This is a genomic window from Arthrobacter sp. P1_B11 (assembly GCF_056406715.1).
In genome coordinates this window covers 1-115,343 of sequence record NZ_JBFTZQ010000002.1, presented here as the reverse complement: position 1 = coordinate 115,343, position 115,343 = coordinate 1, and the positions used below count along the sequence as shown (strand labels likewise).

At 66.8% G+C, this 115,343-nt stretch carries 91 protein-coding genes, 2 tRNA genes and 1 riboswitch; of the genes, 58 read left to right on the top strand and 35 right to left on the bottom strand.

Annotated features, from left to right (window positions below):
• Positions 1 to 208: 208 nt before the first annotated feature.
• From AC1D14_RS02685 to nirB, 3 genes are read right to left on the bottom strand one after another with little or no spacing between them, the layout of a single operon-like run.
• The gene (locus AC1D14_RS02685; RefSeq protein ID WP_476880996.1) at positions 209 to 1,375 is read right to left on the bottom strand and encodes a uroporphyrinogen-III synthase; all 1,167 of its coding nucleotides are present in this window, start codon (positions 1,373 to 1,375) and stop codon (positions 209 to 211) included.
• A 14-nt stretch (positions 1,376 to 1,389) separates the two neighbouring features.
• On the bottom strand, positions 1,390 to 2,424 hold the full coding sequence (cobA, locus tag AC1D14_RS02680) for a uroporphyrinogen-III C-methyltransferase (RefSeq protein WP_230121260.1): 1,035 nt from the start codon (positions 2,422 to 2,424) through the stop codon (positions 1,390 to 1,392).
• A 2-nt stretch (positions 2,425 to 2,426) separates the two neighbouring features.
• Positions 2,427 to 5,057 (bottom strand): nitrite reductase large subunit NirB, encoded by a 2,631-nt coding sequence (gene nirB / locus AC1D14_RS02675; RefSeq protein WP_476968021.1) that lies wholly within the window; start codon positions 5,055 to 5,057, stop codon positions 2,427 to 2,429.
• 292 nt (positions 5,058 to 5,349) lie between these two features.
• Between nirB and nirD the strand changes: the two genes are divergently transcribed.
• A complete protein-coding gene (gene nirD / locus AC1D14_RS02670) occupies positions 5,350 to 5,715 on the top strand; it encodes a nitrite reductase small subunit NirD (RefSeq protein WP_230121262.1) in 366 nt (121 codons plus the stop codon).
• Positions 5,716 to 5,725: 10 nt separating this feature from the next.
• On the opposite strand, the gene AC1D14_RS02665 is transcribed toward nirD, so the two are convergent.
• Positions 5,726 to 7,465, bottom strand: a complete 1,740-nt coding sequence (locus tag AC1D14_RS02665; protein ID WP_230121263.1) for a phospho-sugar mutase — start codon at positions 7,463 to 7,465, stop codon at positions 5,726 to 5,728.
• Positions 7,466 to 7,595: 130 nt separating this feature from the next.
• Here AC1D14_RS02665 and AC1D14_RS02660 point away from each other — a divergent pair, with 130 nt between their 5' ends.
• Entirely contained in the window at positions 7,596 to 8,093 is a 498-nt protein-coding gene (locus tag AC1D14_RS02660) for an RrF2 family transcriptional regulator (RefSeq protein WP_230121264.1), read from the top strand.
• Between the two features lie 4 nt (positions 8,094 to 8,097).
• On the opposite strand, the gene AC1D14_RS02655 is transcribed toward AC1D14_RS02660, so the two are convergent.
• Positions 8,098 to 8,916 (bottom strand): purine-nucleoside phosphorylase, encoded by an 819-nt coding sequence (locus tag AC1D14_RS02655; protein WP_230121265.1) that lies wholly within the window; start codon positions 8,914 to 8,916, stop codon positions 8,098 to 8,100.
• Positions 8,917 to 9,033: 117 nt separating this feature from the next.
• On the opposite strand from AC1D14_RS02655, the gene AC1D14_RS02650 reads away from it, so the two are divergent.
• Together AC1D14_RS02650 and AC1D14_RS02645 are read left to right on the top strand one after the other, a co-directional pair.
• Positions 9,034 to 10,449 (top strand): NAD(P)H-quinone dehydrogenase, encoded by a 1,416-nt coding sequence (locus tag AC1D14_RS02650; RefSeq protein ID WP_476968020.1) that lies wholly within the window; start codon positions 9,034 to 9,036, stop codon positions 10,447 to 10,449.
• Positions 10,450 to 10,601: 152 nt separating this feature from the next.
• Entirely contained in the window at positions 10,602 to 10,979 is a 378-nt protein-coding gene (locus AC1D14_RS02645) for a PepSY domain-containing protein (RefSeq protein ID WP_476880937.1), read from the top strand.
• Here AC1D14_RS02645 and AC1D14_RS02640 read toward each other — a convergent pair.
• The 4 genes from AC1D14_RS02640 to AC1D14_RS02625 form a co-directional block, all read right to left on the bottom strand.
• Positions 10,976 to 11,716: a hypothetical protein gene (locus AC1D14_RS02640; RefSeq protein ID WP_476880936.1), complete on the bottom strand. Its 741-nt coding sequence runs from the start codon at positions 11,714 to 11,716 to the stop codon at positions 10,976 to 10,978. The two genes, AC1D14_RS02645 and AC1D14_RS02640, sit on opposite strands and share 4 nt — an antisense overlap.
• A gap of 70 nt (positions 11,717 to 11,786) precedes the next feature.
• Entirely contained in the window at positions 11,787 to 13,349 is a 1,563-nt protein-coding gene (locus AC1D14_RS02635; RefSeq protein ID WP_476880935.1) for an FAD-dependent oxidoreductase, read from the bottom strand.
• The gene (locus tag AC1D14_RS02630; protein ID WP_476880934.1) at positions 13,346 to 15,532 is read right to left on the bottom strand and encodes a molybdopterin oxidoreductase family protein; all 2,187 of its coding nucleotides are present in this window, start codon (positions 15,530 to 15,532) and stop codon (positions 13,346 to 13,348) included. Before AC1D14_RS02630 ends, AC1D14_RS02635 begins: the two co-directional genes overlap by 4 nt.
• A 1-nt stretch (position 15,533) precedes the next feature.
• A complete protein-coding gene (locus AC1D14_RS02625) occupies positions 15,534 to 17,009 on the bottom strand; it encodes an MFS transporter (RefSeq protein WP_476880933.1) in 1,476 nt (491 codons plus the stop codon).
• Positions 17,010 to 17,289: 280 nt separating this feature from the next.
• Between AC1D14_RS02625 and AC1D14_RS02620 the strand changes: the two genes are divergently transcribed.
• Positions 17,290 to 18,699, top strand: coding sequence for an MFS transporter (locus AC1D14_RS02620; protein WP_230119923.1), 1,410 nt, complete (start codon positions 17,290 to 17,292; stop codon positions 18,697 to 18,699).
• A gap of 119 nt (positions 18,700 to 18,818) precedes the next feature.
• Here AC1D14_RS02620 and AC1D14_RS02615 read toward each other — a convergent pair whose 3' ends face one another.
• Both AC1D14_RS02615 and AC1D14_RS02610 read right to left on the bottom strand, forming a co-directional pair.
• The gene (locus tag AC1D14_RS02615; RefSeq protein ID WP_230119927.1) at positions 18,819 to 20,603 is read right to left on the bottom strand and encodes an acetyl/propionyl/methylcrotonyl-CoA carboxylase subunit alpha; all 1,785 of its coding nucleotides are present in this window, start codon (positions 20,601 to 20,603) and stop codon (positions 18,819 to 18,821) included.
• 241 nt (positions 20,604 to 20,844) lie between these two features.
• Positions 20,845 to 21,519 carry a Maf family protein gene (locus AC1D14_RS02610; RefSeq protein WP_230119922.1) on the bottom strand — a complete coding sequence of 225 codons (675 nt, stop codon included), beginning with the start codon at positions 21,517 to 21,519 and terminating at the stop codon, positions 20,845 to 20,847.
• Positions 21,520 to 22,059: 540 nt separating this feature from the next.
• Here AC1D14_RS02610 and AC1D14_RS02605 point away from each other — a divergent pair.
• Complete coding sequence (locus tag AC1D14_RS02605; protein ID WP_476968019.1) at positions 22,060 to 23,403, top strand: HNH endonuclease; 1,344 nt, start codon at positions 22,060 to 22,062, stop codon at positions 23,401 to 23,403.
• Between the two features lie 325 nt (positions 23,404 to 23,728).
• On the opposite strand, the gene AC1D14_RS02600 is transcribed toward AC1D14_RS02605, so the two are convergent.
• Positions 23,729 to 26,272: an MMPL family transporter gene (locus tag AC1D14_RS02600; protein ID WP_476968018.1), complete on the bottom strand. Its 2,544-nt coding sequence runs from the start codon at positions 26,270 to 26,272 to the stop codon at positions 23,729 to 23,731.
• Position 26,273: 1 nt separating this feature from the next.
• A complete protein-coding gene (locus tag AC1D14_RS02595) occupies positions 26,274 to 27,020 on the bottom strand; it encodes a TetR/AcrR family transcriptional regulator (RefSeq protein WP_476968017.1) in 747 nt (248 codons plus the stop codon).
• 209 nt (positions 27,021 to 27,229) lie between these two features.
• Between AC1D14_RS02595 and AC1D14_RS02590 the strand changes: the two genes are divergently transcribed.
• Complete coding sequence (locus AC1D14_RS02590) at positions 27,230 to 27,793, top strand: hypothetical protein (protein WP_476880929.1); 564 nt, start codon at positions 27,230 to 27,232, stop codon at positions 27,791 to 27,793.
• Between the two features lie 52 nt (positions 27,794 to 27,845).
• On the opposite strand, the gene AC1D14_RS02585 is transcribed toward AC1D14_RS02590, so the two are convergent.
• Both AC1D14_RS02585 and AC1D14_RS02580 read right to left on the bottom strand, forming a co-directional pair.
• A complete protein-coding gene (locus tag AC1D14_RS02585; protein ID WP_230119926.1) occupies positions 27,846 to 28,550 on the bottom strand; it encodes an alpha/beta fold hydrolase in 705 nt (234 codons plus the stop codon).
• Between the two features lie 278 nt (positions 28,551 to 28,828).
• Positions 28,829 to 29,443 (bottom strand): dihydrofolate reductase family protein, encoded by a 615-nt coding sequence (locus tag AC1D14_RS02580; protein ID WP_230119916.1) that lies wholly within the window; start codon positions 29,441 to 29,443, stop codon positions 28,829 to 28,831.
• 679 nt (positions 29,444 to 30,122) lie between these two features.
• Here AC1D14_RS02580 and AC1D14_RS02575 point away from each other — a divergent pair.
• Complete coding sequence (locus tag AC1D14_RS02575; RefSeq protein ID WP_476968016.1) at positions 30,123 to 30,521, top strand: hypothetical protein; 399 nt, start codon at positions 30,123 to 30,125, stop codon at positions 30,519 to 30,521.
• A 572-nt stretch (positions 30,522 to 31,093) separates the two neighbouring features.
• Here AC1D14_RS02575 and AC1D14_RS02570 read toward each other — a convergent pair.
• The 3 genes from AC1D14_RS02570 to AC1D14_RS02560 are packed head-to-tail and all read right to left on the bottom strand — an operon-like array spanning position 31,094 to position 34,689.
• Entirely contained in the window at positions 31,094 to 32,779 is a 1,686-nt protein-coding gene (locus tag AC1D14_RS02570; protein ID WP_476968015.1) for a DUF885 domain-containing protein, read from the bottom strand.
• A 57-nt stretch (positions 32,780 to 32,836) separates the two neighbouring features.
• Positions 32,837 to 33,082, bottom strand: coding sequence for an acyl-CoA carboxylase subunit epsilon (locus tag AC1D14_RS02565; protein ID WP_230119925.1), 246 nt, complete (start codon positions 33,080 to 33,082; stop codon positions 32,837 to 32,839).
• A 23-nt stretch (positions 33,083 to 33,105) separates the two neighbouring features.
• Positions 33,106 to 34,689: an acyl-CoA carboxylase subunit beta gene (locus tag AC1D14_RS02560; protein WP_476968014.1), complete on the bottom strand. Its 1,584-nt coding sequence runs from the start codon at positions 34,687 to 34,689 to the stop codon at positions 33,106 to 33,108.
• 231 nt (positions 34,690 to 34,920) lie between these two features.
• Between AC1D14_RS02560 and AC1D14_RS02555 the strand changes: the two genes are divergently transcribed.
• From AC1D14_RS02555 to AC1D14_RS02465, 19 genes are all read left to right on the top strand, one after another.
• Complete coding sequence (locus tag AC1D14_RS02555; protein ID WP_476968013.1) at positions 34,921 to 35,808, top strand: SDR family oxidoreductase; 888 nt, start codon at positions 34,921 to 34,923, stop codon at positions 35,806 to 35,808.
• 60 nt (positions 35,809 to 35,868) lie between these two features.
• Positions 35,869 to 36,828 carry a biotin--[acetyl-CoA-carboxylase] ligase gene (locus tag AC1D14_RS02550; RefSeq protein ID WP_476968012.1) on the top strand — a complete coding sequence of 320 codons (960 nt, stop codon included), beginning with the start codon at positions 35,869 to 35,871 and terminating at the stop codon, positions 36,826 to 36,828.
• On the top strand, positions 36,821 to 37,420 hold the full coding sequence (locus AC1D14_RS02545) for a PH domain-containing protein (RefSeq protein ID WP_230119910.1): 600 nt from the start codon (positions 36,821 to 36,823) through the stop codon (positions 37,418 to 37,420). The genes AC1D14_RS02550 and AC1D14_RS02545 overlap by 8 nt, the downstream gene beginning before the upstream one ends.
• A gap of 10 nt (positions 37,421 to 37,430) precedes the next feature.
• Entirely contained in the window at positions 37,431 to 38,540 is a 1,110-nt protein-coding gene (locus AC1D14_RS02540) for an adenylate/guanylate cyclase domain-containing protein (protein WP_230119924.1), read from the top strand.
• Between the two features lie 239 nt (positions 38,541 to 38,779).
• Positions 38,780 to 44,884: an Ig-like domain-containing protein gene (locus tag AC1D14_RS02535; RefSeq protein WP_476968011.1), complete on the top strand. Its 6,105-nt coding sequence runs from the start codon at positions 38,780 to 38,782 to the stop codon at positions 44,882 to 44,884.
• A 78-nt stretch (positions 44,885 to 44,962) separates the two neighbouring features.
• Positions 44,963 to 45,934 carry an AAA family ATPase gene (locus AC1D14_RS02530; protein ID WP_476968010.1) on the top strand — a complete coding sequence of 324 codons (972 nt, stop codon included), beginning with the start codon at positions 44,963 to 44,965 and terminating at the stop codon, positions 45,932 to 45,934.
• Between the two features lie 70 nt (positions 45,935 to 46,004).
• Positions 46,005 to 47,372 (top strand): DUF58 domain-containing protein, encoded by a 1,368-nt coding sequence (locus AC1D14_RS02525; protein ID WP_476968009.1) that lies wholly within the window; start codon positions 46,005 to 46,007, stop codon positions 47,370 to 47,372.
• The gene (locus tag AC1D14_RS02520; RefSeq protein ID WP_476968008.1) at positions 47,369 to 49,897 is read left to right on the top strand and encodes a transglutaminase-like domain-containing protein; all 2,529 of its coding nucleotides are present in this window, start codon (positions 47,369 to 47,371) and stop codon (positions 49,895 to 49,897) included. The genes AC1D14_RS02525 and AC1D14_RS02520 overlap by 4 nt, the downstream gene beginning before the upstream one ends.
• A gap of 145 nt (positions 49,898 to 50,042) precedes the next feature.
• The gene (locus tag AC1D14_RS02515; protein WP_476968007.1) at positions 50,043 to 51,134 is read left to right on the top strand and encodes an RDD family protein; all 1,092 of its coding nucleotides are present in this window, start codon (positions 50,043 to 50,045) and stop codon (positions 51,132 to 51,134) included.
• Entirely contained in the window at positions 51,131 to 52,048 is a 918-nt protein-coding gene (locus AC1D14_RS02510; RefSeq protein WP_230119904.1) for a PP2C family protein-serine/threonine phosphatase, read from the top strand. Before AC1D14_RS02515 ends, AC1D14_RS02510 begins: the two co-directional genes overlap by 4 nt.
• The gene (locus tag AC1D14_RS02505) at positions 52,035 to 53,660 is read left to right on the top strand and encodes an FHA domain-containing protein (RefSeq protein WP_476968006.1); all 1,626 of its coding nucleotides are present in this window, start codon (positions 52,035 to 52,037) and stop codon (positions 53,658 to 53,660) included. The genes AC1D14_RS02510 and AC1D14_RS02505 overlap by 14 nt, the downstream gene beginning before the upstream one ends.
• A complete protein-coding gene (locus tag AC1D14_RS02500) occupies positions 53,657 to 55,243 on the top strand; it encodes a serine/threonine-protein kinase (protein WP_476968005.1) in 1,587 nt (528 codons plus the stop codon). The genes AC1D14_RS02505 and AC1D14_RS02500 overlap by 4 nt, the downstream gene beginning before the upstream one ends.
• A gap of 97 nt (positions 55,244 to 55,340) precedes the next feature.
• Complete coding sequence (locus tag AC1D14_RS02495) at positions 55,341 to 56,045, top strand: FHA domain-containing protein (protein ID WP_476874926.1); 705 nt, start codon at positions 55,341 to 55,343, stop codon at positions 56,043 to 56,045.
• A complete protein-coding gene (locus AC1D14_RS02490) occupies positions 56,042 to 60,502 on the top strand; it encodes an FtsK/SpoIIIE domain-containing protein (protein WP_230119900.1) in 4,461 nt (1,486 codons plus the stop codon). Before AC1D14_RS02495 ends, AC1D14_RS02490 begins: the two co-directional genes overlap by 4 nt.
• A gap of 91 nt (positions 60,503 to 60,593) precedes the next feature.
• Positions 60,594 to 61,256, top strand: a complete 663-nt coding sequence (locus tag AC1D14_RS02485; protein ID WP_476968004.1) for a hypothetical protein — start codon at positions 60,594 to 60,596, stop codon at positions 61,254 to 61,256.
• A 102-nt stretch (positions 61,257 to 61,358) separates the two neighbouring features.
• The gene (gene ligA / locus AC1D14_RS02480) at positions 61,359 to 63,602 is read left to right on the top strand and encodes an NAD-dependent DNA ligase LigA (protein ID WP_230119041.1); all 2,244 of its coding nucleotides are present in this window, start codon (positions 61,359 to 61,361) and stop codon (positions 63,600 to 63,602) included.
• Positions 63,599 to 64,420, top strand: coding sequence for an inositol monophosphatase family protein (locus tag AC1D14_RS02475; RefSeq protein ID WP_476968003.1), 822 nt, complete (start codon positions 63,599 to 63,601; stop codon positions 64,418 to 64,420). The genes ligA and AC1D14_RS02475 overlap by 4 nt, the downstream gene beginning before the upstream one ends.
• Before the next feature lie 97 nt (positions 64,421 to 64,517).
• Positions 64,518 to 65,021 carry a GNAT family N-acetyltransferase gene (locus AC1D14_RS02470; protein WP_230118979.1) on the top strand — a complete coding sequence of 168 codons (504 nt, stop codon included), beginning with the start codon at positions 64,518 to 64,520 and terminating at the stop codon, positions 65,019 to 65,021.
• Between the two features lie 91 nt (positions 65,022 to 65,112).
• The gene (locus tag AC1D14_RS02465) at positions 65,113 to 65,496 is read left to right on the top strand and encodes a RidA family protein (RefSeq protein WP_230118980.1); all 384 of its coding nucleotides are present in this window, start codon (positions 65,113 to 65,115) and stop codon (positions 65,494 to 65,496) included.
• A 50-nt stretch (positions 65,497 to 65,546) separates the two neighbouring features.
• Here AC1D14_RS02465 and AC1D14_RS02460 read toward each other — a convergent pair whose 3' ends face one another.
• The gene (locus AC1D14_RS02460; protein WP_230119042.1) at positions 65,547 to 66,209 is read right to left on the bottom strand and encodes a response regulator; all 663 of its coding nucleotides are present in this window, start codon (positions 66,207 to 66,209) and stop codon (positions 65,547 to 65,549) included.
• 7 nt (positions 66,210 to 66,216) lie between these two features.
• Positions 66,217 to 67,968 carry a sensor histidine kinase gene (locus AC1D14_RS02455; RefSeq protein WP_476968002.1) on the bottom strand — a complete coding sequence of 584 codons (1,752 nt, stop codon included), beginning with the start codon at positions 67,966 to 67,968 and terminating at the stop codon, positions 66,217 to 66,219.
• Between AC1D14_RS02455 and AC1D14_RS02450 the strand changes: the two genes are divergently transcribed.
• From AC1D14_RS02450 to AC1D14_RS02430, 5 genes are all read left to right on the top strand, one after another.
• Positions 67,967 to 69,655 (top strand): CitMHS family transporter, encoded by a 1,689-nt coding sequence (locus tag AC1D14_RS02450; RefSeq protein ID WP_476968001.1) that lies wholly within the window; start codon positions 67,967 to 67,969, stop codon positions 69,653 to 69,655. The two genes, AC1D14_RS02455 and AC1D14_RS02450, sit on opposite strands and share 2 nt — an antisense overlap.
• A gap of 145 nt (positions 69,656 to 69,800) precedes the next feature.
• Positions 69,801 to 70,097, top strand: coding sequence for an Asp-tRNA(Asn)/Glu-tRNA(Gln) amidotransferase subunit GatC (gene gatC, locus AC1D14_RS02445; RefSeq protein ID WP_141940678.1), 297 nt, complete (start codon positions 69,801 to 69,803; stop codon positions 70,095 to 70,097).
• A 6-nt stretch (positions 70,098 to 70,103) separates the two neighbouring features.
• Entirely contained in the window at positions 70,104 to 71,684 is a 1,581-nt protein-coding gene (gatA, locus tag AC1D14_RS02440) for an Asp-tRNA(Asn)/Glu-tRNA(Gln) amidotransferase subunit GatA (RefSeq protein WP_476968000.1), read from the top strand.
• Entirely contained in the window at positions 71,684 to 73,189 is a 1,506-nt protein-coding gene (gene gatB / locus AC1D14_RS02435; protein ID WP_476880914.1) for an Asp-tRNA(Asn)/Glu-tRNA(Gln) amidotransferase subunit GatB, read from the top strand. Before gatA ends, gatB begins: the two co-directional genes overlap by 1 nt.
• Positions 73,190 to 73,377: 188 nt before the next feature.
• On the top strand, positions 73,378 to 74,073 hold the full coding sequence (locus AC1D14_RS02430; protein WP_230118984.1) for a hypothetical protein: 696 nt from the start codon (positions 73,378 to 73,380) through the stop codon (positions 74,071 to 74,073).
• A 7-nt stretch (positions 74,074 to 74,080) separates the two neighbouring features.
• Here AC1D14_RS02430 and AC1D14_RS02425 read toward each other — a convergent pair whose 3' ends face one another.
• Positions 74,081 to 74,989: a LysR family transcriptional regulator gene (locus AC1D14_RS02425; RefSeq protein WP_230118985.1), complete on the bottom strand. Its 909-nt coding sequence runs from the start codon at positions 74,987 to 74,989 to the stop codon at positions 74,081 to 74,083.
• Positions 74,990 to 75,127: 138 nt separating this feature from the next.
• Between AC1D14_RS02425 and tdh the strand changes: the two genes are divergently transcribed.
• The 5 genes from tdh (at position 75,128) to AC1D14_RS02400 (ending at position 80,790) form a co-directional block, all read left to right on the top strand.
• Entirely contained in the window at positions 75,128 to 76,174 is a 1,047-nt protein-coding gene (gene tdh / locus AC1D14_RS02420; protein WP_230118986.1) for an L-threonine 3-dehydrogenase, read from the top strand.
• Positions 76,175 to 76,298: 124 nt separating this feature from the next.
• Positions 76,299 to 77,495 (top strand): glycine C-acetyltransferase, encoded by a 1,197-nt coding sequence (locus tag AC1D14_RS02415; RefSeq protein ID WP_230118987.1) that lies wholly within the window; start codon positions 76,299 to 76,301, stop codon positions 77,493 to 77,495.
• 38 nt (positions 77,496 to 77,533) lie between these two features.
• On the top strand, positions 77,534 to 78,646 hold the full coding sequence (locus tag AC1D14_RS02410) for an NAD(P)/FAD-dependent oxidoreductase (protein WP_230118988.1): 1,113 nt from the start codon (positions 77,534 to 77,536) through the stop codon (positions 78,644 to 78,646).
• Between the two features lie 11 nt (positions 78,647 to 78,657).
• Complete coding sequence (hutI, locus tag AC1D14_RS02405; protein WP_476967999.1) at positions 78,658 to 79,875, top strand: imidazolonepropionase; 1,218 nt, start codon at positions 78,658 to 78,660, stop codon at positions 79,873 to 79,875.
• A 105-nt stretch (positions 79,876 to 79,980) separates the two neighbouring features.
• Entirely contained in the window at positions 79,981 to 80,790 is an 810-nt protein-coding gene (locus tag AC1D14_RS02400; protein WP_230118990.1) for a DeoR/GlpR family DNA-binding transcription regulator, read from the top strand.
• Positions 80,791 to 80,838: 48 nt separating this feature from the next.
• On the opposite strand, the gene AC1D14_RS02395 is transcribed toward AC1D14_RS02400, so the two are convergent.
• A complete protein-coding gene (locus AC1D14_RS02395; protein ID WP_230118991.1) occupies positions 80,839 to 81,519 on the bottom strand; it encodes a histidine phosphatase family protein in 681 nt (226 codons plus the stop codon).
• 105 nt (positions 81,520 to 81,624) lie between these two features.
• Here AC1D14_RS02395 and AC1D14_RS02390 point away from each other — a divergent pair, with 105 nt between their 5' ends.
• A complete protein-coding gene (locus AC1D14_RS02390) occupies positions 81,625 to 82,404 on the top strand; it encodes a CPBP family intramembrane glutamic endopeptidase (RefSeq protein ID WP_230118992.1) in 780 nt (259 codons plus the stop codon).
• Between the two features lie 100 nt (positions 82,405 to 82,504).
• On the opposite strand, the gene AC1D14_RS02385 is transcribed toward AC1D14_RS02390, so the two are convergent.
• Positions 82,505 to 83,143, bottom strand: coding sequence for a VOC family protein (locus tag AC1D14_RS02385; RefSeq protein WP_230118993.1), 639 nt, complete (start codon positions 83,141 to 83,143; stop codon positions 82,505 to 82,507).
• A 186-nt stretch (positions 83,144 to 83,329) separates the two neighbouring features.
• A riboswitch (SAM riboswitch) is annotated at positions 83,330 to 83,445 on the top strand.
• A 12-nt stretch (positions 83,446 to 83,457) separates the two neighbouring features.
• Between AC1D14_RS02385 and metX the strand changes: the two genes are divergently transcribed.
• From metX to AC1D14_RS02370, 3 genes are all read left to right on the top strand, one after another.
• Entirely contained in the window at positions 83,458 to 84,639 is a 1,182-nt protein-coding gene (gene metX, locus AC1D14_RS02380; RefSeq protein ID WP_230118994.1) for a homoserine O-acetyltransferase MetX, read from the top strand.
• A gap of 238 nt (positions 84,640 to 84,877) precedes the next feature.
• Positions 84,878 to 86,260, top strand: coding sequence for an MFS transporter (locus AC1D14_RS02375; protein WP_476967998.1), 1,383 nt, complete (start codon positions 84,878 to 84,880; stop codon positions 86,258 to 86,260).
• Positions 86,261 to 86,355: 95 nt separating this feature from the next.
• Positions 86,356 to 87,489, top strand: a complete 1,134-nt coding sequence (locus AC1D14_RS02370) for a zinc-dependent alcohol dehydrogenase family protein (RefSeq protein WP_230118996.1) — start codon at positions 86,356 to 86,358, stop codon at positions 87,487 to 87,489.
• Between the two features lie 6 nt (positions 87,490 to 87,495).
• Here AC1D14_RS02370 and AC1D14_RS02365 read toward each other — a convergent pair whose 3' ends face one another.
• A complete protein-coding gene (locus AC1D14_RS02365; RefSeq protein WP_230118997.1) occupies positions 87,496 to 88,395 on the bottom strand; it encodes a LysR family transcriptional regulator in 900 nt (299 codons plus the stop codon).
• A gap of 137 nt (positions 88,396 to 88,532) precedes the next feature.
• Between AC1D14_RS02365 and mmsB the strand changes: the two genes are divergently transcribed.
• The 3 genes from mmsB to AC1D14_RS02350 all read left to right on the top strand — a co-directional run bounded on the left by mmsB (position 88,533) and on the right by AC1D14_RS02350 (position 92,820).
• The gene (gene mmsB, locus AC1D14_RS02360; RefSeq protein WP_230118998.1) at positions 88,533 to 89,435 is read left to right on the top strand and encodes a 3-hydroxyisobutyrate dehydrogenase; all 903 of its coding nucleotides are present in this window, start codon (positions 88,533 to 88,535) and stop codon (positions 89,433 to 89,435) included.
• Between the two features lie 95 nt (positions 89,436 to 89,530).
• Positions 89,531 to 91,015: a CoA-acylating methylmalonate-semialdehyde dehydrogenase gene (locus AC1D14_RS02355; RefSeq protein ID WP_230118999.1), complete on the top strand. Its 1,485-nt coding sequence runs from the start codon at positions 89,531 to 89,533 to the stop codon at positions 91,013 to 91,015.
• A gap of 329 nt (positions 91,016 to 91,344) precedes the next feature.
• Positions 91,345 to 92,820 carry an HNH endonuclease gene (locus AC1D14_RS02350; RefSeq protein WP_476967997.1) on the top strand — a complete coding sequence of 492 codons (1,476 nt, stop codon included), beginning with the start codon at positions 91,345 to 91,347 and terminating at the stop codon, positions 92,818 to 92,820.
• 138 nt (positions 92,821 to 92,958) lie between these two features.
• Here the strand turns inward: AC1D14_RS02350 and AC1D14_RS02345 are convergent, their stop codons facing one another.
• From AC1D14_RS02345 to AC1D14_RS02335, 3 genes are all read right to left on the bottom strand, one after another.
• Positions 92,959 to 93,540 carry a hypothetical protein gene (locus AC1D14_RS02345; protein WP_476968053.1) on the bottom strand — a complete coding sequence of 194 codons (582 nt, stop codon included), beginning with the start codon at positions 93,538 to 93,540 and terminating at the stop codon, positions 92,959 to 92,961.
• A 139-nt stretch (positions 93,541 to 93,679) separates the two neighbouring features.
• Positions 93,680 to 94,903 (bottom strand): winged helix DNA-binding domain-containing protein, encoded by a 1,224-nt coding sequence (locus AC1D14_RS02340; protein WP_230119002.1) that lies wholly within the window; start codon positions 94,901 to 94,903, stop codon positions 93,680 to 93,682.
• A 30-nt stretch (positions 94,904 to 94,933) separates the two neighbouring features.
• Positions 94,934 to 95,785 (bottom strand): SGNH/GDSL hydrolase family protein, encoded by an 852-nt coding sequence (locus AC1D14_RS02335; RefSeq protein WP_230119044.1) that lies wholly within the window; start codon positions 95,783 to 95,785, stop codon positions 94,934 to 94,936.
• Positions 95,786 to 95,879: 94 nt separating this feature from the next.
• Here AC1D14_RS02335 and AC1D14_RS02330 point away from each other — a divergent pair, with 94 nt between their 5' ends.
• Positions 95,880 to 96,530: an alpha/beta hydrolase gene (locus AC1D14_RS02330; RefSeq protein ID WP_230119003.1), complete on the top strand. Its 651-nt coding sequence runs from the start codon at positions 95,880 to 95,882 to the stop codon at positions 96,528 to 96,530.
• Between the two features lie 33 nt (positions 96,531 to 96,563).
• On the opposite strand, the gene AC1D14_RS02325 is transcribed toward AC1D14_RS02330, so the two are convergent.
• A complete protein-coding gene (locus AC1D14_RS02325; protein WP_230119004.1) occupies positions 96,564 to 96,797 on the bottom strand; it encodes an RNA-binding S4 domain-containing protein in 234 nt (77 codons plus the stop codon).
• Positions 96,798 to 96,830: 33 nt separating this feature from the next.
• Here AC1D14_RS02325 and AC1D14_RS02320 point away from each other — a divergent pair, with 33 nt between their 5' ends.
• The 3 genes from AC1D14_RS02320 to AC1D14_RS02310 all read left to right on the top strand — a co-directional run bounded on the left by AC1D14_RS02320 (position 96,831) and on the right by AC1D14_RS02310 (position 100,319).
• On the top strand, positions 96,831 to 97,820 hold the full coding sequence (locus tag AC1D14_RS02320; RefSeq protein WP_230119005.1) for a DMT family transporter: 990 nt from the start codon (positions 96,831 to 96,833) through the stop codon (positions 97,818 to 97,820).
• 133 nt (positions 97,821 to 97,953) lie between these two features.
• The gene (locus AC1D14_RS02315; RefSeq protein ID WP_230119006.1) at positions 97,954 to 99,339 is read left to right on the top strand and encodes a glycine--tRNA ligase; all 1,386 of its coding nucleotides are present in this window, start codon (positions 97,954 to 97,956) and stop codon (positions 99,337 to 99,339) included.
• Positions 99,340 to 99,341: 2 nt separating this feature from the next.
• The gene (locus AC1D14_RS02310; RefSeq protein ID WP_230119007.1) at positions 99,342 to 100,319 is read left to right on the top strand and encodes a GNAT family N-acetyltransferase; all 978 of its coding nucleotides are present in this window, start codon (positions 99,342 to 99,344) and stop codon (positions 100,317 to 100,319) included.
• Here the strand turns inward: AC1D14_RS02310 and AC1D14_RS02305 are convergent.
• From AC1D14_RS02305 to AC1D14_RS02290, 4 genes are read right to left on the bottom strand one after another with little or no spacing between them, the layout of a single operon-like run.
• Complete coding sequence (locus tag AC1D14_RS02305) at positions 100,316 to 100,636, bottom strand: lysophospholipid acyltransferase family protein (protein ID WP_354962148.1); 321 nt, start codon at positions 100,634 to 100,636, stop codon at positions 100,316 to 100,318. The two genes, AC1D14_RS02310 and AC1D14_RS02305, sit on opposite strands and share 4 nt — an antisense overlap.
• Positions 100,606 to 101,136 carry a lysophospholipid acyltransferase family protein gene (locus AC1D14_RS02300; protein WP_476967996.1) on the bottom strand — a complete coding sequence of 177 codons (531 nt, stop codon included), beginning with the start codon at positions 101,134 to 101,136 and terminating at the stop codon, positions 100,606 to 100,608. Before AC1D14_RS02300 ends, AC1D14_RS02305 begins: the two co-directional genes overlap by 31 nt.
• Positions 101,133 to 101,951 (bottom strand): DUF1295 domain-containing protein, encoded by an 819-nt coding sequence (locus AC1D14_RS02295; protein ID WP_230119008.1) that lies wholly within the window; start codon positions 101,949 to 101,951, stop codon positions 101,133 to 101,135. Before AC1D14_RS02295 ends, AC1D14_RS02300 begins: the two co-directional genes overlap by 4 nt.
• Positions 101,948 to 102,805 carry an alpha/beta hydrolase gene (locus AC1D14_RS02290; RefSeq protein ID WP_230119009.1) on the bottom strand — a complete coding sequence of 286 codons (858 nt, stop codon included), beginning with the start codon at positions 102,803 to 102,805 and terminating at the stop codon, positions 101,948 to 101,950. The genes AC1D14_RS02295 and AC1D14_RS02290 overlap by 4 nt, the downstream gene beginning before the upstream one ends.
• 53 nt (positions 102,806 to 102,858) lie before the next feature.
• Between AC1D14_RS02290 and AC1D14_RS02285 the strand changes: the two genes are divergently transcribed.
• From AC1D14_RS02285 to AC1D14_RS02260, 6 genes are all read left to right on the top strand, one after another.
• Positions 102,859 to 104,295, top strand: a complete 1,437-nt coding sequence (locus tag AC1D14_RS02285) for a YibE/F family protein (protein ID WP_476967995.1) — start codon at positions 102,859 to 102,861, stop codon at positions 104,293 to 104,295.
• Between the two features lie 40 nt (positions 104,296 to 104,335).
• Entirely contained in the window at positions 104,336 to 105,517 is a 1,182-nt protein-coding gene (gene dusB / locus AC1D14_RS02280; protein ID WP_230119011.1) for a tRNA dihydrouridine synthase DusB, read from the top strand.
• A 37-nt stretch (positions 105,518 to 105,554) separates the two neighbouring features.
• On the top strand, positions 105,555 to 106,844 hold the full coding sequence (locus AC1D14_RS02275) for a deoxyguanosinetriphosphate triphosphohydrolase (RefSeq protein ID WP_230119045.1): 1,290 nt from the start codon (positions 105,555 to 105,557) through the stop codon (positions 106,842 to 106,844).
• An 85-nt stretch (positions 106,845 to 106,929) separates the two neighbouring features.
• On the top strand, positions 106,930 to 108,813 hold the full coding sequence (gene dnaG / locus AC1D14_RS02270; RefSeq protein ID WP_230119012.1) for a DNA primase: 1,884 nt from the start codon (positions 106,930 to 106,932) through the stop codon (positions 108,811 to 108,813).
• Between the two features lie 75 nt (positions 108,814 to 108,888).
• A tRNA-Asn gene (locus AC1D14_RS02265) sits at positions 108,889 to 108,961 on the top strand.
• Between the two features lie 124 nt (positions 108,962 to 109,085).
• A tRNA-Asn gene (locus tag AC1D14_RS02260) sits at positions 109,086 to 109,158 on the top strand.
• A gap of 70 nt (positions 109,159 to 109,228) precedes the next feature.
• On the opposite strand, the gene AC1D14_RS02255 is transcribed toward AC1D14_RS02260, so the two are convergent.
• The 3 genes from AC1D14_RS02255 to AC1D14_RS02245 form a co-directional block, all read right to left on the bottom strand.
• A complete protein-coding gene (locus AC1D14_RS02255; protein WP_230119013.1) occupies positions 109,229 to 109,636 on the bottom strand; it encodes a hypothetical protein in 408 nt (135 codons plus the stop codon).
• 77 nt (positions 109,637 to 109,713) lie between these two features.
• The gene (locus tag AC1D14_RS02250; RefSeq protein ID WP_230119014.1) at positions 109,714 to 109,893 is read right to left on the bottom strand and encodes a hypothetical protein; all 180 of its coding nucleotides are present in this window, start codon (positions 109,891 to 109,893) and stop codon (positions 109,714 to 109,716) included.
• A gap of 122 nt (positions 109,894 to 110,015) precedes the next feature.
• Positions 110,016 to 111,236 carry a multidrug effflux MFS transporter gene (locus tag AC1D14_RS02245; protein ID WP_230119015.1) on the bottom strand — a complete coding sequence of 407 codons (1,221 nt, stop codon included), beginning with the start codon at positions 111,234 to 111,236 and terminating at the stop codon, positions 110,016 to 110,018.
• Positions 111,237 to 111,418: 182 nt separating this feature from the next.
• Between AC1D14_RS02245 and AC1D14_RS02240 the strand changes: the two genes are divergently transcribed.
• From AC1D14_RS02240 to AC1D14_RS02225, 4 genes are all read left to right on the top strand, one after another.
• Positions 111,419 to 112,306, top strand: coding sequence for a phage holin family protein (locus AC1D14_RS02240; protein ID WP_476967994.1), 888 nt, complete (start codon positions 111,419 to 111,421; stop codon positions 112,304 to 112,306).
• A gap of 55 nt (positions 112,307 to 112,361) precedes the next feature.
• On the top strand, positions 112,362 to 112,982 hold the full coding sequence (locus tag AC1D14_RS02235; protein ID WP_230119017.1) for a CDP-alcohol phosphatidyltransferase family protein: 621 nt from the start codon (positions 112,362 to 112,364) through the stop codon (positions 112,980 to 112,982).
• The gene (locus AC1D14_RS02230) at positions 112,982 to 113,890 is read left to right on the top strand and encodes a DMT family transporter (protein ID WP_230119018.1); all 909 of its coding nucleotides are present in this window, start codon (positions 112,982 to 112,984) and stop codon (positions 113,888 to 113,890) included. Before AC1D14_RS02235 ends, AC1D14_RS02230 begins: the two co-directional genes overlap by 1 nt.
• A gap of 97 nt (positions 113,891 to 113,987) precedes the next feature.
• Positions 113,988 to 115,184, top strand: a complete 1,197-nt coding sequence (locus AC1D14_RS02225; RefSeq protein WP_230119019.1) for a glycosyltransferase — start codon at positions 113,988 to 113,990, stop codon at positions 115,182 to 115,184.
• Positions 115,185 to 115,343 lie beyond the last annotated feature (159 nt).

Genomic DNA, 115,343 nt, shown 5'->3' with positions numbered 1-115,343 from the left:
GGGCCGGATCTCGGGCCCTGTTGTGCTGATGGGACCCAGCGTAGGCGGCCGGCTTTTCGCGCAGGTTTCCCGGCTGTTGCGGAAATATCCCTGCCTGTTCGCCAGTGTTTACCCGCCGGTAATACAACCAACGCGGGGTCACTCCGCGCCCATTCCACACGCTGGGATGGGCGCGGAGTGACCCCGCGTTGCTGAGGCTGTCCGTGCGCTAGACGCGGATCCGGTAGCCCCGCTTGACCACGGTTTCCACCAGGCTGCCGTCCGGCAGGGACGACCGCAGCCGGCTCACGGTCATGTCGAGCGCGTGCACCGAGCCGCGCAGTTCCAGGAGTTCGGAGAGCGACTCCCGGGAGAGGACCGCACCTCCCGCGCCGAGGAGTGCCCGCAGGAGCAGCAGGGGCGCCGGGGCAACCTCCACCGGCTCGCCGTCGATGCGCAGCGAGCGTCCGCGCAGTTCCACGAGGCCCGAGCGGGTGTCCAGCCGGCGGACGTGGTTCAGGGCCAGGTGCTCGCACACCAGCCGGATCAGGGCGCCCATCCGGAACCGTTCCGGAACCAGCGGGGTGATTCCGGCGTCCAGCAGCGGCTGGGCGGTCACGGGACCTACGACGGCGGTGGTGACGGTGGTCTTCAGGCATTCCACGAGCTGCTTGTACAGTCCCATTTCGTGCGCTGTGCTCCACATTGCGTCCACTGCCGGGGCGCTCGTGAAGGTCAGGACGTCCAGGTTGCCGCTGCAGGCGGCCTCGATCAGGCGCGGTAGGCGATCGGCGCCGTCGGGCTTAACCCAGCGGTACGGGGTGACGGTGAGGACTGTCGCGCCGGACATCCGGAGCCGCTCGAGCTGGCGCACGTCCGTGTAGCCGTGCAGCTGCACCGCCACGGTCTTGCCGCGCACACCCTCGGCCAGCAGCATGTCCACCAGAGTGGCGGTGGTTTCGTCGCTGCTGATGCCGACGTCGGCAAGGCCGGCCGCGCGGACAGCGCCGCGCGCTTTGGGCCCCCTGACGAACATCCGGCAGGCAGCCAGGGTTTCGAGCAGTTCCTCCCCGATCCCGGAGGCGTCCGCCGCTTCGCACCAGCGGCGCATGCCGTAGGCGGTCGTGGCGATGCAGAGGTCGGGCTTCGCGGCAATGATCGCCTTCGTGTCCTCGATGAGGCTGATGTCCTCGTTCACCGGGGCGATCTTGAGGGCGGGGGCGTGCAGCACTTCGGCGCCGCGGCGCTCCAGTGCCTCGATCAGGTCGCGGGAGCGGCGGTGTGAGGTGACGCCGATCCGGAATCCTTCCAGCGGAGATTCGGCAGCCTCAGGCGCAGCCGATTCCTGCAGCTTTGATCCTGCCTGGCCTGTTGCGGCGGGGGCAATGGCATTCAATGCGCTCATGTCGTTCACGAACCCAGCAGCGAGGCCGCCAGGCGGTCAAGATCGGCGGCGGCCTCGGCATGCCCGCGGTTGGCCTCAGCCACGCGCACCACCTCGCCGATGACCAGGACGGCGGGGTTGCTGCAGCCGGCGGCGGCGGAGGCGATCGTCCCTAGTTCGGCGATCGTGGTCCGCTGTCCGGGCCGGTAGCCGCGCTCGACCACGGCCATCGGCATGTCGGCACGCATGCCGGCCCGGCGCAGTCCCGCGGCCAGGTGGTGCAGCGTGCCGATGCCCATCAGGACCACAATCGTGCCGCCCAGGCCAGCCAGGTGGGTGAGCTCCTTGTCGGTCAGCGGCGCGTGGCCGGACACGACGGTGAACATGTGGCTGACTTCGCGGTGCGTCACGGGGATGCCGGCTGCAGCCGGTACCGAGATGGCGCTGGTGACGCCGGAAATCACGCGGACGGGAACGCCGGCGGCGACGCAGGAAGCAACTTCCTCGCCGCCGCGGCCGAAGACGTAGGGGTCCCCGCCCTTGAGGCGGACCACGTTGTTGCCCGCCAGGGCGCTTTCCACCATGAGCTTCTCGATGTCGCCCTGGCTGACTTTGTGGTGCCCGGGCTTCTTGCCGACGTCCACGAGTTCGGCCGAGGTAAGGGACGGGAGCTCCTGGTAGGGGGCCAGCCGGTCGTAGAACACGACGTCGGCATCGCGCAGCGCCTTGATGGCCGCCACGGTCAGCAGTTCGGTGGTGCCGGGGCCGCCGCCCACGAGAGTCACGTGGCCGACCGGGCCGGCTGCCGGTTCGGCAGCCACCGGGATGCCGGTTGCGCGGCACCTGTCCAGCAGGGCCTCCCAGCCGGGCTGGCCGTCGTCGATCGCTGCCACGAGGAACGGGCGTTCAGGCAGCGGGCCGTCATGCCCGGCACCCTGCGGGGTGCTGAGGCGGTAGACGACAGCGCCGGCGGCCTCGTAGCGGCGCACGGCCTGGCGGGCTGCGTGGTCGGAGCCGGTGACCAGGACTTCGCGGCCGGTGAGATCAATGCTGAGCTGCATGCCTATACCTCGTTCTCATCGCTGGGCCTCATGGGGATGGAAGCCCCGATCAGGACCTTCCCTTTTTCCTCTGCCGTGGCCGGGCGCATCTGGCCGCGCTCGTCGGGGACGAAGGAAATGGAGTCGTCCTTCTGGTCGGGGGCGTTGACGAAGGAGCGGAACCGGCGCAGGCGCTCCGGATCCTTCAGGGTGTCAGCCCATTCGTCCTCGTAGGTGTCAACATGCTTGGCCATGGCCGCCTCGAGTTCCTCGGCGATGCCCAGGGTGTCATGCACCACCACGTCCTCGACGTGCTTGATGCCGCCGTCGAGCTCCTCCTGCCAGCGGGCGGTGCGCTGCAGCCGGTCCGCGGTGCGGATGTAGTACATGAAGTAGCGGTCGATGTACTTGATCAGTGTCTCGTCGTCGAGGTCCTTGGCCAGCAGCTGGGCGTGGGCCGGGGTGGCACCGCCGTTGCCGCCGACGTACAGGTTCCAGCCGTCGGCGGTGGCGATCACGCCGACGTCCTTGCCGCGGGCCTCGGCGCATTCGCGGGCACAGCCGGAGACTCCCATCTTGAGCTTGTGCGGGCTGCGGAGGCCGCGGTAGCGCAGTTCCAGCTGGATGGCCATGGCCACCGAGTCCTGGACGCCGAAGCGGCACCAGGTGGAACCGACGCAGGACTTCACCGTGCGCAGGCTCTTGCCGTAGGCCTGGCCGGACTCGAAGCCGGCATCCACGAGTTCCTTCCAGATTTCCGGGAGCTCTTCCAGCCGCGCACCGAACATGTCGATCCGCTGGCCGCCGGTGATCTTGGTGTACAGGTTGTACTTCTCGGCCACGGCGGCAATAACGCCGAGCTTCTTCGGGGTGATCTCGCCGCCGGCGATGCGGGGGACCACCGAGTAGGTGCCGTCCTTCTGCATGTTGGCCAGGGCGCGGTCGTTGGTGTCCTGCAGTGTGCCGCGGCCGGCGTCGAGCACGTAGGCGCTGTTCTGGCTGGCCAGGATGTTGGCGATGGTCGGCTTGCAGATGTCGCAGCCGGCGCCGGTGCCGTACTTGGCCATGATCTCTTCGAAGGAGGTCAGTTCGAGGACGCGGATGGCATCGAAGAGTTCCTGGCGGGACAGCTCGATGTGCTCGCAGAGTGCCTTCGAGACTTCGACGCCGGACTTGGTCAGCTCGGTTTCGAGCAGCTTCTTGAGCATCGGCACACACGAACCACAGCTGGTTCCTGCGCGGGTGCAGCCCTTGAGCTCGCCGAGTTCCTGAACGGGAGCGTTGCCGTCGCAGGCCCCGCAGCCGTTGACCGTGTCCCGGATGGTCCCCGCAGACACGTTGTTGCAGGAACACAGAATGGCGTCGTCCGGCAGCTCGGTCTCGGGGGCGTCGCCGCCGCCGGCCGCCGTCAGGTAGGCACCCGGTTCAGCGGGAAGCTCACGGCCCAGGAGCGGGCGCAGGCTGGTGTACGGAGTGGCGTCGCCCACGAAGATGCCGCCGAGCAGGGTCTTGGCGTCATCCGTGGTGACGATCTTCTGGTAAACACCGCGGGCAGGGTCCGCGTAAACGATTTCGAGGGCGTGCTCGGTCTTGGCAAAGGCATCACCGAAGCTTGCAACGTCAACACCTGACAGCTTCAGCTTCGTGGCGGTGTCAAAGCCAGGGAAGGTCGCCTCGCCGCCGTGCAGGCGGTCTGCCACGATTTCGGCCATGGTGTTGGCCGGAGCAACGAGGCCGAGGCACATGCCGCCGAAGTTCGCCACTTCACCGATGGCCCAGACACCGGGGACCTGGGTGGAGCAGTCATCGTTGATAACCACGCCGCCGCGGGGGCCAAGATCAAACAAGGACTCCTCACCCTCGGCGGCGCGGAAGAGTTCATCGCGGGGCCTGACGCCGATGGCCACGATCACCAGATCAGCGGGGATGGTGCGGCCGTCGGCCATCAGCACGCCGGTGACCTGCCCGTCGTCGTCGGCAAGAATTTCGGTGGGGAACACGCCACCGTGGACCTCGAAGCCCTTGGATTCGATCAGGCGGCCCAGCGCCTGGCCGGCGCCTTCATCGAGCTGGGTGTTCATCAGCCAGGGGGCGCCGTTGATGACGACCGGGGTTGCACCGAGCTGCTCGGTGCCGGCTGCGGATTCCAGACCCAGCAGCCCGCCGCCGATGGTGACGGCATTGATCTTGCGGCCAAACTTCTCGGTGAGCTCGGCGATGGACTTGTTGATCGCCCGGACGTCTTCGAGCGTGCGGTAAACGTGCACGTGCTCGGCGCCGGGGATCGGGAGCCTGGCCGCATCAGAACCGGTGGCAACCACGAGTTCGTCGTATTCGTACGTGCTGCCGGCGGCGGTTTCTACGGTCTTGCCCGTGGTGTCGATCTTAATTACGCGCTCGCCGGTCTTCAGACTGAGTACGTCGTGGTCCCACATGGATGCGGCGCCAAGCGTGAGGTCAACGGTGCTGTCCGTGAGGGCCTTGCTCAGGGCAACGCGGTCATAGGGCAGGTGCGCTTCCTCCGTGAGAACAGTTACCTGCCAGCCTTCGAGGCCACGCGCATGCATAGCATCCGCAAAACGGTGGGCTGCGGGGCCGCCGCCGGCGACCACGATGCGGCGTGGTGTCTCTGTGCTTGAAGTCTGTTCGGTCACTGTGGGCCTTTCGCTGGGCCGCAGACGGTGCTCTGCAGCTTGTCCATCCAGACTAGGCAAAGGGAATTTCGCTTCAGTTTCCCTTATGTTTCGTGAACTTAACTTCTGCATCACGAACAGGTTTCGGGACAGGTGAGGTGTCTTTTACGTTCCGGACACATTGACTGCACGCCTCTGAAACACCGGCAACCTAGCTTGAATATACCGCCGCATTGGCGGCTGAAGCAGGCCGCAATACGCCTCGCGGGAACCGGCCTTCCGCCGGGAAGCAGGCACAGGGAGAGGAGCCGACATGACGGCAACACTGGAACTTGAGGATCTTGAAACCGGATACGCCACTGGCTGGCACCGGGTCTGCGCCGTGGACGAACTGGAGCTCGCCTGGGGCGAAGCGGCACTTGTTGCCGGCCGCCAGGTGGCGTTGTTCCGCACCGCACCCGGTGAGGTTTTCGCCGTCGCCCAGGAGGATCCGGCCACCGGCGCCTTCGTGATGGCACGCGGCATCCTCGGGTCGCGTGGCACCCGCCCCACCATCGCGTCGCCGCTGCACAAAGAGGTTTACGACCTTGAGACCGGCGAGTGCTTCGGCGATGCCGGACTGCAGCTGGCCACGTTCAACACCCGCGTCGAAGACGGCTACATCGAAATCGAGCTCTAGCCCGACGCTCCTACAGTCCCAAAGCCTCGCGGACGTCGCCCAGCACCTGGTCCAGGGCGGCCCGCGCGGCCAGCCGGGCCTCCGGCAGTTCGGCGGCAGATCCCACGCTCCGGATGACTTCCAGGTAGCACTTGAGCTTCGGCTCGGTGCCGCTGGGGCGGATGATCACGCGCGTGAGGTCTCGGGTCAGGTAGACGAGGCCGTCCGTCGGCGGCAGTTCGTCGCTGCCTTCGGCCAGGTCGATCGACGATTCCACGGCGGAGCCGCCGAACGATTCCGGCGGGCTCACGCGGAGCCGGTTCATCATGGCATCCAGCAGGCCGAGGTCCGCTACCCGGATGCTCAGCTGATCACCCGCGTGCAGACCGTGCACCAGGTACAGCTCGTCCAGCGTGTCGAAGATGGTCTTGCCACCCGCCTTGGCAGCCGCCGCGAGCTCGGCGATCAGGACCGCCGCCGAAATGCCGTCCTTGTCCCGGACGAGGTCGGGGGCCACGCAATAGCCCAGCGCTTCTTCGTAGCCGTAAAGCAGGCCAGGCACGCGGGAAATCCACTTGAATCCCGTGAGTGTTTCCTCGTGCGCGTAGCCGGCCGCGGCGGCGATGCGCTGCAGCAGCCGTGAGGAAACGATCGAATTGGCGAACACGCCGTCGTGCGCTTCTTCTGTGGAGGCCGCCAGCCGCTCCACAACGTGCGCGCCCAGCAGCGCGCCCACTTCATCGCCCCGCAGCATCCGCCATGCGCCCGTGTCCGGGTCCTTGGCCGCCACCGCAGCCCGGTCGGCGTCGGGGTCATTGGCCAGGACGATGTCCGCATCAGCCTCCACGGCGGCCGCGAGGGCAAGGTCCAGGGCGCCGGGTTCCTCCGGATTGGGGAAGCTGACAGTAGGAAAGTCCGGGTCGGGCTCGGCCTGCTCGCTGACCAGCGAGACGTCGGCGAAGCCGGCGGCTTTGAGAACGGCAACGGCCGTGTCGCCGCCCACTCCGTGCATGGGCGTGAGCACGATCTTGAGGTCGCGGGCGGGGAAGAGGTCCCGGTTTGCCAACGCCGCCGTGGCGGCCTCATAGTCTGCGGTGATGCCCGGCTCCAGCACGGTCCAGCCGTCCTCGGCCAGCAGGATGGTGTCCAGCGCTCCCACCATGTCGATCTCCGCGGCGATCAGGGCATCGTACGGCGCAACGATCTGCGCGCCGCGGCCGCTCTCCTCTACGGCATGGCGGCCCAGGTATACCTTGTAACCGTTGTCCTGCGGCGGGTTGTGGCTGGCTGTGACCATCACTCCGCCGTCGCAGTCGAGCGCCCGCACGGCATAGGCCAGGAGCGGAGTGGGCAGCGCGGCCGGCATGAGGAAGGTTTCGATGCCTGCCGCTGTGAAGATCGCGGCGGTCTCTTCGGCAAAAATGTCCGAGTTGTAGCGGGCATCAAAGCCGACGACGGCGCGCGGCCGGGTTCCGGGCGACGCGTTTTCCACCGCTGCGGCCAGGAAGCCCGCGAAACCCGACGCTGCGCGGCGGACCACCACACGGTTCATCCGGTTGGGCCCGGGGCCTAGCGCTGCCCGGAGGCCGGCTGTGCCGAACTGCAGGGTTCCGCTGAAGCTGTCCTGCAACTGCTGAATGGCCGCCGGTGTGCCGGCTTCGGCGAGTGTCAGCAGCTCGGCCAAGGCCGTGGAGGTCGCGGGATCCGGGTCCTGGTCGGCCCATGCACGGGCGTCGCTGAACAGCTGGGAATCGGCAGCGGAAGAGGTCATAGGAACCAAGCTATCGTCAAAGCAGTGCAGAGCGGTGCCGGACAAGCCATCCGTCCGGTCACTTCCCGCCGGGATGCCGGGCCTTCGGCATCCCTTGACACCGGAAATTCTGGACACGTAGTGTCTCGGAATGAAGATGAACCAGGGCGTGGAGTGGGCCCTGCACTGCTGTGTGAATATGGCATGGACTCCTGCGGGAGAGGCCATCAGCAGCGCCAAGCTGGCCGAGCTCCACAAGCTGCCCCCGGCGTACCTGAACAAACAGCTCCAGGCCCTGGTGCGTGCCGGAATCCTTGACTCGGTTTCGGGGCCGAAGGGAGGCTTTCAGCTATCGCGGCGGCCGGACAAGATCACCGTGCTGGATGTTGTGCTGGCCATCGAGGGCAGGGACCTGGCCTTCCGCTGTGACGGCATCCTCAAGAACGGCCCGGGCGGCGACATGGGAGAGGACTACACGCGGAGCTGCCTCATCTCACAGGCGATGCGCCATGCCGAGCTGGCCTGGCGCACGGAGCTCGCCCGCCAGAACGTGGCAGGTATTGCGCAGTCCATCGAACGCAGGTTTCCGGACGCGCGGCCTGACACCCTGGCGCAGCTCCTCGGAACAGACAACCGGCCGGAAAGCTGACGGCTCACAGCCTGGCGATGATCTCGGCGAGGAGCTTGGAGATGCGCGGCCCGGCTGCATGGCCCGCTTCGAGCACTTCCGCGTGGCTGAGCGGAACCGGGCTGATGCCGGCGGCGAGGTTGGTCACGAGCGAGATGCCGAACACCTCCATGCCGGCGTGCCGTGCGGCGATGGCCTCCAGCGCGGTGGACATGCCCACGAGGTCGGCGCCGATCCGCTTGGCGTACTGGACCTCGGCCGGCGTTTCATAGTGCGGCCCGGTGAACTGCGCGTACACGCCCTCGTCCAGCGAGGAATCTACCTCACGCGCCAGGCCGCGGATGCGGGACGAGTAGAGGTCTGTCAGGTCAACGAAGGTGGCCCCTTCGAGCGGTGACGTGGCGGTGAGGTTGATGTGATCCTTGATCAGCACAGGCGTTCCGGGTGCCCAGTTTTCGTTGAGTCCGCCACAGCCGTTGGTGACCACCAGGGCCTTGCAGCCGGCGGCGGCCGCGGTGCGGACTCCGTGGACAACGGCACGGACGCCCTTGCCCTCGTAATAGTGGGTGCGGGCCCCAAGCACCAGTGCGCGCTTGCCTTCCCTGGTCAGCACCGAACGGATGGTGCCCACGTGGCCCTCCACGGCAGGGGCGGAAAAGCCCGGCACCTCGGAGGCCATCAGGGTGGCCGTGGTCTCACCGATCAGGTCGGCTGCCTCACCCCAGCCGGAGCCGAGGACCAGCGCGATGTCGTGCGACTCGACGCCGGTTTCTGCAGCGATGTAGTCGGCAGCCGTGCGGGCCGCCTCGAACGGGTCAGTGTTCAGGAATTCTGTATTACTCACTGGTACAAGCTATCGTGCGGGCGCCGCGGTGGACAGCGCAAACTCAGCCGCCCGGGGACCGCGGGGTCAGCCCTGGTTGTTGGTGGTGCGGCGCCATGTGGGAGAGAATGGTTGATTGTGACTATGCACCCTGATTTCAGCGCACCCCGAATCGCAATTCTCGGCGGAGGCCCGRGTGGCTACGAAGCCGCCATGGTTGCCGCCTCGCTGGGGGCCAAGGTCACCATTATTGAGCGTGCCGGCCTCGGCGGATCAGCCGTGCTGACCGACGTCGTGCCTTCCAAGACGCTGATTGCGACGGCGGACCTGATGACCCGCGTCGGTGAGGCGGGGGAGCTGGGGGTCAAGTTCGACGTCGACGGCGGTGACTTCGTCCCCGTGATGCGTGCGGATCTCAAGCACATCAACGACCGGCTGCTCGGCCTCGCCCGCCAGCAGTCCCGGGACATCACGGCCGGCCTGGAGCAGCAGAACGTCCGCATCCTGCTCGGTTCCGGCAAGCTGGTGGACAACCGTACCATCGAAGTCCTGACCGCCGACGGCACCGAGACTGTCGAGGCCGACGCCATCCTGCTGACCGTGGGGGCCCACCCGCGCGAGCTGCCGACTGCGCGGCCTGACGGTGAACGCATCCTGAACTGGGCCCAGATCTACAACCTGGACGAGCTTCCCGAAGAACTGATCGTGGTGGGGTCGGGCGTGACCGGCGCCGAGTTCGCTTCCGCGTACAACGGCCTGGGTTCGAAGGTCACCCTGATTTCCAGCCGTGACCGGGTGCTGCCCGGTTCAGACACTGACGCCGCGGAGGTGCTGGAGGAAGTGTTCGAGCGCCGCGGCGTGCACGTCCTGTCCCGCTCTCGGGCCGAAACTGTGGAGCGGACCGAGGATGGCGTGGTGGTCACCCTCGGGGACGGCTCCAAGGTCACCGGAAGCCATTGCCTGGTCTGCGTGGGCTCCATCCCCAACACTGCCGGAATCGGTCTCGAAGAGGCTGGCGTGGCGCTCACCGAGAGCGGCCACATCAAAGTCGACGGCGTTTCCCGCACCACTGCGCCGAACATCTACGCCGCCGGCGACTGCACCGGCGTTCTCGCGCTGGCCTCCGTCGCAGCCATGCAGGGCCGAATCGCCATTGCGCACTTCCTCGGCGACAGCGTGACGCCCATCAAGCTGCACCAGGTGGCGTCCAACATCTTCACCTCGCCGGAGATCGCCTCCGTGGGTGTTTCCGAGGCCGAGATCGAGTCCGGCAAGTATCAGGGCGACATCGTCAAGCTCACGCTGAAGAGCAATGCCCGCGCCAAGATGCGCAACGCCAAGGACGGCTTCGTCAAGATCTTCGCCCGCAAGGGCTCGGGCACCGTGATCGGCGGTGTCGTGGTGGGGCCGAACGCATCTGAACTGATTTTCGCGATCTCCATCGCGGTCAAGCAGAAACTGCACGTGGACGATGTCGCCAGCACCTTCGCGGTCTACCCGTCACTGAGCGGTTCCATCTCCGAAGCAGCCAGGCGCCTGCACGTCCACATGTAGCAGTTTGCTCCTAGCCAGCGCCCGGACGCGCGCGTAAAATCCGGACTGTCGATCCTGGGATTGGCGGCTCCGGGACGCGACGCCGGACCCACGTGCGGTCAGCGAAGCGGAGAGTTTCCGGATGCTCGGACCGCGGAAGCCAGGAGCTAGTCATGAATACGGTCAGAAAAGTCGCAATGAACTCTGCCCTCGTCGCGGGCCTCGTGGGTGGCGGTGCGTATCTCGCCATGGGCTACCCCGTCATTGCATCAAGCACCAACGCCGGCAGTCAGTCCAGCACGGACTCCGCCAAGGGCAGCCACCAGGCCAACGGGATCACGGAGAAGCTGCTGACCGGGAGTACTGCCACGAGGGTGCGGAGCGCGGTCCTCGCCGCCAACCCCGGCGCGGCCGTCCACCGTGTTGAAAACGACGCTGAGGGAGCCGTCTACGAGGCACACATCACGAAGGCCGACGGCTCGCTGGCGACCGTGAAGCTGGACGCCTCCTTCAACATCACCGCCACGGAAGCCGGCCGGGGACGCTATTAAGACCAGGCGTACGGGGGAACGGCGTCGCCGCGCGTAAAGGGCTTGAACCAATCCCGGACGTCAGGCTTTCCCGCGCCGTTGGCGCCTGCTTCATCAGGGAGCAATTCATCAGAGTTCAGTGCTTCATCGGGGTGCAGTTCTTCGTCGGAGTACAGTGCTTCACACTCGGCGTCCTCGAGCAGGACTTCCTCAACGTTCGCCCGCCACTCATCGGGAAGATCGAGTTCGTAGATGTCCTCGGTGATCTCGGCCTGATCGAGCAGGCAACGCACTGCGAGCTCGCCCGCAAGGCAGCCGGGAGCGGTCCATCCCCGCGCCAGGGACGCGGTGACGTCCGCCGCAACCACAATGAACTTCTGCGTGAACTTCGCGTCATACTTTGCGGCGAACTGCGGCGGCAGCGAGGACAGAACCGAGGTCCCGGCGATGTCGGCAGGCGTGACTGCGTCCAGCTTGTTCAGCGTTCCCAGATCCCGAAACAGCTGGTCGATGAGGACACTGGATGAATTCCACAGGAGGCCGGCCAAGAGGCACGTCTGCCGCACGGACATCTGCCGCTCGTCCGGAGCGACGGACGCCATCTCTTCCAGGTCCTCAGGATCAAACTGAAGCCGCTGCTCTGCGGTCATCTCATCGGGGTGCGGGTCCAGGCCCAGGAGCTCAAGGCTCAGGCCGGTGAGCTTCCCGGCGTCAGCCAGAAGCTCTTTGGTGATGTCGTCGTCGTCGTCGGCACTCATGGCACCGATGCTACCTGTCATCCGGGTATTGCCCGCGAACTGTGACGCGGCCGAGCGGGGGACCCGGCCCTTACGCAGCTGCTGCTTGGAAGTGTTTTTCGATGAGTCCCTTGATGTCCTCGTGGCAGCCGCCGCAGCCGGTGCCGGCGCGCGTGGCCGAGGAAACCTCTGCCACGGTGGAGCAGCCCCCCGTCACCGCCTCCGTGATCTTGCCTCCGCTGACGCCCGCACACCGGCACACGGTGCTTTCCGGGTCACTGGAAGCGCCGGCTGAGGCCAGCTGGTCCGGTCCGTCAAGCCGCAGGAGCAGGGATCGGTCGGCGGGCAGCTCAGCACCACGTTCGAAGAGCTGCACCAGCTCGCCGGCGGTCCGGGGCATGCCCACGCTGACCAGGCCCTCGAGTACACCGCCGCGGGTGGTCATTTTCACGTAGCGTCCGTGCTCGGGATCGGCCCACTGGGCGATCTGGAGCCGCGGCCGGCCGTTGACCGCTCCCGCTGTCAGGACTTCCTCGTCCCACGGCTCGGCCGAGTTGTCCCCTGCCACGGCCATGTTCATGCCGCGTGCCTTGAGCACGATCACGCCGGGCTTCTCTTGGGGGAGGGCGGGCAACGAGTCCGCGTCCTCCTGGGGGCCCCCGGCAAGCAGCAGCAGGTATTCGGCGAGCCATTCGGCCTGCCGCCAGCCCGGTCCCACCAGGCCGGACGGTCCCCGGGCGGTGCGGCATTCGATGCATTCCGGCTCCGGGCAGCGGACCTCGGCGCAGTCGCCGATGGCGAAGATGTGCGGTTCGTGGTGGGCGCGGAGGCGGTGGTCCACGAGGATTCCCGTCCCCGTTGACAGCCCGCAGCCCTCCGCGAGCTCGGTACGCGGACGGACGCCGCAGGACAGGACCAGGAGGTCGCCGTCGATCGCCGAACCGTCGTCGAGCAGCAGAGCCGAGAACCCGCCGTCGGGAGCGTTGTGCTCAACGCCCGTGGAACGGGCGTTGCCGGCAACGCGGACACCGCAGTTGCGGAGGCTGGCGGCTAGCACCGCGCCGCCCCCGCGGTCGATGTTGCGGCCCAGCGGGTGCGGACCGTTGTGGACCACGGTAACCGTGGCGCCTTCCTCGGCTGCGGCGAGGGCCGTCTCGAGGCCCAGGACACCGCCGCCGAGCACCACCACCCGCTTGCGCCCGGCAACAGCCTTGCGGAGCACCTCGGCGTCGCGCAGGTCACGCAGTGCCGTGACGCCTTCCGGCAGGACCGGGGCCGCAGGGTCGGGGTTGATGCCGGTGAGGTTGGGGATGACCGGCCGGGAACCGGTGGCGAAGACCAGCCGGTCGTAGTGGGCCGAGGTCCCGTCAGAGAGAATGACGTTCTGCCGTGCCCGGTCCACGCGCTTGACCTTGACGCCCAGCCGGACGTCAACGCCGTCCGCGGCGAGGACCGCGGCGTCGGCCAGTGCCAGCGCTTCCGGAGTGGTGCGGCCCACGCCGAGGTCGGCCACCAGCACGCGGTTGTAGGCGGCGTCGGCCTCCTGGCCGATGACCGTCACCCCGACTTGTCCGGCCCGCACGCCGGGCAGGAGCTCGTCGACCAGCCGTGCGGCCACCGGACCAAATCCGACAATTACAATCTGCTCGCTCATGAGGCCTCCGATGTCTGAAGAACACTGGTGTTTAGTACGTTCGCGGCCAGCCGGACCCATACCTTGTTGAATTTGAATTCGGGCATCCCGGAGATGGGATCCGTGGCGGCTTCCGTCAGCCGGTTCGCGCTCTCCAGCTCCGGGAAGTGGAACGGCAGGAACACGGTCTCGGGGCGGATGGCCGTGCTGAGCTCTGCCCGGCAGACCACCTCGCCGCGCTCGTTTGCCACCGAAACCAGCGCACCGTCGGTGATGCCCATTGACGCTGCGGCCGCGGGGTGGATCTGCATCCTGGCTTCGGGCTGGGAAGCAAGGAGTTCGGAGACACGCCGCGTCTGGGCTCCCGACTGGTAGTGCTCCAGCAGGCGGCCGGTAATGAGGGTCATGGTTTTGGCCGCCGGGTCGGTATTCGCTGCCGGAGTCCGACGGCGGCGGGGCGCCACCGGGGTCATGACGGCTTTGCCGCCCGCGTGCGCAAAGGCGTCCAGGAACAGCCGCGGCGTGCCGGTGCTTCCGGCGGGGTAGGGCCAGTAGGCGGCCTCGCCCTTGTCCAGCATGGCGTAGTCGATGCCGGAGTAGTCGGCCAGGCCGCCGGCGGATGCCAGCCGGAGCTCTTCGAAAACAGTCTCCGGGTCGTCGCTGAAGGTGGACGGCGCGTCCAGGGCCTCAGCCAGCTGCGACATGATCCAGAGCTCGCTGCGGGCTCCGGCAGGCGGTTGAATTGCCTGGCGGCGGCGGAGGACGCGGCCTTCGAGGTTGGTCAGCGTGCCTTCCTCCTCGGCCCATTGAAGCACCGGCAGGACGAGGTCAGCCTCTGCGGCGGTCTCGGACATGAAGAAGTCGCAGACCATGAGGAAATCCAGGCTGCGGAGTCCGTCGATGACCGAGTTGGCGTCCGGGGATGCGACGGCGATGTTGGAGGCATGCACGAAGAGGCAGCGGACGCCGTCGGGCTGTCCCAGGGACTTCAGGAGCTGCACGGCCGGCAGTCCGGGACCGGGGATGAGGTCCTCCGGCACATTCCATACCTTGGCCATGTGGGCCCTGGCCGCGGGATCGGTGATCTTGCGGTAGCCGGGCAGCTGGTCGGCCTTCTGGCCGTGTTCGCGGCCGCCCTGGCCGTTGCCCTGGCCGGTGAGGGTGCCGTAGCCGCTGCGGGCGGTGCCCGGCAGCCCGAGCAGGAGGCTGAGGTTGATGGCCGCAGTGGCGGTGTCGGTGCCGTCCACGTGCTGTTCCACGCCGCGGCCGGTGAGGATGTAGCTGCCGCCGCGGCGGGCGCCGTCGGCAAGCCGGCGTGCCGTCTCGCGGATGAGATCGGCGGGAACGCCGGTGATGGACTGGACGCGCTCAGGCCAGAACGCGTTGACGCTGCGGACCAGTGCGTCGTAACCGTTAGTGCGGGCCTGGACGTAGTCCGTGTCCACGAGTCCTTCGTGGATGACCACGTGGGCGAGGCCGAGCAGGAGGGTGAGGTCGGTGCCCGGCAGGGGCTGGAGGTGGAGGCCGCCGCCGTCGGCTGTGAAGGCCGCGGTGGCGGACCGGCGGGGGTCCACCACGATCAGACCGCTGGCGTCGCGGACGCCCTGCAGGTGCTGGACGAAGGGCGGCATGGTCTCGGCGACGTTGGAGCCGAGCATCATGATGGTGCTGGCGGTGTCCAGTGCCTCCAGCGGAAACGGCAGCCCGCGGTCCAGGCCGAAGCTGCGCATGCCGGCCGCCGCCGCGGAGGACATGCAGAACCGGCCGTTGTAGTCGATGCGGGACGTGCCCAGCGCGATGCGGGCGAACTTGCCCAGCTGGTAGGCCTTCTCGTTCGTGAGGCCGCCGCCGCCGAAGACTCCGACTGCGTCGGCTCCGTACTTCGCGCGGGTGTCCTTGACAGCGGTGGTGATGCGGGCCAGAGCCTCGTCCCAGGTGATGGGGCGGTGGACGCCGTCGGGACCCTTCAGCATAGGCTCGGTGACGCGCCCGGGGTGGTGCAGGAGGGATGCCGAGGTCCAGCCCTTGCGGCAGAGGCCGCCGCGGTTCGTGGGGAACTCGCGGCCGCTGACTTCAAGGGCCGGCGCAGCCGGCACGGGCTCTGACCCCGGCTGGACAGCCGGGGTCAGAGCCGCTGGAGACTTGAGCGTCATGGCGCACTGCAGGGCGCAGTAAGGGCAGTGCGTGTCGGCGCTTTTGGTCATGTTAGACGTGTCCCATCGCGTTTCGGTTGGCGTTGCGGATGTAGCAGAACCAGCAGACCGCCAGCATCAGCACATAGGCGCCGACGAAGCCGTAGAACGCCGGGGTGTAGGAGCCGCTGGCCGTGTTGGAGGCGTTCAGGACCTGCGGGATAACAAACCCGCCGTAGGCGCCGATTGCGGAGATCAGGCCGAGGGCCGAGGAAGCCAGACGCTGAGTGGTGACCGTGCTGGCACCGGAGCGGGCTGCCCGGCTGGAGATGGCGAAGATCACCGGGATCATGCGGTAAGTGGCGCCGTTTCCGAAGCCGCTGGCGGTGAAGAGCATCAGGAACAGGACCAGGAAGAGCCAGAAGTTCTTCAGGGGGAGCGTCCAGATCATCGTCAGCGTGATGACGGCCATGGAGGCGAAGGCTGCAACGGTCATGCGGGCGCCGCCCATGCGGTCAGCCATGCGTCCGCCGTAGGGGCGGGCCAGGGAGCCGACCAGCGGGCCGAGGAAGGCCAGCGAAAGGGCTACGGTGCCGACTCCGATGGAGGAGAAGGCGGGGAAGTAGTCCTTGATGAGCTTCGGGAACACGCCGGCGAAACCGATGAAGGAGCCGAACGTGCCGATGTACAGCAGGGCCATGATCCACAGGTGCGGTTCCTTCAGGGCGGCCAGCGACCCCGCCACGTCTCCCTTGGCACTCGTGAGGTTGTCCATGTACTTGTAGGCGCCGAAGGCAGCGATCAGGATCAGCGGAACCCACATGAGGCCTGCGACCGGAAGGTTGACAGTGCCGGCGGCAAGGAGCGTGATGGCGATCGGAACGGCAAGCTGCGCGACGGCGGCACCCATGTTTCCGCCCGCGGCGTTCAGTCCCAGGGCCCAGCCCTTTTCACGCGCCGGGTAGAAGAAGGTGATGTTCGCCATGGAGCTGGCGAAGTTGCCGCCGCCGAAGCCGGCCAGGGCCGCCACGAGCAGCATGACGCCGAACGGTGTGTCCGGGTTGGAGACGCACATCGCCAGGCCGACCGAGGGAATCAGAAGGAGTGTCGCCGAAACGATCGTCCAGTTCCGGCCGCCGAAGCGCGGGACCATGAAGGTGTAGGGGATGCGGAGCGTGGCGCCTACGAGACTCGGCATGGAGATGAGCCAGAAGATTTCCGACGTGCTGAAGGTAAAGCCTGCGGCCGGAAGCTGGACCACAACGATGGACCAGAGCTGCCAGACAACGAAGCCGAGGAATTCGGCGAAGATGGACCAGTTGAGGTTCCGGCGCGCAATGGCGCGGCCCTGGGTTTCCCACTGGTGCTTGTTCTCTGCATCCCAGTTGGCGATCCAGCGGCCGGGGCGGACCTCAAGGGCGGGGGCGTCTGTGGTGGGGGCTGAAGCGGGCTGCGCGTTGGCGGAACCTGAGGCGCTTCCGAGCCACGGCTCGGCGGCAAGATCGAGGGAATTGCCGGTGCCGGTATCTGCGGGGCGGTCAGCAGTCACGGTGTACCTCCTTGGGGAATGTTGTTCTTCCAAGGTAGGGAAGCCGCGTTTCGCGGACGGTCGCGGTTTGTTAACGTGCTGTGACATTTGCCTATCAGCCTTCTGCCTGCAGCGTTAGGCTAACTGGGCGACGCCATTTTGAGACAACCCGATTTGTCCGCATGGTGGACGATTTGTCCATTGAATGGACTGCGGGAACTAATATTGAACTCTGTTTTATCCCGTAGTTGGACGGCGGTCGGAAGCATCGTCCGTCCAGTCCTAGTGAAAGCGCCACTACATGTCATCCACTGCCACCTCGCAGCCCGGCTCCGCCAAGCAGGTGAACTCGCGCGGCCGCGTGATCGTCGCGAGCCTCATCGGCACCACCGTCGAGTTCTACGACTTTTACGTGTACGCCACCGCCGCGGTGCTCGTCTTCCCGAAGCTGTTCTTTCCGGGCCAGAACGAAACCACCCAGCTGTTGAGCTCCTTCGCAGTCTTCGGCGTCGCGTTCATCGCCCGCCCGCTTGGATCCGTGGTCTTTGGCCACTTCGGGGACAAGTTCGGCCGCAAGGGCACCCTCGTGGCGTCCCTGCTGACCATGGGTATTGCAACGTTCCTGATCGGCTGCCTGCCAACGGCCACGGTCCCGGGCTGGCAGTTCTGGGCTCCGGCGCTGCTGGTGATCATGCGCTTTGCACAGGGCCTGGCCCTCGGCGGCGAATGGAGCGGAGCGGCCCTCCTTGCAACCGAGAACGCCCCGGCCAACAAACGCGCCATCTACGGCACGTTCCCGCAGCTGGGCGCGCCCATCGGCTTCATCATCGCCAACGTGATCTTCCTGGTGGCCAACTACACCCTCACCCCGGCCGCCTTCGAAGCCTGGGGCTGGCGGGTGCCGTTCCTGCTCAGCGCCGTCATGGTGATCATCGGCCTCTACGTGCGGCTCAAGCTCATCGAAACGCCGGCCTTCACAAAGGTCCTCGAATCCAACGAAGTGGCCAAGCTCCCCATCGGCCGGGTCTTCAAGTCCAGCTGGCGTCCGCTCATCCTGGGCACGTTCATCATGCTGGCAACGTATGTGCTGTTCTACCTCATGACCACCTTCACGCTGACCTACGGCACCCGCCCGGCCACTCTGGAAGCGGCCAAAGCGGCAGCGGAAAAGACCGGCAAGCCGATGACCGAGGCCGCAGCCGCTGCCTTTGTCCCGGGCCTGGGCTACACGCGCAACGACTTCCTGTGGATGCTGATCGCGGGCGTGGTGTTCTTCGGAATCTTCACGCTGGTCTCAGGCCCGCTGGCCGAAAAGTACGGGCGCCGCAAGATGCTAATCGCCGTCACCTCGGGCATCTTTGTCTTCGGCCTGCTGTTCGTCCCGCTGTTCAGCGGCGGCTTCGTGGGCACCATGGCTGTGCTGATCCTCGGCTTCACCCTGATGGGCCTCACCTTCGGACCCATGGGCGCCCTGCTGCCAGAGCTGTTCCCGACCAACGTCCGATACACGGGATCGGCCGTGAGCTACAACGTCTCCAGCATCCTCGGTGCGGCCGTGGCGCCGTTCATCGCCGTGTGGCTGTGGGAAACGGCGAAGGGTAGCCCGGTCCTGGTGGGCGTGTACCTAAGCGTCATGGCAGTGCTGACGCTGATTGCACTCTTCCTGAGCAAGGAAACCCGGGACCTGGACTACGAAAACAACGTGGCCTGACGCCTCGGTTCCTGCCGGCCCACTGGTTCGGCAGATGAAAATGCCCGGTGTGAAATTCACACCGGGCATTTTCATGTGCTGTTTCGCGTCACCTCGGGGTGGGGCGGCCTTAGAGCGGATCAGTCCTCGATGGTGGTGATGACGGCGCCCGCGGCCACCGTCAGACCCGCTGTTGCGGCCAGTCCGGTGATTGTGCCGGAACGGTGGGCTGTCAGCGGCTGCTCCATTTTCATGGCTTCAAGCACGACGACGAGATCCCCTTCGGCGACGACGTCACCGTCGGACACGGCCACCTTCACGATAGTTCCCTGCATGGGCGAGGTCAGCGCATTGCCGCCGGCCGCCACTGCGGCGCCGCCTGAGCGGCTCCGCTTCTTGGACTTGGCCGGCTTTCCGCCGCCGGTGGGCGCGCCGCCGAATCCGAGTGACGCGGGCAGTGCCACTTCAAGGCGCTTGCCGCCAACCTCCACCACGACGGTCCGGCGTTCGCCGGCTTCCTCCGCTTCGGAGACGGCTCCAGCGGGCGTCCAGGCGGGGAGGTCGTTGACGAACGCCGTTTCAATCCACCGGGTGTGGACCTTGAAGGGGCCCTCGGCGGGAGCGAAGTCCGGGTTGCTGACGACGGCCAGGTCGAAGGGGATGACGGTGGGGATGCCTTCCACCACCATCTCCTCCAGAGCCCGGCGGGAACGCTGCAGGGCCTGGGCGCGGGTACTGCCGGTGACGATCAGCTTGGACAGCATGGAGTCGAAATTGCCGCTGATGACGTCGCCCTGCTCCACGCCCGAGTCGATGCGGATGCCCGGGCCGGTGGGGTTCTTCAGCGCGGTGATCGTGCCCGGGGCGGGCATGAAGTTGCGGCCCGGGTCCTCGCCGGTGATGCGGAATTCGATGGAGTGCCCGCGGACCTCGGGATCACCGTAGCCCAGTTCCTCGCCGCGGGCGAGGCGGAACTGTTCGCGGACGAGATCGATCCCGGTGACTTCCTCGGAGACGCAGTGCTCCACCTGGAGGCGGGTATTGACCTCAAGGAAGGAGATGGTGCCGTCCTGGCCCACAAGGAATTCGCAGGTGCCGGCGCCGAGGTACCCGGCTTCCTTCAGGATGGCCTTGGAGGACTGGTAGAGGCGCTGGTTCTGTTCTTCGGTGAGGAAGGGGGCAGGCGCCTCCTCGACGAGCTTCTGGTTGCGGCGCTGCAGCGAGCAGTCACGGGTGGAGACGACGACGACGTTGCCGTGCGCGTCGGCGAGGCACTGGGTCTCAACATGGCGGGGGGCGTCCAGGAAGCGCTCGATGAAGCACTCGCCCCGGCCGAACGCCGCGGTGGCCTCACGCACGGCGGATTCGAAGAGCTCGGGGATTTCCTCGCGGGTGCGGGCTACCTTGATGCCGCGTCCGCCGCCGCCAAAGGCCGCCTTGATGGCGACCGGCAGGCCGAACTTGTCCACGAATTCGAGGATTTCCTCAGCGGATTCAACGGGATCGGCGGTGCCGGGAACCTGCGGGGCGCCAACCTTTTCGGCGATGTGGCGGGCCTGGACCTTGTCGCCGAGGGCGGAAATGGCTCCCGGGGACGGTCCGATCCAGGTGATGCCTGCCCCGATGACCATGGCCGCGAACTGCGCATTTTCAGCGAGGAAGCCGTAACCGGGGTGGATGGCATCGGCGCCGGACTGGTGGGCTGCCTCGATCAGCTTTTCCATCACCAGGTAGGATTCTGCGGCGGTATTGCCGCCCAGTGCATAGGCCTCGTCTGCCAGCCGGACATGGAGGGCATCGCGGTCGGGATCGGCATAGACGGCAACGGAGGCTATGCCTTCGTCACGTGCTGCGCGGATGATGCGGACTGCGATCTCACCGCGGTTCGCGATCAGAACCTTGGTCAGTCGCTTGGAGCTCGTCAGGGCGGCGCCTGCGGAGCTTGGGACGGTGGTGCCGGCACCTGCGATGGCGCTGGCGTTAGGGCCGCCGCTCGCCGCGGATTGCTCTGGACTTGCGGACTGCTCCGAATTTGCTGACAAGGCGTCTCCTTCTTTCCTTCAGGGAGCCTAGCGCGATTTTGAGGGTTCCGCCGATATTGCTTGCGGATTCCGCGCGTAATGCCCCGAACCTTTGTAGGGAAGCTACAAAGAGCTGCGAATCAACTCACTCTGCGCGGACCTCCGCGGGATCAACGGCCCCGCCGGTCCAAAGGTCGGTGACGTCCACCGCCGCCTGCCCCAGCAACCCGCGCAGGGTCGAGATGGAGAGTCCGACGACGGTGTGCGGGTCGCCGTCGACCTTGCGGATGAAGGCTCCGCCGTAGCCGTCGATCGTGAAGGAGCCCGCGCACTGGAGCGGCTCGCCGGTGGCGATGTAGCTGTCGATCTCGGCCTCGCTCATGTCCATGAAGTGCACCTCGGCGGAGCAGACGGAACCGAGCGTCGCCCCGGAGCCGGGGCCGCCGTCGTCATTTGAATCGGTGTCCCGGCAGTCCACGAGCCAGTGTCCGGTGTGCAGCACGCCCATGCTGCCGCTCATCCGGAGCATCCGCTCCTTGGCGACCTCCGGGGTGTAGGGCTTGCCGTGGGCCTCGCCGTCGAACTCGAAGACCGAATCGCAGCCGATCACCAGGGCGCCCTCGGCCTCCGGAAGCGAGGCTACGGCCTCGGCCTTTGCCCGGGCCAGCAGCAGGGCGGTATCGTGCGGGTCGGTCACGCCGTAGCGGGCCTGAACGGCGTCCTCGTCCACATCGGAGACGAGGACCTTGTGAGCGATGCCTGCGTTGCTGAGCAACTTGGTGCGGGCGGGGGACTGGGAGGCAAGAATGAGGCGGGTCACCGCTCCAGCCTAATCCCGGAAGCCGTTTCGGATCCGCTGCAACAGCCCACCCTTAAATGTCACAGCCCGCAGGAACACTTGCATCATCGACGGAATCAGGGATCGGAAGGGGCCTCAACAATGGCCGGACGCGATGATTACGATAGCCGTGGCTTGATCACCATGGGGAACCGCATGCTTCGGGAAATGACTTTGCCCGAGGATACTGCCGGGCTGATCGAACACTACCGGCGGCTGGACGAGCTGAGCTCTGCACTGAGGACCGTTAGGACGCGTCTTGAAGTCGCGGTCGTCCTCAGCCGTGTGCCGGCAGCTACGTCCGGGATGGGGGCCTCCCCGATGGCCGCCGAAGCGGATGATCGGCTTCGGCGGGCCCTCAGTAACGTGATGGCCCTTATTGTCAGAGCCCACAGCGACACTTGAGCTATGAACGGTAATTGGGGGTCCGACGCGGTTCCGGCCGCAGTGGGGTACGGTTGCGCCTGCAGCTGCTGTCAGGCGCCGGCAACGGACGATGCAGCCTTAGCCCTGTGCGCAGGCATGGCCGAGCAGGACGGTGCCCGCCTGATTGATGAGATCCGGACACTGGAAGACAGAAAGTCTGCCTTGGCTGCCCGTCAGGCCCGCCTGTCCGTCGCCTTCGACCAGCTGCAGCGCCGGCAGAAGTCTGACGTCGGGATCCCCGCTGACCAGCTCGGGGCAGGCATTGGAGCACAGATTGCCCTCGCGCGTCGCGAATCCCCGGCCAAGGGAAACCGGTTGTTGGGCCTGGCCAAGGCCTTGGTGATTGAGATGCCGCACACGCTCGCTGCCTTGGAGGCGGGGCAGCTGAACGAGTGGCGGGCCACGTTGCTGGTGCGCGAAACGGCGTGTCTGTCCTCCGCGGACCGCTGTGGCGTCGACGAGGAACTCGCGCCCGACGCAGGAACGCTGGCCGGTGTAGGAGACCGGGCACTGGTGGCCGCCGCCCGTACCGCCGCCTATCGCCGCGACCCGCGCTCCGTCACGCAGCGCGCCGCCCACGCCGCCACCGAACGGCACGTCAGCCTCCGTCCCGCTCCGGACACCATGTGCTACTTGACCGCCCTGTTGCCCGTCTCGGCCGGTGTGGCCGTGCACGCAGCGCTCAGCCGCCACGCGGACTCCCTCCGCTCCGGCGGGGATGAACGTTCCCGGGGGCAGATCATGGCCGACGCCCTGGTTGAAAGGATCACGGGTACACCAGGCGGGATCACGGGGATCGAGATCCAGCTCATCATGACCGACCGCACGCTGTTCCAGGGCGACTCCGAACCGGCCCGGCTGCCCGGTTACGGTGTGGTCCCGGCGGGCTGGGCAAGGGATGCCCTCAAGGAAGCCGCTGCAATGGAAGGCGTGTTCTCCGCTTCCAACGACGTTGAGGCATGGCTGCGACGGCTCTACGCGGCTCCGGGTGCCGGAGAGCTGGTTGCGATGGATTCCCGGGCCAGACTGTTCCCCGCCGGGCTGCGCCGCTTCATCGAGGCCCGCGACCACACCTGCCGCGCCCCGTACTGTGATGCTCCGGTCCGCCACTATGACCACATCGTTCCGTGGCATCGCGGCGGACCCACCACCCACGGAAACGGTGCCGGGCTCTGCGAAGCCTGCAACCACACTAAAGAAGCGCCTGGTTGGACAGTGAAGCCCCTTGGTTCCCGCGACGCCGGCCGGTTCAGGCACACTCTCGAAATCCGGACCCCGACGGACCACAGTTACCGCTCCACTGCGCCACCTTTGCCCGGAACTCAGCTTGACGCTTCGAACGCGGAAGCCTGCCGGCGCAGACGTGAACTCCGGCGCTCCGCGAAGGTTCGTAGGCGGGCAAGGGGTGTGCTCGCGGCGGAAGCTCCTCGCGCGGCCTGAGCTGGCAGCGAGTGGTCCGCCGTGTCATGCAGCCGTGCACCTTCACTGTTGCGGCGCGTGCCCGTCCGCGTGCTCGGGTGGCCAGACCGATGTCGCGCGTTTTCTTCCGCTCAGGACAACGCCGAGGAGTTCGTTGGCGAGTCGTTTCGCATCACCGAAGTGTTCGAGCGTGCAGTCGGGCGACGCGGCGACGGCCTAGGGATGCGAGGCAGCGTAGGCGTCCCACTTGCGATCAGCTGCTTGAACATCAGGTGGGGCGACAGGATGAGAATGCACCTCCACGTCGCAGGAGCGGTGCGAAAGCTGCCAGCAGCGCCAGACGAGATCAGCCGGCCGGAGCTTCGGCGGGTTCGGGCACAGAGGCAGCGGCCGCCGTCGTGCTTGGTTTGCGGAGGCGCGCGCCTTCCACATCCACGTCGGGCAGGATGCGGTCCAGCCAGCGAGGCAGCCACCAAGCCTTATCGCCGAGCAGGTACATTGCGGCCGGGACGATCGTCATGCGCACCACGAACGCGTCCACCAGCACGCCGAAGGCCATCGCGAAGCCAAGCGGCCGGACCATGGTCAGGTGCGAGAAGATGAAGCCGGCAAAGACGCTGACCATGATGATCGCAGCGGCGGTGACCACGGCTGCGGCGTGGCTGAACCCGCTGCGAACGGCGTGCCTGGCCGGTTGCCCATGCGTGTACGATTCGCGCATTCCGGAAGTGATGAACACCTGGTAGTCCATGGCCAGCCCGAACAGCACGCCTATCAGGATGATGGGCAGGAAGCTCAGCACCGCACCCGGGTTTGCGACGTCGAACACGGTCCCCAGCCAGCCCCACTGGTAGACGGCAACCACCGCGCCGAACGCGGCGGCGAGTGAGAGCAGAAAACCGCCGGTGGCGAGCAGCGGCACCACGACGGAGCGGAACGCCAGCAGCAGCAGGATCAGGGAAAGCCCGACGACGATGGCCAGATAGGGCGGCAGGGCGTCACCGAGCTTCGTGGAGACGTCCACGTTGCCGGCGGTCTGGCCGGTGAGCCCGATACTGACTCTCGTGGCGTCCCTGATTTCCGCGTTCCGGCCGCGGAGCTCGGAAACCACCCTGACGGTGCTGGCGCTTGCCGGGCCTTCTTTGGGGATCACCTGGAACACCGCGGTGCGGCGGTCCTCGCTCAGCGCCACGGGGACCGCGGCGGTGACGCCGTCCACGCCTCGGAGGATGTCGGCGACGTCGAACTGCTTGGTCTGCGCTTCGGACTCGCTAAGTCCGGCGGGGAAATCGCCCACCACCACGATGGGGCCGGTGACGCCTTCGCCGAAGCTTCGGCCGGTGACGTCATAGGCTTTGAAGGCCTGGGAATCCACCGGTTCGGAACCGCCGTCGGGGAGCGCCAGCCGGAGCTGGCTGGCCGGCAGCGCCACCAGACCGAGCAGGACCACGCCGGCGAGCAGCGCCAGAACTGGGTGCCGCGTGACCAGCCCACCCCAGCCGTGGCTGCTCCGGTGCTCTTCCTTGGCCCGGTCCTCTGCGTCGTGGCCGGGCGCGGCGTTGTGCGCCTCGGCTTTCGCCCAGGCCCTCTTGGAGATGAGCTTCCTGCCCACTAGCGAGAGGACTGCCGGAGTCAGGGTCAGGGCCACGACGACGGCGACGGCCACGGTCGCGGCGGCCGACACACCCATGACAGCGAGGAACGGCAGTCCGGGGACCACCAGTGCGGCCAGGGCAATGATCACGGTCAGCCCGGCGAAAAGTACGGCGTTGCCGGAGGTGCCCGTCGCCAGCGCAACCGATTCTTCGCCCTCCATGCCGGCCAGCAGCTGGCTCCGGTGGCGGTTGACTATGAACAGTGAGTAATCGATGCCGACAGCGAGGCCCAACATCAGCGCGAGCATGGGCGAGATGGAGCTCATGCTAATTACCCCCGTCAGGGCAAAGGTTCCGCCCACCCCGGCCGCCACGCCCACGAGGGCCATGAGCAGCGGGAGCCCGGCCGCAATCAGAGTGCCCAACATGACGATGAGGACCAGGGCGGCGATGGCAATGCCTACGATCTCGGAGATGCCGAACAGTTCCGAGACATCCTCGGTGATTTCCTTGCTGGCCAAGGCGGTGACCCCAGCGGAGTCCACCCCACTGGCGATGTCCTGGACCTGCTCCCTGACCGAGGGCGCCAGGGCATTGATCGAGGTCTTGAACTGGACCTGGGCGATGGCGGCCTTGCCGTCAGCGGAGACAAAACGCATCCCCTGGGAAGCGGCGAGCTGGCGCTTGGCGAGTGCCAGATTTGCCGCGCCGGTCTCAAGTTCCTTGATGCCGGCGTCGAGCTTTTCCCGACCCGCAGCGAGGGCTGCTTTCTGCTGCGCCAGCTGCCCTTCAACCTCTGCCGCCGGAAGCCCGGCGGCAGACATTTGCTGCGCGGCGGCGTCGAGCTGGGCCTTGCCCGCCACGAGCTGAGCGCGTGCCCTATCCAGCTCGGTCTGTCCCGCCGCCGCCTTCTGCTCACCGGCGGTGATGGCCTCGGCGGCCTTGTCCACCTGCGCCTGGGTGGCGAACGGATCCACGGTCCCCTGGACATCGGGGAGAGTCTCCAGCTTGGCGAGGGCGGCGGAGACGGCGTCCTTTCCGGCCTGGCTGAACCGGGCGTCATTGGCTTCGAAGACAATTCCCGCGGAACCTCCCGAAGACTGGGGAAGATCCTGCTTCAGCTTGTCCAGCATGCGCTGGGTTTCAGTACCCGGGATCTGGAAATTGTTGGACATGGTTCCGTGGAACGCGGCTGCTGAGCCGCCGACAGCCACGAGGACCGCCAGCCAGAGCGAGATGACGATCCACCGGTGCCCGTAGGAAAACTTGCCGAGTCGGTAAAGCAGAAGTGCCATGTCAGGACCGTTCTGAGGAGTGCGGGGCAGGGGAGTCGCTTTGTAGGGGCTGGGATGCCGGAGAATCCGGGTGCTGCGGAGCCGAGGCGGCGAAGCCGGAACCCAGCAGTGCCATCGAATCGATCAGCAGTTGCCGGAGGATGGCCAGTGATTCCGCCGAGAGGTCTGTTCCGCAGCGGCTGAACCACACCTCCATCGCGGCCTTCCCGCAGGAGATGACGGAACCGGCGAGGGCCCGCAGGTAGAGCTCGTCCATGTCCCCGTCCATGTCCACGGCCGGGTTCCGGGCGGCGCGCTCTCGGGCGGCAGCGATGATCTGCTCGGTGCAGTGGTCCCACGCCTCAAGCTCGGACCGGGCCAGCAGGGGACTGGCCTGAGTCAGGCTGAAGAGCTCGGCCATCGGTGCGACCGTCATGGGGTCGGCGAGCTCAACGAGGGCTGCGCGGGCTGACTCAAGGATGGGCTCGTCCGCCGGTCGGAGCCGGAACTGCTCCAGCGCAGTGTCGAGGAAGCCGTGCGTCACCGAAGCGATGGCCGCCTCGGTGCTGCTGAAGTAGTTGAAGAAAGTGCGGCGGGAGATGCCTGCCGACTCGGCAATGTCCTCCACGGTGAAATTGCCGGGGCCTGCGCTGCGCAGAAGCCCCAGGGTTGAATCCGAGATGGCCTGGCGGGTCGCGGCTTTGTTGAGTTCGCGCCGCGAAGGTGATGCCGGCGGCTGGGCGGCCGGCGGAGAAATGGAAGTGAACACGCAGTTACACTACGTGCATCTTTGCACTCTGCGCAAGAAAAGCCCTCAACGTCAGCCTCAGCCGTCATAGGTTCCGCACGGGATTCATATGTACTTCACAGGCCCTTCATAGCCGCCACTTATGTGGGTGGTGCAAGCTGGTCTCATGGCCGGTACGGCCGGCGAGGATGGAGCCGTCGTCTCCGTAAGGCAGATCCAGGAGAGAGATCATGAAGCGTACGAAGAAAATGGCACTTAGCCTTGGCATGGCGGCCGTGGCGCTTGGTGCCGGGTTTGGCGTGACGGGAATGGCTGCCGCCTCGACGGCCACTCCGACTCCAACGCCCAGCTCCAGTAGCCCTTCCGGCAATGCTCCCGACGCGCAGCGGTTCGACGGCGGGGGCAGGCATGGGCACGGACACGGTCACGGGGAACACGGCGATAGGGCCGCGGCGCTCGCGTCCAAACTGGGCGTCGATCAGGCCAAGGTCGCCGACGCGCTAAGGACATTCCGTGATGCAAACCGGCCTTCTGCGCCCCGCGCCGACGGGCAAAAGCCGGACCAGGCTGCGATGGAGTCGGCATTGGCCGCATCGCTGGCACAGTCCCTCGGAATAGACGAGGCCAAGGTCAAGACCGCACTGGAAGAACTGCGCACTGAGGCGCAGAAGAGCCGGGCGGCAGCTTTGAAGTCGCGCCTCGACCAGGCGGTTACTGACGGCACGCTGACGCAGGCTGAGGCGGACGCGGTGACTAAGGCGGTCGAAAACGGCGTGATCGGCGGCGGCCACTAGCCTTCCGAATGCTGCGCCGCTTCCGAATGCTGCGTGCCCTGTCCGGCGCGGGCTATGAGGCGCGGTTGACCGCGGCCAGGATAGCCGCGCCCAGTTCGGCCGGCTTGGTGAACTGCGGCCAGTGCCCCGTTGGCAGGTCCACCAGCTCGACGTCGCGTATGCGTGCCAATTCCTCCACGTACGGGTGGCCCGCGTCCATCCACTCGGTGAGCAGGGTCGTCGGGAACTCGCAGGCGATCACGGTGGCCGGGACTTCGTAACGCCGCTCGTCATGAAGATGCTGCCGGTCATAAGCCACGCCTTTGGGCTCCGGGATGGCGCGTGCCCGGAACATGGTCCGCAGCCCGTCGTCCAGATCGACGAGGTCCTCGTCGTCGAAGCCGTCCCACGGCGGAAGCGGCACGTCGTCCCCTTCGGCCGGTAGTTGGTCGTTGATGACGCCGCCCTCTCCCAGCGGACCGCTGTCCACGTAGATGGCATGAACCACGCGGTCCGGACGCCTGTCGATGGCGCCATGGATGATCGCGCCACCGCCCGAGTGGCCCACCAGCACCACCGGGCCGTCGAGCGCGTCTACCGCCGCCACGACGGCGTCGATGTGGTCGCGCAAGCCTATGCCGGCACGCGGTGCGTCTGCTGCCTCCAGGCCGGGCAGCGTCATGGGGTGGACGCGGTGCCCCGCCGCGACGAGCGGGGGCGTCACCTCCGACCACGAAGAAGCGTCCAGCCAGAATCCGGGAACCAGGATGACGTCCATGGACGGTACCCTACCCCAACGCCCGCGCACGGCAGGTGCCCCGGCGGCGATTCGGCTTAAGCTATGCCTGGGGTCGGCCAGCTCCCGGCCCTGCGCAGCCGCGGCGGAACCATCGGCGGCTGCCCGGTCATCCGCGGGGGAGTCATCCGAGAAGGGATCACTGGAGCGGGGGGTGCGGTGCAGAGCGCCTCGTCCAGGATGCCCCGGCGCTTGGCCACAAGGGCGGGTACGAGGGCCTGCCCGGCCACGTTGACAGCCGTGCGGGAGGCCGGCAGCGCCTACGGAGTTAGCTGACGCCGGCGATAGCGGATGTGGGTGGTCAGCGGTGAGTGAAGCACCTCGGCGGGTTCGAAGCCGAAGGATTCAACCCCGTCGAAGATGCGCTCGCCCGAACCGAGCAGGACCGGTGCGATGTCGAGGGTGAGCTCGTCGATCACGCCGGCGATGAGTGCCTGTCGGACGGTCGAGGCCCCACCGGCGATGTCCACGCCGTTGTCCCCGGCGGCCTGGCACGCTGCGGAGTAGGCCGCGTCGAAGCCCTCGGTGACGAAGTGGAAGGTCGTCCCGCCGTCCATCTGGATGGGGTCATGGCCGTGATGGGTCAACACGAACACCGGCGCGTGGTACGGCGGTTCGGCTCCCCACCACCCGGTCCATTCCTCATCCCAGTCCCCGCGGATCGGGCCGAACATGTTCCGACCCATTACATACGCGCCCCGCGGGCGCATGAGCCACTCGTTCGCGACCTTGTCGGCATGGTTCGCTCGCGGGTCGCCGATGTGCCAGCCGTGCAGCTCCAGCCCCCGCTTGCCCAGAGGGTCCTCGCGGCTCTGGTCCGGCCCGGCGACGAAGCCGTCCAGCGAGATTGACATGTGGCAGGTGGTGTCTGGCACCGCGAACCTCCTGAGTCAATGCGACTTGCATGCGGTCGCGTGTGGATTGTGGCGATGCTAGCACGGGATGGCATCCTCGCCGACCGCCTCCGGCGGCGGGTCGCCGACAGGGTTTCCTCCTAAGCCCATCCGGCCTTCAATTCAATCGCGGCCCCCCAATTCGCCCACGAGTGGGCCGAATCTGGTCAAGACCAGCCACGATTCGACTCGCAGAAGCGGTACTGACCGTTCTTGTATTTGCCATTTCATTCGGATTGTCACCCGCGGCGATCTGGTTGCTGCCGGCTGGGATAAGTTGTCGGAAATATTCTCCGGACCATTGCCCCCGGTTGCCTCTGCGCTTCTGATCCTGGCGTTCTGGATGCCACCACAACTCCTGCGATTCGATTTAGGACAGTAGGACTACCATGTCGGAATGAAGACGCCGGCGCGATCAGCTCTCCCTTCCTGGCTTTCTGAAATGCGCGGTGGAAATGCAAAAACGGAACTCACTGTGTCTGAGTTCTTTCCCATGGACCTTCCAGCATTTTGCCGGGTCTTCAACCCTGCTCGCGCTACCGGAGTCTCCAGGAGCTGGACAGAAGTGGCTGGAAAGGCCGCCACTATTACCGGTCGCACGCAATGGCGGGATGTCGCCATCCAGCCCGGTGCCTCTGGACTGCCCCGCTTGGACCCGATAATGGGCGGCATCGACATGGAGGTAGCGGCTGCGTTGGCGTCCGTTTTGGGTGAACACACCCAGACTCCAGACCCTGTCTATTTTCTTGCGTGGGAGGGTTACGCCGGCCTAAATGATGCCTACCGTGGTTCGGAGACTGTCCTTGGCTCTTATGGCAGGCAGATGCATGTGCTGCACGGTTCGCTTGCAGATGTGGGCCCATCTGCGGCGGCTAGAGAGGCGGATATGCCTCTCTGGTGGATCCCCGAGGACGGTTCCTGGGCAGTCGGCAATGACATCTATGCGCGCAGCGTGTACGTAGGGGGATCTGCAGAGTGCATCGAAGACGTACTCCGGACACCCGTGCTGGAGTGCGTCCGAGTGGCAGCAAGCGAGCAAGTGGTCGCAGAGGATTATTAAATAGCGACGTTCACTGCCCCGACATCGGCCCGCTGGGCCAGCTGATCATCGGCTCCGCTATTCGGTTCGAGGAACCTACGAGGACAATTTTGCCCCCTAGCCATTCGAAGGCGAATCGCTAGGGGGCAAGGATCATGACTTCGCCGGTTTACGCAGCAGCAGTGCCACGAGCAGGACGGTGATCAGGCACAGTCCAGCGTTCGCTCCAATGGCGAAGGTGACCGAGAAGCCTAAGTGCTCTCTGCCCGTCACGCTGTGATCGCAGTACATTCGGCACCAATCCAACGCTTTGTGAAGCAGTTCCCACAGCGCATATGGCAGACATCTCCCCGGGCCCGGGATTTCGACAGGCTCAATCAGCGGTGGGCGGTTGGGCCCGGGATTTCGACAGGCTCAATCAGCGGTGGGCGGTTGGCCCGGGATTTCGACAGGCTCAATCAGCGGTGGGCGGTTGGGCCCGGGATTTCGACAGGCTCAATCAGCGGTGGGCGGTTGGGCCCGGGATTTCGACAGGCTCAATCAGCGGTGGGCGGTTGGGCCCGGGATTTCGACAGGCTCAATCAGCGTGAGACCTACCCGAGCATCGCGCGCTTGAGTGTGTCGAGCCCGACGGACCCGATGTTCAGTGCCTTGGTGTGGAACGCCTTGAGATCAAAGCCGGGCCGGGATTCCAGTTCCGAACGGATCTGCTCCCACAGCCGTTGGCCCACTTTGTAGGACGGTGCCTGGCCCGGCCAGCCGAGGTAGCGGGCGAATTCGAACTGCAGCTGCCCCTCGCTGATCTCCAGGTTGGCTTTGAGGAAGTCGAAGCCCTTTTCCGGCGTCCACGTACCTGATCCCCAGCGCGCCGGTACCTCTAGCTCCAGGTGGAGGCCGATGTCGAAGACCACGCGGGCAGCCCGCATCCGCTGCATGTCCAGCATGCCCATGTGGTCGCCGGGATCCTTGAGGTAGCCAAGCTCCTCCATCAGCTTTTCCGCGTACAGTGCCCAGCCTTCGCCGTGTCCGGAGGTCCAGCAGACGTTGCGGCGCCAGCTGTTCAGGAGTTCGCGCCGGTAGACGGCAGTGGCGATCTGGAGGTGATGCCCGGGCACGCCCTCGTGGAACACGGTGGTGGTTTCCGCCCAGGTGGTGAACGTGTCCTCGCCGGCCGGCACGGACCACCACATGCGTCCGGGACGGCTAAAGTCGTCCGACGGGCCGGTGTAGTAGATGCCGCCCTCGTCTGTCGGAGCGATGAGGCACTCCAGAGTCTTCATGACATCCGGGATTTCAAAGTGAACGTCGGCCAGGTCGGCCACGGCACGGTCCGAAAGCTCCTGCATCCACGCCTTCAGGGCATCGGTGCCCTTCAGCTGGCGGGACGGATCGCCGTTCAGGATTTCCTTGGCTTCCGCGATGGAAGCCCCGGGCCGGATCTCCCTGGCAACGGCTTCCTGCGCGGTGATGATCCGCTCCAGTTCCCCGATGCCCCACGCATACGTTTCCTCCAGGTCCACGGCCGCCCCGAGGAAACCGCGGGAGGCCAGGGCGTACCGCTCCCTTCCGACGGCGTCCTTTTCGGGGGCGGCGGGCAGAAGTTCATCCTTGAGGAACGCTGCGAGTCCGGCATACGCGGTCCGGGCGGCGGCAGTGCCGGCGTCGAGTTTTTCCTGGGGCCCGGCCGGCAGGGGGCCGTCGGCGGTCTTGGCGCCGGCCGCGAGCTTCGCGAAAAAGCCGTCAGCTGCTGCGTACTTGGTGGCCTGTTCGATGACGATCGATACCTGGCGCGAAGCGGATACCCGACCGGCTTGCCTGGCTGAGCGGAGGGACTCGATGTAGCCGCGGATGGCGCCGGGTACGTTGCCGGCCCTGCCGGCTATGTGTTCCCAGTGCTCCTCAGTCTCCGTGGGCATGAGGTCGAAGATGGAGCGGATGTTCTGGGCCGGAGATTCAATGTTGTTCAGTTCGGCGGTATCCCAGCCCGATTCGTGGAACTCCAGCTGCAGCCCGAGGCGTTCACGCAGGGCATCCAGCGTGACGGCGTCCACGTCGTCCACGGGAGCCAGCCCAGCGAGGGCATCGAGGGTCTCGCGGGCTGCGGCAGCGAATTCTTCGATCCCGGCAGGCGAAAAGTCCTGAAACTCCGTGTCGTGGCCAGGCACGCCCAGGGTGGTGGCAAGGCTCGGATCGAGCCGGATGAGCGTGTCCGTGTAGGCGTCTGCGACGGCATCGATGGCGGTTTTGGGGCGCACGGGCGCTGAGGTTTCACTAGTCACCCCAAGAGACTAACCGCGGAAGCCCAGTTATGAAAGACTTACTGAACTTTGCGGGGGCTAGCCCCGGCTTCGCTTCCAGGCGCCCGGACCGGGTGTCGGCGCCAGCCGCAGCTGCTCCCGGCGCACCCAGTGGCGAACGCTTGGCTTCGTGGAATCGGCCGTCTCGGCTGAGCCGATGGAAAGGACGACGGCGGTCAGCGCCGCCAGCTCCTCGGGCGTCGGTTCTCCCTTGACGACCGAGAAGAGCGGGGTTTCGGGCGCCGCGGTTTCGACGGGCTCAACCGGCCGCTTTGCGGCCGGAATTTCCGATGGATCGGTTGCCGGGGTCACAGCGGGATGTTTCCGTGCTTCTTGGTGGGGAGGCTGGCGCGCTTGTCGCGGAGCGCCCGGAGTCCCTTGATAATCTGCAGCCGGGTGTCCGACGGGGCGATGACCGCGTCAAGATAACCGAGTTCCGCAGCTTGGTACGGGTTGAGCAGCTCCTCCTCGTACTGCCGGATGACGTCGGCGCGCCTGGCCTCAACGTCCCCGCCCGCCTCGGCGACGGCGGCGAGCTCGCGCCGGTAGAGGATGTTGACGGCACCCTGAGCGCCCATGACGCCGATCTGGGCAGTGGGCCAGGCGAGGTTGAGGTCGGCGCCGAGCTTCTTGGAGCCCATCACGATGTAGGCGCCGCCGTAGGCCTTCCGCGTGATCACGGTGAGCTTGGGCACCGTGGCCTCGGCGTAGGCGTACAGGAGTTTGGCGCCGCGGCGGATGATGCCCTGGAACTCCTGGTCCTTGCCCGGCAGGAAGCCCGGCACGTCCACGAGGGTGATGATGGGAACGTTGAAGGCGTCGCAGTGCCGCACAAAGCGTGCTGCCTTCTCGGAGGCCGAGATGTCCAGGGTGCCGGCGAACTGCATGGGCTGGTTGGCCACGATGCCGACAGTGTGGCCCTCGACCCGGCCGTAGCCGATGATCACGTTCGGGGCGTACAGGGACTGCATCTCCAGGAAGTGGGCGTCGTCGACGATCTGCTCGATGACCTTGCGCATGTCGTACGGCTGGTTCGCCGAGTCCGGGATCAGCGTGTCCAGGGCGAGGTCGTCGTCGTCGAGCTCCAGGTCCTGCTGGTGCTCCAGGACGGGGGCCTCGGAAAGGTTGTTGGAGGGCAGGAAGTCCAGCAGTTCCCGGACGAACTCGATCGCATCGGCTTCATCCGACGCCAGGTAGGTGGAGGTGCCCGTGGTCGCATTGTGCTGCCGGGCGCCGCCCAGCGTCTCCATGTCCACATCCTCGCCGGTGACGGTCTTGATGACGTCGGGGCCGGTGATGAACATGTGGGAGGTCTTGTCCACCATCACCACATAGTCGGTGAGGGCCGGGGAGTACGCGGCGCCGCCGGCGCAGGGGCCCATGATGAGGGAGATCTGCGGGACGACGCCGGAGGCGTGCACGTTGTTGCGGAAGATGTCCGCGAACATCGCCAGCGAGGCCACACCCTCCTGGATGCGGGCGCCGCCGCCGTCGTTGATGCCCACCACCGGGCAGCCGTTGCGCAGCGCGAACTCCTGGACCTTGACAATCTTTTCGCCGTTAACCTGGCTCAGCGAACCGCCGTAGACGCTGAAGTCCTGGCTGTAGAGCGCCACAAGGCGTCCGTCCACGGTGCCGTAGCCGGACACGACGCCGTCGCCCAGCGGCTTCTTCTTTTCCATGCCGAACGCTGTGGAGCGGTGCACGGCCAGGGCATCGAACTCGACGAAGGAGCCGGCGTCCACGAGCAGGTCGATGCGCTCGCGGGCGGTGTTCTTGCCGCGGGCATGCTGCTTCTCGATCGCTTCCGGGCCGGAGGGCTGCTCTGCGCTGGCCTGGCGGTCGCGGAAATCGGCAATCTTTCCCGCCGTCGTGGTCAGATCGTGGCTCATGAAGTGTCTCCGGCTCTGTAGCTGATCGGTGCTGTAGCAGCGTAACGCGGGCACCTGTTGCGATGGTGAGAAACTCCGTTAAGTAGCTTCCGTACAAATCAAAGGCCCTGATGGCTAGTCTAGTGACGCTTATTGCGCAGGCCGCTGTAGGGATCCTACAATTTTCGTCCGTGGCGGCGGCGGGGACATGCATGTTACTCGCCGGTAACATAATGCGGCTAGAGTGTCCCTATGACTTCAAGCGATGATGCTTTTCCTCCCACTGCAACGCCCTACCAAGCCGCCGGTTCGCTTCAGGGCCGCACCATTCTGATGTCCGGCGGGAGCCGCGGCATAGGCCTGGCGATCGCGCTGCGCGCGGCGCGCGACGGTGCCAACGTGGTGCTGCTGGCCAAGACCGGCCAGCCCCACGCGAAACTCCAGGGCACTGTCTTCAGCGCCGCCGGGGAGGTCGAAGCCGCCGGCGGAAAGGCTCTTCCCCTGGTCGGGGACGTCCGCAATGACGACGACGTCGCGCGCGCAGTCGCCGCCGCCGTCGAACGCTTTGGCGGGATCGACATAGTGATCAACAACGCGTCAGCCATTGATCTGTCCCGGACGGACGCAGTGGACATGAAGCGGTACGACCTCATGCAGGACATCAACGTCCGGGGCACCTTCCTGCTGTCCAAGCTGGCCCTGCCTGCGCTGCGAAAATCCGACGGCGGCCACATCCTCACGCTCTCGCCGCCCCTGAACCTTGACCCCAAGTGGGCAGGCATGCATCTCGCCTACACCATGGCCAAGTACGGCATGAGCCTGACCACCCTGGGCCTGGCGGAAGAGCTCAAAGCGGACGGCGTCCGCGTCAACTCACTGTGGCCCTGCACCCTGATTGATACCGCCGCCATCCGGAACATGCCGGGAGGGGAGGCGATCGTCCAAGCCGCCCGCGGCCCCCAAATCATGGCGGACGCGGCCCACGCCGTGCTGACCGGCAGCAACGTCAAGGAGGGCGCCGCGGCAACGGGGAACTTCTACACGGATGAACAGGTGCTTGCCGCCACGGGTGTGACTGATTTCCGGCCCTACAGCCTGGGCGCCGCCGAGGATCGGCTGGTTCCTGACATCTTCCTCTGATTTCCCTGGCTGCTGACCCGGATCGGCCGCTCCTGCCCGGCAACTCGATAGGATGCAACTATGGATGCCGCACGCCCTGACGAAAGCCCTGAAGCGCAGGAAAACCTGACCGGAGCGAAGGGGCTGCCGGAGCGCCCCGCCCTGGACCGGGATGCCCTGTCCAGCGTGGAATTCCTGTCCGCACACGGCATCTCCCAGCTTGAGGTGGTGGAGACCACCGGCTCCACCAACGCCGACCTCCTGCGCGCCGTCACCGTCGAGCCCAAGGCGTGGCAGGACCTTGCCGTCCTCACCGCCGAGCACCAGACGGCCGCCCGCGGGAGGCTCGACCGCATCTGGGAGGCGCCCGCGCGCAGCTCAGTCCTGGTCTCGATCGTCCTTCGACCCGTCAACGCGGACGGCCGGCCGCTGCCCACACAGACCTACTCCTGGCTCTCGCTCTTGGCCGCCCTCGCGCTCCGGGACGCACTGCTGGAGACTGCCGGGCTGCGGGCTGAACTCAAATGGCCCAACGACGTCCTGGTCCGGGGTAAGAAGATCGCCGGCATCCTGGCCCAGCTCGGTCCGATGGGGGACGGCTCCGTGCCCCCCGTGATCCTGGGCACCGGGCTGAACGTCACCCTGACCGAGCCGGAACTGCCGATCCCCACCGCCACCTCGGTTCAGCTTGAACGGGCCGGGACAGTGGACCGCACCGCACTCCTGAAAAGCTACCTGTCCCGCTTCTGTACGCTCTACCGCAGTTTCTGCAACGCCGACGGCGACCCCACAGCCGGTCTCGCCGGCGGTCCCTCACTCCACAAGCGGGTTGAAGCCGTCATGGTGACGCTGGGCCAGCAGGTGCGCGCGCACCTCCCCGGCGACCACGAAATCACCGGGCATGCGTCCCGGCTCGACGACTCAGGCTCCCTCCTGGTGGTGGACGCCTCGGCCCACGAGCATGTGGTGACGGCCGGCGACGTGGTCCACCTGCGTCCCTGGTCCCCGCCGGGGGCGTCCACGGAAAGCGGCAATGCGTAAAGACCTTCTGCCGGGGGAGCAGGTCATAGTCGTGACCCGCCCGCAGCCCAGGATGCTATTCATGCCGGCGGTGGTGTTCATTCTCGTCCCGGCGCTCGCCGCCTTCGCCAGCGCCTGGATCATCCGGGGCGGGCTGCGGAGCTTGCTTCCGGTGGTTTCCGCCGACTGGACCTTCTGGCTGGTGACCGGATGTGTGCTCGCCGCGCTGTGGGCCATGTGCGGCTATTGCCTGCCGCGGCTGCTGCGGTGGCAGGGCACGCGCTACTTCCTGACGAACCGGAGGATACTGGCGCGCTACGGCATGCTCCGCCGGCGCGACCAGCAGGTGTTCCTGGCGTCGGTGCGTAATGTCACGGTCACCCAGACCGTGCTCCAGCGGATGTTGCGCTCGGGGACTATATCCTTGGATGCCGGGCACCAATTCAGCGCCGTGCTCCGGGATGTGCCGGAAGTGGCCACGTTTCACAGGTTCGTACTGGACGCGCTGGACGAGCTTCCGAAGGAAGAGTTTTTTGAATGGGGTCACGCGGCGGACGAGTCCGACGCCGGGTTTCCGCGGGATGTGAGAGAAGGTGGAAGAGATGAGCGATGAGGATCAGCGCATGAGCCAGGGACAGGGTGCCGGCGAGGTGACCGATGCCGCCGTCGGGTCTCCTCCCACCGGAACCATGTCCGCCGAGCGGATAGCCATGAAGGCCCTGGAGACCAGGCTGCTCGGCGGTGAGCGCAAGCTGCGCCGCCGCGAAGTGGCCGGTGGTGCCGGACTCTCGCTGCTGTCGGCGCGGAAGCTGTGGCGCGCCCTCGGGTTCCCCAACCTCGGTGACGATGACGTTGCCTTCACCGAACGCGACCAGGCCGCCCTGAATACCGTGGTGGACCTTGTCCGCACCGGCAAGCTCACCGAAGAGGCAGCCATTTCCGTCACACGCGCCATCGGCCAGATGACCGACCGGATGGTGGTCTGGCAGATCGAGGCACTCGTGGAGGACATGGTCCATGAGCAGGGCGTCACGGACGCCATGGCCCGCAAGCGCCTCGTGAACGAGCTTCCCGCGCTTGTGGACCCGCTTGAGGAGATGCTCGTCTACTCGTGGCGGCGCCAGCTTAACGCGGCTGTCCAGCGACTGGCCGTCCGGGCCGAGGCCGGGCTTCAAGCCAGTGAGGAAGGCCGCGAAGGGGACGAGGACGACGCTCCGCTGCCCCTGGCGCGGGCCGTGGGCTTCGCCGACCTGGTGTCCTACACAAGCCTTTCCCGCCGGATGAACGAAAAGACCCTGGCCAAGCTGGTGCAGCGGTTTGAAAACAAATGCGCCGAGATCATCTCCGTAGGCGGCGGCCGGCTTGTGAAGACCGTGGGCGACGAAGTGCTCTACATCGCCGAGACCCCCGCGGCCGGCGCGGAGATCTCACTGGCGTTGGCTGAGGCCTTCACCAGGGACGAAATCCTTCCCGAGGCCCGGGTTGCGATGGTGTGGGGACGGATTCTGTCCCGTCTGGGCGACATCTACGGGCCCACAGTCAACCTTGCCGCGCGCCTGACGACGCTGGCTGATCCGGGCACTGTGCTGGTGGACTCCATGACCGCCGCCGCCCTCGACCGGGACGAGCGCTTTGTCCTCCTCCCCAAGGAAGCGGAGAACGTCCGCGGCTTCGGCGAGATCCAGCCCGTGATGCTGGCACGGGGCCAGGGCAAGGGCCTGGTCCTGGACTGAGGCCAGTGGGCAGCCCTCCCCATCGCGGATCGCAGCGCCCGTGGGTAGGCTTGCCGGGTAACGGAGAGCCCCGCACCGGGCTTTCCTTGGACAAGCCGCCAGCGCCCATGTAATAGTCGAAACTCAGAATTGTTCCGGCGTCTCTATGGGGGAGTGGCGGAATGTCACGGCCTCTGGTGTTCACCAGGGGCCCGCAGGCTGCACTCAGGCGGCTGTGATTTCGGGGGAATAATAACGCTGTGTCAACTTTGTTCGGCAGGCTGGGGCTCAGGAACCGCCGCAACAAGCTCATCACCGGTACCGTTTTTTCCGCGGCCGCAGCAGCCCTCGTGGCCGGCGCCGTCATCTACCCTGGCTTCAAAACCACCGAGGTGGACCTGAACGACGGCGGCGTATGGGTGGTCAGCAAGGCCCGTAACGCCGTGGGCCGGCTGAACTACCCGTCACGCGTCCTGGACGGAGCCGTGACCCCGGCCAGCACCACGTTCGACGTCCTGCAGAACGCCGGCAAAGTGTTTGTTGATGACGCGTCGGGCTCAACCCTGAACCAGGTTTCTGCGGCCAACATGCGGCTGGGCGGGGACAAAAAGCTTCCGGGCTCTGCGCAGGTCAGCTTCGGCACAGAGGTCATCTCCGTCACGGACCCCGCCGCCGGCAAGATGTGGGCGATGTCGCCGTCAACCGTCAATGCCTTCGATGAGGAGTCCAGCGATCCGGCGGTGGCGGGCTCGCAGGGGCTGGTGTCCGCCGTCGGGTCCGATGACAGGGTCTATTCCGCGGATCCCAAAACCGGGCAGGTGACGGTCACCGCCGTGAACTCCAACGGCGAACCCACCGATACCCAGTCCAGCACGTGGAACGGACTGAAGGGCGCGGGCGATCTCCAGCTTGCTGTGGTGGGGGACCAGCCGGTGGCCCTGGATGCCGCCGCCGGCCGGCTGTTCCTTCCGGGCGGCCGCGAGGTGGCTTTGCCGGACGCGCGGGACGCGAAGCTCCAGCAGTCCGGTCCGGCGTCGGAGTCCGTGGCCTTGGCCACTCCCAAGGCGCTGCTGAAGCAGCCGCTGGACGGCTCGACGGCGAAGACCGTCACCTTTGGCGGGCAGGGCGTTCCCGCTGCCCCCGTGCAACTTGGCGGCTGCGTGCACGCCGCCTGGTCCGGTGCAAACAAGTATGTCCGCGACTGCGCCAACGACTCGGACGACAAAAACGTGGCGGTCCCCAAGGCCAGCGCGTCGCCAAGCTACGTGTTCCGCGTCAACCGTGACGTCGTGGTGCTCAACGACGTCAATTCCGGGAACGTCTGGCTGGTCAACCAGAACATGCAGCTGGTCAACAACTGGGACGATGTGGTTCCGCCGAAGAACCAATCCGATGACCAGGACGAGGAATCCGCGGACAACAACACCATCAACATCCTGCCGGACCGCACCAAACCGAACCGTCCCCCGGTAACCAAATCCGACGCCGTCGGCGTACGGCCCGGCCGCACCACCGTCCTGAGCGTGCTGGACAACGACTCCGACCCCGACGGCGACGTCCTCACCGCCTCCGTGGGGAACGAGAGCCCAAAATCGGGGAGCCTCGAAAGCATCTACGGCGGATCAGCGTTCCAGATCACCGTCCCCGCCGACGCTGCACCCGGGACGGAGGCCTTCGACTACAGCGCGGCCGACGGCCGCGGGCTGTCTGCCGGCGGCAAGGTCACGCTGAACGTGGTGGGCCCGGACGAGAACAGGCCGCCGGCCTTCAAGCGCGGCGATCCCACCACCCTGCTCGTGGAGCAGGGCAAGACCGTGAGCCAGAACATCCTCACGGACTGGGCGGATCCCGACGGCGACGACCTCGTCCTCATGTCAGCGACCGCCGATAACGAGCAGGACCAGGTGAAGGTCCGTCGCGACGGGCTGCTCACCTTCCAGGACTCTGGGGCAACTGCCGGCAAGAAAAGCGTCACGGTATCCGTGTGGGACGGACGGGCCACCACCACCGGAAAAGTGGTGGTGAACGTCCAGCCGCCTGGCGCCCTGGCGCCCGTCGTCAACGCCGACCATGTGACCGCCGTCGTCGGCCAGGACCTTGTCATCGCGCCCCTGAAGAACGACGTCGACCCCAACGGCGGCGCCCTGCGCCTCGCTCAGGTGGAGGCCAGCGGGCCCGCGGAACTCGGCCCCGTCACGGACGGCGGGACCTTCACCTTCCGCAGCCGGACTCCCGGCCCCGTCTACCTGACGTACATTGCCAGCAACGGTCCGCAGAGCAGCCAGGGCTTGATCCGGGTGGACGTCGAATCAGGCAAGGACACGGGAAAGCCCGTGGCAGTGCACGACGTCGCCCTCATGCCGGTGGGCGGCAGTGTGCTCCTGGACCCTCTCGCCAACGATTCCGATCCGTCCGGCGGCGTCCTGGTGCTGCAATCCGTCTCACTGCCGGAAAATACCACCGCGTCGGTCAGCGTGCTCGATCACAGCGTCCTGCGGATCACCGACATCGCCGGCGCCAAGGACCCGTTCCTGTTCCGCTACACCATGTCAAACGGCAGGACGTCCGCCACAGGCAGCGTCTCCGTTGTCCCGGTTCCCGCTCCTGCGGTGGTGGAGGCGCCGCAGCCCAAACCCGATGAAGTCAACGTCCGCGTCAACGACGTGGTCACCATACCCGTGCTGGACAACGACACCCATCCGCAGGGCGAAAAACTGACCGTGGACCCGCTCCTGCCCCAGCCCGTGGCCGCCGAGGACGGCAAGAGCTTCGTGTCGGAAAATACCCTCCGGTTCATCGCCGGAAGCCAACCCAAGACCGTGCGGGCCATCTACAACGCCGTGGACCCGCAGGGCCAGAAGAGCGCTGCAGCCGTCACCATCCACATCCTGCCCCTGGAGGGTGCCGAGAACTCCCGTCCGCAGCCCAGGAACCTGACAGCCCGCGTAGTCGCCGCAGGCACCGTGCGCATCCCGGTGCCGCTGGACGGCATAGACCCCGACGGCGACTCCGTCCAGCTCACCGGCATCGACAGCACGCCCGGCATGGGCACCGCGACGGCCGGAAGCAACTTCATCGACTTTGTCGCAGCCGGAGACGGCGGCGGGACAGATTCCTTCCGCTACAAGGTGGTGGACCGGCAGGGGGCCGTGAACACGGGCACCGTGACCGTGGGCATCGCGCCGCGGGGCGATACCAACCAGAAGCCCACGCCCGTGGACGATGAGGTCAAAGTCCGCCCCGGCCGGCAGATCGCCGTTGACGCCGCCGGCAACGACACCGACCCCGACGGCGACCTGATCCGCATCCTGGGCGACGGCATCGAGGCGGACGCCGCACTCAAGGCCGAAGTCAGCAAGCAAAGCGGCCGCATTCTCCTGCAGGCACCCGCAGCTGAGGGCACCGTCAACGTCCGCTACACCGTCGCCGACGAGCGCGGCGCCTCTGCGCAGGCGGCCATCACCATGCAAGTGGACAGCAAGGTCCCGCTCCAGGCGCCCATCGCCAGGGATGACCGGGTGACGTCTGCCCAGACCCTGGGCAAAACCGCCGTCGACGTCCCTGTGCTGAAAAACGACGAAGACCCGGATGGCGTCGGTGAGAACCTAAAGGTCACCAGCGGGAGCGAAACCGCCCGCCCGGGCAAGGACGGCAACATGATCGTCGAACTGACCGAGCAGCCGCAGTTGGTGCCGTACAGCGTCGAGGACGTTGACGGCAAGAAGTCCACCGCGATTATCTGGGTGCCGGGCATCGGGCAGCAGGTCCCGACCCTCGCCAAGGACGACGTCCTGGAGGTCATTGCCGGCCAGTCCGTCACGGCAAACCTGGCGGAGTGGGTGAAAGTCCGGGAAGGCCGTTCACCCCGCCTGACCCAGACCGACCGGATCAAGCTCATCGGGGCGGACGGCAGCGACCCCGTGGCAGGCAACGGCACCGCAGTCAAGTACACCGCAGGCAAGGATTACGTGGGCCCGGGGTCCATCAGCTTTGAAGTCACGGACGGCTCTGGCCCTGATGATCCTGCCGGCCTGAAGTCCACCCTGAGCATCCGGACCAAGGTCCTGCCTGATCCGAACCGAAACAACCCGCCTGCGCTGCTGGGCGGAGCCGTCGACGTCCCGCAGGGCGACTCAGCGCGCACAGACCTGGCCGGGCTGACCTCCGACCCGGACCGGGACGACGTGCCGAACATGAAGTACGAAGTCCTCGGCGCGGTGCCGCAGGGCTTCAGCGCGGACATTGACGGCGCATCCCTGAAGGTCTCGGCGAGGGACGGGGTGCGTCCGGGCGAGGCCGGCTCTGTGCAGGTCAAGGCGAAGGACCCGCGCGGGCTGGAAGCCGTCGCAACGTTCCGCCTCTCTGTCACTGCCTCCAACCGCGCCAAGGCGGTGGCCAACGACGACATCGAGGCCGATGCGGCGGCCGGCAAGCCCGTGACTGTGAAGGTGCTGGCGAACGACTCCAACCCCTTCCCGGACGTGCCCCTCAAGATCATTGGCGTGGCGACCGAAACCGGCCAGGGCTCGGCGGCCACCTCGGGGGACTCGGTGACGGTCACGCCGTCGGCCGGTTTTTCCGGAACGCTCATTGTGTCCTACACCGTGGCGGATAAGACCGACGAAGCCTCCCGCTACGCCACGGCCCGGATCCGGCTGACTGTCAAGGACAAGCCGCTTGCGCCCACCACGCCGCAGGCGCAAAGTGTCGGTGACCAGACCGCCCTGCTGAACTGGACCGCACCCGCGGACCGCGGCTCACCCATCACCAAGTACACGGTCTACGGCGAGGGCGGCTACCGGCAGGATTGCCCGGCCAACTCGTGCACCCTGAACAACCTGGTGAACAACACCAAATACCACTTCCAGGTCACGGCCACGAACGACTTCGGCGACTCCGATCGTTCGCCGGTCTCGGCTGAGGTCCGCCCCGACGTCAAGCCCGACACCCCTCTTGCTCCCGCGATGAAGTTTGGCGACAAGCAGCTCACCATCACGTGGAAGGCGCCGGCCAGCAAGGGCTCGCCGGTCAAGTCCTACGACCTCGAGATTTCGCCGGCGCCCGCCGGGCAGAATGCGCAGATCCAGAACCTCACGGCCGCGACCTACGTCTGGAAGGGCCTCCAGAACGGCGTTGCCTACAAAGTGCGCGTCCTGGCCAAGAACGACGCCAAGGACCCTTCCGAATGGAGCCCCTACTCCGCCGCGGAAACCCCAGCCGGAGTCCCCGTGACACCGGCCGCGCCGACAGTTTCCGGCGCCGGTTCCGTGGGCAACCAGAGCCAGCTGCAGGTGAACTGGACCGCGCCAAACAACAACGGCGACGCCGTGTCCGCCTACACGCTGACAACACTGCGCGGAGGGACCGCGGTCAAGAGCCAGCAGGTGGCTTCCGGAACGTCCCTGAACGTTTCGGTGGCAAACTCCGAAACCGACTACACCTTCACTGTGTCGGCCACCAACAAAGCGGGAACGTCCGGGACCAGCGCCCAGTCGGCGGCCATACGCGCTGCAGGAAAGCCGGGCACGGCCAACAGCGGCAGCGTGCGCGCGCCGGGAAACAGCGGACAGCTGGACGTGACGTTCACGCCGCTGACCGAAGCCCAGCGCAACGGCTCCCAAGCCGATGAAATCCGCTACCGCTGGTCCACCGCCTACGGCTCAGGGCCCATTGCCGCCGGCGGAGGAACCATCACGAACCAGCCCAACGGCAGGAACGTGACAGTCAACATCATCGCCACGTCCACTAAGAACAACGTGTCCGGGGACGCCAAGGCGATTGGATCAGCAGTGCCGTACGGCCCGCCCGCCACGCCGGCGGTTTCCGGCGAGACGTCTGCCAAGGGAGACCCCCAGGTGCACTGGACATGGAGCGCACCCAACAACAACGGGCGGCCCATCAACCGCTATGAGGTCAACTATGACGGCACCGGCTTCAAGTCCGTCGGCCTGACCCGGCAGTACAACCACTCCGGCGGCGGCTGGGGCCAGCGGCATACACTGGCGGTCCGCGCCTGCAACGGCACCAACGGGATCAAGGACTGCGGCGCGGCCGACACCGCAGCCTCCACTTCGGGGGCCGATCCCGCACCTCCGCTGACTGAGGTCAGGGTCAAGAGAAGCGACAACAACAGCTGCCCCGGCAAGCCAGGCGTCCCGGACCGGTACAACGCCGCAACCCGCAGCTGCGGCGGGAGCGACGCCAACTGGGTGTCCTATTCGGACGGCTGGATCGCCACACCCTGCTGGGCCGACATCTACAACAACAACGGCCGGTGGTACAAGATGAACGGCGGCCCGCACTCCGGCTGGTACGTCAAAGGCATCACGGTGGACGTCAGAGGCCCCGGCGTGGGCCAGTGCTGATCCCTCGAGCCACGCAGGACACATGAAGCATCACGGATTTAGCTTGCAAGTGCAGGCCGGACGGAAGAGGACCGACACATGACCATGACAACCGAGCAGGCCGAGTGGTTTGCAGCCACCTTTGAGAAGCTCGTGGCCAACGTGGGGCAGGCGGTTCTGGGCAAGGCTCACGTCATCCGCCTGACCTTCACAGCCATGTTCGCCGAGGGGCATGTCCTGTTCGAGGACGCCCCAGGGACCGGTAAGACGTCGCTGGCTCGCGCCCTGGCAGCGACTGTCAAGGGATCCAACAACCGTATCCAGTTCACCCCGGACCTGCTGCCCTCGGACGTGACGGGCGTGACCATCTACGACCAGAAAACGCAGAAGTTCGAGTTCCACAAGGGCCCGGTCTTCAGCAACATCGTCCTTGCCGACGAGATCAACCGCGCATCGCCCAAGACCCAGTCGGCGCTGCTTGAGGTCATGGAGGAATCCCGCGTTACGGTGGACGGCACCACCTACGAGGCCGGCCGCCCGTTCATGGTGATGGCCACCCAGAACCCGATCGAGCAGGCCGGCACCTACCGGCTGCCCGAGGCACAGCTGGACCGCTTCCTCATCAAGACCTCCATCGGGTACCCGGACCACGCCTCCACGGTCCAGCTGCTGGGCGGCACCAACCTCAGGGACCGCTCCAAGGGCCTGCAGCCGGTCATCACCACCCAGGCAGTGGCGGACATGGCCGACCTCGCCGCAACCACCCACGTGGACACCGCGGTGCTCGAGTACATCTCCCGGCTCTGCGAGGAGACGCGCAATGCCCCGGAGACCCGCCTCGGCGTTTCCGTCCGCGGCGCGCTGGCCATGGTCCGGGCAGCCAAGGTCTGGGCGGCGGGCCAGGGGCGCAATTTCGTCCTGCCGGACGACATCAAGGACCTCGCGGCGGTGGTCTGGACCCACCGCTTCGTCATGGACCCCGAGGCCGAGTTCTCCGGGGCCACCCCTGAGGCCGTCCTCTCCCGGGTACTGGCCGACGTCGCCGCTCCGCAGCAGCGCGCGGCAGTCTAGGACGCGGCCCCTAAAGCACGGCAGCTACCGAACCGACACCCACCGAAGCATCGCTAACAAAGGTTTCCACATGTCCTCCGGCACTCCCTTTACCAGGCTTGCTGACCGCATCCGCCGGCCGTTCGGCGAACGGCGCCCCTTCGGCGAAGGGCGGCCCGTCACGAAGGCAGGCGGGCCCGGCAGGCTTCACCCGTCGGCAGTATGGTCAGAGGCCGGCAGCATAGCCGGCCTGGCCCTGGTTCCGGCCTGGCGTGCGGTCAGCCGGTGGTGGACACGCCGTATCCAGCCCGTGCTGGCGGTCGTGAGCGTCCTCGGCTGGTCTGTTGTCGGGGCAGCGGTCCTCCTGTGGACTGCCGGACAGGCTTACGGCTGGCAGGAGGCCAAGGCCGCGGCCATCGCAGCGCTCGTGCTGTTCGTCATCGCCGTCGGTTTTATCCTGGGCAGGTCCTCGTACGGCGTCCTGCTGGATCTGGCCCGTACCCGGGTGGCGTTGGGGGACAGCGCAGTGGGGAGCATTGTGGTGTCCAACACCTCCGCGCGGCCTCTGCTGCCCGCAGATCTGGAACTGCCGGTTGGCTCGGCGACGGCCGTCTTCCACCTGCCGCGCATGAAGCCGCAGCAGGTGCACGAGGACCTGTTCACCATTCCCACTGCACGCCGTTCGGTCATCGTGGTGGGGCCCGTGCGTTCTGTCCGGGCCGATCCGCTGCACCTGCTGCGCCGCCAGGTCCTCTGGACGGAGCCCGAGGACCTCTACGTCCACCCGAAAACGGTGGCGCTGGCCGGTTCCGCGGCCGGATTCATCCGCGACCTTGAGGGCATGCCCACCACCGATCTTTCCAGCGCAGACGTATCGTTCCACGCGCTGCGCGACTATGTGCCGGGCGATGACCGGCGCCACATCCACTGGAAGACCACCGCGCGGACCGGCAAGCTCATGGTGCGCCAGTTCGAGGAAACCCGCCGCGCCCACCTGGCCGTCTCACTGTCCATCAACACCGATGAGTACGCCTCCGAACACGAATTTGAAATGGCCATCTCCGCGGCAGCCTCGATCGGCCGGCAGGCCATCCGCGAACAGCGCGAACTGGACGTCCTGACACAGGCGGGGCCGCTCCGCTGCGAGACGGGCCGCACCATGCTCGACGGCATGACCCGGATCGTGGGCACCCCGCTGCGGAAGACCGCCGTCGACCTCGCCCGGACCCTGGCGGACACCGTCCCCAACGCGTCCGTCGTGTTCTTCGTGGTGGGCAGCCGTGTGACGCCAACCCAGCTCCGCTCTGCGGCCGCCTCGGTGCCGCCGGGCGTCCGCAGCCTTGCCGTGCGGGTGGACGAGCATGCTGCACCGGCGCGGGCGAATATCGCCGACCTTACGGTGCTGACCCTCGGCGACCTGTCAGACCTTCCCGCCGTCCTGCGAAAGGCAGCCGCATGAGCCAGGCAACAGGACTCCGACGGCGGCGGCAGGCTTCGCCGCCGTCGTCCGCCTTCGCCGGCGGCCAGCCGCCGTGGCATTTCCTGCTCGACGCCGGTGCGCTCACCGTCCTGCTGGGCCTTGGCGTCCTCGGGTTCAGCCTCAGCTTCGGCGGCGACCCGTACTATCTCGTGGCAGGATTCGGCGGCATCATTCTTGGCCTGGCCATTGCTGCCTGCAACGCGCATTTCCGGCTGGGGCTTCTGATCACCACCGCCCTGGCACTCGGCGCGTATCTGGTTTGTGGCACCGCCCTCGCCGTGCCGGGCGCAGCCATCGCCGGAGTCATCCCGAGCCCGGACTCGCTTCGGACGCTCCTTCTGGGAGTCGTTTTCGCCTGGAAGGACATGCTCACCGTCGGGGTTCCGGTGGGTACGGCCGGGGGAGTGCTGATCGTCCCCTTCCTCAGCTCGCTCATCGCCGCGGTTGCCGCAGGAGTGCTGACCTGGCGGCTCAGGAGCCCGTACTGGCCCCTGCTGCCCGTGCTGCTCCTGTTTGTCACCGGCATCGCCTTCAGCACCAATGCGGGGTTCCTGACGGTGGAAAGGGGCGTTGCCCTGACTGTGGTGGCCATTGCGTGGGCGTCCTTCCGCCGGGACTGCCTGCGGAGCACCGACACGCGCAAGGTGTCGGTCAACCGTCCCCAGCACGACGCCGATACCGCCGCACGGGTCCGGACGCGGCGGCTCGCTGCGGGGGCCGCCGTCATTGCGGCGACGGTGGGCGTCACGGCAGCTGTATCGCCACTGATCTCCGCAGGCGACGAACGCAGGGTCTTGCGCAACGTTGTTGTGCCGCCGTTTGATCCCAAGGACTACGTCACGCCTTTGGCGAGCTTCCGCAACTTCGTCAAGGACAAGAAGGACGACGCACTGTTTGTCGTCAAGGGGCTCCCCAAGGATGCCCGCGTCCGGCTGGGCGCGCTCGATGCCTTTAACGGCACCAACTACACCATGGACCCGAACGGGTCGGGCAACTTCAGCAAGGTGGGCGACGCCAAGTCGATCAACACACTGGCGGATCCCACGGGAACTGTCCCCACGAACGAGTACACCCTGGACATCACGGTGGCGGACTACCAGGGCTACTTCGTTCCCGGCGGCAGGAAGACCACCGGCCTCAGCTTCGCCCCGGGCTCCGCGAGCGCTGCGTCAGGGCTGTATTTCAATTCCGGAACCGACACGGCAGTGACCACGAAAGGCCTGTCCACGGGTGATTCCTACACCGTCCAGGTCTCGGATCCGGTAAAACTCGAACACGGCCAGCTGACCCAATACGACTTCGCCAAGGTGACGCTCCCGGACGCCTCCGAGGTCCCGCCGGTGGTTGGTGCCCAGGCCAACGATCTCTCGGCCGATGCCCCCACGGCCATTGACCGGGTCCGGCAGATCGAAGCCCATTTCCAGAAGGCGGGTGCCTTCAGTAACGGACTCATCGCTGACGGACAGCTGCCGAGCGTGTCCGGACACAGCGCCGCCCGCATCCGCGACCTGCTGACTGCCAAGCAAATGCTCGGCGACGACGAACAATACGCCGTGGCCATGTCCCTCATGCTTCGCCACCTGGGGATGCCCGCGCGCGTGGTCATGGGCTTTTACCCGGACCCGAAGAGCCCCGAAAACGGTGCCGGCGAAATCAAGATCCTGGGCAAGGACGTCCATGCCTGGGTGGAGGTGGCCTTCGACCGTGTCGGCTGGGTCACCTTCGACCCCACGCCGCCCAAGGACAACATCCCCATCCCGCCGGACCCCGAAAATAAGTCAAAGCCCAAGCCTCAGGTCCTGCAGCCACCGCCCCCGCCGCAGGAACCGGCCGATCTTCCACCGGACTCCTCACCTGACGCGCTGGACGCCGACGAAAAGAAGAACAACCCGTGGCTCTTTTGGGGACCGATCCTCAGCGCCATCGGCATTGCCATGATTCCGCTCGGAATCCTTGCCATCCCGCTGGTGCTCATCGCCCTGCTGAAGTCGCGGCGGCGAAGGGCCCGATTCACGGACGGACACCCTGCGCAACGCGTGGGCGGCGGCTGGAACGAGGTGCTGAGTCTGGCCACCGACATGGGCGCGGCCGTGGACAGCCGCGCGACGCGGCGTGAGTCGGCAGCCATGGTCGCCGAGACCTTTCCGAGCACGAGTGCCACCACCACACTGCTTGCGCACCGGGCGGACGCTTCGATTTTCGGCGCCGGCCAACCCAGCGAGGAAGATGTCCGCGAGTATTGGACCATCGTTGACGGGTCGCTCAAGGAAATGACTGGAACGGTGGGCTTCTGGCGGCGCCAGCAGGCGCGCTTCTCGCCGAGATCGCTGCTGGGCGACGCCCGGAGCGCTCTCAACCGCCGTCGCGCCACCAATGTCAGGGGCGCCTTCAATGCGAGGGGCGCCTTCAGTGTCCGGCGGCTGTGGGCGTCGGCCACAGTGCGGCGCACGGCAGCCGGGGACGCCGGGAAGCAAACAGACCATGCCGGGACCGATCATGACTAACGGCTCGACGGAGCAGCGGAAGCGCTGCGGCCGCTGCGGGCAGCCGGTCCGAGCCGGCGCAAGCTACTGCGCCGCCTGCGGGGCGGCGACGCACCCGGCGAAATTTCCCGGTAGCATCCCGGTAGGGCAGGGGGAAGGAACGGAAATGGGAGCCAAACTGGAGCTGGTCCCGGCCGCGCCGGGCAAGCGCCTTGGCGCGGCGGTGCTTGACTGGCTGGCACCCGCGGTTGTCCTGGTGGTCCTCTTCTCCCTCGGGTTCGCCAGTGTCACGAGTTCGCGCAGCGGCGGCTTCATCATCTATGACACCGGAACGCTGGTTCTGCTGGGAAGCATCGCGGTGGGCCTGACCCTCATCTACGTGTTCGTCCTTGCCGGCTTCGAGGGCCGTTCCGGCAACACCGTTGGCAACCAGCTCATGGGCATCCGCAGTACAGACAGGGACGGGTACGCACCCGGCACGGGCGCCGCCTTCCTCCGGGGGACCGTCACGGGGGCCGGGGTGCTGCCGGCAGTCCTCGCCGCCGCCGTGGTGGTGTTTTTCAAGTGGTTCGACTCAGCCCTGTGGATCCTGGTTCCCCTTGCCCTTTTGGGATGTGCGTGGGCTTTCCTCGTGGTGCTGTCCAGCTCCTGGGACAGGAACGACGGGCTCCAGGGCTGGCAGGACCGTGCCGCGAAAACCCTCGTTTTTGACGTCACCGCCGGACGCAATCCCGTAACGTCGGGTGGCATCCAGGGACCGTATAGCTTCGCCCCGCTGGACCTTCCTCCCGTCCAGCAGGTGGCGTCACCGGTGGCTGTGGCCACCAGGACCGGCGGCCATGTGCACGACGCCGTTCCCTCCGTCAGCCATCCGGACGACGGCGTGGACCGCACCCGGCTGCGCGGTGTCGGGCAGGATGCGCCCATTGCGGTGCTCAGGATACGGCTCGACGACGGCCGGGACTTCCGGCTGGAGCGGAACGCGCTGATCGGGCGCAATCCCGCTGCCGGTTCCGGAGAGTCACAGGCGCAACTGCTCGCCGTGCCGGATCCCGGGCGGACCATTTCGAAGACCCACCTGCACCTGCTCACCGATGGTGCGGGCGTCTGGGTAACGGACCGGAATTCCACCAACGGCAGCGCCGTCACCACACCGGACGGCGTCCGCACGGCCTTGCAGCCGGGCGTCCCCTCATTTGTCAGCCCCGGAACCACCGTTCACTTCGGGGACCGCACCTTTACCGTAGGACAAGCATGAACTCACAGCAGGCAGCCCGCACCGAACCGGCCGGAAGCACGCCAGGCCTTAGCCTGAGCTACGGCTATGGAACGGACCGTGGCCTGCGCCGCGAGCTTAATGAGGACTCGTTCATTGCCTCCGACCCCGTATTCGCCGTGGCAGACGGAATGGGCGGCCATGAGGCAGGTGAAGTTGCGAGCGGCATGTGCGTGCGGGCCCTGGCAAAGATGCCCCAGCTGGCCACAGGAGCGCGGACAGCCACGGCATCGGTGGTGCAGCAGTACCTTGCCATGGCGGACGATTCCATCCGCACTGCGACCGGATCGCGGGCGGGCACCACGCTGACCGGCGTGGTGGTGGTGGAACAAATGGGCATACCCTACTGGCTGGTCATGAATGTCGGGGACTCCAGGACCTACCGGCTGAGCCAGGGCACGCTCACCCAGGTCAGCGTGGACCACTCCGAGGTCCAGGAGCTTGTGGACAGCGGGGAGATCACCGCCGAGCAGGCCACGGTCCACCCCCGCCGCCACGTCGTGACCCGGGCTCTGGGCACGGGCGATGACACGGAAGCCGACTACTGGCTGCTTCCGATCGAGGAGGGTGACCGTGTCATGGTCTGCTCGGACGGGCTTAACGGCGAGCTCTCGGACGACCAGATGCTCGGCGTCCTTAGCTCGGCAGCAGACCCGCAGGAGGCCGTTGACCTGCTGATCCAGGCCGCGCTGCGGAGCGGCGGCCGGGACAACGTTACGGTGATAGTGGTCGATGCCCGGAACGTCCTCAATGAAGATGGCGTCTCCACCACGGCGCCGAGGACGGCCTCCGCGGCGGAAGATGAGGACACGCTGCCACGTCCTGGGGGAAGGGATGGCTCTGCCGACAGCACCGAAGCCGCCGGAACTGAGGAAAATGCGCATGGCCGAAGCTAGCTACGTCCCGGGCGGCTGGTTTGGGCTGGTTCGTTCCGGTACGGCGGTCATCCTGGGCCCGGGATCCCCGCCGACACTCATCAGGACTGTATGGGAGCTGCTCCAGAACGGGCCCGAAGTGCACGAGGTGCTCCACGCCGTGACGGGCGGGCTCGGCATTCCGCTGTCCAGCTGCCCGCCGTTTGGGATCATCGGCTTCCGTGAATCACTGCGGGTCTTCCTCCGCGGCGACCTCGACCTCAGCGTCACCCTCCCGGCCGGACCGCTGAAGCTGGACGGCCGAAATGTCACCACCTGGACCGAGCGATGGCTGGACTCCCCGGAGCGGTTCAGCCTTTCGGTAACGGGCGAGGCGGCCCAGTCCGGCGGGTTCGGTGCGTTGGAGTTGCCCGTGGCCGACGGCGTGGTCCTTCTCCAGGCCCTGCGCGTGGACGTCGCTGGCACCGGAACCGCTGCCGTGACCGGGGCCCTGACGGAAGCTTCGGCGGAAACCATGGTGGGGCTGGAAGAGACAGGGCTGCAAGACGCGCCGCTGGACGACCCGCCGCTGCAAGCCCCGCCGCTGGAAGACGACGGAAATCCGGCGGAGGCGCCGTCGCCCGCCACGGAAGCCACGAGTTCGTACGACCATCTGTGGGAAAAAACCGTGATGCGGAGCATCGAGGATGCGGCCGTCCGCACCGGGGAGGACGACGACGGCGGGCCTCAGGCAGTCGCTGCAGGCGTGGAAACTGAGGTTCCTGGCGCCGGGTTTGCGCATGAGGAGGACGTTCCTGCCGCACCAGCCGAGAGCCGGCCAGCGCCGCAAGCGGTGAGTCCGCCAGCGGCGCCAGAGGTGAGCCCGCCGGCGCCCGGAGGGTTGATTGATTCCGTGCCATGGGTCACCGGCGGTGAGAGTGCCCCGCGTCCGTCCGCGCCGCCGTCGTTCATCGCCATGCCGGTTCACCGCGCCACCGCGGCGGAGACGTCACAGCCTGCGCAAAGCCAGCCTGCGCAAAGCCAGCCTCTTCCAGCCACGGCCGGAGCGTCGGCCGGGGCGCCGGCACCGCCCTACTCCGCCGAGGGCGACCACGACGGACAGACCGTACTCAAAAGTGAATTCAGGGCCGCTCGCGCGCAGGCTCCGGCCGCGTCCGGCGCAACGCCCGGGGACGGCCCGCTGGTCCTGGCGCGCGTGTGCGGCTCGGGTCACGCGAACCCGCCCACCAGCGCCCAGTGCTCCAGCTGCGGCTCGCCGCTTCCTGACGTTGCTGTCCAGACGCCCCGTCCGCGGCTGGGACTCGTGCGGCTTTCCACGGGGGAGGTGATCGAGCTGGAGGAATCGCTGGTGATCGGGCGGCAGCCGTCCGTGTCCCGGGTTCAGGGCGGCTCCATGCCCCGGCTCATCCAGGTGGCCAGCCCCGGCGGCGACATCTCACGGTCCCACGTGGAGGTGCGGCTTGAGGGCTGGCACGTGATGCTGTGCGACCTCAAAGCCACCAACGGCACGGTGCTGATCCGCGAATGGCAGCCGCCGCGGCGCCTTGCCCAGAATGAAATGGCGATCGTCCTCGACGGCGACATCGCCGAGCTTGGCGACGACGTTTCGTTGCGTTTTGAGGAGATCCTTTGAGTTCCAAGCGGCCCGCGGCCCCGCCGCCCCGCCTGCCCGGTTTCACTTACGTCAGCCTGCTCGGATCGGGCGGGTTCTCGGACGTCTATCTGTATGAGCAGGACCGGCCGCGCCGCAAGGTGGCGGTGAAGGTACTCCTGTCGGGGCTGAAAACGGAGGATGCGCGGCGGAGGTTCGAGTCCGAGGCCAACCTGATGGCGCAGCTATCCTCGCACCCGTTCATCGTCACCATTTTCGAGGCCGAGGTTACGGCCGACGGGCATTCCTACCTCGCCATGGAGTACTGCTCGCGGCCCAGCCTTGACGTCCGGTACCGCGGGCAGCGCTTCAGCGTGGACGAAGTCCTGGCCATCGGCATCCAGGTGGCGTCCGCCGTCGAAACGGCACACCGGGCCGGCATCGCGCACCGTGACATCAAACCGGCCAACATCCTGGTCACCGACTACAACCGGCCGGCGCTGACAGACTTCGGCATCTCCGGAACGCTGGGCAGCGACGCGGAAGAAGACGCCGGTATGTCCATTCCGTGGTCGCCTCCGGAACAGTTCCGGGAGGGAACTGTCGACGGCGTCATGGTGGACGTGTGGGCGCTGGGCGCCACGCTGTACACGCTGCTCGCGGGACGCTCACCGTTCGTCCTGCCCGGATCGGACAACTCCCAGCGCGAGCTGATCTCGCGGATCACCGGCATGCCCGTCCCGGGGCTGGGCCGGGCCGACGTGCCCGAGTCGCTGGAGCTCGCCCTGGCAACGGCGATGGCAAAGTCGCCGGCCTCCCGCTATTCGTCCGCCCACGCCTTTGCCCTGGCAATGCAGCGCATCCAGGCGGAGCTGAACCTGTCCGTGACCCCGTTCGAGGTCCTGGAGGAGCGGCAGCAGGAGGACGTCCACCCCGACGACGGCGTCGAGGAAACCCGGGTCCGCAACGTTGCCTCGGTCGACCCGGAGAAAACAGGAAGCGCGCCCACCTTCCCGGCCCGGACCAGGCCCCTGAAAAGCGAAGTACCGGCACCAGCTCCCTCCGCCGCACCAGTTCGCCCGGCCGTGCCAGCCGTGCCAGCCACAGAGACCGCCGGCGGCGATGACTGGGCCCAAGCCACGGTCCTCCGGAGCAACCCGGCCGGGAGCGAGGGCGAGCCGAAAAGCGAAGAGCCCGCGCCGGATCACGGCAAGCGGAACCTCTGGCTGGCCATCTCCGGCGGGACGCTCCTGGTGCTCGCGATCATCGTGGGGATCGTGGTGGCGTCAGCTGCGCCGCAGCCCAAGGTCCTGCCCAGCGAACAGCCCAGCAAGCCGCCGGCGGACGCCCTGGACGACGGGTCCGTGCCGGACGTCGCCAGGCTTGCGGGCAGCGCTGCTGCCGGCAAGGTCCGGTTCACGTGGACCAACCCGCAGCCGAAACCGGGAGACACGTACAAGTGGAGGATCAAGACCGTCAAGGGCGGCGGGAACTACCTGTCAACGTCCGCGACGCGCGTGGACGTGAGCCCCAATCCCGATGAAGCCACGTGCGTGCAGGTGATCATCGTGCGCAGCGACGGCTCGGCGTCGCCGGCAGGGGAGGATTCCATCGCGTGCGCCTGACGCCCCGCACCGAAGGCCCGGCACCAAAGGCCCCGCAGCCGCGGACAGCATGATGGCTCAGCAAAGCATGAACAGCCCAACAAGGAGACACGGAAAAATGGGAGATCTGGCGGTAGATTTCTGCGGCGAGTGGTACGAGCCGTCGGATGACGACGTCTTCAGCATCGGCCGCGAAGGTGATCTGGAAGTGGATGACAACCCGTACCTGCACCGGCACTTCCTGCAGATCGCCCGGTACGACGGCATCTGGTGGCTCAGCAACGTGGGCAGCATGCTCTCCGCCACCGTGGCCGACGCCTCCGGCGGCATGCAGGCCTGGCTTTCCCCGGGCGCCCGCCTGCCATTGGTCTTCAGCCACACCAACATCATCTTCACGGCGGGCCCCACGACCTACGAATTCGCCGTCCACCTGAAGACGCCCTCGTTCCGGCAGGAAACCCGAAGCGAGGACACCGCCGGCGACACCACCATCGGCCCGGTGGTCTTCACCGACTCCCAAAAGGCGCTGATCGTCGCGCTCGCCGAACCCATGCTGCGCCGGGAAGGCACCGGATTCAGTGCCATACCGTCGTCCGCGGCTGCCGCCAAGAACCTCGGCTGGGCAATCACCCGGTTCAATCGGAAGCTGGACAACGTGTGCGACAAGCTGGACCGGGTTGGCGTGGCCGGGCTCAGGGGAGGTGGCGGCAAACTGGCCACCAACCGGCGCGCCCGGCTCGTGGAGCATGCTGTCACCTCGCACCTGGTGACTCCTGACGACCTGCACCTGCTCGACAAGATGAGGGGGATTGACGAAGGATGAGAATCCGACTGACGCTCCGGCGCGAGCCCGCCAACGCCAAAGACCTCGCCGTCACGGTGGACGGACTGGCCACGGTGGCCGACATCGCCACGGAACTCTGGACTGCGGACCCGGGTCGGCGGCGCGAACCCGCCCCGTCCAACCTCTCACTCAGGATTGACGAGGCGTTTGTGGCCGGCGGAATGCGGGGAATCGTCCTCAACCGGGGCGACATCCTGCTGGAGTCCGGCCTGAGACCCGGATCCGTCGTTTCCCTGACCCAGGTCAGCGACCAGTTCGGCACCGCGGAGGCCGGCGGGTCCGCTGCCGGCCGCGGCCCTGCCGCCGCGACGCTCCGTATTTTGTCCGGGCCCGACGTCGGGCGCGAGTTTTCGCTGCCGTCCGGCACCAGTTACATAGGCCGGGACCGGGACGCGGACATCCGGCTCACGGACCCCCTGACATCGAAGCGGCACGCGCGCATCACCGTGGGGGAGAGCGTCGAGATCGTCGATACGAACTCCGCCAACGGGCTCCTGCTGGGTGGGCTGCCTGCCACCCGTGCCACGCTCAGCTCCTCGGACACCGTGACGTTGGGGGACACGGAGATCACGGTGGTGCCGCTGGCACGCAGCGGCGCGGCAGCACCGACGTCGCCCCTCGTTGATTTCAACCGGTCACCGCGCGTGGTTCCCCGGTTCAATCCGTCCAAACGCGTGCCGCCCGCGGGACCAAAACGCCAGGACCATCACCCGTTCCCCTACATCATGCTGATCGCCCCGCTGATGATGGGGGCCGTCCTTTTCGCTGTGACCCAGAGCTTGCTGTCGATGCTGTTCGTGCTGATGATGCCGTTGTTCATAGTGGGGCACTACGTGGACCAGAAACTGCAGACCAAGCGGGAACGGAAGGAACAGCTCAAGGAGTACCGGGAGTCCATGGCGGCGTTCCGTCAGGACATCGTTGCGCTTCAGCAGGTGGAACGAGCCGTGCGGCTGCAGGAGGCCCCGTCCGTCAGCGACACCGTCGACTCCATCTACAAGCTCGGCCCCCTGCTTTGGACGCACCGGCCCGAGCACCCCGGCTTCCTGGGCCTCCGGTTCGGGCTCGGGACGGCGCCGTCACGGGTTCCGTTTGAGGAGCCCAACTCTTCGGAAACGGAAGCGGAGTACCGGCGTGAAATCCAGGACTGCCTGGACCAGTTCCGGGACATCGAGGGCGTGCCCATCCTTTCCCAGCTGCGCTCCGCGGGGTCGTTCGGCCTGGCCGGGCCGCGCGGGCTGGTGGATGACGTTGCCCGGGGAATGGTTCTGCAGCTTGTGGGCCTCCATTCGCCGGCCGAAGCCGTGGTGGCAGCCATCACCTCCGCCCGTTCCCGGGAACGCTGGAACTGGCTGCAGTGGCTGCCGCATGTCGGCTCGAGCCACAGCCCGCTCCCTGGTGACCACCTGGCGGCCGGTTCTGCCAGCGGCGCAGGCCTGCTGGCGCGGCTCGAGGACCTGGTGGAATCACGCGAAACCGCCATCCAGTCGACCGGTCCTGCCCACCGGCCCGGCACCCACGAGGAAAACGGGGACGTCCCGGCTCCTGTGCTGCCATCGGTCCTGGTCATCATTGAAGACGACGCACCAGTGGACCGCGGACGGCTCACCCGTTTGGTGGAACGGGGGCCCGATGCCGGTGTGCACGTTCTGTGGGTGGCCACCGGCGTTGAGGCCCTTCCGGCCGCGTGCCGCGACTTCATGGAGGTCGACGGCGAACACGGCACCACCACCGGACAGGTCAGGTTGGGACGCCACACCTATCCCGTGAGCTGCGAGAGCCTCGACGCCGAACTCGCCGGCCAGCTGGCCCGCATGCTCTCGCCCGTGGTGGACGCCGGAAAACCCTTGGAGGACGACTCGAACCTGCCGCGGGCAGTGTCTTACGCGGCGCTGATCGGCAAGGACTTCCTGGACAACCCGGACGTCGTGGCCGAACGGTGGCAGGAGAACAACTCCGTCCGCTCCATCGCCGTCGCAAACCGCAAGGACAACGGGTCGCTGCGTGCACTGGTGGGCTCCAAAGGCATCGAGCCGCTTTACCTGGACCTCAAGAATGAGGGGCCGCACGCCCTGGTGGGCGGCACCACCGGCGCCGGCAAGTCGGAGTTCCTGCAGTCCTGGGTGATGGGCATGGCCACCGCCTACAGCCCGGACAGGGTCAGTTTCCTCTTCGTGGACTACAAGGGCGGCGCCGCGTTCGCGGACTGCCTCCACCTGCCGCATACGGTGGGCCTGGTCACGGACCTTTCCCCGCACCTGGTGCGCCGCGCCCTGACATCCCTCCGCGCCGAACTTCACTACCGGGAACGCCTGCTGAACAGGAAGAAAGCCAAGGACCTGCTGGCCCTGCAGCGCGAGGCCGATCCTGAAGCGCCGCCGTACCTGGTGATCGTGGTGGACGAGTTCGCGGCGCTCGCCACCGAGGTGCCGGAATTCGTGGACGGCGTGGTGGACGTCGCCGCCCGCGGCCGGTCCCTCGGGCTGCACCTGATCCTCGCCACCCAGCGCCCCGCCGGCGTCATCAAGGAGAGCCTGCGCGCCAATACCAACCTCCGGGTGGCGCTGCGCATGGCCGATGAGGACGACGCCACGGACATTCTCGGCGTCCCGGACGCCGCGTATTTCGACCCGTCCATTCCCGGGCGCGGCGCAGTAAAAACCGGCCCCGGCCGCATCCAGGGGTTCCAGACCGGCTATGCCGGCGGCTGGACCACCGAGCGGCCTCAGCGTCCGCAGATCGACATTGTGGAAATGGCCTTCGGCTCCGGGCCCGCATGGGCCGCACCCGTGCCTGAAACTGCGGCCAAGGAAGAGCCGGCCGGGCCCAACGACATCGCCCGGATGACGGCCAACGTCATCCGGGCGGCCGACATGCTGGCCATTGCGCCGCCCCGAAAGCCGTGGCTGAACGAACTGGCCATGACCTACGATTTCTCCCTGCTGCCAAACCCCCGCACCGACGAACGGCTCCTGCTGGGAGTTGCCGACGACCCTGCGCGCCAGGACCAGCCCACCGTTTTCTACGAACCGGACAAAGACGGCAACATGGCCATCTACGGCACGGGCGGTTCCGGCAAGTCGGCGGCGCTGCGGGGCATTGCCATTGCCGCAGCCGTCACTCCGCGCGGCGGCCCGGTTCAGGTCTACGGCATTGACAGCGGCTCCGCCGGACTGAAGATGCTCGATGAGCTGCCGCACGTGGGCGAAATCATCGACGGCGACGACGCCGAACGCGTGGGCCGGCTCCTGCGCTGGCTGCACGACCTTGCCGAGGACCGGGCCTCCCGCTTTGCCGAAGTCCGGGCGTCCACCATCGTGGAATACCGGAAGCTGGCCGGACTGCCGGACGAGAAACGCATTTTCGTCCTCGTGGACGGCATGTCCGCTTTCCGCGAGGCCTACGAATACACCCGGCTGTCCGGGCTGTGGGATATTTTCCTGCAGCTGGCCACTGACGGCCGTCCCTTGGGCATCCACCTCATCGTTACCGGTGACCGCCCCAACTCCGTCCCGCCGTCGTTGCTTGCCTCCATCCAGCGGCGGCTGGTGCTGCGGCTGTCCTCGGAGGACGACTACATGTCGCTGGACGTCCCCAAGGACGTCCTGGGCCAGGCGTCACCTCCAGGGCGCGGACTCCTCGGAAGCCACGAAGTGCAGCTTGCTGTCCTGGGCGGCAACTCCAACTTGGCGCTGCAGGCGCGCGAAGTCCACAAGCTGAGTGAGGCCATGCTGCGCCAGGGCGTCGAAAGGGCACCGCGGATCGAACGCCTGCCGGAGCAGGTGGATCTGGATGTCCTGCCGGCCGGACAGACTGACCAGCCGGTGATCGGCGTCGACGACGAAACGCTGCAGCCCGCCGCGCTGATGGCCAAGGGTCCGCTGCTGCTGGCCGGCCCTCCGGGTGCCGGGCGGACCGTGGCGCTGGTGACGCTGGCTTACGCGCTGCGCCGTTCGAACCCGGACACCGAGCTGGTCTACATCGCCTCGCGGAGATCCGCGGTCGCGTCACTGCCCGTCTGGAGCCGCTCCCTCGTCGGCGCGGACGACGTGGAGGAGGCGGTCGATGAGCTCACGGACCATTCCTCAGCCAACCCGGGAAAGCTCGCCATCTTCATCGAGGGGCTCACGGAATTCACGGACACCCTTGCCGAATCCGGCCTTGAGCGGCTGGTCACGTCCTCGGTCAAGGCGGACCAGTGGGTGGTGGGCGAATCCGAGACCTCCACCTGGTCCTCGGCATGGTCCCTGGCCCAGCCGTTCAAATCCGGGAGGCGGGGACTGCTGATCAACCCTGGTGATATGGACGGCGACAGCCTGCTCAACACCCCGCTCGGACGGGTCGGTTCCGACTTCATTCCGGGCCGGGGCTACATCGTGGGCAGGGGCAAGGTGCGCAAACTTCAGATCGCGCTGCCGCCGGAAGACCGGAAGTAAGAAATTTGGCGATCCACGGAACCCTATAGGAAGATACCCGGGACACAACTCGGTGCGGGAGAGTCCTGCTCGCTGCTGCAAAGGTAATCCCATGATCCCACCCAATAGCCTGCGGACCGTGCTGGTCCCCGGACTCGCTGCCACTGTGCTGGCACTGACCGCGGCGGTGGGAATTGCCGGGGCCGTGCACGCGGAGTCCGGCTCACCGGCTCCCACCACCGCTCCTCCTCCGCCGGCCACCGCCGCACCCGCCCCCACCGCGTCCGCTCCGGCTCCGGCGCCCGCGCCACCCGCACCCAAGCCGGCACCCGCGCCGGTGCGAAAAGCCCCGGCCCCGGCCCCGGCCCCGGCCCCGGCGCCGGCCAAGCCGCAGCCGGCAGCACCGGTGGCCCCGGCCAAGGTCCCCGCCCCGGCGGTGCGGACTGCGGTTCCGCCCGCATCTGTACCGGACGCTGGCGTCATGCCGACGACGGAGGAACCGGTCGTTGCGGTTGCGCCCGCCACGGCGGGCCGCACGTCAGCCGGACCCACCACGAGTGCCGGGCCGTCCGGCGCCCCCGTGGATTCCAACTGGACCCGGCCGATCGAAACCCAGGCCGAGGCGAGCCACGAAGCCGTCGTCAGCGCGAACGGAAAAGGGCCGGGAGCCGGGATGTTCGGACTCTTCGCGCTCATGGGAGGGGTGTTGCTTGTTGGCCTTGGCGGACTCGCCTTCGCACTGTGGAGCCGGAACCGCCTCGCGTCCCACTGGTAGGCACCTTCCGGCGACCGTTACCGGTAAGCACTGAACCGTCGGCACAATGTCCGGGGTGTAGGGCAAGATAGGTCTGTGAGCACAGCATCAGGTCCCGCAGACATGGCAGCATCCGGAACTGACCAGCTCGAGCCGGAAGCGATTCCGTCTGAGTCGGTCCGCGGCGAATACGAGAATCTGGCGGACCTCGTCAGGAAGTACCGGTTCGCCTACTACCAGGAGGACGAGCCGCTCGTCTCTGACGCGGAGTTCGACACCCTGTTCCGGCGGCTTGAGGAGCTGGAGGCGCTCCACCCGGAGCTGGTGGCCAACGACTCACCCACCCAGGAAGTGGGCGGGGAGGTGTCGGCGGCCTTTGCCGCCGTCCAACATCTGCAGCGGATGTACAGCCTCGAGGACGTCTTTTCCCTCGAGGAACTCGAAGCGTGGATCGCCAAGGCTGAGGCCGGGATCGCGAAGGTCGGCAATCATCAGGCCTCCTGGCTGACCGAGCTGAAAATTGACGGCCTCGCGGTCAATCTGCTGTACCGGGACGGAAAGCTGATTCGGGCCGCCACGCGCGGCGACGGCACCACCGGCGAGGACATCACGCACAATGTGCTGACCATCAAGGAAATTCCGCAGGAGCTCAGTGGCTCCGGCTTTCCCGCCGAGATGGAAGTGCGCGGTGAAGTTTTCATCCCGTCCAAGGCGTTTGCGGAGTTCAACGAGGCACTGATCGAGGCGGGAAAGGCCCCGCTCGCCAACCCGCGGAACGCTGCTGCAGGCTCACTCCGGCAGAAGGATCCCGCCGAGACAGCCAAGCGGCCCCTGAAGATGTTCGTCCACGGTATCGGCGCCCGCGAAGGCCTCGCAGCCGCCAGCCAGTCAGAAACCTACAGGCAGCTGGAGGAGTGGGGACTGCCCGTCAGTCCCTACTTCGAAGTGCTCGCCGGCCTGGCTGACGTGCTGAAATTCATCTCCAGGTACGGCGACAAGCGGCACAGCCTGCTGCACGAGATCGACGGCATCGTGGTGAAGGTGGATGATTTCGCCACCCAGCGCGCCCTCGGCTACACCACCCGCGTCCCGCGCTGGGCCGTTGCCTACAAGTACCCGCCCGAGGAAGTGCACACCAAACTGCTGGACATCGCCGTCAACGTCGGACGCACCGGGCGTGTCACCCCGTACGGCGTAATGGTGCCGGTGAAGGTCGCAGGATCCACCGTGGAAATGGCCACGCTCCACAACCAGGATGTGGTCAAGGCCAAAGGCGTAAAGATCGGCGACATCGTGGTCCTCCGCAAGGCCGGGGACGTGATTCCGGAGATCGTGGGTCCCGTGCTGGCGCTGCGCGACCAGCAGGATCCGCCGGTGCGTGACTTCGTCATGCCCACGGAGTGCCCCTCCTGCGGCACCCCTCTTGCTCCGGCAAAGGAGGGCGACGTCGACATCCGCTGCCCCAACGCACGGTCCTGCCCGTCCCAGCTGCGCGAGCGGGTCTTCCACCTGGCCGGCCGCGGAGGCTTCGACATCGAGGCCCTGGGCTGGGAGGCCGCCATCGCCCTGACGCAGCCGACGGAACCGGAGGTCCCTCCGCTCACCACCGAAGCTGCCCTGTTCGATCTCACGCCGGAGGCCCTCGCCCCGGTGAAGATCCGGCGCGAGAAGCGGTCCAAGGGCGTGGGCACGGGGGAGTACGAACTCGTCCCGTACTTCTACAGCAAGGGCACCGCGAAAACGCCGTCCAAGCCCACGGCCACCACAGACAAACTCTTCAAGGAACTCGAAAAGGCCAAGACCCAGCCTCTGTGGCGGGTGCTGGTGGCGCTCTCCATCCGGCATGTGGGGCCGCGGGCGTCCCGGGCGCTGGCCACGCATTTCGGCACCATGGACGCCATCAGGCAGGCCTCGGAAGACGAACTCGCCGGCGTGGACGGGGTGGGCCCCACCATCGCTGCGGCGCTCACGGAATGGTTTGCCGAGGACTGGCACGTGGAGATCATCGACCGCTGGGCGGCTGCCGGGGTGCGGATGGAAGATGAACGTGATGAATCCATGCCGCGCACCCTTGAGGGGCTGACGATCGTGGTGACGGGAACGCTGGAAGGCTTCAGCCGGGACGAGGCCAAGGAAGCCATCCTGGTCCGCGGCGGCAAGGCGGCCGGTTCGGTCTCGAAGAACACCAGCTACCTCGTTGCCGGAGAAAACGCCGGCACCAAAATGGACAAGGCCGAACAGCTGGGCGTTCCGGTCCTCGACGAGGACGGCTTCCGGGAGCTGCTGGCCAACGGTCCGGCAGCCGGGGCTGCCGACGCGGAGGCCGTTCCCGAGGTCTCGGACGATGACGGAAACGGCCCGGAATGAGCCTGGATCCGAACGGTCTGCTCGACGTGGCCCAGGCGGCGGCCGCCGCTGGCGCCGCCGTCCTGTCCACCCGGGGCGGCGATTCCCTGGCGGACGGCGCTGTCAGCAACAAGGGCGAGGCGGGGGACTGGGTCACGGCGTTTGATGTGGCCGCCGAGAACGCTGTCCGCAGCGCCATCCGCGCGGCGCGTCCGCAGGACACCATCACCGGCGAGGAACACGGCACCACCCGCCCGGAGAATCCCAGCGGGCTCCGCTGGTCCATTGACCCACTGGACGGCACCACCAACTTCATCCGCAACATCGTCTACTACGCCACCTCCGTGGCGGTGGCCGATGCCGACGGCGTCTGGCTGGCCGGCGTCGTCAACGCCCCGGCGCTGGGGCGCGTGTACTACGCCTCAAGGGGCCACGGCGCCTGGCTCGAACAGGGCGGCCACCGCGTCCAGCTCACCGGTCCAGTGTCCGGCCGTGCGGGCCAGATCCTGGCCACCGGATTCAGCTACGATCCCGCTGTCCGCGCGGAGCAGGCCGCGGCGCTGGGCGGGTTCATGGAGGGGTTCGCGGATGTGAGGCGGCTCGGTTCGGCCGCCCTGGACCTTTGCCTTGTGGCTGATGGCACGCACGATGCCTTCGGCGAGCGAGGCCTCAACGAACACGACTTTGCCGCCGGAGCCCTGATCGCCGAGGAAGCCGGCTGCTGGGTGCGGCGTCCCCGGCTGACTAGCCCGCTGAACGGCGGGCACTCGGATGACGAACGGCTGGCAGCGTGGACGTGCGCGGGAACGCTGGAGATGTCCGGCAAGTTTCCGCTCTGAGACGATGAGCCGGACGCCAGTTGCTCGAAGTGATAGATCAGTCACGGAAAGGCCTGTTTCGCGCGGCGCATCCGGCCGCTGGAACTAGCATTGACAGGTGCAGCCGCAGATCAATATCCGTCCAGCAGTCCCCGCCGATTACGAGGCGATAGCCCGGATCACCCGCGATTCCTATCTGGCGGCGGGATATTTCGACAGTGCCGATCACCCCTACATGCAGCAGATCCAGGACGTGGCCAGGCGGGCGGAGCAGGCCACCATCTGGGTGGCCGAACGGAATGGCCGGATTGTGGGGTCCGTGACGCTGGCCGTTGTGGGCGAGCCGTTTGCGGACATCGCCCTCGACGACGAACTCGAATTCCGTATGCTCGTGGTGGACCCAGCGGTGCAGCGCAGCGGCGCCGGTCAGGCCCTCGTGGGAGCGATCATCGAGCACGCGAGGTCGTTGGAAGGCATCAGCGGCGTGGCCCTGACCACCGGCGGGACGTGGGAGAGCGCCCACGGCCTGTACCGGAAGACCGGTTTCCGGCGGGTTCCCGAGCGGGACTGGTTCGTGCCGGACACCGACATAAAACTGCTGGTTTTCCGGCTGGACGTCTAGCCGCCCTAGAGTGGTGCCGACTCATTTCCACGGCCCCGTTCACCGGCTGCGTATGCGCCGGCCGGCAGGCGGCCCCAGTGAAAGGCGCACCATGCGCAAGACTTTCGGCACCGGTTCCGTCTGGGAACAGACCCTCGGCTACTCCCGCGCTGTCCAGGTGGATAACACGCTGTACATTTCCGCCACCGCCGCCGCCGGTGAGGACGGCATCGTCGGCACCGACTTCTACGAGCAGACCAGATACATCCTCCAGAAGCTGGAGACTGTCCTGGCCGACGCGGGCTTCGGCTTGGCCGACGTCGTGCAGTCCAAGCTGTACCTGACGGACATCAGCAAGTGGGAAGACGCTGGCAAGGCCCACGGCGAGGTCTTCGGTGACATCCGCCCCACGCTGTCCCTCGTGCACGTCCTGCCGTTCCTCGACCCGAAGATGCTCGTGGAGATCGAGCTCGTCGCGCAGAAGAGCGTTAACTAGCCACCACCAACGACACTCGGCAGAGACCTCTGTCGGCCGGGCGAGGTGAATTATTGGGGCGGGAGGCCGTAGCGGTGTTCCGGGCGGCCGGTGGTTCCGTAGCGGAGCTGGATCTCGACGGCGCCGTCATCGGCCAGCGACGAAAGGTACCGCTGGGCGGTGGCCCGGGAAACACCCACCCGCCCGGCCACGTCCGCCGCGGAATACTGTTCCCCCGGGACCAGGGATTCCAGCACCGCCGCTTCGGTGGCGGAGCGCGGCCTGGCCGACGGCGAGACGTCCCCCGCAATCAGAGCGCGCTTGGCCCGCTCCACGGTGTCCTGATCCAAGGACCCGGGCTGGGAAAGGATACGCCGGTACCGGGCATAGGACCTCAGCTGCTGCGACAGGGACTCTGCGGTAAAGGGCTTCAGCAGGTACCCGAGGGCGCCGCGGCGGAATGCCGTCCGCAGCGAGGCGGCATCGGACGCCGCGCTCAGGATCATCGTGTCGACGTCCAGCTGGTGCAGCAGGTCCAGGCCGGAGGCGTCCGGCAGGTACACATCCAGCAGCACCAGGTCCGGACGCAGGCTGTGGATGGACTGCAGGGCCAGCGACGCCGAACCCGCCGGCGGCAGCGCCAGGAAGCCCGCCACCGAGTCCACGTAGGCGGCATGGAGCTTGGCAACATGGAAATCGTCATCCACGATCAGCACCCTGAAATCCTCAGACATCATCGTCCTATCCTTGCTCGTCACTCAATCGTTGCGCCGTTGTGGTGCCCGGCAGCGTCGCCATGAACACGGCGCCGGGCCCCCCGGCGGCCCCGGGCTCCAGCATCCTGACGTCGCCGCCGCGGCGCCGCGCCAGCTGGCGCGCCAAAGCCAGCCCCAGGCCCTGGCCGCCGCCCGCGCGTACCGGGCCGGCCGCCGTCGTAAATCCTTCCGCGAACACCGACTCCGGATCGGCGTCGCCCTGCAGCCCGTCGCCGGAATCGGCGACGACGATATGCAGCGTCCCGCCGTCGTCCGACGGTTCGTCCAGCAGCTCAAGCTCCACCCAGCGCTCGCCGGCTGAGCCGGCCACGGCCGCGTTGACCGCGTTGTCTATGAGGTTGCCCAGGACAGTGGTGACATCCTGCGGCTCCGTGACCTGGCCGCGCACCAGGGTTTCCGGCCCGATCCGGAGCGCAACGCCGCGTTCGTCCGCTTCCACGCCCTTCGCGCCGACAAATGCCTGAAGGTAGGGGTCCTGCAGCAGCTCGGCCTGTTCCACCGGGAATCTCAGCGGCCCGGTGGCGGCGAGGCGCTCCAGATACTCGCGCGCCTGCTGATGCTGGCCGATGCTGATGAAGCCGGCGATCGTGTGCAGCTGGTTGGCAAACTCGTGCCGCTGCGCCCGGAGTGCCGTGGACATGGTGCCAACGGCGTCGAGCTGGCGCGTCAGCTGCTGGAGCTCGGTGCGGTCACGGAGCATGACGACCCAGCCAAGGTCCTCCTGACGGTGCAGGGCCTTGCGGGCACTCGCCACCAAAACCTGGCCGCCGGCCAGAAGCTCCACGGCTTCGCCCTCCCGGGCATCGGCCTCTGTGAGCGCCTTGAGCTGGGCCGGAACCGGGGCTGCCGACCACAGCGTTCCGGTCAGGTCGGGCTGGCCCAGGAGCCGCTGGGCCGCGGCATTGAAAACGCTGATGCGGCCCTCGGCGGAAACGCCCACCACGCCCTCGTCCACACCCTCCAGCACGGCCACCTGGTCGTGCACCAGGGTGCTGATTTCCTCAGGTTCCAGGCCAAGCGTGAGCCGCTGCAGCCGGCGACGGAGGAGGAATGACGCCAGGACTCCAGCCAAGAGGGCGCCGGCCGCCGTGACGGCGATGGGCACGATGTCCCGGGCAAGGCTCTGGCCGATGGTCTCGGTGGAATAGCCCACGCTGACCTCGCCGACGACGGTTTGGGGTGCGACGCTGGAACCGGCCGGGGAACCGGCCTCGGAGCCAGGCGAGCCAGGCGGGTCGGGCGCGAAAACCGGCACCTTGGCACCCGCCGAGGGTCCCAGTGTCCCGGTGTTGCGGGTGGTGACCTCGCGTCCGGCCAGCGCCTCCGACGGATCAGTACTCACCCGCTCGCCCAGCCGCTCGGCGTCGGGATGGGCCAGCCGGATCCCGGTTTCGTCAGTGATCACCACGAACAGGGCGCCGGTCCGGGTGCGCGCCCCTTCGGCCGTCGCCATCAGCGGACCGGCAAGCAGTTCGGCCCGCGGGGGAGTGCCCGCCTGCCGGCTGATGGCCTGCACCTCGGCGCGGACCGAGGGATCCGAGGCCACCGTCCGGGCCAGCGTGAGCGCCTGGTTCTCCGCCTCGCGGCCCAGGCGTTCGAACGTCAGCCAGGCATGGACGGCGCCGCTGAGGAGCACCACCAGGAGCACCACGCCCAGCTGCAACAGCAGCGTCTGCGTGGAGAACCTGAGCGGCAGCCGTCGGGACGGTCTGGCCATGGCGCTCCTCCTTCGGGCGGTCTTTTCCGGCCCGTGGGGCCGGGCAGATGGGGTTGTGCGCAGGCCTTCGGACGCCCGTGAGCAAAATGCGCAAAATGCTCCCAATAAGCAGTATGCCAATCAATTGAGCCAAAGGCACTGCCGTGACCCGCGCCACTCTAACGTCTGTAGTGCGCATCACATCGAGGTGGTGCCAATCATCAAGAAGGAGCCGGCTGTGCTGGTATTACTTGGATTCGCCATGATCGCGGTATTCATGGTGCTGATCATGACGAAGAAGTTGACGCCAGTGCTGGCGTTGATCATTGTCCCCACCATTTTCGGTCTTTTCGCAGGCGCAGGCCTCGGCATCGGTGACATGGTCATGGACTCAATGAAGTCCATGACCTCCACCGCCGCCCTGCTCATGTTCGCCATCATCTACTTCGGCCTGATGATCGACGTCGGGCTGTTCGATCCGCTGGTACGCTTCATCCTGCGCAAGCTCGGCAATGATCCCGCCAAGGTTGTTCTCGGCACCGCGATCCTCGCGGCCGCAGTCTCCCTCGACGGCGACGGCTCCACCACCTTCATCCTCACCACCGCAGCCATGCTGCCCATCTACCTCCGGCTGAAGATGAGCCCCGTTGTCCTCACCTGCGTGGCTGGCCTGGCTAACGGCACCATGAACATCCTGCCGTGGGGCGGCCCCACCGCCCGTGCCGCCACCGCGCTCAAGCTCGACGTCAACGACGTCTTCGTTCCCATGATCCCCTCGCTGATCGCCGGCCTGGTTGTTGTCCTCGTCTTCTCCTGGCTGCTCGGCCTGCAGGAACGTAACCGCCTCCGCGCCACGGCGCCGGAAATCTGGTCCGTGCCGGACACCGCCGACGCGTTCGACGGCGGAACGTCCGGCGGCGGTTCGGGAACCGGCCGCGGACGCAAGGGCACCGGAACCGCCCCTGTCCCCGCAACGGGAGGCCCCGCCGTCGGCGGCTCCTCCGTGGCCGTCCTGGAGCGCACCGAGACGCTCGCCGACAGCGACACCGGTCTCACGGACACGGCACTGGACCCCAACCGCAAGACCCTCCGGCCCAAGCTGCAGTGGTTCAACCTGGGCCTCACTGTCGCCGTGATGGTCATGCTCGTGGCCGACCTCGTGCCGCTGCCGTTCGTCTTCATGGTGGGCTCCGCCATCGCCCTGCTGGTGAACTTCCCCAAGGTCAAGGACCAGGGCGCCCAGCTCGTGGCGCATGCACCTTCCATCGTCGCCGTGGTGAGCATGGTCATGGCCGCGGCTGTCCTGACCGGTGTGCTCAAGGGCACCGGCATGGTAGAGGCCATGTCAGCCTGGCTCGTGGCCATCATCCCTTCCGACATGGGCCCGTTCATGGCAGTCATCACCGGCATCCTCAGCATCCCCATGACGTTCTTCATGAGCAACGACGCCTTCTACTTCGGCGTTCTTCCGGTCCTGAGCGAGACCGCCGCCCACTACGGCGTCAGCGCCGCCGAAATGGCCCGGGCCTCCATCACCGGCCAGCCGTTCCACCTGCAGAGCCCGCTCGTTCCCGCCATCCTGCTGCTCGTTTCGCTCGCCAAGGTGGACCTGGGCGACCACCACAAGAAAGTCCTGTGGCGGACCGCCGTCATCTCGCTCGTCATGCTCGGCGTCGGGATGCTGACCGGAGCCATCGGCGTCGGCTAGCAAACCAAACACCCGCACCAAGCAACGCGGGGTCACTTACGGCCCATTCCGGACCTCCCGATGGGCCGTAAGTGACCCCGCGTTGTTCGTCGTCCCGGACACGTAGACTGGTTCGGAAAACAATCCGAACTTGCAGGGGAGATCCATGGCTGCGATCAACCGTGACGACGTCGCGCACCTCGCGCGGCTCGCGCACATTGAGATGAGTGCTGAAGAGCTGGACAGGATGGCCGGCGAACTCGCCGTCATCGTAGATTCGGTGAAGTCCGTAAGTGAAGCCGCCGGTGATGACGTTCCGGCCACCTCGCACCCGATTCCGCTGACCAACGTGTTCCGCGAAGACGTCGTGGGGCACACGTTCACGGCCGAGCAGGCACTCTCCGGCGCTCCGGATTCCGATGAGAACCGTTTCAAGGTCCCGGCAATCCTGGATGAGGCATAAAAGAACATGACTGAAACCAACAGCAACCAGCTGATCCGCCTCTCCGCCGCCCAGCTGGCCGCAAAGCTTGCCGCCCGCGAAGTCACCGCCGTCGAAGTGGTGCAGGCCCACCTTGACCGCATCGCCGCCGTCGACGGCGGCGACCGCGGCGTCCACGCGTTCCTGCACGTCAACGCGGAAGAGGCCCTCGCCGTCGCCGCCGAGGTGGACGCCATCCGCGCCGCCGGCGGTGCCGCCGCCGAGGAGCTGCACGAACTCGCCGGCGTCCCCATCGCCGTGAAGGACCTCATCGTCACGGTCGGCCAGCCCACCACAGCCGGCTCCAGGATCCTCGAAGGCTGGCACAGCCCCTACGACGCCACAGTCGTGCAGAAGCTGCGCGCCGCGAAGATGCCCATCCTGGGAAAGACCAACCTGGACGAATTCGCCATGGGCTCCTCCACGGAGCACTCGGCGTACGGCCCCACCCGCAACCCGTGGGACCTGGACCGCATCCCCGGCGGCTCCGGCGGAGGTTCGGCAGCCGCCGTCGCCGCCTTCGAGGCGCCGCTGGCCCTCGGCACCGACACCGGCGGATCCATCCGCCAGCCCGGCGCGGTCACCGGAACCGTGGGCGTGAAGCCCACCTACGGGGGCGTCTCGCGCTACGGTGCCATCGCCATGGCGTCCTCCCTGGACCAGATCGGCCCCGTCTCCCGCACCGTCCTGGACTCGGCGCTGCTGCACCAGGTCATCGGCGGCCACGATCCGAAAGACTCCACCTCCCTGCCTGACCCGCTTGCGGACCTCGCTGCCGCGGCCCGGCTGGGCAACGTGGACGGCATGAAGATCGGCATCATCAAGGAACTCCACGGCGAGGGCTACCAGGCCGGCGTCGAGAACCGCTTCAATGAATCGCTCGAGCTGCTCAAGCAGGCCGGCGCGGAAATCGTTGAGGTCTCCTGCCCCAACTTCAAGTACGCCCTCGGCGCCTACTACCTGATCATGCCGTCCGAGGCTTCCTCCAACCTGGCCAAGTTCGACGGCGTCCGGTACGGGCTGCGCGTCCTCCCCGAGGATCCGCCGCTGACCATTGAGCGCGTCATGGCCGCCACCCGGGCCGCCGGCTTCGGCGATGAAGTCAAGCGCCGCATCATCCTGGGCACCTACGCCTTGAGCGCCGGCTACTACGACGCCTACTACGGCTCCGCGCAGAAGGTCCGCACGCTCATCCAGCGCGACTTCGACGCCGCCTTCACCAAGGCCGACGTCCTGATTTCCCCGACCGCCCCCACCACGGCGTTCAAACTGGGCGAGAAGCTGGACGACCCCCTGGCCATGTACCTCAACGACGTCGCCACCATCCCGGCCAACATGGCCGGCGTCCCGGGGCTGTCGCTGCCCGGCGGCCTGGCGGACGAGGACGGGCTGCCCGTGGGCATCCAGCTCCTGGCGCCAGCCCGCGAGGACGCCCGCCTGTACCGCGTGGGTGCGGTCCTGGAATCGCTGCTGGAAGAGAAGTGGGGCGGTCCTCTCCTGGACCGTGCTCCTTCGCTGCCGGCACCCGCACTCGCTGAGACTGTTCCGAGCCACGGAGGTTCACACTGATGTCTGACGCAACCCTGAGCTTCGAAGAGGCCATGGAGAAGTACGATCCCGTCCTGGGGTTCGAGGTCCACGTGGAACTGAACACCAAGACCAAGATGTTCTCCTCCGCCCCGAACGTCTTCGGCGACGAGCCCAACACCAACGTCAACGAGGTGGACCTGGGCATGCCCGGCGTCCTGCCGGTGCTGAACAGGACGGCGGTGGAGTCTTCCATCAAGATCGGCCTCGCGCTGAACTGCAAGATCGCCGAAAACTGCCGCTTCGCCCGGAAGAACTACTTCTATCCGGACACTCCGAAGAACTTCCAGACGTCCCAGTACGACGAGCCCATCGCCTACGACGGCTACCTGGACGTCGAGCTCTCCGACGGCACCGTCTTCCGTGTCGAGATTGAACGGGCGCACATGGAAGAGGACGCCGGCAAACTGACGCACCTCGGCGGTTCCGCGGGACGCATCCAGGGCGCCGACTACTCCCTCGTGGACTACAACCGCGCGGGTGTACCGCTCGTGGAGATCGTCACCAAGCCGATTGAAGGCGCCGGGTCCCGCGCCCCCGAACTGGCCAAGGCCTACGTTGCCGCGGTCCGTGAGATCGTCAAGAACCTCGGCGTCTCGGACGCCAAGATGGAACGCGGCAACGTCCGCTGCGACGCCAACGTCTCGCTCCGCCCGCACGGACGCGAACGCTTCGGCATCCGCTCCGAGACCAAGAACGTGAACTCGCTGCGCGCCGTCGAACATGCCGTCCGCTACGAGATCCAGCGGCACGCAGCCGTCCTGGACTCCGGCGAGCCCGTAATCCAGGAGACCCGCCACTGGCACGAGGACACCCGCTCGACGACGTCGGGCCGGGCCAAGTCCGACGCCGATGACTACCGCTACTTCCCGGAGCCTGACCTCGTTCCTGTGGTTGCCTCGCGGGAATGGGTGGAGGAGCTGCGCGCCACGCTGCCCGAGCCGCCGGCCGAGCGCCGCAAACGCCTGCAGGCCGACTGGGGCTACTCGGACCTGGAATTCCGCGACGTGGTCAACGCCGGCGTCATGGACGAGATCGAGGAAACCATCGCCGCCGGCGCCGCCGCCACGGTGGCCCGCAAGTGGTGGATGGGCGAGATCGTCGGCCGCGCCAAGAACGCGGACGTCGACCCCGGCCAGCTGGGCGTCAAGCCCGAAACCATCGTGGAACTGAACAAGATGGTCGAAGCCGGCAAGATCAACAACAAGATGGCCGCCGAAGTCCTCGACGGCGTCCTCGCCGGCGAAGGCACCCCGGCGGAGATCGTGGAGAAGCGCGGCCTGGCCGTGGTCTCCGACGACGGCCCCCTGCTGGAAGCCATCGACGCGGCACTTGCCGCGCAGCCCGACGTCGCGGACAAGATCCGCGCCGGCAAGCTGCAGGCCATCGGCGCGATCGTGGGCGGCGTTATGAAGGCCACCCGCGGCCAGGCCGACGCCGGCCGCGTCAAGGAGCTGATCCTGCAGAGGCTCGGCGTCGAAGGCTAAGCCACCCGTTTTAACCCAACTGGGTCGCAGTTATCGTCGTATTTGAGCCGTCAAAACGACACCGACTGCGACCCAGTTGGGGGTTAACGGGGCGGTGGCGTCCATGTTCTCCATAGGGTCGCGGCCATAAACTGCGGGCTCAGGCTCAGGGCGTCACCGCGCCCTGCCGGTCCCTCGGGAGGATGCGCATGCCGGTTCAACAGACCAACGAAGTACGCCGGGCCAACAAAGTACGCCGGGCCCTGCTGGCGGGCGCCGTGGTGCTTGCCCTGAGCGGGGCCGGCGCCGCCGTCGTGTGGGCTGCGGGCGTGCCGGCAGCACCGTCCCAGGCAACGGCCTCGGAACCGACGTCGTCGGCAACGGCAAAGGCCCAGGCAACCAACCGGGCGCAGGCAGCTGCATTGCCGGGTGCCTCCTCGCCATCCGCGGCGTCTGCATCAGTCTCGAAGGATGCGGGCACGCTGAAGGAAAAAGGCCGTGCCCGTGAGCTGCACGGCGAAAGTGTGGTCAGGAAAAGCGACGGAAGCCTGGAGTCGCGGGTGACGCAGTTCGGCACCCTTGACTCGGCCGGTGATTCGTCCATCACCGTCAAGAGCGAGGACGGTTTCAGCCAGAGATACGCCATCATCGCTGACACCAGGACCTTCAGGTTGCCCAAGGCGGCGGCGGACGGCACCGCCCCCAAAGATAGCGCCGGCAAGCTCATCAAGCCCTCCGCCGCCACCGTTTCGGATCTCAAGCCGGGGGACGCAGTGCTCATCAAGGGCATCAGGAATGGTGAGGACCTCACCGCGATTACGGTGGTTGCGGGTCCCTCCGCTGCCAAGGGACTCGGCCAAGGTAAAGGCAACGGAAAGGCCAGCGGCAACGGTAAGCGCAAGTGAGCAGACGTCAGTCGTGGACGAGGCTGGCCATGATGTCCTCCAACGCCTCGCAGACCAGCCGGACCGAAGCGCGCTTGAGGTTCTCGGGCCTTGCAAGGATGTCGATCCTGCGGCGGGTGCTGATGCCCCTGAGCGGCCGCAGCACGATGTCGGGGCTCAGCACGGGCCGCGCCGTGTGCCTGGGCAGCAGCCCGATCACGCCGCCCGCTGCCACCAGGGCCGCCACGGTGGAGTAGTCGTTGATCCGGTGGACGATGTTCAGCTCCCGGCTGGAAACGGCGGCGACGGCGGACAGCACATCCGCGGGGGAGTAGCCCGTGCGGCTGGTCACCCAGGGTTCGCCGACGACGTCGTCCGTTTCCAGCGACACCTGGGCAGCGAGACGGTGCCCGGCCGGGAGCGCCACGTCAAGAGGCTCGTGTGCCAGCGGTATCACCGCCACCCGCTCCTCCGGCCAGCGCGGGCTGTGGTCCATGCGGTGCGCCAGCACCAGGTCGTACCGCGCCGTCAGTGCGGGGAAGTCCTGCTGCGCCACGTCCTCGTCAAACAGCTGCACCTTCGGCTTGCCGGGCCCGTCCAGGAGCCGCGCGAGCGGCGCGAACAGCGCCTGTCCGGCGCTGTGGAACCCGCTGACCGTCACCGGCGCCACCGTGGACCCGTGGTAGGCGCCGATCGCCATGCGGGCGTCGGCCATGGCGCTGACGACGGCGGCCCCGGCGTCCGCCAGCACCTGGCCGGCCTCGGTGAGGACTAGGTTCCGGCCCTCCTTGCGCGTGAGGGGAACCTCGACGCTCTTTTGCAGCTGTGCCAGCTGCTGTGAGACGGCCGACGGCGTGACCAGCAGCGTGTCGGCCACGGCCTTGACGCTTCCCAGAGCCCCGAGTTCGCGCAGCATCTCAAGCTGGTGGATCTCCATGGACCCCATCCTATGCCTTAGCAATTACTAAATCGTCGATTGAGAAAAATCCCCTTGTGCTAATGCGTTGGAGTGGCTCTAATGAAGGGAGACCCCGCCCGCATGCCGCTGCCGCGCATGCCAAAAGTTAGGAAGCCAATGAAGGCTCTGTTCAAGGCCGGCGCACACGCCGGATTCGAGCTCGTCGACCGCCCGGAGCCTGAAGCCGGCCCCGGCGATGTCAAGATCCGCGTCATCACCACGGGCATCTGCGGCACTGACCTGCACATCCAGTCCTGGGATGCCTGGGCCCAGGGCATCATCCAGGCACCGCTCATCGCAGGGCACGAGTTCTACGGCGAGGTTGTGGAGACCGGAGAGGACGTCCGGGACGTCAAGGTGGGCGACCGGGTTTCTGGCGAGGGCCACATCGTCTGCGGAATTTGCCGCAACTGCCGCGCCGGCCGCCGGCAGATGTGCATCCACACCGTGAGCGTGGGCGTACAGCGGGACGGGGCGTTCGCCGAATACGTCGTGATCCCGGAAACCAATGTCTGGGTCCACCAGGATCCTTCCGTGACGCCGGAGCTCGGCGCCATCTTCGACCCCTTCGGCAACGCCGTGCACACAGCACTGAGCTTTCCGCTCGTAGGCGAGGACGTGCTGATCACCGGCGCCGGACCCATCGGGCTCATGGCCATCGCCGTGGCCCGCCACGCCGGGGCACGCAAGATCGCCATCACCGACGTGTCGGCGCCGCGGCTGGAACTGGCCCGCCAGCTCGGCGTTGACCTGGCCATCGACGTCTCCAGGACGCGTGTCCATGAGGCGCAGCGCGAACTGGGCATGCGCGAAGGCTTCGACATCGGGCTGGAAATGTCCGGTCACCCCACCGCCCTGCCGGAGATGATCGACAACATGAACCACGGCGGCCGCATCGCCATGCTGGGCCTCCCCAGCCAGTCCATCGACATCGACTGGGGCAAGGTGGTCACGCACATGCTGACCCTGAAAGGGATCTACGGCCGCGAAATGTTCGAGACCTGGTACGCCATGAGCGCCATGCTGTCCTCCAACCCGACGCTGCACGCCAACATCTCCGCCGTGGTCACGGACGTACTGCCGGCAGCGCAGTGGGAGAAGGGCTTCGAAATTGCCCGCGCCGGAGTCGGCGGCAAGGTAGTGCTCGACTGGGTTGAAATGTGACCAGCGCTGAAATGTAACCAGCGCTGAAGTGTAACCAGCGCTGAGCACCAGCCACGACCTGAGCCCAGACACTCCCACCCCCAGCATCAAGACACCAGACTTTCAACGAGCCGAGGAGCACACCATGTATTCAGCAATCAAGGACCAGCTGCGCAGCGAACTGGAGGAGATCCGCGAGGCCGGCCTCTATAAGACCGAGCGCCACATCGACTCCGCCCAGGCCAGCCACATCACGGCCGGCCAGATCGGGCAAGCGGGGTCACCCGTGCTGAACTTCTGCGCCAACAACTACCTGGGCCTGGCCGACCACCCGGACATCATCGCCGCGGCCAAGTCCGCCATGGACGAGCGCGGGTTCGGCATGGCGAGCGTCCGGTTCATCTGCGGCACCCAGGACCTCCACCTGCAGCTTGAAGCCCGCGTGTCGAAGTTCCTTGGCACCGAGGACACCATCCTGTTCTCCAGCTGCTTCGACGCCAACGGCGGCGTTTTCGAATCGCTGTTCGGCCCGGAAGACGCCGTCATCTCCGACGCACTGAACCACGCCTCGATCATCGACGGCATCCGGCTCTGCAAGGCGCAGCGCTTCCGCTACGCCAACCAGGACATGGCAGACCTTGAGGCGAAACTCATCGAAGCGAAGGACGCCCGCCGGAAAATCATCGTCACGGACGGCGTCTTCTCCATGGACGGCTACCTTGCGCCGCTGGAGGCCATCTGCGACCTCGCCGAAAAGCACGATGCCCTGGTGATGGTGGATGACTCCCACGCCGTGGGCTTCATGGGCGCCACCGGAGCGGGAACCCCGGAACACGCCGGCGTGTCTGACCGGGTGGACATCTATACCGGCACGTTCGGCAAGGCACTCGGCGGCGCCTCGGGCGGCTACGTCTCCGGCCGCAGCGAAGTGGTGGCGATGCTCAGGCAGAAAGCCCGCCCGTACCTGTTCTCCAACTCCCTGGCCCCGGCCATCGTTTCGGCCACCATCAAGGCACTGGACCTTGTGGAGACCTCCGGTGAGCTGCGGACCCGGCTGTTCGAGAACGCGGAACTGTTCCGCCGCCGCATGACGGAGGAGGGTTTTGACCTGCTCGACGGCGAACACGCGATCGTTCCGGTGATGTTCGGCGATGCCGTCGTTGCAGCAAAAGTGGCCGACCAGATGCTGCAGAACGGCGTCTTCGTTACGGCCTTCAGCTTCCCCGTGGTGCCGCGCGGCGCGGCCCGCATCCGCGTGCAGCTGTCCGCGGCGCACAGCGCCGACGACGTCGAAACCTGCGTGCGGGCGTTCGTCAAGAGCCGGAACGCCGTCGCCGCCTAGCATCTGCAAGGGTGCCTAACATCTGCAAGGATGTAGCCATGGCAGCAACTTATGACGTGGTGATCGTTGGAGGCGGGATCGCGGGACTGTCCCTGGCATCCGCCCTGGCCGGAAAATGCAGCGTGGCACTGGTCGAAGCCGAGCAGCAGTTGGCGTACCACACCTCCTCCCGCTCGGCCCGGCAGCTCATCCCCAGCTACGGCCCGCCCGTGGTCCAGGAGCTGACGGTCCGCACCCTGGAGCTGATCGCGGCCAGGGATGCCTCGCTGCCCGAACCTGTGCTGTCCCCGCGGAGCTTCATGCTGGTCGGCAACGAGGAAACCGTCAGGGCCGAAGCCAGCGGCCACATGCGGATGGTCAGCCACGCGGAAGCGCTGGCGCTGTGTCCTGTCCTGGAACCAGGGTCATTCTCCGCTGCAGGCCTGGACACGGGATCGTTCGGCTGCAACGCGCCGGTCCTGCTTGACGACCACCGGGCACGGGCCGAAGGTGCGGGCGTGGACATCATCACCGGCGCGCGGCTGCATTCGGCGCAGCGGCTTGGCAGCGGCTGGGAGATCGGCGCTGGCCAGGAGGCCTTCCAGACCGGCGTCGTGGTCAACGCGGCCGGGGCATGGGCGGACGAAGTGGCCGTGGTCAGCGGCGTGGAAAAGCTCGGACTCCAGCCGTACCGGCGCACGGCGGCGATTGTCGGCGTCGAGCATTCCCTGCCTGTTGGAAGCCCCATGGTGGCGGCAGCGGACGACTCCTTCTACTTTCGGCGGGAGGGCAACGATGTTCTTGTCTCGCCGTCGGAACACGTCGCCAGCGGGCCGGAGGATGCCCGGCCGTTCCCCGGCGATGTCGAACGGCTCATAGCCCGCCTCAACACCTTGACCACGCTGGGGATCAGCGCCGTCCGCACTGCATGGACCGGCCTGCGCACCGAAGCGGCCGATGGCGTCCCCGTCGTGGGCTTCGACGCCGAGGCCACCGGATTCTATTGGCTGGCTGGCCAGGGCGGGTACGGCTTCCAGACTTCGTCTGCGATTGCCGAGCTCGCAGCGGCACAAATCCTCACCGGACCCCAAAATGGCACCGGACAGGCCACCAGTCCGGAATCCCGGACAGCGGACGCGCTGGCCGCGACGCGCTGGTCCATCCGGCGCTGAAGAATGGGTTCATGACTACCCTCATTACCAACCTCGGCGAGCTGATGACCCAGGACCAGGACCACCGCGTCCTCCGGAATGCCGCCGTGGTGATCGAGGGGGAGCGGATCGCCTGGCTCGGGGCGGCGGCGGACGCACCGGCGGCGGACGAGTCGGTGGACGCCGGCGGCAGGGCCCTTCTGCCTGGCTGGGTGGACTCGCACACGCACCTCATTTTCGCCGGTGACCGGACGGCGGAGTTCGAAGCCCGGATGGCCGGAGAGATCTACAGCGCAGGCGGCATCGCCGTCACTACAGGAGCAACGCGCAGCACCGGGGACTACGACCTCACCCGGCTCGCGATGGGCCGCGTGGCGGAAGCGGTGTCGCAGGGCACCACGTATGTGGAGACTAAGACAGGGTACGGCCTGGACGTTGAGCAGGAGGCGCGCAGCGCACGGATCGCGTCGACAGTGGCCGATGAAGTCACGTACCTCGGTGCGCACCTGGTGCCTGCGGACATGGACGCCGACGAGTACACCGACCTCGTGTGCGGCCCGATGCTGGATGCGGTCCGCCCGTACGTGACGTGGGCCGACGTGTTTTGCGAACGGGGCGCCTTTACCGAGGAGCAGTCGCGCCGTGTGCTTCAGGCCTGCCGCGACGCCGGACTCGGGCTGCGCGTCCACGGCAACCAGCTGGGTCCGGGCGCGGGCGTCCAGCTCGCAGTGGAGTTCCGTGCGGCCAGCGTGGACCATGTGAACTATCTGTCCGATGAGGATGTGGAGGCGCTGGCCGCCAGCTGGTCCGGCTGGAGTGCGGGGGCAGGTGCCGGTTCGGATAATCGCGGCACCGTGGCCACCTGCCTGCCGGCGTGCGACCTTTCCACCCGGCAGCCCCTGGCGCCCGCCCGCCGGCTCCTGGATGCCGGCGTGCCAGTGGCCCTGGCCTCCAACTGCAATCCCGGGACGTCGTACACGAGCTCCATGGCATACTGTGTCACCACTGCAGTGCTGCAGATGCGGCTGAGTGTCCACGAAGCGGTCCGCGCGGCGACGTACGGCGGGGCCCTTGCGCTGGGGCGCGAGTCCGGGACCGACATCGACGGCGAACGCGCGGTGGGCTCGATCGCCGTCGGGCACCGGGCTGACTTGCACCTGCTCAACGCACCGTCGGCCACGCACCTGGCCTACCGGCCGGGCATGCCGCTGACGCACGCGGTCTGGCGCGCCGGAGTGCGCGAGAGGTAACCCTGATCCCTGGGGATAATGACGGGAACTGATCGTTTAGGGTCTGTTACAATCAACAAACGTCACTTTCTGGTGACGGTTTGATCCCCGAGAGGCTAGCTACGCATGACCCGCACCGACCGACTGACGGCAATCCTTGATCTCCTTGCCGAAACCGGGCAGGTGGAGGTGGAGGAAATCGTCACCCAGCTCGGCGTTTCGCCGGCAACGGCCCGGCGGGATCTGGACAGCCTGGCCAACCGGCGTCTGCTGACCCGGACCCGGGGCGGAGCCACAACAGGTGCCCTCGCCTACGACCTGCCCGGCCGGTACAACCGGGACGACCACGCGGCCGCCAAGCAGCAGATTGCCCTCGCCGCCTCCGCGCTTATCGCGCCCGGCATGGTCATCGGCCTCTGCGGCGGCACCACCAGTACCGCCCTCGCGCAGATCCTGGCAACCCGCGAGGACCTCAATTCCCCGTCCAACCAGCCCACGCTGACGGTGGTTACCAACGCCATCAACATCGCCGCGCAGCTGGCGGTGCGGCCCAACATCAAGGTTATGGTGACCGGCGGCATCCTGAACCCGCGGTCCTATGAGCTTGTGGGCCCCTACACGGACATCATCATGCAGAAGGTGGTGCTGGATATCGCGTTCATCGGCGTCAACGGCATTGATCCCGAAGTGGGACCCACCAATACCGGAGAAGGCGAAGCCTCCGTCAACGCGCTGCTCGCCAGCAGGGCCAGCATTTCCTATGTCCTTGCGGACTCTTCCAAGGTGGGCCGTCGGGCTTTCGCGACTATGGACGGGTACGCGTTCACGCGGCTGATTACCGATTCGGGCATCTCGGCCCAGGACAAAGCCGCCTTTGAAGCCATCGGCACGGACGTCATTGTGGCGCCGGAAACGCCCCGCACACGCAAGTCCTAAGGCCGCTCCGGCCCAGGGAGAACCGATCAGGGCCCAACCGATCAGGCCCTAGAAGAACACGGGAGGCGCGTCGAGCACTGTCTCGTCCACGCGGCGCTGCACCCATTGCGTGAACGGCTGGTCGAGTTCGTACTTGCCGTCCTCGGTGCGCATCAGCATGCGGATCTCAGCGTTGTCCGGGTTGTTCAGCGACTCGAAGTATTCTACGGACCAGTGGAACCAGCGCATGCAGAACAGGCGCATGGTGAGGCCGTGCGTGACAAGGAGGGTATTGGCGGAGTAGTCCGGCTTGGCCCAGTGGCGGTAAAGAGTCTCCATGAATGACGAAATGCGGTCGTAGACGTCCGACCCGGACTCGCCCTCCCGGAAGCGGTAGAAGAAATGCCCGTAGGCGTTGCGCAGTTCTTTCTGGTCCTCGATTTCGCCGGCTATTTGGAAATTCGCCCAGTCCTGCTCACGGAGCCGCGGCTCCTCGACGACCCGTTCCGTGAGGGAGCCAAGGTTGAGCGCTTCGAGTGTCTGGTAGGCGCGCAGGTAGGGCGAGACGTAGACGGACACCTCTTGGCCGTCCAGCTCGCGCCGGATGCGCTCACCGGCAGCCTTGGCCTGCTCAATACCCAGGGGAGTCAGCGGAATCCGGTAGTCGGGCACCCTGTTGTAAATGGAGGTGTCGGCATTGGCGGCGGACTGGCCGTGCCGGATCATGATGATTTTCCCGGGCGCACTCATACTTCCCCAGCATAGGGGCCGCCGCGGAGGAGGCAGGTTCCTGAAGTAATACAGTGTCCGGAAGCCAAACAGGAAAGTACCAGCAACTGCAGGCAAGATAGGAACATGTTGGTTCCTTCCCGCCGTCGCCTGCGGATCGAAGTCTGGATAGTCCTGGGACTGTCGTTGGGGCAGTCCGCCGTGTACTCCGTGGTGCAACTCCTGGACAAGATGACCCGGGCGCCGCTGGCGCAGGGCACGTCCACGCTGAACCGCTCGCAAAGTACACGGGAATATTTCGATCTGACGTACCAACTCCTGGATATCATCTTCGCGCTGGTGCCCGTCTTGCTGGTGATCTATTTCCTGACGGAGCACCGCCAGACGAAGGCAGGAACGGGCTATGTGGGTGGCTCTGCATTCCAGAAGCTGGGTTTCAATTTCGCCCGCCCCGGAAGGGACCTGCTGCAGGGCGTCGGGCTGGCCGCTTTGATCGGCATACCATCGCTGGGCCTCTACGCGGCAGGGCGGGCGCTGGGCATCACGACGGCGATCATCCCCAGTGCCCTGAACGCGTACTGGTGGACGGTTCCCGTGCTGATTCTCTCCGCGGTGCGGCACGCGGTCGTCGAGGAAGTCATCGTGGTGGGCTACCTCCTGGACCGGTTCGGGAAGTTCGGCTGGTCCGTGCCGCTGTCAATCTTTGCCAGTTCCATGCTCCGCGGCAGCTACCACCTGTATCAAGGGTTCGGGCCCTTCATTGGCAACGCCATCATGGGCGTGGTGTTCGCCTGGGTCTACACCAAAACCCGACGGGTGATGCCACTGGTCATAGCCCATGCACTGCTGGACATTGTGGCGTTCGTCGGCTTCAGCCTGTTCGGAAAGGCCGTCGGGCTGGGCTAAGCATTGGGTAACTAGGCGTTAAAGTAATTCGGCCGCCATCGGTGGGTGACGTCGTTGGCACCCGCTGATGGCGGCCGAAGCTTGTTGGCAGCGCGCTGCGTCAGATTGTGACGGCGCCCGCTGCAGTTTCAAACGTGACGGACAGGATGCCCGGGGTTCCGTGCGGAGCGACCCAGTTCACGGCGACGTCCTCGAGGGGCCGCTCTACGGGTTCGCCGAGCCATTCGGTAACGCGCTCGGCGGAGCCTGCGATGGTGAGACTGGACATCTTGACGTTGCTGTCATAGGCGTTGGACGGGTGAAGCCCCGGATCGCCTTCCCACTTGAGCATGTACGGAACCTGCGGGTCTGCAATGAGGCCCAGGATTCCGATCTGCTTCCACACGAGTTCACGGCCGTCCGGGAACTTGCGGTTGCCGTTGACGGCGGAACGTCCCAGACGGTCCTCAAACGGGGCGAGGTCGTCCACTTCGACGCACCATCCCATCCAGCCGCCACCGGCAGCGGACCGTGCGCGCACGGCCTGCCCGAACGGAGCTTTATCCGACGCCGGGTGGTCCAGGACCTCCACGACCTCAAGGTACTTGTGCCCGGCGAGCGGGATAATCATGTTCCGGGTTCCGAAACGGGGGTGCACTCCACCCTTCACGGCTTCGACGCCGAGGGCGGACGAAATACGTTCGGTGGTGGCAGCCAGGCCATCGTGTTCACAGGCGTAAGAGACGTGATCCATGCGCATGCCCTCATCTTGGCATCTTGTGACGCGGCTCTCAGCTAAGGGAAGCCTAACCCTCATGGGACGTCCGGGTTTGCGGAAGTTTCGTCGCAAGCTTTGAACGGCTCTGGCTCCCGATGGTGTTGCCGGGAGTCACACAGCCGTCACAATCTTCGCGTGGGCGGCGCCCTCTTTCGTAAACTTGCCCTAGGTCATGAGTGCCAGCAACAGCCCCGGCTTGCTGGCCGGCAACCCTCCTTCCGCGGTGGGGTGCCCCGGGTGAAGACCTGGCCCGCCGGTCAGCTGGCGGCGGGCAAGCGCGTAGAAGAGGTTTACCTATGACGATTTCCGTTACCCGCACAGAAGTTCCGAATGTCGAAGTTACGGATGGCGCTGCGGTTCCCGGTGGCACTGCGGTTACGGACGGCACGGCAGTTAAGGATGGGACAGTCCAGTACGTCAACATCGGCAACCTTGAGCTCGAGGCCGGCGGATTCCTGCCCGACGTCACCCTCGCCTATGAAACCTGGGGGACGCTCAACGAGGACTGCTCGAACGCCATTCTCGTGGAGCACGCCCTGACGGGCAGCACGCACGTTACCCGCGGCACGGACGACGAAGAAGGCTGGTGGGAGCAGCTGGCCGGTCCCGGCGCCCCGGCGGATACGGACAGGTTTTTCGTCGTCTCCATCAACATCGTCGGCGGCTGCTACGGATCCACGGGGCCGTCGTCGGCTGCTCCGGACGGCAGGCCGTGGGGTTCACGCTTCCCGCTGGTCACGCTCCGCGACACCACCGCGGCCGAAGCGCGGCTTGCGGACCAGCTGGGCATCAGCAGCTGGTACGCCGTCCTTGGCGGCTCCATGGGCGGAGCCCGGGCGCTGGAGTGGGCCGTCACCTACCCGGAGCGGGTGCGGCGCTGCGGCGTTATTTCCATCGGCGCCAGCAGCACGGCCGAACAGATCGCCTTCGCACAGGCACAGACGCTGGCGATCCGGCAGGATCCTCACTTCAACGGCGGCGACTACTACGCCGGCCCGGTGCCCGAGGCCGGACTGGCGCTGGCACGGCGGATTGCGCACATCACCTACCGGTCCGCGCAGGAGCTGGATTTCCGGTTTGGCCGGAACGCCCAGGCCAGCGAGGCGCCGTTGCGGGCGGATGCCCTTGCTGCCCGCGGCCGGTACCAGGTGGAAAGCTACCTGGACCACCAGGGGAGCAAGCTCGTGGGGCGCTTCGATGCCAACAGTTACATTGCAATCACCGAAGCGCTGATGAGCCACGACATCTGCCGCGGGCGCGGATCGCTGAAGGAGACTCTGGCGCGGACCACCGCCGACTTCTTTATTGCGGCCGTAAACACAGACCGGCTTTACTTCCCCTCGCAGTCCCGGGAGCTTGCAGACGCACTGCCGGGTGACGTGGACGTCCATGTGATCGAGGCGCCGATCGGCCATGATGGCTTCCTCACCGAGATCGGGCAGCTGGACGCGCAGCTCCGGGGAGTCTTTTTCGCCTGAATCTTGCCTGAATCTTCGCCTGAGCCGACGCTGAGCGGACGCTGCACCCAAGCTGGACAGCTTGGCGCCAGCACCTCCCGAATGTGCATTTATGCAGATGCGTTCTGCACTTTTTGTCGTTGAGCTTGCAGCAATGGCAGACCATACTCGTTGGAACCGGTGATTCGTGGTGCACATCACACACGTCCGCCAAAGTCAGGTCCCAGTGGCGTCGAGGGAGACGCCGAAGGAGTTCACAATGAGTACGGAAAACTCCGCCGCAAGGCGCGTAGAGGAACCCGATGTCAAGGCATCAGGCCTAAAGAAAGTCGTTACGGCCTCCATGGCCGGCACAGTAGTCGAGTGGTATGAGTTCTTCCTCTATGCCTCCGCAGCCACCCTGGTGTTCGGCAAGATGTTCTTCCCCAATTCGGGGACGGAGCTGGACGGGATCATCGCCGCATTCGTCACGTACGCGGTCGGCTTCGTTGCCCGGCCTATCGGCGGCATCGTCTTCGGCCACTTCGGGGACAAGTTCGGCCGGAAGCAGCTGCTCCAGCTGAGCATCATTCTCGTGGGCATTTCCACGTTTGCGATGGGCTGCCTGCCCAGCTTTGCGCAGATCGGCTACTGGGCACCGGCCCTGTTGGTGTTCCTGCGCTTCGTCCAGGGCTTCGCCGTCGGCGGCGAATGGGGCGGCGCAGTGCTCCTCGTGGCAGAGCACAGCCCGAACAAGTCGCGCGGGTTCTGGGCCAGCTGGCCGCAGTCCGCCGTGCCGATGGGCAACCTGCTGGCCACCGGCGTCCTCTTCACCCTTTCCTCCACGCTGTCGTCCGGGGACTTCCTCGGCTGGGGCTGGCGCGTTGCGTTCTGGCTCTCCGCGGTGATCGTCATCATCGGCTACTACATCCGCACCAAGGTCCAGGACGCACCCATCTTCCTGGAGGCCCGCAAGGAAGTCACGGTCGAGAAGAAGGGCTACGGCGTAGCCGAAGTGTTTAAGCGCTACCCGCGCGGCGTCTTCACTGCCATGGGACTGCGGTTCGCGGAGAACATCCTCTACTACCTCGTCGTTACGTTCTCCATCACGTACCTGAAGGTCGTGGTCCAGACCGACACTGCCCGGATCCTGCTCCTGCTGCTCGTGGCCCACTTCATCCACTTCTGCGCCGTGCCGCTCGTGGGCAAGCTCTCCGACTCGCTCGGCCGCCGTCCGGTTTACATGGCCGGAGCGATTCTCGGCGGAACCTGGGGCTTCTTCGCCTTCCCCATGATGGACACCGGCAATGACATGACCATCCTCGCGGCGATCACGATCGGCCTGCTGTTCCACGCCCTGATGTACGCAGGGCAGCCGGCGATCATGGCCGAGATGTTCCCAACCCGGATGCGCTACTCAGGCGTCTCCCTCGGCTACCAGGTGACGTCGATCGTCGCCGGTTCACTGGCGCCGATCATCGCCACGTCGCTGCTGGGCAGTTTCAAGTCCTCCACCCCTGTTGCCCTTTACCTCGCGGCAGCCTGTGTGGTGACCGCCGTCGCGGTGTTCTTCCTCAAGGAAACCCGCGGCGTCTCGCTCCGGGACGTCGACGCCGCCGACGCCCGCGGCACCGCCGACCTCCTGGCGGCTGCCAGGAAGTAAGGGCGGCCATAGCCAGAAACAGCTGCCCGGACCCGCGACTGACGCAGGCCCGGGCAGCTGCGTGTCAGCCATCGATGCAGAAGACAGGAATCACCATGCGAGCAGCCGTCCTTTATTCCACCGTTCCGAGTCCCACCGATTCTTCCGGAACCAGCTACGCAGAAGCGAAGCCGCTCGTGGTGCAGGAACTGGACCGACCGGAACCGCGCGCCGGAGAGCTCGGCGTTGCCATCACCTACTCCAGCCTTTGCCACTCAGACCTGTCGGTGGTGGACGGTTCCAGGGTGAGGCCGCTTCCCATGGCGCTCGGGCATGAGGCCGTGGGCCGCGTCGTGGCCCTGGGAGCAGGCGTAACGGACATTTCCGTGGGGGACCACGTGGTGCTGGTCTTCGTGCCGAGCTGCGGGGATTGCCGGGCCTGCCGCTCGGGGCGCCCCGCACTCTGCCACCGGGCCGCTGAAGCCAACGGTTCCGGCGACCTCCTGCACGGGGAAGCGCTGCTGCGGACGCCGTCGGGGGAGCGGATCAACCACCATCTCGGAGTCTCTGCCTTTGCGGACTACGCAGTGGTGGCCAGGGAATCCGTGGTGGCCATTGACGACGACGTCCCGGACACGGTGGCGGCCATGTTCGGCTGCGCCGCACTCACCGGCATGGGGGCAGTGCTCAACACTGCCGCCGTCAAGGCCGGCCAGTCGGTTGCGGTTTTCGGACTGGGGGCCGTGGGGCTCTCCGCCGTCATGGCGGCGGCCCTCGCGGGCGCCTCGGGGGTGATCGCCATTGACCCTAACACGAGCAAACACCAGCTGGCACTGGAGTGTGGCGCAACGGCAGTGGGCACGCCGGATGATGCGCCGCGGCTGATCGCGGAGGCCACCGGCGACGGGGTGGACGTTGCGATCGAAGCCGTGGGTTCGGCCCGGGTGATTGCGTCCTGCCTGGAGCAGGTGACGAGGGGCGGCGCCGTGGTCTCGGTAGGCCTCCCGCATCCGTCCGCGGAGCTGACAGTCCCGGCCCTTCAGTTCGCGGGCGCAGGCAAGCGGCTGCTGGGCTCCTACATGGGTGACGCCGTGCCCAGGCGCGATATTCCCCTCTATCTGGGCTACTGGCGCGAGGGCCGGCTGCCCGTTGAGCTGCTGCACACGGATACGAAGCCACTGGCCGAGATCAACGAGGGGCTCGACGCCCTGGCCGCCGGAAAAGTGGTGCGGCGGCTGTTCCAGGCCTGACGCCATTCAGCGAGCCAGCAACTCCTGGCGTTCCTGTACTTCCTCCCGGATCGCCGCAATGACGGCCTGCACCCGGCCGGACCGCAGCGATTCGGGGCGCGCCACCGCCCAGATGGGGAGCTGTCGCTGGAAGTCGTGGGGAAGCACCGGCACGAAGTCCGGCTTGCCCGCCACCATGAAATTCGGCAGCAGGCCGATTCCCGCACCAAGGCGCACCGCCTCCACCTGGGCAAAGATGCTGGTGGCCTGGAAGCTGGACTTCGGCATCGGCAACTGCGAGGAGCGGTGTCCCAGCTCTGCCACCTGGAGCGCAGATTCAACGTAGGACACGAAGCCGTGCTGCCCCACGCCGTCGAGCGTTTCAGGCAGGCCGTGCTCGGCGGCGTACGCAGGGCTGGCGTAAAGCCGCAGGAAATAGTTGGTCAGGAAAATTGTCTGAGCATTGCTGACATCGGTCCGGCCGACCACGACTTCGAGGTCCACGCCGGACCGGTTCTGGCTGACCTTACGGGTGGCGCTCAGCATCTCCACATTCAGCAGCGGGTGCCGGCGCTGGAGCCGGACCAGGGCGGGCGTGACGAATTCGGCGCCGAAGCCGTCCGACGTGCTGATCCGCACCAGCCCGGAGAGGGCATTTTCGTCGCGGCCGATGAGGCCGGACAGCGATCCCAGCGTCTCCTCAATGGCTTCGGCAGCGGCCACCGCCGACGCCCCAAGCTCCGTGAGTTCCCAGCCGTGCGGGCTGCGTTCCAGGGTGCGCCCGCCCAGCTGTTTGTCGAGGGCCAGGATCCTGCGGGAAATCGTGGTGTGCGTGGTGCCCAGCGTCTCGGCTACGGCGTTGAACCGGCCCAGGCGGGCCACGGTCAGCAGGATCAGCAGGTCGTCCGGACTCGGAAGCCGCCTCACGTGGTGTGCCTTTCACTCGTATGTGCATCAATGCACATGCCCTCTGTACTTTTTCCCCTTGATTGCACTGTAACAGGGTGTGATGGTGGACACAGGACTTCCGGCTAGGCCGGACACGAAGCAAAGGAGCTTATGCCATGGCAGTAGTCGGTTGGATCGGTCTGGGGAACATGGGCGGTTCCATGTCAGCAAACCTGGCAAAGGCAGGGCACGACGTGCGGGGATTCGACCTGAATCCCGCCGCCGTCGCCGCCGCAGAAGCTGGCGGAGTAAAGCCGGTGAAGAGCATCGCGGACGCCGTGAACGGCGCCGACGTCGTTTTCACCATGCTGCCCAAGGGCGAGCACGCCAAGGCCGTTTACCTCGGCGAGGAGGGCGTCCTGGCGCTCGCCGACGCCCGGACGCTGCTGGTGGACTCCTCGACGATCGACATCGCCTCCGCCCAGGAACTGCACGACGCCGCTGCTGCCGCCGGCTTCCGCTTCGTTGACGCGCCCGTCTCGGGCGGCATGAGCGGGGCCAAGGCGGGAACCCTCACCTTCATGGTGGGCGGCGAAGCGGGCGCCGTGGCTGACGCCACCGGGTACATCGAGCCCATGGCGTCCAACATCATCCCCACCGGAGGTGCCACCACGGGGCAGGCTGCCAAGATCTGCAACAACCTGATGCTCTTCATCAACCTTGCGTCCACGGCCGAGGGTGCCGTGCTGGCAGACCGGCTCGGCCTGGACAAGCAGGTGTTCTGGGACATAGCGTCTGTCTCCTCGGGGGACAGCTGGGCCCTGCGCACCTGGTATCCCGTTCCGGGCGTGGTCTCCACCGCCGCTTCAAACAACGATTTTGCGCCCACGTTCACGACTGAGCTGGCCAACAAGGACATCGGCCTGGCCATCAGCGCCGCCGAGGACACCGGAACGCCCCTCGAAATCGGCAAGCACGTCCAGCAGCTGTTCCAGCAGCTCATCGACGCCGGCGAGTCGGGCAAGGACTGCTCCATGATCATCAAGCTCGTAGACGGCTCGCTGGGGTCCGCCCGGTAGCAGCCGAGTTCAGGAAATCCCACCAGGCCCCTTCGCCGGAACGGCACGTACATTCGCCGTGCCCCGGATCGCCTTGCACTAAGAAAGAGACACCCATGGAAACCATTCCGCATTTCATCAACGGCAGCCGCGTCGGCGATGCCGATCGCTTCGGCCCTGTCTTCAACCCGGCAACGGGGGAGCAGGAGAAAGAGGTTGCCCTCGCCTCCGCCTCCCGGGTCGAGGAAGCCATCGCGGCCGCCAAGGCTGCCCTTCCCGGATGGCGGGCCACCAGCCTGGCCAAGCGCACGAACATCTTCTTCCGGGTCCGCGAAATCCTGACGCAGCGAAAATCAGAACTGGCGGCCATCCTCACCAGCGAACACGGCAAGGTGCTTTCCGATGCCGAAGGCGAGATCTCCCGTGGCCTCGAGAACATCGAGTTCGCCACCGGACTGTCCCACATGCTCAAAGGCGAGCGTTCAGAGCAAGTCTCCAGCGGCGTCGACGTTCACTCCGTCCGCCAGCCTGTCGGCGTAGTGGCATGCATCACTCCCTTCAACTTTCCGGCGATGGTGCCGCTGTGGATGATCGGCAGCGCGCTGGCCTGCGGCAATACCGTGCTGCTGAAGCCCAGCGAGAAGGACCCGTCCTCGGCCGTGTTCATCGCTGAGGTCTTCGCCGAGGCCGGGCTGCCGGCGGGCGTGCTGAACGTGGTCCACGGTGACAAGGAAGCGGTGGACGTCCTGCTTGAACACCCGGATGTGAAGGCTGTCAGCTTCGTGGGATCCACGCCTATCGCGCAGTCCATCTACAAGCGCGCGGCCGATCACGGCAAGCGCGTCCAGGCCCTCGGCGGAGCCAAGAACCACATGGTGGTCCTGCCCGACGCCGACCTCGACATGGCGGCCGACGCAGCGATCTCCGCGGCTTACGGATCCGCCGGTGAACGCTGCATGGCGGTCAGCGTGCTGGTGGCCGTCGGGAACATCGCCGATGACCTCGTGGCCGCAATCACCAGCCGCATGGCCACACTGAAGATCGGTCCCGGCACCGACCCGTCATCGCAGATGGGGCCGCTGATCACCGCGGAACACCGTGACAAGGTCGCCTCCTACGTGGCCGGCGCCGAAAACGAAGGTGCCACGGTCGTCGTCGACGGCCGCTCGCAGCAGTTCGATTCGAACGGCTTCTTTATCGGCGTCAGCCTCGTGGATCACGTGAAGCCCGGAATGAAGGTCTACGACGACGAAATCTTCGGCCCGGTCCTGTCGGTTGTGCGCGTTGATACCTACAACGACGCCGTCCGGCTGGTCAACGAGAACGAGTTCGGCAACGGCGTTGCCATCTTCACCCGCGATGGGGGCGCCGCGCGGCAGTTCGAGTTCGACGTCGAAGTCGGCATGGTGGGCGTCAACGTGCCGATCCCGGTACCCGTGGGGACCTTCTCCTTCGGCGGCTGGAAGAACTCCCTGTTCGGCGACACCCACATGTACGGGCCGGACAGCATCCGCTTCTACACGCGGGGCAAAGTGGTCACCACCCGGTGGCCGGACCCGTCCACGTCCGTCATCGACCTCGGATTCCCGCAGGTCGACTAAACGGACAACCGGTCGTCAGGCAGTCCAAGCCTCTGGCCTGCAGACAGCCCGTGCCCCGCCGCCAAAAGCAGCGGGGCACGGGCTGTTTCAGGTTCCTGCGAGGCTGCTCCACTGATCCAGTTCCGCCAGATTGGGTGCTTGGAACCGCTGCGAGGCCGACGGCGGCGGAGGAGTGCCGGGGGCGGCCGCCTCCCGCAGTGGATTGGGTTGCGGCCGCCGGTCAATGTCCGGGCCACAACGCGCAGACGCGACGTTAAATGTCGGTGGTGCCTGGAAGACTCAGTTCATGGATGCAGAGTCTTTCTACGGTCGAGGATCGGGTGCCTAAAATGGCTTCCAGGGCCGCGGGTGCTGTGACGGTCACCGAGGTGGCTGGCTTGCTCGCTGCTGTCCGCCCGAGGGCCGACAGCGCTGGGCTGATCGACCAGCTGCGAGGACTGGAGGACCTGAAGTCCGCCGCGGCCGCGTTGCAGGCGCGCATGACTGTGGCCTTCGATCTGCAGCAGCGCCGCGCCCAGGCCCGGGCCGGTGTTCCGGCGGCGGAACTGGGCAAGGGCGTCGCCGCGCAGATCGCCCTGGCCCGGCGGGAGTCCCCGGCCCGGGGTGGGCGGCTCCTGGGCCTGGCGAAGGCCCTCGCCACCGAAATGCCGCACACCCTCGCGGCCCTTGAGGCCGGTCAGCTAAACGAGTGGCGCGCGACGCTGCTGGTGAAGGAAACGGCGTGCCTGTCCGCCGTGGATCGCTGCGCCGTCGACGAGGAACTGGCGGCCGACGCCGGGACGCTGAGCGGTGCCGGTGACCGGGCCATCATCGCCGCGGCGCGTGCCGTGGCCTACCGGCGGGATCCGCGTTCCGTCACGGAGCGGGCCGGCCACGCCGCCGCGGAACGGCACGTTAGCCTCCGCCCGGCCCCGGACACCATGGCGCTCCTGACCGCCCTGCTCCCGGTCACCGCAGGGGTCGCGGTCCATGCCGCCCTGACCCGGCACGCGGACTCCCTGCGCTCGGCCGGGGATCCCCGCTCCCGCGGACAGATCACGGCCGATGGCCTGGTCGAAAGGATCACCGGCACCCCCGGCGGGATCACCGGGATCGAGATCCAGCTCATCATGACTGACCGCACCCTCTTCCAGGGCGACTCCGAACCGGCCCGCCTCCCCGGCTACGGTGTGGTCCCGGCAGGCTGGGCCAGGAGTGCCGTCACGCCAGCACGCGCAGGCGTCAGCGGCAACGGCGATGCCGGCGCCGCCTTCGCAGAGCCGGCCCCGGGGAATGCCGCCGTTAACGTCTGGCTGCGCCGGCTCTACACCGCACCGGGCAGCGGAGAGCTCGTCGCGATGGACTCCCGCGCCAGGCTCTTCCCCGCCGGGCTGCGGCGCTTCCTCCAGGCCCGGGATGAGACCTGCCGCACGCCCTACTGCGACGCCCCGATCCGCCGCCACGACCACATCATCCCCTGGCACCGCGGCGGCACCACCACGCACGGGAATGGTGCAGGGCTCTGCGAGGCCTGCAACCAAACCAAAGAAACCCCCGGCTGGACAGCGAAGCCCCGCTCCGGGCCCGTTGGCACGGGCCGGCTTAGGCACACCCTCGAGATCCGGACCCCGACCGGCCACACTTATCACTCGACCGCACCACCACCGCCCGGAACGCGCCAACCCGGCGTTACGTTGACAGGTACTACGTTGATGGGCATTAGGTTGACAGGCACTGGGTTCTCAAACCGGCGTCAACGCCGCGAACTCCTCCGGCGCGCCAAGACGCTCAAACGCGCCAGTCGCAATGGCGCATTGGCGGCGTAAAGCCGCTCCCAATCGTAAAGACGCCCCCACCATGGGGGCGTCCACGAATTACCTCATCACTCGTCGGCAACCCTCATGGCCGAAGGCGGTGGCGTCGCCGGATAAGTTCGGATGAAGCCGGGCGCCAGTTGCCCGGGCCTAACCGTTCATGATGTCGTTGCGCCGGGTCATGTACTCCTCCATGGAGATTTCTCCGTTGCTGTACTGCTGGTCGAGTTCGGCCAGCTTGCGCGCGCGGAAGCCCTGCGGGGCCGACGGCGGCGGGGGCATCGAGGGGGCAGCTCCGTGCTGTGGCTGCGGGTGTTGCGACCGGGGAGGGCTGGCATTGAATTCCRGGCTGTCCTCGTAGGGGACCTGTCCCTGATAACCCTGACCCTGGTAGCCCGGGCCCATGGATCCAGGCTGGCTCGGGCCAGCGCCGGGATACTGGGAGTTCGGGTACTGGGGGCTCGGGTACGGCTGCCCCGGGTATGGCTGGTCCAGCGGGGGAAGCTGCTGCTGGCCTCCGCCCGGGGGAAGGCCAAAGCCGCCGCTGAGGTAGTCCTGCTGGGTGTAGCCGTCCCGCGGCTGGTTGTTCGGCCGGCCCTGGTAGGAACCCGGGAACTGGTCCGGATACTGTCCGGAGAAATTCTGGCCTTGGTTCCGCCTCTGGACGGACCTCCGGTACATGCGCATTCCCATGGGGATGAGGAACGACAAAACAATGATCCAGAAAAACATGTTGTTCACGGTGCTGGGCCTCTCATGAGTGTCAATCCAGCTTAGTCCCCGGATCAAGGAGTGAGCCGGACAAGGAGCGGAGGCCGCCGGGTCACGAGACGCTACGCAGTGCTGTCCGTGCAAGCCCCGTGCCGTCCGTTCAGATGCGGGTCGTCGGCATTCCGAGGAACCCGCTATACCTTTCCACGGCCTGGGCCACCGCCGCCGCTGTTCCCTGGCCGTGCGTGGCCGCCTCCGATGCACCTCCGGCCGAAGGGCCGCTGGAAACGGCCATCCGGACGTCGAGTTCGCAACGCTGGTCGGGCGAAGCGGGCCGTACAAAGGTGTGCCGCCACGAGCCAGCCATCGCGCCGTCCAGCAGAACCACATGCATGGGAGTGTCATCCACCGGAAGGGCTGGGGCGACTCCGCCGAGGTAACCACGGGAGGCCGAGTACCCCATGATGTATTCGTCATAGCATTGGACCAGGTCGATGCGCGGGGAATGGTTGACAACGCCGTTACCGGCGCCGGCATCGCCGCGGGGGAAATCTTCCGGGCCGCGATAAAATACGACGCCGTCAATCACCGCGGTCTCCAAAGCCGCCGGATCGTCCGCCAGGACAAGCGACAGCCCCTGCCATACATCCGCCATCGTCTGCCCGGACCAGTCTGCGCAGTCCTTGACTGTGGCGGGTCCGCGGCTCCGGAAGTACCGCATTGCCAGGGCAGCGAGGGACTGTTCCCTTGGCGCCGCCGTCGCCTGTTTGGACGCCGCCGCTGTGACACGTTCGTCGAATGCCGCATACGTCTGCCGGAGCGCGCCGCCGGCACCCCGCACAGGTGTGCCGCTCACGAGCACGCCGCTGATCTCGGCGTGCATGATGAGGTACGCCAGGACGAGTCCCTTCGCGGGGAACCCCGCGCGCTGCAGTTCCGCCGCCAGCTGCTCCCGTGTGCGGTGCCGGGCGCCTGCGACCGCCGCCGCAAGTATTTCTCCGCTTCTTCCGGCCGTGGCCGCATCAATCCCGGTCCGTCGGTACATGCCGCCGTTGGCCTGGTGCAGGCGCGGTGCGGACAGGGCCCGGAGCCAGGGCAGATCATCGCGGTGCACAAAATGCCACGTGGGCCGGAGGATATGCGTCCGCAGGATCCGCCCGTCAGCGACGGCCCGCTCCACGTCGTCCGCCGTAGCGCCGGGCGTCCGCTGGGCAAGCGACCAGCGGGCATACGAAAACTCCTGCGCCTGAACGGCCAGCAGGTTTTTCAGGGCGTCCTCAGGCGAGGCCGCCAACGGGGCGCGGAGCTGCTGGCTTGCGAGCCTGATCCGGACGACGTCGTCCGGGCTAAGTCCGGGGTCGCTTCCTGCGGTGCCCGTCGTCATGCCGCATGGCCGTACGCGGCGTCGCGGCGGCTACCGGCGCACAGCATCTTCGGACCCGAGCGGACCTTCGCCGGAGCCCAGCGGGACACCCGGGCCGAAGACGGGTCCCGGCGTCGGGCGTTTGGGGGTGATGCCATCACCGGAGGAGCGGTGGCGCAGCCGGCGGACCACCCACGGCACGAAGTACTCCCGCGCCCAGACCAGGTCGCCGGTGCGGGCTTCGCGCCAGCTGCGCGGCGGCAGCGGTTTGGGCGACAGGGGTTCCAGGCTGTGCTGTACGTTCAGCGCATCGAGCACCATGGCAGCAATCGTGTGGTGGCCCAGCGGGGAGAAGTGCAGGCGGTCCTCGTTCCACATCTGCGGATCCTTCAGCTGCCTGAGCGACCACATGTCGGCGATGATGGCATCATGCCGGGCGGCGATGGTCCGGAGATTCTCGTTGTAGATGGCCACCTTGCTGCGTACCCGGCCCAGCACCGAGGACCCGGTATCCGGGCCGTTGAACAGGACCACCGTTGCACCGCTCATCCCCAGGATCTGCACCACGGGGTCGAGCTTTTCGGCCAGGGCGTCAGGGTCCCCGCCGGGGCGGATGAGATCGTTTCCTCCTCCTGAAAGGGTCACGAGGTCAGGTTTCAGGGCCACGCACGGGGCAAGCTGCTGGTCGATGATCTGCTGAAGCAGCCGGCCGCGCACGGCCAGGTTGGCGTAGGCGAAGTCGTCATGGCCGCGTCCCAGTTCCTCTGCCACGCGGTCGGCCCAGCCGCGGTAGCCGCCCGGGCTGCTCGGTTCGGGGTCGCCGATTCCCTCCGTAAACGAGTCGCCCATTGCGACGTAACGGCTCCATGGGTGGCGGCCTGACGGGCCTTGGGGACTCTGCATCGATTCCGTTCCGCTCACCTTCACATCCTGCACCGTCCCTGCCAAGCTACGCCACTGTAGGTAGCCACCGACGGGTAACTGTAAGAATGGACCCATGACTTTAGCCGACTCATTTCCTGCCCCCGTCGTTTTGTGGTCCAAGCCGGAGGAAGCCCGGGCCGGCAAGCCCCTGCTGGTCCTGCTGCACGGCTACGGAGCAAACGAACAGGATCTCCTCAGCCTGGCGGACATGCTCCCGGACGACTTCGCAGTGGCGTCCGTCCGCGCCCCCATTGCCATGGGCCCCGGCTTTTCCTGGTTCCCTTTGACCGGCTCGATCGAATACTCCGTCGATGCGGTCAAGGCTGCCTCCGGCTATATTCTTGACTGGATCGACGCCGTCAAGGCCAACCATCCGTCCGTCACGCTCCTCGGGTTCTCCATGGGCATGGCCATGGCCACCACCCTGCTTCGGCAGCGCCCCGCCGACTTTGCCGCCGTCGTCGGGCTCTCAGGTTTTGTTGTGGATGCGGGCGCCGACGGAGAGTTCCGGGACGCCGAGCTGGACGGCACTGTGCCCCTGTTCTGGGGCCGGGACCAGCAGGATCCCGTCATCACGCCGGACAAGATCGAGTACACGATGGGCTGGGTCCGCAGCCATGTGAAGCTGACCAAGGTCCTGTACACCGGAATGTGGCACGGGATCAACGCCCAGGAAATCGGCCACGTGTCAGAGTTCCTCACGCACGAGGTCCTGAGCAAGTAGCCGTTGGCGGCTAAAGTTCTGGCGTCCCCGGGATTATGCGCCGGCCGCGCTGATCCGGACGGTGCGGTTGTTGACCGTGACAGTGTCACCGTGATGGAGCTGCCGGCCGCGCCTGTCGTCGATTTCGCCGTTGACCTTGACCAGGCCGTTCTTGATCAGCTCAGTGGCCTCGACGCCGTCCTCCACGAGGTTCGCGAGTTTCAGGAGCTGACCGAGGCGGATCATGTCGTCGCGGATGGGGATGTCTTCGATTTCCTGGTTGCTCATACAAGCAATAATGCCCGAACTAAGGTGAACCCAATGACCCACGCACCGCGGCTGCCCCTTGCCGCAGGCCTTCTGATGGCCGTGGCCGCCGGCCTCGCCATCCCCGTCCAGGGGCGGATCAACGGTGCCCTCGGCGCCCGCCTCGGAGACGGAATCGCCGCCGCCGTGGTCAGTTTCAGCACCGGACTGGTGCTGATGATCCTCGTCTCGCTGGTCCTGCCCCGGGGGCGGGCCGGCCTTGCCCGGATCCTGCCCGCCGTGCGGGAGCGGCACTTCCCGCCTTACTACGTCCTTGCCGGCGGCATCGGCGCGTTCTTCGTCTTCGCCCAGTCCTTCACGATCGGGCTGCTCGGGGTCGCCCTGTTCACCGTGTCCACCGTCACGGGCCAGACGCTCAGCGGGCTGCTCGTGGACAGGCTCGGAATTGGTCCCGGCGGCAAGAAAGCGGTGACGGGCATCCGCGTGATCGGCTGCATCCTCACCATCGCTGCAGTGGCCTGGGCAGTGTCGCCCCGCTTCGGGGCAGGCGCCCCCTCCGGCGGAACCTCCGGCGGAGACCCCGCCCAGCTCATCCTGCCGGTGATTCTTCCCGTCCTGGCCGGGTTCCTCATGAGCTTCCAACAGGCGATGAACGGCACCGCCACCATGCACTACGGCACCCCGATCGCCGCCACCCTGGTGAATTTCGTTGCCGGCACCACCGTGTTGTGGGTCGCCTGGCTGATCAAAGTGGCCGTCGCCGGTGCTGGCAACCCGCTGCCGGCCGAGTGGTGGTACTACCTCGGCGGCCCGATGGGCTGCGTGTTCATCGGCATCGGAGCCCTGCTGGTGCGCAGCCTCGGTGTGCTGGTGACCGGGCTCGGCATGATCGCGGGCCAACTCCTGGGCTCGTTGGGGCTGGACCTCCTGGTTCCGTCGCCCGGCACAGTGGTGGAGGTTCCCACGGTGCTCGGCACCCTGCTGACCCTCGGAGCCATCGTCGTCGCCACGCTTCCGTGGCCGCGGGGAGCGTTCCGGAGGTAGCGCCCGGTAGGCTAGGACACGCAGCTTCCTGCACCGTTTTCCCCTTCGCATACCCCCGCCCGGCAACCAGCCGGAGTTCCGGGGCAAGACACCGCGGACCGCACCCAGCGGCCCTGTAGAAATTGGAGTTCCCATGGCAGCAAAATCCGTCCTCGACCAGGTCATTTCCCTTTCCAAGCGGAGAGGCTTCGTTTTCCAGGCCGGCGAGATCTACGGAGGCTCCCGTTCCGCCTGGGACTACGGCCCCCTCGGTGCAGAGCTGAAGGAGAACATCAAACGCCAGTGGTGGCAGTCCGTGGTACGCGGCCGCGAAGACGTTGTCGGCCTTGACTCCTCGGTGATCCTGCCCCGCCAGGTATGGGAAGCTTCCGGCCACGTCGATGTCTTTTCCGACCCGCTGGTGGAATGCCTTTCGTGCCACAAGCGCTACCGCGCGGACCACCTCGAGGAAGAATACGAGGAAAAGAAGGGCCGCCCAGCCGAAAACGGCCTCAAGGACATCGCCTGTGCCAACTGCGGCACCCGCGGCGAATGGACCGAACCGCAGGAATTTTCCGGCCTCCTGAAGACCTTCCTGGGCCCAGTTGCCAGCGAGGAGGGCCTGCATTACCTGCGCCCGGAGACCGCCCAAGGCATCTTCGTGAACTTCAACAACGTGCTCACCACGTCCCGGAAGAAGCCGCCGTTCGGCATCGGCCAGATCGGCAAGTCCTTCCGCAACGAGATCACGCCAGGAAACTTCATCTTCCGCACCCGCGAGTTCGAACAGATGGAAATGGAATTCTTCGTCGAGCCCGGCACCGACGAGGAATGGCACGAGTACTGGATGAAGGAACGCATGGCCTGGTACACCGGCCTGGGCATCCGTGAAGAGAACCTCCGCTTCTTCGTGCACCCGCAGGACAAGCTCAGCCACTACTCCAAGGGCACCACGGACATCGAATACCGCTTCGGCTTCCAGGGCTCCGAGTGGGGCGAGCTCGAGGGCATCGCCAACCGCACGGACTTCGACCTGTCCACCCATGCCAAGGCCTCGGGCACCGACCTGAGCTACTTCAACCAGGCCACGAACGAGCGCTACACCCCGTACGTCATCGAGCCGGCCGCCGGCCTGACCCGTTCCTTTATGGCCTTCCTGGTGGACGCCTACACGGAGGATGAGGCCCCCAACGCCAAGGGCGGAGTGGATGTGCGCACCGTGCTGAAGCTTGACCCGCGGCTGGCGCCGGTCAAGGCCGCCGTCCTTCCGCTGAGCCGCAACGAGGACCTGTCCCCGAAAGCCAAGGACCTCGGTACCCAGCTCCGCAAGAACTGGAACATCGACTTCGACGATGCCGGTGCGATCGGCCGCCGCTACCGCCGCCAGGACGAGATCGGAACCCCGTTCTGCATCACCGTGGACTTCGACACGCTGGATGACCAGGCTGTCACCATCCGTGAGCGCGACACCATGAGCCAGGAGCGCGTCTCCCTGGACAAGGTGGAGGGCTACCTGGCCGCACGGCTGATCGGCGCTTAACCGTGGCAATCCAATACCGCGAATGGCGCGAGGGCGACGACCTCGTGCTCCTGCAAATCTGGGGCGACCCGGAAACTGTCCAGGCCGGACAGTTCCGGGGGACGCTGGCGCCGTCGAGCAACGCACCCTGGCGGCGCTGCATCGTGGCCGAGGACGTCGTTGACGGCGTCGGCATCCCGGTTGCGGCCGGGGTGGTCCACGAGGCGACACTGCATCCGGAACGCCTGTGGGCGTACATTGAGGTGGCCCGGGACCACCGCCGCTCCGGCATTGGTTCCACGCTGCTCATGATGCTGCGCCGCGAAACCGAAGCATCGCCGTCGGGGGTTACCCGGCTGAGGTGCAAGGTGGAGCCGGGGACACCCGGTGCAGCGTTCGCCGAGGCGGCGGGGCTCGCTCCGATCCAGCGTTCGCAGCTCGTGGTGGTGGAGCCGGCGGCCCTGAAGCTTCCGGTCTTCGGGGACGGCTCGGAGGAAGCCGCAGCGGACCGGGTGGAGGACCTGGCTACGGGCTCGGTGGAACTGTCCGACGTTGTGGGCCGGTACTACACGTCCGTCCATGACTGGGACAGCCCAGGCCAGCTGAGCATCCCCACGGTCCAGCGGCTGTTCCTCGATGAGCTCAGCGGCGCCCACGGGGCGATCGTACTGCGCGCACCGAAGGCCAGCGCCTTCGGCCAGGGTGTGCCGCCGTCGAAGAAAGGCAGGTTGCAGGCCTTCGCCGTCAGTTACGCCCAGCTCAGCCCCGAACAGGGAGAGTCGGACCATCCCTCCGACGTGTTCCTCGGCCACGAACCGGAGATGGACGCAGATCAGGCGCAGGCCGCGGTCCGTGACCTGCTGGCGCTCATTGCGTACCAGCACCCGGTCCTCATGGAACTGGACGATTCGATGACAGCGCTCCGCGCCGTCGTCGAACCCCTGATGGAAGCCGGCAGGGCCCGCCGCCAGGGTTCCGAGACGTTCGTCGTCTCCGACTAGTCCGGACCACGGCGGCGGCCCCTGGCCAGGTCCTGGGCGTCCATCATTTGGCGTTCAGTCTCGGAGGGGGCGCCGCCGCCGAGGTCGGCGGGCATCCACCAGTCGCCCGGTCTCGGGACGACCGGGAAGCTGTCGATGCACGTGTCGATCCCGTTCTGCAGCGTTTCCCGGAGCTTCGCGGTTTCGGCCTCGGCATCGATGTCCGCCGCAAGGTTCACCGGCAGGCCAATGTGGATACGGACCGGTGCCCGCCAGGCTCGTCGTGCCGAGAATCCGTGGCCGCGCGTCAGCAGCCGGTGCGCGCCCCAGATGGACACGGGGGGATCACCGGTACGCCGGCCTCGGCTGCCATCCGCACAGCACCGGTCTTGCACTCGCGCACCTTGAAGCTGCGGCTGACTCCGGCCTCCGGAAACACGGCGAGGTATTCCCCGGCACGGAGTCGGGCCACGGCGGCATCGTAGGCAGCCGAACCGGCGCCGTAGCCCACCACCACGTGCCCGGTGGCGATGATGGCCGGACCGGCGAGCCAGTGGTCCGCCGCGCCCTGGTGGATGAGGAAGCGGAGCTGAGCGCGGGCGTGCTTCCAGACCACCAGTTCGGCCGCGGCAAAGTCCACGTAGCCAAAGTGCGTGACGGCAATGACTGCCCCGCGGCCGGGCTGTACCAGGCGTGATGCCCCGTTCCGTGGATCAGGGGCGGGCAGGTTCTCCCCGCCCGTGACCGTGACCCGGACCCGGAACAGCCACCGCAGGAAGAGGCCCGTGCGGACGAACAGCCGGTAGAAGCGGTCGTTCGGTTTGGGTGTCCACGTCACGGCTGTGTCCTGTTGCGCGTCTGGCGAGGGGGCCACGGGATGAAGCCGCTTGTCGACTTCACATACTCGCGGTAACCGGGGCGCCCGGACATGGATTTCTCCGTGAGCGGCTTCCCGGTCTTGCCGGCCAGCATCCAGATCATGAGCGCAGGGGAGAGGACCGTGAGGACCCCGGGCCAGGAATCCGCCGCGACCAGGAAGAGGCCCGCCCAGACGGCGGCGTCGCCGAAGTAGTTCGGATGCCTGGTATACCGCCACAGCCCGGTGTCCAGGACGGTCCCCCTGCGGGACGGATCCTTCTTGAACTGCGCCAGCTGCCAGTCGCCCACGGTCTCGAAGCCGAACCCGGTGACCCAGAGCAGGGCGCCGGCCAGGGACAGCCACCCCAGGGCACCGGCAGCGAACATGCCCGCCTGGACGGTCAATGAGACGAAGAACATCACCAGGCCCTGCGGGAGGTAGACGCGGCGGAGGGCATAGGCATTCCGGGAGCCTGCCGCGTCGTCGAGCATCGCAGCATAGCGGGGATCTTCATGACCGCCGCGGGCCCGCAAGCCGATATGCACGCCGAGCCGGAGCCCCCAGACCGCGGTCAGGGCGAGCAGCAGCAGGCGACGTCCGCTGTCACCCACTCCGGCCGACAGCACGAAGGAGACCGCCGCCACGGCCACGAAGCCCGGACCCCACGCCACATCCATGACGGAGTGCCTGCGCTGGGCAGTGGCCACGGCGAACGTCACGGCCAGTACCAGCACGACGGCGAGCGCAGTCCACGGCAGGCTGGCCAGGAAGCTGTCAAGCGGGAACGGGGTCACAGCACTTCCGGAATAGCTTGGGCGGACGGCGGGAGCAGCCGCTCCAGCGCCGCTGCAGGGGCCGGCAGGCGGCCGGCGTGGGTGCCGGTTTTCTCGATGAAGGCCGTCATCAGGAAGCCGGTGGCCAGGGTGTGCCAGAGGCGCACGCGCCGGAACATGAAGTGCCCGGCGCGCCTGAGCGAGACGTACCGGAGAACCTCGGCGTCCGGTGCCGCCCGCCGCGCAAACCGCAGGGACGCCGTCGGGCTCGTCCAGCGGTCCCGATCGCCGTGGACGATGAGCACCTTCCGCCCGGCCACCGGAGTCGCAGGAGTTGCGTCGTTGAGCCAGGGGGCGAGTGCCACCACGGCATCCACCTGTTCCTCGTCGGCCGCGCAAATGGCGGTCAGGCCACCCATGGAGTGCCCCAGCAGGTAGACCGGCACGCCCGGGTGCTGGTCGCGGATCTTGGCCATGGCCCAGCGGGCATCCTTCAACGGCGACATGTCCTCGCCATTCCAGCCGCGCACGCTGTTCCGCAGTATCCACACCGCAAGGCCATGTTTGCTGCCCGCCCGGTGCAGGTGCCGCGCGAACGGCACCATCCTCGCGGGGCTCAGGTGCCGGGCCTGGACAGGTTCGAACGAATGCGAACGGCCGCCGTGGAGGACCAGCGCCACCCCGCGGGTGACGCCGGCCGGATTCAGGACGGTCAGCACAGCTTCCGACGGCGGTGCCTCCCGTCGTGCGTCAGCCGGCGGCTGAGCTTGCGGCGACTCAGTTTGCGGTGGCGTGGCGTCTTGCGACGGCGCCCCCTCGGGATTGGCAGTGCTGCGGTGGCTCACTCCGGCATCCTCCGACTTTCTGGCGTCCATTTATCAACCCTATGGCGACCGCCGTAGAGTTCAAGCATGAGGTCTAACTGCTGATGGGTTCCGGTCACTCCCACGGTCATACGGGTCATTCGGAGCCGACGGTCCAGGCGATTGCCGCCCGCAGGAAGGCAAACCGGATTCTGGCCGCCGTGCTGATTCCCCTGACCCTGCTGACACTGGCGGCCATGGCGGCGCTCTGGCCGTCCGGCAGCAAGGAAGGCCTGACGCTGGCGAGCCCGTACACGGCGGCACCCGGCGTCACCTTTGATACCGGCCGGATCCAGCGCGTCGTCATTGAAGACTGCACGGGCGGGACAAGCCAAAACCCGCAGCAGGGCGGCCAGGCCGGGGGCGGATCCCAGTGCACCTTCGCCTTCACCGAGCCGGACAAGGGCGGCAGCCCCGTCAAAGTGGTGATCAACCCGGACGTCGCCAAATCGCACGGCGTGGACGTGGGGGACAACATCCGCTACCTGAACCTCAGCAACGCTCAGGGCGCCGCGGCCGGCGACGCACCGGCCGCCCAGGGGTCCCCGGCCTACATCTTCGTGGACTTCGTCCGGACCATGCCCATCATTCTGCTGGCCGTTCTGTACGCCGTGGTGGTCGTGACCGTGGCACGCTGGCGCGGGTTGCGTGCCCTGATTGGCCTCGTCGGAGCCTACTTTGTGCTGGTGAGCTTCATGCTTCCCGGTCTTGTGGAGGGAAAGCCGCCGCTGCTGCTGGCCGTGGTGGGCTCCACGGTGATCATGATCGGGGTGCTGTACTTCGCGCACGGTTTCTCGGCGCGGACCTCGACCGCGCTGCTGGGCACCATGTTCGGCCTGGGCATCACGGCACTACTGGCAGCCTGGGCAACAGACGCCGCGAACCTCGCGGGCGTGGGAAGCCACGACGCCGCCACCCTGGCGAACATCTCGGGCAACATCTCCATTTCAGGCATCATCTTGTGTGGACTCATCATTTCCGGGCTGGGCGTCCTCAACGACGTCACCATCACGCAGTCATCCGCGGTCTGGGAGCTGTACGAACTCGCCCCCGCCACCAGCGCCCGCAAGCTGTTCACCTCAGCCATGCGGATCGGCCGGGACCACATCGCCTCCACCGTGTACACGATTGCCTTCGCCTATGCCGGCGCAGCCCTGCCCACGCTCATCATCGTGATGCTCTACGACCGGCCGCTGGGGGAGGCGCTTACCAGCGCCGAACTGTCCGAGGAAGTCATCCGCACGCTCGTGGGATCGATCGGCCTCGTCCTGGCGATTCCGGTCACCACCCTGATCGCCGTGCTCGTGGTCAAAGCCACCGGCATCCGGACCGGCGGCCAGGGCTCAATAACGCCCGACGACGTCGACGACACCGGTGCGCTCGCGGCCGCAGCAGCCGTGGCCGGCAGCGAACGTCCGACGGCGGTTGCCTCCGGCGCCGCACCCCTCGCGGAGACACGGCGCGGCCGCCGCGAAGCCCAGCAGCTGAGGGCCGGAGAATAGCACTTGTGCCCGATTTGCCCGTCTTTGAGACAATGGACGGGTGACTGTAGTAGCAACGCCTCCCGCCCCCAAGCTGGAACTCCCGCCCCTGGAGCTCGGGCCGATCACGGTGGACACCCCCGTGATCCTGGCCCCGATGGCCGGCATCACCAACTCTGCCTTCCGCAGGCTCTGCCGTGAATACGGCGGCGGACTGTACGTGGCGGAGATGGTCACCTCCCGCGCCCTCGTGGAGCGCACGCCGGAATCGCTGCGCATCATTTCCCACGACGACGACGAGAAGGTCCGCTCCGTCCAGCTCTACGGCGTGGACCCCGTCACCGTGGGCCAGGCCGTGCGCATGCTGGTTGACGAGGACCGTGCGGACCACATCGACCTCAACTTCGGCTGCCCGGTCCCCAAGGTCACCCGGCGCGGCGGCGGCTCGGCCCTGCCGTGGAAGATCGATCTCTTCACCTCCATCGTGCAGACGGCGGTCAGGGAAGCGTCCAAGGGCGGCATCCCGCTGACCATCAAGATGCGCAAGGGCATTGACGAGGACCACCTGACGTACCTCGACGCCGGCCGCATCGCCCGCGATTCCGGAGTGGCCGCCGTCGCCCTCCACGGCCGCACTGCCGCGCAGTTCTATTCCGGCCAGGCCGACTGGTCCGCCATCGCCCGCCTGCGCGAGGCCCTCCCGGACATCCCCGTCCTGGGCAACGGCGACATCTGGTCCGCCGAGGACGCGGTGCGCATGGTCCGCGAAACAGGCGTGGACGGCGTGGTGGTCGGCCGCGGCTGCCAGGGCCGCCCCTGGCTCTTCGGGGACCTGCAGGCGGCCTTCGAAGGCAGCGACCAGCGCCACCGCCCCGGCCTGCGGCAGGTGGCGGAAGGCGTCTACCGCCATGCCGAGCTCATGGTCGAAACCTTCGGCAACGACGAATACAAGGCCCTGCGCGAAATCCGCAAGCACATGGCCTGGTATTTCAAGGGCTATGTGGTGGGCAGCGAACTGCGCACCCGGCTGGCCATGGTGACCACCCTCGAAGTGCTCCGCGCCACTCTGGATGAGCTGGACATGGATTCCCCGTACCCGGGCATCGACGCCGAGGGCCCGCGCGGCCGCGCCGGCTCGCCCAAACAGCCGGCCCTGCCCAAGGACTGGCTGCTGAGCCGGCAGATGGACGCGGACCAGACCCGCGACATTGCCGCCGCGGAACTGGATGTGTCCGGTGGGTGAAAGCCAGGTGGCCGAAAGCCAGATTGCCGGGAGCCCGATGACCCAGGCCCGCCGGCCGCCCCAGTTCCTGCCCGGCTACGAAGCCTTCGATTCCGCCCGCTGGGTGGAGGAACCGCCCAAGAGCACCTACCGTTCGGACTTCGAGCGGGACCGTGCCCGGGTGCTGCACTCCTCGGCGCTGCGCCGGCTCGGTGCAAAGACCCAGGTGGTGGCGCCGGACACGGATGACTTTGTCCGCACGCGCCTGACCCACAGTCTCGAGGTGGCGCAGGTGGGCCGTGAACTGGGACGTGCCCTGGGCTGCGATCCCGACGTGGTGGACACCGCGTGCCTCAGCCATGACCTCGGACACCCGCCGTTCGGCCACAACGGCGAGTCAGCACTCAACGAGATGGCCCACGCGATCGGCGGCTTCGAAGGCAACGCCCAGACCCTCCGGCTGCTGACCAGGCTGGAGCCCAAGGTCCTGGACCTGCAGGGCAGGCCGGCAGGCTTGAACCTTACCCGGGCAAGCCTGGACGCTGCGGCAAAGTACCCGTGGTCTGCCCTGGACGCGCCCGTGATCCATGGGCAGCGGACCAGCAAGTTCGGCGCCTACGAGGACGACCTGCCCATCTTCAACTGGATCCGGCAAGGTGCGCCCGGGCGGCGGTCCTGCCTGGAAGCCCAGGTCATGGACCTTGCGGACGATATTTCCTACTCGGTGCACGACGTCGAGGACGCCATCGTGGCGGGCCACTTCCAGCTGCGCTGGATGGACAACCCGGACCACCGGGCCCGCGTGGTGGGCTACGCCAAGCAGTGGTACCTGCCGCACAACGATCCCGCGGCGATCGACGCCGCCCTCGCCAGGCTCGAGGCCACGGACGTCTGGGTGCGCGAGGCCGACGGCAGCCGCAAGTCCATGGCGGCCCTGAAGGATATGACCAGCCAGCTCATCGGACGGTTCTGCCAGAGCGCGCTGGAGACCACCCGCGCCGTTTACGGGCCGGAACACCTGACCCGCTACAACGCCGAGCTCATGGTGCCGGACGAAACAGTCATGGAAATCGCGGTGATGAAGGGCCTCGCCACCACGTTCGTGATGACCACCGACCACCGCCAGCCCATTTACGAGCGGCAGCGTGAAGTCCTCCATGCCCTGGTGACCTCTTTGAACGCCTCGGGTGACCGGCACCTCGAGCCGATGTTCGCGGCCGACTGGCGGGACGCGGCCGACGACGGCGCCCGGCTCCGGGTGGTCATCGACCAGGTGGCCTCACTGACTGACGGTTCTGCGCTGGCCATGTACGAACGGCTCGTGGGCAGCCTGCCCTCGCTGTGGTGACGGCGGCAAGAGTCAGCTCCACGCCGTGCGTCCCGCCGTCGACGGCGTATCCAAAGTTGTCATGCCCCGGGTCTAGGATGTCTTTGTGGCTGGACTGATCAAACGTGAAGATATCGACGAAGTCCGCCAGCGTACCGACATCAAGGAAGTCATTGACGGGTATGTGACCCTCAAGGGCGCCGGGCTGGGCAGTTTCAAGGGCCTGTGCCCGTTCCACGACGAGCGGTCCCCGTCGTTCACCGTCCGGCCCCAGGTGGGCCGCTACCACTGCTTTGGCTGCGGCGAAGACGGCGACGCCATTTCCTTCGTCCAGAAACTTGACCACTCCTCTTTCCAGGAGGCCGTCGAAAAACTTGCCGCCCGGATCGGTTTCGAACTCCGCTACGAAGACGGCGGCACCGGCCCCAGCCGGGAGGACGTGGGCAAGCGGCAGAGGCTCCTGGACGCCCACAAACTGGCCGACGAATTCTTCCGCGCCCAACTGCTGACACCCGGCGCCACCGAAGGCCGCAACTTCCTCCACGGCAGGGGTTTTGACCGCGCCGCGGCGGAACAGTTTGGCGTCGGCTACGCCCCGCAGGGCTGGGACGCGCTGCTCAAGCACCTCCGCGGCCGCGGCTACACAGATGCTGAACTGAGGCTGACGGGCATGTTCTCCGAAGGCAACCGGGGGATCTACGACCGGTTCCGCGGGCGCCTGATCTGGCCCATCCGTGACATTGCCGGCGACACCATCGGCTTCGGTGCCCGCAAACTCTACGAGGACGACCAGGGCCCCAAATACCTGAACACGCCCGAGACCACGCTGTACAAGAAATCCCAGGTGCTCTATGGCATCGACCTCGCCAAACGGAACATCGCCAAGGACCGCCAGCTGGTGGTGGTGGAGGGGTACACCGACGTCATGGCCTGCCACCTGGCGGGGATCCCGACGGCGGTGGCCACCTGCGGGACGGCGTTCGGCGCCGACCACATCAAGATCGCCCGGCGGCTGCTGTCCGACGATGGCACCGGGGGAGAGGTCATCTTCACCTTCGACGGCGACGCGGCCGGCCAGAAGGCCGCCCTCCGGGCGTTTGAAGAGGACCAGAGGTTCGTCGCACAGACCTACGTGGCCGTCGAACCCACGGGAGCCGACCCCTGCGAGCTGCGCCAGGCCAAAGGCGACGCGGCTGTCCGCGACCTCATCGGGACCCGGCGTCCGCTGTTTGAATTTGCCATCAGGGCCTCCCTGAAGCGGCACAACCTGGACACGGTGGAGGGCCGTATTGCTGCCCTGCGTGAATCCGCGCCCGTCGTGGCGCAGATCCGCGATGCCGGCATACGCCCCGGCTACGCCCGCGAGCTGGCCGGCTGGCTCGGCATGTCCGTCGAGGAGGTCAGCGGAGCGGTGGCCGCCGCCGCGAAGCGCGCCGCCCAGGGCGGGGCCCCCTCCCATGGTGCGGGGCCCGGCGTCGGTGCGCTGCCGCCGTCGGGCGTGGTGCCGTCCTTCAACCGTCCCGACCCCCGGGACCCCGTGGCGTCCATGGAGCGGCAGGCGCTGGAAGTGGCCCTGCAGGAGCCCGGCATGCTGGAGGGCGGGACCTGGGACCGGTTCAGCGCCGCCGGGTTCCGGACCCCGGCCTACCAGGCCGTCCACGACGCCATGCGCGCCTCAGGGCCCGGGCTGACCGGTGACCCCGTGCGCTGGGTGGAGCAGGTGATGCACGAGGTCCCGGAACCGCTGCGGCCGCTGGTCTCGGAGCTTGCCGTCGTCCCGCTGCCCGCCAGCAACGCCGAGGGCGTCCTGAAGTACTGCCGCGACATCCTGGCCCGGCTGTTCGAACTCCAGATCACCAGGGTCAAGGCAGAGAAGATGGGGCAGCTGCAGCGCCTCGACGCGTCGGCCGATCCTGAGGAATTCCAGCGGCTGAACCGGGAGCTGATGCAGCTGGAGATGGAGCGCAGGGCCCTTCGCTCGGACGCCTGAGGCGCCACCGGCCGGCACGGGGGAGCTCGATTTCGTTTCCCGGCGGGGTGTTTGCTAGGCTAGTACCCGCTTCATTCCTCCTTAGCTCAATTGGCAGAGCATTCGACTGTTAATCGAAGGGTTGCTGGTTCAAGTCCAGCAGGAGGAGCGCACTGTCCCCGTTCCGGCCTCCGGAACGGGGACTTTTTTATACCCGGGCGGGGTATTTCTCCGCTCGGCCGGGCCGATTTCCCATAGCGCCGGAACCTTTGCTAATGTCATACCTGCTTCATTCCTCCTTAGCTCAATTGGCAGAGCATTCGACTGTTAATCGAAGGGTTGCTGGTTCAAGTCCAGCAGGAGGAGCGCACAAAGTCCCGCAGCCGGCTCACCGCCGGCTGCGGGACTTTTTTCATGTTCTGGTGTGGGCCTGCTTTCAGACGAAATCCATCTCGACCTGGAGGAACCGTTCGGCCTCGGCCACGGCGGCTGCGAAGGCCTCACTCTCGGTGGGCGGGGTGCGGGGCTGCCGCGGATGCCACTCGTGCGGCGAGGAGTGCACGCGGGTGAAGCCGCCGTCGGGCGGGGCATAGAAGATGCCGAAGCGCTGCACAGGCCACTCCGGGGAGGTCTCCGGGGCCACGAGCAATGCCGCGTTGAAGGCCGGATTGAACCATTGGGCAATGGGGCGGCGGCGGTCCTCGGTGAAAAGTCCCGCCGCATAGAGAGCTGCCGACTGCGCACTGGTCTGGGTGCACAGCCGGTCCCACCACAACGGCAGTATGCCGGCGTCGCACCGCTGCCACGTGGCCGGGAGTGGGTGATGATCCTGCCAGTGGGGCACGTATCAACTTTATCTCGCAGCGGGCCGCGCGGAACAGACCCGTGCGGAGCCTCCGGGGCGCCGGGGGGTGCCTGTCCTCAGGGCCGGTTCCAGGGCCCCGGATTGACCCGGTACAGCAGCGCGGAGCCCGCCACGGCACCGAGGATGATGCCCATCGCAGCGTTGCCAACGGCCCTGCCGGCAAAGTAGCCTGCGACGCCGCCAAGGATCGCTCCGAGGAACAGCCCGCGGCGGTTGCGGTGCGGTTTTCGAGTCATGCGGCCAGCGTACCCGCGGACAGTGTGCGTCGGTGGCTCCGTGTATTGCTGGACCTTGGCTTGCTGGACCTCGCCTTGCTGGACCTTCGCATGGCTGGACCTTGGCTTGCTGGTTCCGCGAATCAGTGGATCGACGGCACGGTCCTGGGGCGGACCACGATCCACAGGGCTGCGGCTGCGAGGAAGATGCAGCAGGCCTGGACTGCACCCATGGGCGTGGCCGAACTGCCGCCCAGCCAACCCACCACCGGTGAGATGATGCCGGCCATGAGGAAGGTGGAGGCACCCAGCAGGGACGCAGCCGTGCCCGCCTGCGCGCCGTGGCTGGCCAGGGCGAGGACCTGGACGCTCGGGAAGGTGAAGCCTGTCCCGAGGATGTAGAACCAGAGCGGGACCATCACGCCCCAGAGCCCGAATCCCAGCTGGTCGAAGACGACGATCAGCAGGGCCATCAGGAACATCCAGGCGGTGGAGCCGGCCAGAATCCATTGGGGCGGGACCCGCCGGATGAGCCTCGAACTGGTCTGGACCCCGGCCACGATACCCAGTGAATTGATGCCGAACAGCAGGCCATATTGCTGCGGCGTGAAACCGTAGATGTCCTGGAAGAGGAATGGCGACGCGGACAGGTATGTAAACAGGCCGCCGAAGTTCATGCCGCCGACCAAAAGGAGGCCGACGAAGATCCGGTCGGAGAAGAGCTTGCGGTACCGCTCGCGGGCCGTCATCCCGGACTGGCCGCGTTTCTCACGCGGCAGCGTCTCGCGGACCAGCAACGTCGCGGCGATGATCACCAAAGAGCCGTAGCAGGCCAGGAAAACGAAGATGCCCGGCCACGGCATGGCCAGCAGCAGCTGGGATCCGATCACGGGAGCAAGGATGGGTGCCAGGCCGTTGACCAGGGCCATGCGGGAGAACATCCGCACCATGGCGTAGCCGCTGAACAGGTCGCGCACCATGGCCATGGCCACCACGCCTCCGCCGGCGGCACCGATGCCCATCAGGACGCGGAACAGGCCGAGGGTTCCGATGTCTGTGGACAGCGAAGCCCCCACGGAGGCGGCAATGTGCACGGCGGTGGCCAGGATGAGCGGCAGCCGCCGGCCGAACTTGTCGCTGAACGGGCCCACCACCAGTTGCCCCAGCGCGAAGCCGACGGTGGTGCCTGTCAGGGTCAGCTGGACGGCGGCCTCCGAAACGTTCAGGCTTGCCTCCAGCGCGGGGAAGGCGGGCAGATAGAGGTCCACCGTGAAGGGTCCCAGGGCGGTGAGGGCACCAAGAAGAAGGATGTACCGGAATTTCTGGCGGCGGCTCAGGGCGTCGCCCGGGTTGGTGGTGGTCACAGAGATCAATCCTAGGGCGCAAAGATCATACTTTTACAGCGTTGGAGGGCTCGCCGGGAAGAAATTCCAGAAGTTGCGGCTGACCCTGAATGATAGTTTTGTCAGCGGGGGCGCGCTGAGCCACACGCGGGCCCCGCAACAGCCGAAGAAGAATCGACTAGGGAACCAGTTAGGCGGAACCTATGAGCGGGCGTCACAGCGGGCGGGCCAACCAGGGATTGCGTATAACTGCGCTGCCAAAAACGTTGAAACTCATCTTTAGACTGGCGCCGCGCCAGCTCAACGACGAGATTGCCCTGGCCAAGTTCGAGGTCAAGCGCAAGGGCAAACAGCTCGGCGTTGCCGGAGCCTTCTTTGGTGTGGCCGCCGTCTTCCTGGCGTTCCTGGTGACCGGGCTGATCGTCGCAGCCATCATGGGGCTCGCCACCGTGATGCCGGCCTGGCTCGCGGCGCTTCTGGTGTGCGCGGTATTCCTCCTCATCGCGCTGATTGGCGGGCTTATCGGCCTCCGGAAGTTCAAGAAGGCCATGCCGCTGGTCCCCGAGGAAACCATCCGCGGCCTGAAGCATGACCTTGGGATCGCCAAGGAGGGCTCGGACTTCGACGCTGCCTTGCTGGATCCCAACTCGCCCCAGGCCAAGGCAGCCAAGGAAGCCAAGGCTGCGGCCAAAGCCAAAGCCAAGGCGGACAAAGAAGCGAAGGCTGCCGCAGAGGCCGTTGACGTGCCGGCCGTTACTGAGCCCGAACTTCACCGCCGCCTGGCGCAGCGCCGCGAACACCTGACGGGGGTCCGCGACGAACTCAGCGAGGAAATCGACGTCAAGACCCAGGCCCAGGCCCTGCTCGGCACAGCCAGGCACCGCCTGGACCAGGGCAAGGACAAGCTCAAGGACGGCAAGGAGCGCGTAGGCGAAAAGTTTGCGGCCTTGTCCGCTTCAGCGTCTTCCTCCGGAGGCACGGCCGCAGGTTCCTTGCCGGAACAGCTGGAGGCACGGTGGAAGCCGCTGCTCGCCTTCGCCGCGTCCACCGCCGTTCTGCTTGCCCTGCTGCGCAAACTGTTCAAGAGCTGAGTGTTGCCCTGAACTCTGACAGGAAGACACCGCCGGCCATGGAGAGGGGGACCGGATGAGGTTTATCGGCGCTGGTTCCCGGCCCGGCCAGCCGCACGTCGATCACGATCTGGTCTTCACTGTCCCCAATCTCATCACGGTGCTGCGCTTCATGGGCGTGCCGCTTTTCATCTGGCTCGTGCTGGCACAGAAGGAATACGGGTTCGCCGTGCTGGTGCTCGCCATCATGGGCAGCACCGACTGGGTGGACGGTTACGTTGCCCGCCGGTTCAACCAGGCCTCCAAGCTGGGCAGGGTCATGGACCCTATCGCTGACAGGCTGGCGCTGCTCTCCGTGGCGGTGACGCTGGTGATCGCCGGTGTGGTGCAGTGGTGGTACCTGGCTGCGCTCGTGATCCCCGACGCCGTGTTGCTGACCATGTCGCTCTTCTATTTCCACAGCCATCCGGATCTGCCGGTCAGCCGGATCGGCAAGGCCCGCACCGGCCTGCTGCTGCTGGGCACTCCGCTGCTGGTGCTGTCGAAGCTGGACATTCCTTCTGCCGCTGCCTTCTTTGTGGCCGCCTGGATCGTGCTCGGCCTGGGGCTGATCGGCCACTGGATTGCGGCCTACAACTATTTCTGGGCCATCCGCCGGAAGGGCACGATGCTTACTGCCGATGGCGGGGACAGCTGATGGTGTGGCTTGCCGTTTTCCTTGCGGTGATGGGCGCGTTTTTCCTTGCCTTTGGCGCCCAGCGCCAGGGCAGCGCGGTCAAGGCCGATACCGGCGGCCTGGCCCTCAGCTCCAACGGGTTCCTTCGCCTCCTGCGCAACCGGCGGTGGGTCTTCGGCTTGCTGCTCCTGTGCACCGGCATGGTGATGAATGCGACCGCACTGGTCACAGCCCCGTTGACTGTGGTGCAGCCGATCGGTGCCATCGCGTTGGTGGTCACCACAGTGGTCAATTCCAAGGACCAAGGGCTGAGTATCAACCGGGCCACCGTAGTGGCCATCACCGCATGCGTCACCGGCTCCGCGCTGTTTGTCCTGCTTGCCGTGAACGTCACGCAGGAAAACCACCATGTGAGTTCCGACGACGAACTCACCATTGTGCTGCTGCTCGCCCTTGCCGTGGGTATTTTCGGCACCCTCGCGGCCATGTTCAAGCACCGCATGAGTGCCTTTGTCTACATTCTTGGCGCCGGCGTGCTGTTCGGATTCGTGGCGGTGCTGACCAGGATTATCGGCAAGCACTTGCTCGACCCCAACGGCCTGGGCCTGCTGAACGTGCAGTGGTATACCGTGCTCGCCATTGCCGCAGCAGGCGGGCTCGGATCCTGGTTTGTCCAGAGTGCCTACTCCACCGGGCCGCCTGATCTCGTGATCGCCGGCCTGACCGTCATCGACCCCATTGTGGGCATCGCGATCGGCATCGCCATCCTGGGTGAGCTGCGGCCCGATGTCCACGCCGTGATGGCGATTGCCATGGGTACGGCGGCAACCCTTGCTATCGTGGGAGTAATCGCCCTCTCCCGGCACCATCCCGAGGTCACCAAGCGGAAGAAAGACGCTCGGAAGGCCGCTGGCAGGGCGTCCCACTAGCCGACTTTTCACAGCGGGCCAGGCGCAAAACGTGCCAGCGGCCACCCGGCGTGGACAGCCGCAGCTGAACACGCCGTGACCACCAGGAGCTCTCCACGTGACCATGCCCGATGCCCAGCCTCCCCTGACCATCCTCATTGCGGCCGACACCTATCCGCCCCACGTCAACGGAGCCGCCCAGTTCGGCTACCGGCTGGCGAAGGGCCTGACCGGCCGCGGACACAACGTCCATGTCCTTGCTTGCCGGCCAGACAAGGGCAGGAGCTTCACGGAGTTCCGCACGGAAGCAACCGTTCACCGCCTTCGCTCGCACGGCGTCTTCACGCATGAGTATTTCCGGATCTGCCTTCCCTGGGAGATCAAGAAGGAGATCAGCCTCCTGTTCGACAAGGTCCAGCCGGACGTGGTGCACATCCAAAGCCACTACATGATTGGTGAGCACGTGCTCTACGAGGCGGTGAAGCGTGGCATCCGGATAGTTGCCACGAACCACTTCATGCCGGAAAACCTCAATCCGTTCCTGCCGTTCCCGCAGTGGTTCAAGGACATCATCGGGAAGATTTCCTGGCGGGACATGGGCAAGGTGATGGGCCAGGCTGACGTCGTCACGACGCCCACACCGCTGGCGGCGAAGGCGATGCACCAGCACGCCTTCCTCCGCAAGGTCCTGCCGCTGTCCAACGGCATCGACTCGGCCGCTTACGAACTGAAGCCGGACGAGGTCATCAAGCCGCACGCCCATCCGACAGTGCTGTTTGCCGGCCGCCTGGCGGAGGAGAAGCACGTCGATGTGCTGATCAAGGCCGTGGCGGCCGCTCCCGCGGACTTGAATGTGCACCTGGAGATCGTTGGCGGCGGCGAGGTCCGCCCTGCCCTGGAGTCCCTCGTCCACCGGCTTGGACTGCAGGGCCGGGTGAAGTTCCTGGGCCTTGCCAGCGACGAAGAGCTCCGCGAGGCCTACATCCGGGCGGACATCTTCTGCATGCCGGGAACCGCCGAGTTGCAGTCCCTCGTTACCCTTGAGGCGATGTCCGCCTCTACTCCCGTGCTGCTGGCCGACGCCATGGCGCTACCGCACCTGGTACGGGACGGCGAGAACGGCTACCTGTTCACTCCGAATGACAGTGCGGACCTGTCAGAGAAGCTGACGCGGATCCTGCGCCTGCCGGCCGAGGAGCGGAAGGCCATGGGGCACGCCAGCCGCTGCATGGTGGAGCCCCACAGCATCCAGGGGACCCTGCAGACCTTTGAGGATCTGTACCGCGGCGCGAGCTACGACGACAAAGTGGTCTAGAAGGACGTCGCCTGGAAGAAGGTCTTCTCTGGAAGCAGGCCGTCGAGGGGCGCGTGGTCTAAAGCCGTTCGCCAGTTTGCTAGAGTGTTTCTGCCCCTCAGATGACGGGCCCCGGTCAGGGGCCCCGGAATCGGGGGCGGGGGGCTATAGCTCAGCTGG

Coding starts and splice junctions, on each gene's coding strand:
- AC1D14_RS02620 (WP_230119923.1), top strand. CDS start 17,290: ATGTCATCCACTGCCACCTCGCAGCCCGGCTCCGCCAAGCAGGTGAAC.
- AC1D14_RS02645 (WP_476880937.1), top strand. CDS start 10,602: ATGAATACGGTCAGAAAAGTCGCAATGAACTCTGCCCTCGTCGCGGGC.
- AC1D14_RS02390 (WP_230118992.1), top strand. CDS start 81,625: ATGTTGGTTCCTTCCCGCCGTCGCCTGCGGATCGAAGTCTGGATAGTC.
- AC1D14_RS02340 (WP_230119002.1), bottom strand. CDS start 94,903: ATGACGACGGGCACCGCAGGAAGCGACCCCGGACTTAGCCCGGACGAC.
- AC1D14_RS02430 (WP_230118984.1), top strand. CDS start 73,378: ATGCCGGTTCAACAGACCAACGAAGTACGCCGGGCCAACAAAGTACGC.
- AC1D14_RS02555 (WP_476968013.1), top strand. CDS start 34,921: ATGACTTCAAGCGATGATGCTTTTCCTCCCACTGCAACGCCCTACCAA.
- AC1D14_RS02410 (WP_230118988.1), top strand. CDS start 77,534: ATGGCAGCAACTTATGACGTGGTGATCGTTGGAGGCGGGATCGCGGGA.
- gatA (WP_476968000.1), top strand. CDS start 70,104: ATGACTGAAACCAACAGCAACCAGCTGATCCGCCTCTCCGCCGCCCAG.
- AC1D14_RS02540 (WP_230119924.1), top strand. CDS start 37,431: ATGAGCCAGGGACAGGGTGCCGGCGAGGTGACCGATGCCGCCGTCGGG.
- hutI (WP_476967999.1), top strand. CDS start 78,658: ATGACTACCCTCATTACCAACCTCGGCGAGCTGATGACCCAGGACCAG.
- AC1D14_RS02385 (WP_230118993.1), bottom strand. CDS start 83,143: ATGCGCATGGATCACGTCTCTTACGCCTGTGAACACGATGGCCTGGCT.
- AC1D14_RS02495 (WP_476874926.1), top strand. CDS start 55,341: ATGGGAGATCTGGCGGTAGATTTCTGCGGCGAGTGGTACGAGCCGTCG.
- AC1D14_RS02350 (WP_476967997.1), top strand. CDS start 91,345: ATGGCTTCCAGGGCCGCGGGTGCTGTGACGGTCACCGAGGTGGCTGGC.
- gatB (WP_476880914.1), top strand. CDS start 71,684: ATGTCTGACGCAACCCTGAGCTTCGAAGAGGCCATGGAGAAGTACGAT.
- AC1D14_RS02635 (WP_476880935.1), bottom strand. CDS start 13,349: ATGAGCGAGCAGATTGTAATTGTCGGATTTGGTCCGGTGGCCGCACGG.
- mmsB (WP_230118998.1), top strand. CDS start 88,533: ATGGCAGTAGTCGGTTGGATCGGTCTGGGGAACATGGGCGGTTCCATG.
- AC1D14_RS02590 (WP_476880929.1), top strand. CDS start 27,230: ATGAAGCGTACGAAGAAAATGGCACTTAGCCTTGGCATGGCGGCCGTG.
- AC1D14_RS02490 (WP_230119900.1), top strand. CDS start 56,042: ATGAGAATCCGACTGACGCTCCGGCGCGAGCCCGCCAACGCCAAAGAC.
- AC1D14_RS02450 (WP_476968001.1), top strand. CDS start 67,967: ATGGCGCTCCTCCTTCGGGCGGTCTTTTCCGGCCCGTGGGGCCGGGCA.
- AC1D14_RS02550 (WP_476968012.1), top strand. CDS start 35,869: ATGGATGCCGCACGCCCTGACGAAAGCCCTGAAGCGCAGGAAAACCTG.
- AC1D14_RS02235 (WP_230119017.1), top strand. CDS start 112,362: ATGAGGTTTATCGGCGCTGGTTCCCGGCCCGGCCAGCCGCACGTCGAT.
- AC1D14_RS02575 (WP_476968016.1), top strand. CDS start 30,123: ATGGGCGGCATCGACATGGAGGTAGCGGCTGCGTTGGCGTCCGTTTTG.
- AC1D14_RS02335 (WP_230119044.1), bottom strand. CDS start 95,785: ATGCAGAGTCCCCAAGGCCCGTCAGGCCGCCACCCATGGAGCCGTTAC.
- AC1D14_RS02520 (WP_476968008.1), top strand. CDS start 47,369: ATGAGCCAGGCAACAGGACTCCGACGGCGGCGGCAGGCTTCGCCGCCG.
- AC1D14_RS02560 (WP_476968014.1), bottom strand. CDS start 34,689: ATGAGCCACGATCTGACCACGACGGCGGGAAAGATTGCCGATTTCCGC.
- AC1D14_RS02460 (WP_230119042.1), bottom strand. CDS start 66,209: ATGTCTGAGGATTTCAGGGTGCTGATCGTGGATGACGATTTCCATGTT.
- nirD (WP_230121262.1), top strand. CDS start 5,350: ATGACGGCAACACTGGAACTTGAGGATCTTGAAACCGGATACGCCACT.
- AC1D14_RS02320 (WP_230119005.1), top strand. CDS start 96,831: ATGACCCACGCACCGCGGCTGCCCCTTGCCGCAGGCCTTCTGATGGCC.
- AC1D14_RS02415 (WP_230118987.1), top strand. CDS start 76,299: ATGTATTCAGCAATCAAGGACCAGCTGCGCAGCGAACTGGAGGAGATC.
- AC1D14_RS02230 (WP_230119018.1), top strand. CDS start 112,982: ATGGTGTGGCTTGCCGTTTTCCTTGCGGTGATGGGCGCGTTTTTCCTT.
- AC1D14_RS02375 (WP_476967998.1), top strand. CDS start 84,878: ATGAGTACGGAAAACTCCGCCGCAAGGCGCGTAGAGGAACCCGATGTC.
- AC1D14_RS02465 (WP_230118980.1), top strand. CDS start 65,113: ATGCGCAAGACTTTCGGCACCGGTTCCGTCTGGGAACAGACCCTCGGC.
- AC1D14_RS02525 (WP_476968009.1), top strand. CDS start 46,005: ATGTCCTCCGGCACTCCCTTTACCAGGCTTGCTGACCGCATCCGCCGG.
- AC1D14_RS02630 (WP_476880934.1), bottom strand. CDS start 15,532: ATGACCAAAAGCGCCGACACGCACTGCCCTTACTGCGCCCTGCAGTGC.
- AC1D14_RS02640 (WP_476880936.1), bottom strand. CDS start 11,716: ATGAGTGCCGACGACGACGACGACATCACCAAAGAGCTTCTGGCTGAC.
- AC1D14_RS02290 (WP_230119009.1), bottom strand. CDS start 102,805: ATGGACGCCAGAAAGTCGGAGGATGCCGGAGTGAGCCACCGCAGCACT.
- AC1D14_RS02475 (WP_476968003.1), top strand. CDS start 63,599: ATGAGCCTGGATCCGAACGGTCTGCTCGACGTGGCCCAGGCGGCGGCC.
- tdh (WP_230118986.1), top strand. CDS start 75,128: ATGAAGGCTCTGTTCAAGGCCGGCGCACACGCCGGATTCGAGCTCGTC.
- AC1D14_RS02605 (WP_476968019.1), top strand. CDS start 22,060: ATGGCCGAGCAGGACGGTGCCCGCCTGATTGATGAGATCCGGACACTG.
- ligA (WP_230119041.1), top strand. CDS start 61,359: ATGGCAGCATCCGGAACTGACCAGCTCGAGCCGGAAGCGATTCCGTCT.
- cobA (WP_230121260.1), bottom strand. CDS start 2,424: ATGCAGCTCAGCATTGATCTCACCGGCCGCGAAGTCCTGGTCACCGGC.
- AC1D14_RS02240 (WP_476967994.1), top strand. CDS start 111,419: ATGAGCGGGCGTCACAGCGGGCGGGCCAACCAGGGATTGCGTATAACT.
- AC1D14_RS02285 (WP_476967995.1), top strand. CDS start 102,859: ATGGGTTCCGGTCACTCCCACGGTCATACGGGTCATTCGGAGCCGACG.
- AC1D14_RS02510 (WP_230119904.1), top strand. CDS start 51,131: ATGAACTCACAGCAGGCAGCCCGCACCGAACCGGCCGGAAGCACGCCA.
- AC1D14_RS02505 (WP_476968006.1), top strand. CDS start 52,035: ATGGCCGAAGCTAGCTACGTCCCGGGCGGCTGGTTTGGGCTGGTTCGT.
- AC1D14_RS02275 (WP_230119045.1), top strand. CDS start 105,555: ATGACCCAGGCCCGCCGGCCGCCCCAGTTCCTGCCCGGCTACGAAGCC.
- AC1D14_RS02665 (WP_230121263.1), bottom strand. CDS start 7,465: ATGACCTCTTCCGCTGCCGATTCCCAGCTGTTCAGCGACGCCCGTGCA.
- metX (WP_230118994.1), top strand. CDS start 83,458: ATGACGATTTCCGTTACCCGCACAGAAGTTCCGAATGTCGAAGTTACG.
- AC1D14_RS02585 (WP_230119926.1), bottom strand. CDS start 28,550: ATGGACGTCATCCTGGTTCCCGGATTCTGGCTGGACGCTTCTTCGTGG.
- AC1D14_RS02485 (WP_476968004.1), top strand. CDS start 60,594: ATGATCCCACCCAATAGCCTGCGGACCGTGCTGGTCCCCGGACTCGCT.
- AC1D14_RS02325 (WP_230119004.1), bottom strand. CDS start 96,797: ATGAGCAACCAGGAAATCGAAGACATCCCCATCCGCGACGACATGATC.
- AC1D14_RS02355 (WP_230118999.1), top strand. CDS start 89,531: ATGGAAACCATTCCGCATTTCATCAACGGCAGCCGCGTCGGCGATGCC.
- AC1D14_RS02660 (WP_230121264.1), top strand. CDS start 7,596: ATGAAGATGAACCAGGGCGTGGAGTGGGCCCTGCACTGCTGTGTGAAT.
- AC1D14_RS02515 (WP_476968007.1), top strand. CDS start 50,043: ATGGGAGCCAAACTGGAGCTGGTCCCGGCCGCGCCGGGCAAGCGCCTT.
- AC1D14_RS02455 (WP_476968002.1), bottom strand. CDS start 67,968: ATGGCCAGACCGTCCCGACGGCTGCCGCTCAGGTTCTCCACGCAGACG.
- AC1D14_RS02250 (WP_230119014.1), bottom strand. CDS start 109,893: ATGACTCGAAAACCGCACCGCAACCGCCGCGGGCTGTTCCTCGGAGCG.
- AC1D14_RS02330 (WP_230119003.1), top strand. CDS start 95,880: ATGACTTTAGCCGACTCATTTCCTGCCCCCGTCGTTTTGTGGTCCAAG.
- AC1D14_RS02395 (WP_230118991.1), bottom strand. CDS start 81,519: ATGAGTGCGCCCGGGAAAATCATCATGATCCGGCACGGCCAGTCCGCC.
- AC1D14_RS02315 (WP_230119006.1), top strand. CDS start 97,954: ATGGCAGCAAAATCCGTCCTCGACCAGGTCATTTCCCTTTCCAAGCGG.
- AC1D14_RS02600 (WP_476968018.1), bottom strand. CDS start 26,272: ATGGCACTTCTGCTTTACCGACTCGGCAAGTTTTCCTACGGGCACCGG.
- AC1D14_RS02545 (WP_230119910.1), top strand. CDS start 36,821: ATGCGTAAAGACCTTCTGCCGGGGGAGCAGGTCATAGTCGTGACCCGC.
- AC1D14_RS02425 (WP_230118985.1), bottom strand. CDS start 74,989: ATGGAGATCCACCAGCTTGAGATGCTGCGCGAACTCGGGGCTCTGGGA.
- AC1D14_RS02370 (WP_230118996.1), top strand. CDS start 86,356: ATGCGAGCAGCCGTCCTTTATTCCACCGTTCCGAGTCCCACCGATTCT.
- gatC (WP_141940678.1), top strand. CDS start 69,801: ATGGCTGCGATCAACCGTGACGACGTCGCGCACCTCGCGCGGCTCGCG.
- AC1D14_RS02400 (WP_230118990.1), top strand. CDS start 79,981: ATGACCCGCACCGACCGACTGACGGCAATCCTTGATCTCCTTGCCGAA.
- AC1D14_RS02530 (WP_476968010.1), top strand. CDS start 44,963: ATGACCATGACAACCGAGCAGGCCGAGTGGTTTGCAGCCACCTTTGAG.